General features: G+C 68.6%; 110 protein-coding genes, 1 tRNA gene and 2 pseudogenes (1 of these 113 only partly in view). 49 read left to right on the top strand and 64 right to left on the bottom strand.

The window, feature by feature from the left end:
* Positions 1–75: the 3' end of a trehalose-phosphatase gene (gene otsB / locus ACFOSH_RS14930; RefSeq protein ID WP_378239461.1), read on the top strand. Its footprint begins 2,454 nt before the window's first position; 75 of the gene's 2,529 nt are visible here — the last part of the coding sequence; its start codon lies beyond the left edge, outside the window; its stop codon occupies positions 73–75.
* 419 nt (positions 76–494) lie between these two features.
* Here the strand turns inward: otsB and ACFOSH_RS14925 are convergent, their stop codons facing one another.
* Together ACFOSH_RS14925 and ACFOSH_RS14920 are read right to left on the bottom strand one after the other, a co-directional pair.
* The gene (locus ACFOSH_RS14925; protein ID WP_378239460.1) at positions 495–1,451 is read right to left on the bottom strand and encodes a glycoside hydrolase family 6 protein; all 957 of its coding nucleotides are present in this window, start codon (positions 1,449–1,451) and stop codon (positions 495–497) included.
* A 114-nt stretch (positions 1,452–1,565) separates the two neighbouring features.
* Entirely contained in the window at positions 1,566–2,231 is a 666-nt protein-coding gene (locus ACFOSH_RS14920) for a C39 family peptidase (RefSeq protein ID WP_378239459.1), read from the bottom strand.
* A 158-nt stretch (positions 2,232–2,389) separates the two neighbouring features.
* Between ACFOSH_RS14920 and ACFOSH_RS14915 the strand changes: the two genes are divergently transcribed.
* Both ACFOSH_RS14915 and ACFOSH_RS14910 read left to right on the top strand, forming a co-directional pair.
* Positions 2,390–3,031: an RNA polymerase sigma factor gene (locus tag ACFOSH_RS14915; protein ID WP_378239458.1), complete on the top strand. Its 642-nt coding sequence runs from the start codon at positions 2,390–2,392 to the stop codon at positions 3,029–3,031.
* Positions 3,018–4,181 (top strand): CU044_5270 family protein, encoded by a 1,164-nt coding sequence (locus tag ACFOSH_RS14910; protein WP_378239457.1) that lies wholly within the window; start codon positions 3,018–3,020, stop codon positions 4,179–4,181. The genes ACFOSH_RS14915 and ACFOSH_RS14910 overlap by 14 nt, the downstream gene beginning before the upstream one ends.
* Here the strand turns inward: ACFOSH_RS14910 and radA are convergent.
* Together radA and ACFOSH_RS14900 are read right to left on the bottom strand one after the other, a co-directional pair.
* Entirely contained in the window at positions 4,178–5,536 is a 1,359-nt protein-coding gene (radA, locus tag ACFOSH_RS14905) for a DNA repair protein RadA (RefSeq protein ID WP_378239455.1), read from the bottom strand. The two genes, ACFOSH_RS14910 and radA, sit on opposite strands and share 4 nt — an antisense overlap.
* A 56-nt stretch (positions 5,537–5,592) precedes the next feature.
* Complete coding sequence (locus ACFOSH_RS14900; RefSeq protein WP_378239454.1) at positions 5,593–6,318, bottom strand: hypothetical protein; 726 nt, start codon at positions 6,316–6,318, stop codon at positions 5,593–5,595.
* Between the two features lie 297 nt (positions 6,319–6,615).
* On the opposite strand from ACFOSH_RS14900, the gene ACFOSH_RS14895 reads away from it, so the two are divergent.
* From ACFOSH_RS14895 to ACFOSH_RS14850, 10 genes are all read left to right on the top strand, one after another.
* Positions 6,616–7,107, top strand: a complete 492-nt coding sequence (locus ACFOSH_RS14895) for a CarD family transcriptional regulator (protein WP_005165253.1) — start codon at positions 6,616–6,618, stop codon at positions 7,105–7,107.
* Positions 7,108–7,166: 59 nt separating this feature from the next.
* Positions 7,167–7,850 (top strand): IspD/TarI family cytidylyltransferase, encoded by a 684-nt coding sequence (locus ACFOSH_RS14890; protein WP_378239453.1) that lies wholly within the window; start codon positions 7,167–7,169, stop codon positions 7,848–7,850.
* Positions 7,847–8,317, top strand: coding sequence for a 2-C-methyl-D-erythritol 2,4-cyclodiphosphate synthase (gene ispF / locus ACFOSH_RS14885; RefSeq protein WP_005165257.1), 471 nt, complete (start codon positions 7,847–7,849; stop codon positions 8,315–8,317). Before ACFOSH_RS14890 ends, ispF begins: the two co-directional genes overlap by 4 nt.
* Before the next feature lie 28 nt (positions 8,318–8,345).
* Entirely contained in the window at positions 8,346–8,741 is a 396-nt protein-coding gene (locus ACFOSH_RS14880) for a PPOX class F420-dependent oxidoreductase (RefSeq protein ID WP_378239452.1), read from the top strand.
* Positions 8,742–8,754: 13 nt separating this feature from the next.
* Positions 8,755–9,150: a PPOX class F420-dependent oxidoreductase gene (locus ACFOSH_RS14875; protein ID WP_378239451.1), complete on the top strand. Its 396-nt coding sequence runs from the start codon at positions 8,755–8,757 to the stop codon at positions 9,148–9,150.
* A gap of 107 nt (positions 9,151–9,257) precedes the next feature.
* The gene (locus tag ACFOSH_RS14870) at positions 9,258–9,944 is read left to right on the top strand and encodes an HAD family hydrolase (RefSeq protein ID WP_378239450.1); all 687 of its coding nucleotides are present in this window, start codon (positions 9,258–9,260) and stop codon (positions 9,942–9,944) included.
* A 46-nt stretch (positions 9,945–9,990) separates the two neighbouring features.
* Complete coding sequence (gene cysS / locus ACFOSH_RS14865; protein ID WP_378239449.1) at positions 9,991–11,382, top strand: cysteine--tRNA ligase; 1,392 nt, start codon at positions 9,991–9,993, stop codon at positions 11,380–11,382.
* Between the two features lie 37 nt (positions 11,383–11,419).
* Positions 11,420–12,376, top strand: a complete 957-nt coding sequence (rlmB, locus tag ACFOSH_RS14860) for a 23S rRNA (guanosine(2251)-2'-O)-methyltransferase RlmB (protein WP_378239448.1) — start codon at positions 11,420–11,422, stop codon at positions 12,374–12,376.
* A gap of 100 nt (positions 12,377–12,476) precedes the next feature.
* The gene (locus ACFOSH_RS14855; RefSeq protein ID WP_378239447.1) at positions 12,477–13,910 is read left to right on the top strand and encodes an MBOAT family O-acyltransferase; all 1,434 of its coding nucleotides are present in this window, start codon (positions 12,477–12,479) and stop codon (positions 13,908–13,910) included.
* 10 nt (positions 13,911–13,920) lie between these two features.
* Positions 13,921–14,271, top strand: coding sequence for a hypothetical protein (locus tag ACFOSH_RS14850; protein ID WP_378239446.1), 351 nt, complete (start codon positions 13,921–13,923; stop codon positions 14,269–14,271).
* A 206-nt stretch (positions 14,272–14,477) separates the two neighbouring features.
* Here ACFOSH_RS14850 and ACFOSH_RS14845 read toward each other — a convergent pair whose 3' ends face one another.
* Positions 14,478–15,197, bottom strand: coding sequence for an alpha/beta fold hydrolase (locus tag ACFOSH_RS14845; RefSeq protein WP_378239445.1), 720 nt, complete (start codon positions 15,195–15,197; stop codon positions 14,478–14,480).
* Between the two features lie 86 nt (positions 15,198–15,283).
* Between ACFOSH_RS14845 and ACFOSH_RS14840 the strand changes: the two genes are divergently transcribed.
* From ACFOSH_RS14840 to ACFOSH_RS14820, 5 genes are all read left to right on the top strand, one after another.
* Positions 15,284–15,844 (top strand): TetR/AcrR family transcriptional regulator, encoded by a 561-nt coding sequence (locus ACFOSH_RS14840; protein ID WP_378239444.1) that lies wholly within the window; start codon positions 15,284–15,286, stop codon positions 15,842–15,844.
* A complete protein-coding gene (locus tag ACFOSH_RS14835; protein ID WP_378239442.1) occupies positions 15,841–16,446 on the top strand; it encodes a transglutaminase-like domain-containing protein in 606 nt (201 codons plus the stop codon). Before ACFOSH_RS14840 ends, ACFOSH_RS14835 begins: the two co-directional genes overlap by 4 nt.
* Positions 16,447–16,595: 149 nt before the next feature.
* The gene (locus ACFOSH_RS14830) at positions 16,596–17,642 is read left to right on the top strand and encodes a hypothetical protein (protein WP_378239441.1); all 1,047 of its coding nucleotides are present in this window, start codon (positions 16,596–16,598) and stop codon (positions 17,640–17,642) included.
* A gap of 40 nt (positions 17,643–17,682) precedes the next feature.
* The gene (locus tag ACFOSH_RS14825) at positions 17,683–18,321 is read left to right on the top strand and encodes a hypothetical protein (protein WP_378239440.1); all 639 of its coding nucleotides are present in this window, start codon (positions 17,683–17,685) and stop codon (positions 18,319–18,321) included.
* Between the two features lie 66 nt (positions 18,322–18,387).
* Entirely contained in the window at positions 18,388–19,080 is a 693-nt protein-coding gene (locus ACFOSH_RS14820; protein ID WP_378239439.1) for an HD domain-containing protein, read from the top strand.
* On the opposite strand, the gene ACFOSH_RS14815 is transcribed toward ACFOSH_RS14820, so the two are convergent.
* From ACFOSH_RS14815 to ACFOSH_RS14790, 6 genes are all read right to left on the bottom strand, one after another.
* Positions 19,077–19,739, bottom strand: coding sequence for a class II aldolase/adducin family protein (locus ACFOSH_RS14815; protein ID WP_378239542.1), 663 nt, complete (start codon positions 19,737–19,739; stop codon positions 19,077–19,079). The two genes, ACFOSH_RS14820 and ACFOSH_RS14815, sit on opposite strands and share 4 nt — an antisense overlap.
* A 2-nt stretch (positions 19,740–19,741) precedes the next feature.
* Complete coding sequence (locus ACFOSH_RS14810) at positions 19,742–21,190, bottom strand: FGGY family carbohydrate kinase (protein ID WP_378239438.1); 1,449 nt, start codon at positions 21,188–21,190, stop codon at positions 19,742–19,744.
* The gene (locus ACFOSH_RS14805) at positions 21,187–22,221 is read right to left on the bottom strand and encodes a 2-hydroxyacid dehydrogenase (protein WP_378239437.1); all 1,035 of its coding nucleotides are present in this window, start codon (positions 22,219–22,221) and stop codon (positions 21,187–21,189) included. Before ACFOSH_RS14805 ends, ACFOSH_RS14810 begins: the two co-directional genes overlap by 4 nt.
* Before the next feature lie 202 nt (positions 22,222–22,423).
* Positions 22,424–22,888: a ribose-5-phosphate isomerase gene (locus ACFOSH_RS14800; RefSeq protein WP_378239435.1), complete on the bottom strand. Its 465-nt coding sequence runs from the start codon at positions 22,886–22,888 to the stop codon at positions 22,424–22,426.
* On the bottom strand, positions 22,889–24,574 hold the full coding sequence (locus ACFOSH_RS14795; RefSeq protein WP_378239434.1) for a dihydroxyacetone kinase family protein: 1,686 nt from the start codon (positions 24,572–24,574) through the stop codon (positions 22,889–22,891). It abuts the gene before it with no gap.
* Complete coding sequence (locus tag ACFOSH_RS14790) at positions 24,571–25,257, bottom strand: HAD family hydrolase (RefSeq protein WP_378239433.1); 687 nt, start codon at positions 25,255–25,257, stop codon at positions 24,571–24,573. Before ACFOSH_RS14790 ends, ACFOSH_RS14795 begins: the two co-directional genes overlap by 4 nt.
* A 77-nt stretch (positions 25,258–25,334) precedes the next feature.
* Between ACFOSH_RS14790 and ACFOSH_RS14785 the strand changes: the two genes are divergently transcribed.
* The 4 genes from ACFOSH_RS14785 to ACFOSH_RS14770 all read left to right on the top strand — a co-directional run bounded on the left by ACFOSH_RS14785 (position 25,335) and on the right by ACFOSH_RS14770 (position 29,934).
* A complete protein-coding gene (locus ACFOSH_RS14785) occupies positions 25,335–25,952 on the top strand; it encodes a histidine phosphatase family protein (protein ID WP_378239431.1) in 618 nt (205 codons plus the stop codon).
* A gap of 4 nt (positions 25,953–25,956) precedes the next feature.
* Positions 25,957–26,751, top strand: coding sequence for a DeoR/GlpR family DNA-binding transcription regulator (locus ACFOSH_RS14780; RefSeq protein WP_378239429.1), 795 nt, complete (start codon positions 25,957–25,959; stop codon positions 26,749–26,751).
* Positions 26,752–27,163: 412 nt separating this feature from the next.
* Positions 27,164–28,498 (top strand): MFS transporter, encoded by a 1,335-nt coding sequence (locus ACFOSH_RS14775; RefSeq protein WP_378239428.1) that lies wholly within the window; start codon positions 27,164–27,166, stop codon positions 28,496–28,498.
* Positions 28,495–29,934: an FGGY-family carbohydrate kinase gene (locus ACFOSH_RS14770; protein WP_378239427.1), complete on the top strand. Its 1,440-nt coding sequence runs from the start codon at positions 28,495–28,497 to the stop codon at positions 29,932–29,934. Before ACFOSH_RS14775 ends, ACFOSH_RS14770 begins: the two co-directional genes overlap by 4 nt.
* Before the next feature lie 18 nt (positions 29,935–29,952).
* Here the strand turns inward: ACFOSH_RS14770 and ACFOSH_RS14765 are convergent, their stop codons facing one another.
* Complete coding sequence (locus ACFOSH_RS14765; protein ID WP_378239426.1) at positions 29,953–30,966, bottom strand: hypothetical protein; 1,014 nt, start codon at positions 30,964–30,966, stop codon at positions 29,953–29,955.
* Between the two features lie 123 nt (positions 30,967–31,089).
* On the opposite strand from ACFOSH_RS14765, the gene ACFOSH_RS14760 reads away from it, so the two are divergent.
* From ACFOSH_RS14760 to ACFOSH_RS14745, 4 genes are all read left to right on the top strand, one after another.
* A complete protein-coding gene (locus tag ACFOSH_RS14760) occupies positions 31,090–32,319 on the top strand; it encodes a DUF445 family protein (RefSeq protein ID WP_378239425.1) in 1,230 nt (409 codons plus the stop codon).
* Between the two features lie 49 nt (positions 32,320–32,368).
* Positions 32,369–33,595: a DUF445 domain-containing protein gene (locus ACFOSH_RS14755; protein WP_378239423.1), complete on the top strand. Its 1,227-nt coding sequence runs from the start codon at positions 32,369–32,371 to the stop codon at positions 33,593–33,595.
* A 51-nt stretch (positions 33,596–33,646) separates the two neighbouring features.
* Positions 33,647–34,870, top strand: a complete 1,224-nt coding sequence (locus ACFOSH_RS14750; RefSeq protein WP_378239422.1) for a DUF445 domain-containing protein — start codon at positions 33,647–33,649, stop codon at positions 34,868–34,870.
* Positions 34,871–35,251: 381 nt separating this feature from the next.
* Complete coding sequence (locus ACFOSH_RS14745) at positions 35,252–36,565, top strand: alginate O-acetyltransferase AlgX-related protein (protein WP_378239421.1); 1,314 nt, start codon at positions 35,252–35,254, stop codon at positions 36,563–36,565.
* Here the strand turns inward: ACFOSH_RS14745 and ACFOSH_RS14740 are convergent.
* From ACFOSH_RS14740 to ACFOSH_RS14730, 3 genes are all read right to left on the bottom strand, one after another.
* Positions 36,562–37,443, bottom strand: a complete 882-nt coding sequence (locus ACFOSH_RS14740) for a metal ABC transporter permease (protein ID WP_378239420.1) — start codon at positions 37,441–37,443, stop codon at positions 36,562–36,564. The genes ACFOSH_RS14745 and ACFOSH_RS14740 overlap by 4 nt on opposite strands.
* 175 nt (positions 37,444–37,618) lie before the next feature.
* The gene (locus tag ACFOSH_RS14735) at positions 37,619–38,452 is read right to left on the bottom strand and encodes a metal ABC transporter ATP-binding protein (protein WP_378239419.1); all 834 of its coding nucleotides are present in this window, start codon (positions 38,450–38,452) and stop codon (positions 37,619–37,621) included.
* On the bottom strand, positions 38,452–39,378 hold the full coding sequence (locus tag ACFOSH_RS14730; RefSeq protein WP_378239418.1) for a metal ABC transporter solute-binding protein, Zn/Mn family: 927 nt from the start codon (positions 39,376–39,378) through the stop codon (positions 38,452–38,454). Before ACFOSH_RS14730 ends, ACFOSH_RS14735 begins: the two co-directional genes overlap by 1 nt.
* 200 nt (positions 39,379–39,578) lie before the next feature.
* Between ACFOSH_RS14730 and ACFOSH_RS14725 the strand changes: the two genes are divergently transcribed.
* From ACFOSH_RS14725 to ACFOSH_RS14710, 4 genes are all read left to right on the top strand, one after another.
* Positions 39,579–40,679, top strand: a complete 1,101-nt coding sequence (locus ACFOSH_RS14725) for a LacI family DNA-binding transcriptional regulator (protein WP_378239417.1) — start codon at positions 39,579–39,581, stop codon at positions 40,677–40,679.
* Positions 40,680–40,730: 51 nt separating this feature from the next.
* Positions 40,731–41,222: a beta-class carbonic anhydrase gene (locus ACFOSH_RS14720; RefSeq protein ID WP_378239416.1), complete on the top strand. Its 492-nt coding sequence runs from the start codon at positions 40,731–40,733 to the stop codon at positions 41,220–41,222.
* Between the two features lie 22 nt (positions 41,223–41,244).
* On the top strand, positions 41,245–42,120 hold the full coding sequence (locus tag ACFOSH_RS14715; RefSeq protein ID WP_378239415.1) for an A/G-specific adenine glycosylase: 876 nt from the start codon (positions 41,245–41,247) through the stop codon (positions 42,118–42,120).
* An 88-nt stretch (positions 42,121–42,208) separates the two neighbouring features.
* Entirely contained in the window at positions 42,209–43,174 is a 966-nt protein-coding gene (locus ACFOSH_RS14710) for a peptidoglycan recognition protein family protein (protein ID WP_378239414.1), read from the top strand.
* On the opposite strand, the gene ACFOSH_RS14705 is transcribed toward ACFOSH_RS14710, so the two are convergent.
* Positions 43,119–44,273, bottom strand: a complete 1,155-nt coding sequence (locus tag ACFOSH_RS14705; RefSeq protein ID WP_378239413.1) for an MFS transporter — start codon at positions 44,271–44,273, stop codon at positions 43,119–43,121. The genes ACFOSH_RS14710 and ACFOSH_RS14705 overlap by 56 nt on opposite strands.
* Before the next feature lie 166 nt (positions 44,274–44,439).
* Here ACFOSH_RS14705 and ACFOSH_RS14700 point away from each other — a divergent pair, with 166 nt between their 5' ends.
* A complete protein-coding gene (locus ACFOSH_RS14700) occupies positions 44,440–45,882 on the top strand; it encodes a M1 family metallopeptidase (protein WP_378239412.1) in 1,443 nt (480 codons plus the stop codon).
* A 109-nt stretch (positions 45,883–45,991) separates the two neighbouring features.
* Here ACFOSH_RS14700 and ACFOSH_RS14695 read toward each other — a convergent pair whose 3' ends face one another.
* From ACFOSH_RS14695 to ACFOSH_RS14685, 3 genes are read right to left on the bottom strand one after another with little or no spacing between them, the layout of a single operon-like run.
* A complete protein-coding gene (locus tag ACFOSH_RS14695; protein ID WP_378239410.1) occupies positions 45,992–46,972 on the bottom strand; it encodes a LysR family transcriptional regulator in 981 nt (326 codons plus the stop codon).
* A complete protein-coding gene (locus ACFOSH_RS14690) occupies positions 46,969–48,282 on the bottom strand; it encodes a purine-cytosine permease family protein (protein WP_378239409.1) in 1,314 nt (437 codons plus the stop codon). Before ACFOSH_RS14690 ends, ACFOSH_RS14695 begins: the two co-directional genes overlap by 4 nt.
* Before the next feature lie 2 nt (positions 48,283–48,284).
* Positions 48,285–49,082: a tRNA-dependent cyclodipeptide synthase gene (locus ACFOSH_RS14685; protein WP_378239407.1), complete on the bottom strand. Its 798-nt coding sequence runs from the start codon at positions 49,080–49,082 to the stop codon at positions 48,285–48,287.
* Positions 49,083–49,214: 132 nt separating this feature from the next.
* Here ACFOSH_RS14685 and ACFOSH_RS14680 point away from each other — a divergent pair, with 132 nt between their 5' ends.
* The 3 genes from ACFOSH_RS14680 to ACFOSH_RS14670 all read left to right on the top strand — a co-directional run bounded on the left by ACFOSH_RS14680 (position 49,215) and on the right by ACFOSH_RS14670 (position 51,292).
* Entirely contained in the window at positions 49,215–50,141 is a 927-nt protein-coding gene (locus ACFOSH_RS14680; protein WP_378239405.1) for a LysR family transcriptional regulator, read from the top strand.
* Between the two features lie 334 nt (positions 50,142–50,475).
* Positions 50,476–50,826: a rhodanese-like domain-containing protein gene (locus ACFOSH_RS14675; RefSeq protein ID WP_378239404.1), complete on the top strand. Its 351-nt coding sequence runs from the start codon at positions 50,476–50,478 to the stop codon at positions 50,824–50,826.
* A gap of 31 nt (positions 50,827–50,857) precedes the next feature.
* The gene (locus tag ACFOSH_RS14670) at positions 50,858–51,292 is read left to right on the top strand and encodes a thioredoxin family protein (protein WP_378239403.1); all 435 of its coding nucleotides are present in this window, start codon (positions 50,858–50,860) and stop codon (positions 51,290–51,292) included.
* On the opposite strand, the gene ACFOSH_RS14665 is transcribed toward ACFOSH_RS14670, so the two are convergent.
* On the bottom strand, positions 51,274–52,071 hold the full coding sequence (locus ACFOSH_RS14665) for an alpha/beta fold hydrolase (protein ID WP_378239401.1): 798 nt from the start codon (positions 52,069–52,071) through the stop codon (positions 51,274–51,276). The two genes, ACFOSH_RS14670 and ACFOSH_RS14665, sit on opposite strands and share 19 nt — an antisense overlap.
* On the opposite strand from ACFOSH_RS14665, the gene ACFOSH_RS14660 reads away from it, so the two are divergent.
* The gene (locus tag ACFOSH_RS14660) at positions 52,070–53,512 is read left to right on the top strand and encodes a M1 family metallopeptidase (RefSeq protein ID WP_378239400.1); all 1,443 of its coding nucleotides are present in this window, start codon (positions 52,070–52,072) and stop codon (positions 53,510–53,512) included. The two genes, ACFOSH_RS14665 and ACFOSH_RS14660, sit on opposite strands and share 2 nt — an antisense overlap.
* Positions 53,513–53,558: 46 nt before the next feature.
* Here ACFOSH_RS14660 and ACFOSH_RS14655 read toward each other — a convergent pair whose 3' ends face one another.
* Entirely contained in the window at positions 53,559–54,761 is a 1,203-nt protein-coding gene (locus ACFOSH_RS14655; RefSeq protein WP_378239398.1) for an FAD-dependent monooxygenase, read from the bottom strand.
* Between the two features lie 62 nt (positions 54,762–54,823).
* On the opposite strand from ACFOSH_RS14655, the gene ACFOSH_RS14650 reads away from it, so the two are divergent.
* On the top strand, positions 54,824–55,132 hold the full coding sequence (locus tag ACFOSH_RS14650; protein ID WP_378239397.1) for an antibiotic biosynthesis monooxygenase family protein: 309 nt from the start codon (positions 54,824–54,826) through the stop codon (positions 55,130–55,132).
* Positions 55,125–56,006 (top strand): annotated as a pseudogene (locus tag ACFOSH_RS14645) (SIR2 family NAD-dependent protein deacylase). Before ACFOSH_RS14650 ends, ACFOSH_RS14645 begins: the two are co-directional and overlap by 8 nt.
* On the opposite strand, the gene ACFOSH_RS14640 reads toward ACFOSH_RS14645, so the two are convergent.
* Complete coding sequence (locus ACFOSH_RS14640) at positions 55,930–56,754, bottom strand: hypothetical protein (protein ID WP_378239396.1); 825 nt, start codon at positions 56,752–56,754, stop codon at positions 55,930–55,932. The pseudogene ACFOSH_RS14645 and the gene ACFOSH_RS14640 sit on opposite strands and share 77 nt — an antisense overlap.
* Before the next feature lie 31 nt (positions 56,755–56,785).
* Positions 56,786–57,805 (bottom strand): endonuclease/exonuclease/phosphatase family protein, encoded by a 1,020-nt coding sequence (locus ACFOSH_RS14635; RefSeq protein ID WP_378239395.1) that lies wholly within the window; start codon positions 57,803–57,805, stop codon positions 56,786–56,788.
* Positions 57,806–57,940: 135 nt separating this feature from the next.
* On the opposite strand from ACFOSH_RS14635, the gene ACFOSH_RS14630 reads away from it, so the two are divergent.
* Positions 57,941–58,915, top strand: coding sequence for an ATP-binding cassette domain-containing protein (locus ACFOSH_RS14630; RefSeq protein WP_378239394.1), 975 nt, complete (start codon positions 57,941–57,943; stop codon positions 58,913–58,915).
* The gene (locus tag ACFOSH_RS14625; RefSeq protein WP_378239393.1) at positions 58,912–59,712 is read left to right on the top strand and encodes an ABC transporter permease; all 801 of its coding nucleotides are present in this window, start codon (positions 58,912–58,914) and stop codon (positions 59,710–59,712) included. Before ACFOSH_RS14630 ends, ACFOSH_RS14625 begins: the two co-directional genes overlap by 4 nt.
* Positions 59,713–59,774: 62 nt before the next feature.
* Here ACFOSH_RS14625 and ACFOSH_RS14620 read toward each other — a convergent pair whose 3' ends face one another.
* Entirely contained in the window at positions 59,775–62,960 is a 3,186-nt protein-coding gene (locus ACFOSH_RS14620) for a BTAD domain-containing putative transcriptional regulator (RefSeq protein ID WP_378239392.1), read from the bottom strand.
* 195 nt (positions 62,961–63,155) lie between these two features.
* Between ACFOSH_RS14620 and ACFOSH_RS14615 the strand changes: the two genes are divergently transcribed.
* Together ACFOSH_RS14615 and pcp are read left to right on the top strand one after the other, a co-directional pair.
* Entirely contained in the window at positions 63,156–64,571 is a 1,416-nt protein-coding gene (locus ACFOSH_RS14615) for a M1 family metallopeptidase (RefSeq protein ID WP_378239391.1), read from the top strand.
* Positions 64,572–64,598: 27 nt separating this feature from the next.
* Complete coding sequence (gene pcp / locus ACFOSH_RS14610; RefSeq protein WP_378239390.1) at positions 64,599–65,234, top strand: pyroglutamyl-peptidase I; 636 nt, start codon at positions 64,599–64,601, stop codon at positions 65,232–65,234.
* A gap of 82 nt (positions 65,235–65,316) precedes the next feature.
* On the opposite strand, the gene ACFOSH_RS14605 is transcribed toward pcp, so the two are convergent.
* The 4 genes from ACFOSH_RS14605 to ACFOSH_RS14590 form a co-directional block, all read right to left on the bottom strand.
* Entirely contained in the window at positions 65,317–67,095 is a 1,779-nt protein-coding gene (locus tag ACFOSH_RS14605; protein ID WP_378239389.1) for an Hsp70 family protein, read from the bottom strand.
* 60 nt (positions 67,096–67,155) lie between these two features.
* A complete protein-coding gene (locus ACFOSH_RS14600) occupies positions 67,156–67,494 on the bottom strand; it encodes a helix-turn-helix domain-containing protein (protein ID WP_378239388.1) in 339 nt (112 codons plus the stop codon).
* On the bottom strand, positions 67,491–67,859 hold the full coding sequence (locus tag ACFOSH_RS14595; protein WP_378239386.1) for a type II toxin-antitoxin system RelE/ParE family toxin: 369 nt from the start codon (positions 67,857–67,859) through the stop codon (positions 67,491–67,493). The genes ACFOSH_RS14600 and ACFOSH_RS14595 overlap by 4 nt, the downstream gene beginning before the upstream one ends.
* Before the next feature lie 312 nt (positions 67,860–68,171).
* Positions 68,172–70,730 (bottom strand): ATP-dependent Clp protease ATP-binding subunit, encoded by a 2,559-nt coding sequence (locus tag ACFOSH_RS14590; RefSeq protein ID WP_378239385.1) that lies wholly within the window; start codon positions 70,728–70,730, stop codon positions 68,172–68,174.
* Positions 70,731–71,088: 358 nt separating this feature from the next.
* Between ACFOSH_RS14590 and ACFOSH_RS14585 the strand changes: the two genes are divergently transcribed.
* A complete protein-coding gene (locus ACFOSH_RS14585; protein WP_378239384.1) occupies positions 71,089–71,907 on the top strand; it encodes a (2Fe-2S)-binding protein in 819 nt (272 codons plus the stop codon).
* Here ACFOSH_RS14585 and ACFOSH_RS14580 read toward each other — a convergent pair.
* Positions 71,904–72,485: a TIGR03086 family metal-binding protein gene (locus ACFOSH_RS14580; protein WP_378239383.1), complete on the bottom strand. Its 582-nt coding sequence runs from the start codon at positions 72,483–72,485 to the stop codon at positions 71,904–71,906. The genes ACFOSH_RS14585 and ACFOSH_RS14580 overlap by 4 nt on opposite strands.
* Positions 72,486–72,557: 72 nt before the next feature.
* Between ACFOSH_RS14580 and ACFOSH_RS14575 the strand changes: the two genes are divergently transcribed.
* Positions 72,558–73,403, top strand: a complete 846-nt coding sequence (locus ACFOSH_RS14575) for a helix-turn-helix domain-containing protein (protein WP_378239382.1) — start codon at positions 72,558–72,560, stop codon at positions 73,401–73,403.
* A gap of 6 nt (positions 73,404–73,409) precedes the next feature.
* Here the strand turns inward: ACFOSH_RS14575 and ACFOSH_RS14570 are convergent, their stop codons facing one another.
* Complete coding sequence (locus tag ACFOSH_RS14570; protein WP_005165380.1) at positions 73,410–73,763, bottom strand: histone-like nucleoid-structuring protein Lsr2; 354 nt, start codon at positions 73,761–73,763, stop codon at positions 73,410–73,412.
* 151 nt (positions 73,764–73,914) lie between these two features.
* Complete coding sequence (gene lysS, locus ACFOSH_RS14565) at positions 73,915–75,426, bottom strand: lysine--tRNA ligase (RefSeq protein WP_378239381.1); 1,512 nt, start codon at positions 75,424–75,426, stop codon at positions 73,915–73,917.
* Between the two features lie 94 nt (positions 75,427–75,520).
* Between lysS and ACFOSH_RS14560 the strand changes: the two genes are divergently transcribed.
* The gene (locus ACFOSH_RS14560) at positions 75,521–76,294 is read left to right on the top strand and encodes a class I SAM-dependent methyltransferase (protein WP_378239379.1); all 774 of its coding nucleotides are present in this window, start codon (positions 75,521–75,523) and stop codon (positions 76,292–76,294) included.
* Between the two features lie 54 nt (positions 76,295–76,348).
* Here ACFOSH_RS14560 and ACFOSH_RS14555 read toward each other — a convergent pair whose 3' ends face one another.
* The 7 genes from ACFOSH_RS14555 to ACFOSH_RS14525 form a co-directional block, all read right to left on the bottom strand.
* Positions 76,349–77,137, bottom strand: a complete 789-nt coding sequence (locus ACFOSH_RS14555) for a type III pantothenate kinase (protein ID WP_378239378.1) — start codon at positions 77,135–77,137, stop codon at positions 76,349–76,351.
* 4 nt (positions 77,138–77,141) lie between these two features.
* Positions 77,142–77,636, bottom strand: coding sequence for an aspartate 1-decarboxylase (panD, locus tag ACFOSH_RS14550; RefSeq protein WP_378239376.1), 495 nt, complete (start codon positions 77,634–77,636; stop codon positions 77,142–77,144).
* 12 nt (positions 77,637–77,648) lie between these two features.
* A complete protein-coding gene (panC, locus tag ACFOSH_RS14545; RefSeq protein WP_378239374.1) occupies positions 77,649–78,557 on the bottom strand; it encodes a pantoate--beta-alanine ligase in 909 nt (302 codons plus the stop codon).
* The gene (locus ACFOSH_RS14540; protein WP_378239541.1) at positions 78,554–79,489 is read right to left on the bottom strand and encodes a Rossmann-like and DUF2520 domain-containing protein; all 936 of its coding nucleotides are present in this window, start codon (positions 79,487–79,489) and stop codon (positions 78,554–78,556) included. The genes panC and ACFOSH_RS14540 overlap by 4 nt, the downstream gene beginning before the upstream one ends.
* Before the next feature lie 135 nt (positions 79,490–79,624).
* A complete protein-coding gene (locus tag ACFOSH_RS14535) occupies positions 79,625–80,794 on the bottom strand; it encodes a PrsW family intramembrane metalloprotease (RefSeq protein ID WP_378239373.1) in 1,170 nt (389 codons plus the stop codon).
* 28 nt (positions 80,795–80,822) lie between these two features.
* A complete protein-coding gene (locus ACFOSH_RS14530) occupies positions 80,823–82,871 on the bottom strand; it encodes a DUF6779 domain-containing protein (RefSeq protein WP_378239372.1) in 2,049 nt (682 codons plus the stop codon).
* Positions 82,872–82,940: 69 nt separating this feature from the next.
* Positions 82,941–83,402, bottom strand: coding sequence for a DUF3180 domain-containing protein (locus ACFOSH_RS14525; protein WP_378239371.1), 462 nt, complete (start codon positions 83,400–83,402; stop codon positions 82,941–82,943).
* Positions 83,403–83,462: 60 nt separating this feature from the next.
* On the opposite strand from ACFOSH_RS14525, the gene ACFOSH_RS14520 reads away from it, so the two are divergent.
* Complete coding sequence (locus ACFOSH_RS14520) at positions 83,463–84,404, top strand: MerR family transcriptional regulator (RefSeq protein ID WP_378239370.1); 942 nt, start codon at positions 83,463–83,465, stop codon at positions 84,402–84,404.
* A gap of 322 nt (positions 84,405–84,726) precedes the next feature.
* Here the strand turns inward: ACFOSH_RS14520 and folK are convergent, their stop codons facing one another.
* From folK to dacB, 13 genes are all read right to left on the bottom strand, one after another.
* Positions 84,727–85,218, bottom strand: coding sequence for a 2-amino-4-hydroxy-6-hydroxymethyldihydropteridine diphosphokinase (gene folK / locus ACFOSH_RS14515; RefSeq protein ID WP_378239369.1), 492 nt, complete (start codon positions 85,216–85,218; stop codon positions 84,727–84,729).
* Entirely contained in the window at positions 85,215–85,574 is a 360-nt protein-coding gene (gene folB, locus ACFOSH_RS14510) for a dihydroneopterin aldolase (protein ID WP_020632060.1), read from the bottom strand. Before folB ends, folK begins: the two co-directional genes overlap by 4 nt.
* The gene (gene folP / locus ACFOSH_RS14505) at positions 85,567–86,409 is read right to left on the bottom strand and encodes a dihydropteroate synthase (protein WP_378239368.1); all 843 of its coding nucleotides are present in this window, start codon (positions 86,407–86,409) and stop codon (positions 85,567–85,569) included. Before folP ends, folB begins: the two co-directional genes overlap by 8 nt.
* Positions 86,406–87,020, bottom strand: coding sequence for a GTP cyclohydrolase I FolE (folE, locus tag ACFOSH_RS14500; protein ID WP_378239367.1), 615 nt, complete (start codon positions 87,018–87,020; stop codon positions 86,406–86,408). The genes folP and folE overlap by 4 nt, the downstream gene beginning before the upstream one ends.
* Complete coding sequence (ftsH, locus tag ACFOSH_RS14495; RefSeq protein WP_378239366.1) at positions 86,989–89,415, bottom strand: ATP-dependent zinc metalloprotease FtsH; 2,427 nt, start codon at positions 89,413–89,415, stop codon at positions 86,989–86,991. Before ftsH ends, folE begins: the two co-directional genes overlap by 32 nt.
* Positions 89,416–89,617: 202 nt before the next feature.
* Positions 89,618–90,451 carry an ESX secretion-associated protein EspG gene (locus ACFOSH_RS14490; RefSeq protein WP_378239365.1) on the bottom strand — a complete coding sequence of 278 codons (834 nt, stop codon included), beginning with the start codon at positions 90,449–90,451 and terminating at the stop codon, positions 89,618–89,620.
* A gap of 132 nt (positions 90,452–90,583) precedes the next feature.
* The gene (locus tag ACFOSH_RS14485; protein ID WP_378239364.1) at positions 90,584–91,378 is read right to left on the bottom strand and encodes an ESX secretion-associated protein EspG; all 795 of its coding nucleotides are present in this window, start codon (positions 91,376–91,378) and stop codon (positions 90,584–90,586) included.
* Positions 91,379–91,443: 65 nt separating this feature from the next.
* On the bottom strand, positions 91,444–92,826 hold the full coding sequence (locus ACFOSH_RS14480; protein ID WP_378239363.1) for a WXG100 family type VII secretion target: 1,383 nt from the start codon (positions 92,824–92,826) through the stop codon (positions 91,444–91,446).
* A 17-nt stretch (positions 92,827–92,843) separates the two neighbouring features.
* On the bottom strand, positions 92,844–93,209 hold the full coding sequence (locus ACFOSH_RS14475) for a hypothetical protein (protein WP_378239362.1): 366 nt from the start codon (positions 93,207–93,209) through the stop codon (positions 92,844–92,846).
* A gap of 144 nt (positions 93,210–93,353) precedes the next feature.
* Positions 93,354–93,917, bottom strand: coding sequence for a hypoxanthine phosphoribosyltransferase (hpt, locus tag ACFOSH_RS14470; protein ID WP_378239361.1), 564 nt, complete (start codon positions 93,915–93,917; stop codon positions 93,354–93,356).
* 13 nt (positions 93,918–93,930) lie between these two features.
* Positions 93,931–94,905, bottom strand: a complete 975-nt coding sequence (tilS, locus tag ACFOSH_RS14465; RefSeq protein ID WP_378239360.1) for a tRNA lysidine(34) synthetase TilS — start codon at positions 94,903–94,905, stop codon at positions 93,931–93,933.
* A complete protein-coding gene (locus tag ACFOSH_RS14460; protein WP_378239540.1) occupies positions 94,902–95,930 on the bottom strand; it encodes a zinc-dependent metalloprotease in 1,029 nt (342 codons plus the stop codon). The genes tilS and ACFOSH_RS14460 overlap by 4 nt, the downstream gene beginning before the upstream one ends.
* Before the next feature lie 109 nt (positions 95,931–96,039).
* Positions 96,040–98,112 carry a D-alanyl-D-alanine carboxypeptidase/D-alanyl-D-alanine endopeptidase gene (gene dacB, locus ACFOSH_RS14455; protein ID WP_449224183.1) on the bottom strand — a complete coding sequence of 691 codons (2,073 nt, stop codon included), beginning with the start codon at positions 98,110–98,112 and terminating at the stop codon, positions 96,040–96,042.
* Positions 98,113–98,264: 152 nt separating this feature from the next.
* Here dacB and ACFOSH_RS14450 point away from each other — a divergent pair, with 152 nt between their 5' ends.
* Positions 98,265–98,780 carry an inorganic diphosphatase gene (locus tag ACFOSH_RS14450; protein WP_378239358.1) on the top strand — a complete coding sequence of 172 codons (516 nt, stop codon included), beginning with the start codon at positions 98,265–98,267 and terminating at the stop codon, positions 98,778–98,780.
* A gap of 217 nt (positions 98,781–98,997) precedes the next feature.
* On the opposite strand, the gene ACFOSH_RS14445 is transcribed toward ACFOSH_RS14450, so the two are convergent.
* The 6 genes and pseudogenes from ACFOSH_RS14445 to ACFOSH_RS14420 all read right to left on the bottom strand — a co-directional run bounded on the left by ACFOSH_RS14445 (position 98,998) and on the right by ACFOSH_RS14420 (position 103,799).
* Positions 98,998–100,266 carry a serine hydroxymethyltransferase gene (locus ACFOSH_RS14445; protein ID WP_378239357.1) on the bottom strand — a complete coding sequence of 423 codons (1,269 nt, stop codon included), beginning with the start codon at positions 100,264–100,266 and terminating at the stop codon, positions 98,998–99,000.
* A gap of 111 nt (positions 100,267–100,377) precedes the next feature.
* A complete protein-coding gene (locus ACFOSH_RS14440) occupies positions 100,378–100,797 on the bottom strand; it encodes a hypothetical protein (protein WP_378239356.1) in 420 nt (139 codons plus the stop codon).
* Positions 100,794–101,226, bottom strand: a pseudogene (locus ACFOSH_RS14435) (uL11 family ribosomal protein). The gene ACFOSH_RS14440 and the pseudogene ACFOSH_RS14435 overlap by 4 nt, the downstream one beginning before the upstream one ends.
* A gap of 34 nt (positions 101,227–101,260) precedes the next feature.
* Positions 101,261–101,782: a gamma carbonic anhydrase family protein gene (locus ACFOSH_RS14430; protein ID WP_378239355.1), complete on the bottom strand. Its 522-nt coding sequence runs from the start codon at positions 101,780–101,782 to the stop codon at positions 101,261–101,263.
* An 87-nt stretch (positions 101,783–101,869) separates the two neighbouring features.
* The gene (locus ACFOSH_RS14425; protein WP_378239538.1) at positions 101,870–103,096 is read right to left on the bottom strand and encodes a M14 family metallopeptidase; all 1,227 of its coding nucleotides are present in this window, start codon (positions 103,094–103,096) and stop codon (positions 101,870–101,872) included.
* Positions 103,097–103,211: 115 nt separating this feature from the next.
* Positions 103,212–103,799 (bottom strand): TetR/AcrR family transcriptional regulator, encoded by a 588-nt coding sequence (locus ACFOSH_RS14420; RefSeq protein WP_005160156.1) that lies wholly within the window; start codon positions 103,797–103,799, stop codon positions 103,212–103,214.
* A 122-nt stretch (positions 103,800–103,921) separates the two neighbouring features.
* Here ACFOSH_RS14420 and ACFOSH_RS14415 point away from each other — a divergent pair, with 122 nt between their 5' ends.
* On the top strand, positions 103,922–104,386 hold the full coding sequence (locus ACFOSH_RS14415) for a GreA/GreB family elongation factor (RefSeq protein ID WP_378239354.1): 465 nt from the start codon (positions 103,922–103,924) through the stop codon (positions 104,384–104,386).
* 99 nt (positions 104,387–104,485) lie between these two features.
* Here ACFOSH_RS14415 and ACFOSH_RS14410 read toward each other — a convergent pair whose 3' ends face one another.
* The 6 genes from ACFOSH_RS14410 to ACFOSH_RS14385 form a co-directional block, all read right to left on the bottom strand.
* Complete coding sequence (locus ACFOSH_RS14410; RefSeq protein WP_378239353.1) at positions 104,486–106,018, bottom strand: PstS family phosphate ABC transporter substrate-binding protein; 1,533 nt, start codon at positions 106,016–106,018, stop codon at positions 104,486–104,488.
* Positions 106,019–106,090: 72 nt separating this feature from the next.
* Positions 106,091–107,578 carry a flavin-containing monooxygenase gene (locus tag ACFOSH_RS14405; protein ID WP_378239352.1) on the bottom strand — a complete coding sequence of 496 codons (1,488 nt, stop codon included), beginning with the start codon at positions 107,576–107,578 and terminating at the stop codon, positions 106,091–106,093.
* The gene (locus tag ACFOSH_RS14400) at positions 107,575–108,060 is read right to left on the bottom strand and encodes an FAD-dependent oxidoreductase (protein WP_378239350.1); all 486 of its coding nucleotides are present in this window, start codon (positions 108,058–108,060) and stop codon (positions 107,575–107,577) included. The genes ACFOSH_RS14405 and ACFOSH_RS14400 overlap by 4 nt, the downstream gene beginning before the upstream one ends.
* Positions 108,057–108,986 (bottom strand): ferritin-like domain-containing protein, encoded by a 930-nt coding sequence (locus ACFOSH_RS14395; protein ID WP_378239349.1) that lies wholly within the window; start codon positions 108,984–108,986, stop codon positions 108,057–108,059. The genes ACFOSH_RS14400 and ACFOSH_RS14395 overlap by 4 nt, the downstream gene beginning before the upstream one ends.
* Positions 108,986–109,801, bottom strand: coding sequence for an SDR family NAD(P)-dependent oxidoreductase (locus ACFOSH_RS14390; protein ID WP_378239348.1), 816 nt, complete (start codon positions 109,799–109,801; stop codon positions 108,986–108,988). Before ACFOSH_RS14390 ends, ACFOSH_RS14395 begins: the two co-directional genes overlap by 1 nt.
* Positions 109,798–110,724, bottom strand: a complete 927-nt coding sequence (locus ACFOSH_RS14385) for an alpha/beta hydrolase (protein WP_378239347.1) — start codon at positions 110,722–110,724, stop codon at positions 109,798–109,800. The genes ACFOSH_RS14390 and ACFOSH_RS14385 overlap by 4 nt, the downstream gene beginning before the upstream one ends.
* Before the next feature lie 44 nt (positions 110,725–110,768).
* Here ACFOSH_RS14385 and ACFOSH_RS14380 point away from each other — a divergent pair, with 44 nt between their 5' ends.
* Positions 110,769–111,407 carry a TetR/AcrR family transcriptional regulator gene (locus ACFOSH_RS14380; RefSeq protein WP_378239346.1) on the top strand — a complete coding sequence of 213 codons (639 nt, stop codon included), beginning with the start codon at positions 110,769–110,771 and terminating at the stop codon, positions 111,405–111,407.
* A gap of 81 nt (positions 111,408–111,488) precedes the next feature.
* Here the strand turns inward: ACFOSH_RS14380 and ACFOSH_RS14375 are convergent.
* Positions 111,489–111,562: transfer RNA gene (locus ACFOSH_RS14375), tRNA-Thr, on the bottom strand.
* A gap of 141 nt (positions 111,563–111,703) precedes the next feature.
* On the opposite strand from ACFOSH_RS14375, the gene ACFOSH_RS14370 reads away from it, so the two are divergent.
* Positions 111,704–113,343, top strand: a 1,640-nt coding sequence (locus ACFOSH_RS14370; RefSeq protein ID WP_378239345.1) for a hypothetical protein, incomplete at its 3' end; no start/stop codon positions are given.

Raw genomic sequence — 113,343 nt, 5'->3', positions numbered from 1 at the left:
CGTTCGCTGGGCAACCACCCGCAGGCGTACTCGCACATCGGGCTGATCCGCTGCGCGAACCTGCTCTCCCAGTAGAGAGCTGAAGGGGACTTTCCCCGCATCAGACGCCACGAAGGGGCCGAAGTGGGCGGGGTGGGGCGGGGCGGGCAGGCAGGGGCGGGCAGGCAGGGGCGGGTGGCGGCAGGCGTCGGTACAGGTGGTCGTGAGTGGCAAGTGTCGTTAGAACGGCACTTGCCACTCACGACCACCCCGACCCACACGACACCTCCGCCTTGACACTCAAGGGGCCCTTCACCGCAGGTCATGCGGTGAAGGGCCCCTTCGCAACGCGTTCCGGAGGCGCGAGATGGTCGTGTGGGCGGCCACCGTGGTCCGACCCCCTTCGGCGGTAGTGGAGTCGTCGCGCCGGCTGCTGTCCAAGGGGTCGTGGCCTTCGCCTTCTCGGGAGAACGAAAGTCACAGACGAACAGCCGGCGCGACGGGCTTGAGGAAGGTCAGGTCCCGCTGATCAGGCGCAGGGCCAGGTCGGAGCTGAACTGACCGGCTTCGACGTTCGGCGCGATCCCGCACTTGCCGTCGGAGTCACCGGGCACCTTGACCCAGAGCAGCATCTCGGCGCCGCCACCGGTCTGCGAAGGCGTCCCGAGCTTGCGACCGGCCGGGTTGCACCACTCGGTGCCCTTGGGGCCGTTGCCGTTGCGGCTCGTGTCGATGACGAACGGCTTGGTGTAGCCGTACCTGCTCGACAGCGCGGCGCTGACGGCCTTGCCGTAGTTCGCCGAGTCGGTGGTGGTCTTGTAGTTCGACACGTTGATCGCGAGACCGCGGATCGACTTCACCCCGACGGCGTCGAGCCGGTCGGCCATGGTCGCGGCGGGGATCCAGGTCGAGTTGCCGCCGTCCATGTAGGCCCAGGTGTTCGGGGCCTTCGCGGCGAACTGCTCCGCGGCGTACTTGAGCAGGTCGAGGCGGGTCTGGCGCTCACCGGCGGGCAGGCAGTCGACCTGCGCGAGCGCGTCCGGCTCGATGATGACGACCGCGGGCTTGCCGCCGATGCCGTCGGCGAAGTTCGAGATCCAGGTCCGGTAGGCCTCGGGGCTGCCCGCGCCACCGCCGGAGTGGCCGCCGCAGTCACGGCCGGGGACGTTGTAGGCGACCAGGATCGGCAGCTTGTCCGCCACATCGGCGGCGTAGGTGTAGCCGTCGACGGCCTTCTTGACGTCGCCGCTCCAGTTGCCGAACCAGCGCGCGCCCGCCTTGGTGGAGATGGCGGCCTTGATCTTGTCGGCGGTGCTGCCCGGGTGATCCTTCACCCAGACAGCGGGGTTGGAGCTCGGGTCGACGTAGAAGCCGTTGGTCTTCTCAAGGGGGTTGCCGTCGGCGGCCTGAGCCGGCGAGGCGATGAGGGCCAGCAACGAGGCGGCCAGCAGACCGAGCGTCTTGATGCGCATGATCTCGATCTTCGGGCACGCGCGTACAAGATTCGTACAACCCGACATTTCGTCCTCTGCCGGCGATCGTTGCGCGTGCAAGTACCGCGAGCAGAGGACGAAACGCGAAAGGGATCAGGCCGAGTAGCCCTTCGGCGGGATCAGGGTGGCGAGCTGGTTGAAGGTGAGCCAGTAGATCTGGTTCCCGCCGAAGTTGGCCGGGTCGGCGATCTTCACCGTCATGTTGTCGCTGTTGTAGCCGATGATCGTGAAGTAGTGGTAGATGGTGTAGTTCGGGTAGCCGGGCGGGTGGTTGTTCGCCGGGGCGACGATGTTCGCGACGATCGCGTAGCCCTTGTCGACGTCCAGCACGATGTCGCGCCACAGGAGGTCGCGCTGCGCCTGGCTCGGCGGGTCGTTCGGCATCTCCTTGGTCTCATACCAGCCGCCGCCGACGTGGGCGTTGAGGACGCGGGTGACCTGGCCGATCCAGTCGGTGCCGTTGGTGCTGGTCGGGAGCTCGTTCGCGAGCTGCTGCTGGCTCGGCGGGTTCCCGTTCTTGGCCGAGATGGCGATCCGGGTGGCGGCCGGGCCGCACCAGTACCCGGTCTCCTGGATCTGGTACTGGATGTTGAGTTCGGCGGCCGCCCTGACCCCTTCGACCTTGGCGGGCGGCGCCATCGACTTCACGAAGTCGGGTGCGGGTACGACATTCCCTGCTTGAGCGACAGCCACCGCCGGGGCGGTGATCAGTGCGGACACCGCGAGCGCGGCGACGACCGCGGTCCTGAGTCGACGCATGGTAATCCTTCCCCAGTTTCACTTTTCAATGGTGAATAGTGAACAGGATTGCCCTTCCCGAGGCTTTTGTCTTGATCTCGACCTGCGGTTTCCCCGATCGGCCCACGACGAAAGTAGGCTCGGATGAACGCTCTGGGGGCCTTCGGGCAATAGCGATCGTGCAGGTGATGAAAAAAGACCACGAGCAGTCCGGCTCGCGCGGGCCGGACAGGCCGGATCTCGGCGGTCCGGACCCCGCGCCCGTCTTCGGCATGCTCTTCGACGCCCACGCGGCTCCGCTGCAGCGCTACCTCGCGCGCCGCGTCGGCACCGAGACCGCGCACGACCTCGTCGCCGAGACCTTCCTCGTGGCACTCCGGCGGCGGGAGACGTACCGCCCGGAGGCCGGGACGGCGCGGGCGTGGCTCTACGGCATCGCGACGAACCTGCTCCGGCACCACGTCCGCACCGAGACCCGCGCGCTCAACGCGACGGCCCGGCTCGCGGCCGCCGACCAGGTGATCTCGGCCGGTCACGACGGCCGCGTCGCCGAGCGGGTCGACGCGCAGTTCCGCGCCGCCCAGCTGGCGGGCGCGCTGGCCGAACTGAGCGTCCCGGACCGCGACACCCTGCTGCTGGTCTCCTGGGCGGGCCTGGATCCCGGCGAAGTGGCCGAAGCACTCGGGATTCCCGCCGGAACCGTCAGATCACGGCTGCACCGGATCAGAAGATGGTTGCGCGCCAACGCACCGGAGACAACGAACGAGTCCACAAAGGACAATTTGAGGCAAGAGGAGGAGGGCGAAAGTGCACGGCGGTAACATCAGGAAGGTGTGGTCCGACGCCGAACTCGACGAGGCGCTGGCCGACCTCCATTCCGAACCGGACACTCGGCAGGACGAACTGTCCCGCGCCAGGGCCGCGCTCCTGCGCGCGGCGGGCGAGGCAGAGGTCGAGGACGAACTCCGTCCCCTGACAGCGCCCCCGGTAAGAAAACGTCCGGGCGCGTGGCGATGGATCGCGGCCGCGGCCGCCGCGGCGCTGGTGTCGGGCGGGGGAATCGTGGCGACGAACGCCTTCGTCGGCGACGACGCCCCGGCCCCGGCCGCCCCCGCGACTATCGCCCCGGGCGATGACGCGCTCAAGTACCTCCGCAGCACCGATCTCCCCCTGACCGACAAGCAGTACCGGCTGCTCACCGAGTCGGTCTGGACGACGCGGTTCGGCAAGAAGAGCGGACTGATCTACCAGACCCACGAGATCCTCGAACGGTGGATTCCCTCGCGGGGTGACCGGCCGGTCAAGACGCGCTACTCCCGGACCGGCGAGGTCCGCTGGATCAAGGGCGACTACGACTTGGCGAGGACACGCGGCGAACTGATCCCCGGTGCGACGGTCGAAACAGGCTGGGAAAGCTCCGGAGGGCCGCCCGGCCCGCACTCCACCTCGAGCCCGCAGGTCCCACCGGCCACGACCACCACGAACTCACCGCCGGAGGCGCCGGTCTCGACTCGATGGAAGCAGACGGGAAGCGGCTGGACGACCCCGACGAAGGAGTTCCTCGCCGATCTCCCCGCCGATCCGACGAAACTGCTCGACAGGCTCATGCACGACAACCGCTCCGGACAGCCCCTCGACAAAACGAACACGGCACCCGAGATGTTCGAGATGGTGTTCGGCGCCCTGCGGATGGGGCACGGTTTCGGCGACCTCCGGGTGGCCCTGTGCAAGGCGCTCGCGCGGGTTCCGGGTGTCGCGGTCGACACGAGCGTGAGCACACCCGACAACGGTCCTGGCGTTTCCTTCTCCGTCACGCTGCCCGACCGGATCAGGACGTTCATCGTGGACCTGAAGACGGCGGAGGTCGTGCGGAACCGCGCAGCCCCGAACCCGGCCGAGTCGGGCCCGGCCTTGTTCGACACGAAGATGTCGGTGGTGATCACCGACGACGACGGCCCCGAAGTGCCCTAGTGGGCGTGTTTGGCGGCGTTGAGCGCGCTTCCGACGTCGGCGACCTCCAGCACCCGGATCCCCGGCGGGATCTTGCCGGAGTCCGGCGGGACCAGCGCGTAGGTGTAGCCGAGCCGGGCGGCCTCCGCGAGCCGCCGCCCGACGCTCGGCACCCGCCGGACCTCACCCGATAGCCCGACCTCGCCCATCGCGACCAGCTTGGGCGAGAGCGGGGTGTCCCTCGCCGACGAGATCAGCGCCAGTACCACCGCGAGGTCGATGCCGGGCTCGGTGATCTTCATGCCGCCGACGGTCGCGACGTAGACGTCCTTGTCGCCGACCTTGATGTTCGCCCGCTTCTCGACCACGGCCAGCACCATCGCGACGCGCGCCGAATCGAGACCGCTCACCGCGCGCCGGGGCTGCGGCGACTGGGTCGCCGAAACGAGCGCCTGGACCTCGCCCAGCAGCGGCCGCTTGCCCTCCATGGTGACCGTGACAGCGGTGCCCGCGACCGGCTCGGAGGTGTGGCTCAGGAACAGTCCCGACGGGTCGGGCACGCCGACGATGCCCTCCTCGACCAGTTCGAAGCAGCCGATCTCGTCGGCGGCGCCGAAGCGGTTCTTGATCCCGCGCAGCATCCGCAGCGTCGAATGCTTGTCGCCCTCGAACTGCAGGACGACGTCGACCAGGTGCTCCAGCACCCGCGGCCCGGCGACCGAGCCGTCCTTCGTGACGTGGCCGACCAGCACGATCGGCAGTCCGCGTTCCTTGGCCAGCGCGACCAGCCCGGAGGTGACCGCGCGGACCTGGGTGACCCCGCCCGGCGCACCGTCCACCTGGGGCGAGGCCATGGTCTGGACCGAGTCGACGATCAGTACGCCCGGCTTGACCGCGTCGACGTGGCCGAGGATCGCGGAGAGGTCGCTCTCGGCCGCGAGGAACATCTCGTCGTGGACGTTGCCGGTGCGTTCGGCGCGCAGGCGCACCTGCCCCGCCGACTCCTCGCCGGTGACGTACAGCGCGCGGCCCGCGGTGGCCGCCCACTGATAGGCGACCTCCAGCAGGAGGGTTGATTTGCCGACCCCGGGCTCGCCGGCGAGCAGGATGACCGCGCCCGGCACGAAACCGCCGCCGAGGACCCTGTCGAGTTCGGAGACGCCGGTGGGCTTGGCCCGCGCCGTCTCGACGTCGACCTCGCCGATCGGGCGCGCGGGAGCGCTGGGGGCGCCGGCGGCGACCCTGGCTATCGCGGGGCGGGCGTCGCCGCGTTCTTCGAGTGTTCCCCACGCCTGACACTCGGGGCAGCGCCCGACCCACTTCGGCGCTTCGTACCCGCATTCACCGCAGCGGTAGATGCTGCCTTTCTTGACCACCCCGCGAGGCTAGCGGCCACCACCGACAATCCCCGGCAGCGACGGACCCGAGGAGCTTAGTGCCCGCCGCCCTTGGCTTCCTTCTTCGGCGCCGGTTCCCGGCTGCCCGGGTGCGACGGCGCCGAGACCGGCAGGTCCAGCGTGATCGAACCGGAGTTCTTGAAGACGAAGGTGACCTTGATCGTCTGGCCCGCCCACACCGGCTGCTTCAGACCCTGCAGCACGATCGTGGCCTTGCCCACCTCGCCCGGCGCGGCGGACGACTCGGGGCCCGCGGACGGCGTGACCGTCCCGGCGACGCTCGACGACGGGGCGCCGGACGCACTGCTCGACGGGGTGCCTGAGGAAGACGGGGCACCCGAAGACGCGGGAGCGGAGGAGGGGGCGCTCGTCGGAGCGACCTCCTTGGTCGACTCGACCGCGTCGGACGGCCCGATCACGAGCGCGTGGCCCGCGACGACGGCCTTGGCGCCGTCGATCTTGGCGTCACCGGTGGCGGCTTCGGAGGAGACCGAGACGAGCTCGTCGTCCTGCTTGCCCTGGTTCACGATGGTCAGCGTCAGCGGCACGGCGGCACCGGCCGGGTACGCCTGGCCCTCGGTGGGGAACTGGAGCGCGGCGTTCCGCAGCACCAGCTCCTTCGCCTGCGCGTACGTCCCGTTGACCGCGGGCTGCTGCGAGTCGGTCTGGGTGATCTGACCAGCACCGCAGCCGGCGAGCACGAGTGCGGCGCCGAGCGCCAGCACGCCTGCGCCGAACACGCGACGATTCTGCAGCCTCACGTCGGAGTCCTTCCATCTCACGGCCTCTTCACCGCGAAGACTAGCCGGGCGGCTTCGCGGGCGGAGAACCCGGTGCGTGTTGACACGCCACCAATGCGGTGACGTGCCCAAGATCAACCGTCCACAAAGGATTTGGAAATCGTTCGCTTCTCACCTGCATGAGCACGGGCGAATTGGGTTTGTCAACCCCCGGGCGGACCACCGTCAGGCCGCTGACCTGCGACGACGATCGCAGGCCGCTAGGTGGGCCTCGTCGGCACGTGCTAAGATGAATTCAGCGAAAGGGGCAGAGGACACATGGTTTTCAAGGTCGGAGAGACCGTCGTCTACCCGCACCACGGTGCCGCACTCATCGAAGCCATCGAGACCCGCGTGATCAAGGGCGAGGAGAAGAAGTACCTCGTCCTCAAAGTCGCGCAAGGGGATCTTACGGTTCGCGTGCCCGCTGACAACGCCGAGATCGTCGGTGTTCGTGATGTCGTCGGGCAAGAAGGACTGGACAAGGTTTTCGACGTTCTGCGTGCTCCGCACACCGAAGAGCCCACCAACTGGTCTCGTCGGTACAAGGCCAACCTCGAGAAGCTCGCCTCCGGCGATGTGAACAAGGTGGCCGAAGTGGTGCGCGACCTCTGGCGACGAGAGAAGGACCGCGGACTTTCAGCCGGCGAGAAACGCATGCTGGCGAAGGCGCGGCAAATTCTGGTCAGCGAGCTCGCGCTCGCGGAGGGCACCGACGAGGACAAGGCTGAAGTCCTCCTCGACGAAGTTCTGGAAACCGCGGCAGTCTGAACCGGCGGATGTCCCACGCCAGGTGAGGCTGCGCGGGATACCACTACGATCGCGCACATATGAGCACCGTCCATATGAGCACAGTCGTGTTCGTCACTGTCGTTCGACACCATGCCTCCGACGCGGAGCTCGCTCTCGCGCCGGTCAATGGTGAGGCTCTACTCACGCACACTGTGCGGGGGCTGCTCGCTCTGCCGGATCTCGATCTGGTGGTCGTGGCGGCCCCCGAGCGGTGTGCTCATTTGTTTTCAGCGGCCCTCAGTAGCATCGGCAAGCACAGCAGCCTCGATAGGCACAGTAGCTTCGATAAGCGTTGCCGGATAGTACCCGGGCCGTCGCTCAAGCACGCTTTCGACACCGTCGCAAAAGAAATCGCCGAGAATCCCGTCATTCTCGTGCACGACGCTTTGCGCGCTTTCACTCCCGCGGACACTGTCCGTGCCGTCGCGAACGCTGTCCGTGCGGGTTCTCCCTTCGTGGTTCCCGTACTTCCGATGGCAGACACCGTGAAGGTGACCAATGCGGCGAAGGTGATTACGGGTACCGAAGACCGCGCATACCTGCGTACGGCGCAAACCCCACTCGGCTTCACTCGTGAGACTTTTCTCTCGTATGCCGATAAGCCGTCTCTCGATGGCGCGCACACCATCGCCGGGCATCCCGATGCGATGCGCGTCACCACTTCGTTCGAACAGAAGCTCGCGGAAGCCATCGCGGTGGCAGGAAAAGAGGATGTGCTTTGAGGATCGGCAACGGTGTCGACGTCCATCCGATCGAGGCAGGCCGCGAATGCTGGATCGCCGGTCTCCTCTGGCCCGGTGTCGACGGCTGCGCGGGGCATTCCGACGGCGACGTCGCGGCGCACGCGTTGTGCGACGCGCTGCTGTCCGCGGCCGGGCTCGGTGATCTCGGCGCGGTGTTCGGCACCGGCGATCCGCGGTGGGCGGGCAAGCACGGCGTCGAGTTCCTCGCCGAGGCGCGGCGCCTGGTCGAGGCGGGCGGCTGGACCGTCGGGAACGCGACAGTCCAGATCGTGGGTAACGCGCCGCGCGTCGGGAAGCGCCGCGAAGAGGCTCAGAAGGTGCTGAGCGAGGCCGTCGGCGGGCCGGTGAGCGTCTCCGGGACGACGACCGACGGGCTCGGCCTGACCGGACGCGGCGAGGGCATCGCGGCGTTCGCGACGGCACTGCTGCTGCCTTCGCAGGAATAGCCCGCGCCGGGAGCCGGTTCGGGCTGTCATGGCAGTCACACTTCCCGAACCGGTTCGCGAACTGGTGGACGGCAAGAACTTCGCGACCGTGGCCACGCTGGACGCCGACGGCGGCCCGCAGACCTCGGTCATCTGGGTGGGCCTCGACGAAGGCGATCTGGTCTTCAGCGCCACCGAAGACAGGCTGAAGGTGCGAAACCTGCGTCGCGACCCTCGCGCGAGCGTGTCGATCACCGACGCGGAGAACCCGTACCGACACACGCAGCTGCGCGGGACGGTCACGATCACCCCGGATCCCGGGAAGACGTTGCCGAAGACGCTCAGCCACAAGTACCTCGGCCAGGACCCGCCGCCGGAGGGCCCGGAAGTCGAACGGGTGATCATCCGCCTGCGGGTCGAGCGGATCGCCGGGAACGTTCGTTGATTAGGCTTCCGTCATGGGTGTGACTTTCAACGACGCGACCAAGAAACTCCTCGACGGCAACAACTTCCCGGTCCTCGCGACCCTCAACGCCGACGGCTCCGCGCAGACGTCCGTGCTGTGGGCGAAGCGGGACGGTGACACGCTGATCTTCGCGACCGTCCGCGGCCGTCTCAAGGAGCGGAACATGGCCAGGGACCCGCGGGTGTCCGTCTCGGTCTTCGACCAGGCCAACCCGTACGACTACGTCGAGATCCGCGGGACCGTGGAGATGACCGACGAGGGCGGCCGCGAGCTGATCAACGAGCTCTCGCACAAGTACCTCGGCAAGGACTACCCGGACGAGCCGGCGGAGACCGTCCGCGTACTGGTCCGGGTCACGCCCACCAAGATCACCGGCAACGCGGCCTGACACGCGCCATGAAAGGTCCTTTCCTTGCGAATTTCGCAAGGAAAGGACCTTTCATCTCACACGCGAGGAGAGGCAAGGACCCCACGATCGTGGCTAATGTGGACCCCGTGACCTTTCGCGCTGTGTTGTTCGACTTCTCCGGCACGATCTTCCGGCTCGAGCAGGACGAGACCTGGCTCGCCGACCTCACCGACCACGAGGGCGAGAGCCTCGACGTCGAGGCCCAGACCGAGCTGATGCGCCGGATGACCGCGCCGGTCGGCCAGGTCGTCGATCTCGACGAGGAGCACCTGCACGCCTGGCACAACCGCGACCGCGACCCGGTGCTTCACCGCAAGGTCTACCTCGAGGTCCTCAAGCAGTCCGGGGTCCCGCACGCCGACCAGGCCGTCGCGCTCTACACCCGGCTGATCGATCCCACCCAATGGACGCCGTACCCGGATACCGAAGCCGTCCTCAAGGGCGTCGCCGGCAAAGGCGTGAAGCTCGGGGTGCTGAGCAACATCGCCTTCGACATCCGGCCCGCCTTCAGCCGCCGCGGCTGGGACGCCTTCGTCGACGAGTTCATCCTGTCCTTCGAGGTCGGAGCGGTGAAGCCGGAGCCGGAGATCTTCCGCACGGCGATCGAGCGGCTCGGCGTCGACCCGGCGGAGACGCTCATGGTCGGCGACAGCGAGGAGGCCGACGGCGCCGCACGCGCGGTCGGCTGCGCGTTCGCGCTGGTAGAGCCGTTGCCGACGACGGACCGTCCGGATGCCCTCCTCGGCGTCCTGCGCACCCATAACGTGCTGTAATACGGTCACTGCGACATCCCTCACGCCCACCCCGTACCCTTTCGGGGTGGCACTACACCTCTATGACACCGCGACCCGGGGCGTGCGGGAATTCCATCCCGCCCGTAGCGGAACGGCGTCCATGTACGTGTGTGGTGCCACCGTGCAGGGCATCCCGCATATCGGCCACGTCCGCGGCGCGCTGAACTACGACGTCCTGCGTCGCTGGCTCGTCCACAGTGGACTCGACGTGCTGATGGTCCGCAACGTCACCGACATCGACGACAAGATCCTCGCCAAGGCGGCCGCGGCCGATCGTCCCTGGTGGGAGTGGGCGGCCACGCACGAGCGCGCTTTCGAGACGGCGTACGAATCGCTGGGTTGCTTGCCGCCTTCGATCGCCCCTCGGGCGACAGGGCACGTGACGCAGATGGTCGAGCTGATGCAGCGGCTGATCGACGGCGGGCACGCCTACGCCTCGGGCGGCGACGTGTACTTCTCGGTCAAGGCGTTCGACGGCTACGGCGATCTCTCCGGGCAGAAGCTCGACGAGGTCCAGCAGGGCGAGAGCCTCGGCGAGGGGAAGCGCGACCCGCGCGACTTCACGCTGTGGAAGGCCGCGAAGCCGGGCGAGCCGTCATGGCCGACGCCGTGGGGCTCCGGTCGTCCCGGCTGGCACCTCGAATGCTCGGCGATGGCGACGGCGTACCTCGGCGCGGAGTTCGACATCCACGGCGGCGGCGTCGACCTGGTCTTCCCGCACCACGAGAACGAGCGCGCCCAGTCGAACGCCGCGGGCGACGGGTTCGCGCGGTTCTGGCTGCACAACGCGTGGGTGACCATGTCCGGCGAGAAGATGTCGAAGTCGCTGGGCAACACGGTCTCCATCCCGGAGATGATCAAGAACTACCGGGCGCCCGAACTGCGGTACTACCTGGTCCAGCCGCACTACCGGTCGACGATCGAGTACTCCGACGGAGCACTCGGTGAAGCCGCACAGGGCTACCGGAGGATCGAGCAGTTCCTTCGCCGCACCGCGGGCATCGTCGGCGTCGTCCACCTCGGCGAAGTCCCGAAGGAGTTCGCTGCCGCGCTCGACGACGACCTGGCCACTCCGCAGGCGTTCGCAGTGCTGCACAACACGGTCCGCGACGGTAACGCCGCCCTCGACGCGGCCGACAATTCCAAGGCACTCGAAATCGCCGCCTCCGTGCGCGCGATGACCGACGTGCTCGGCCTCGACCCGCTCTCCGCGCGCTGGTCCGAGGCGGGCGGCAACGAAACGCCCACCCGGCAGGCGCTGACCGACCTCGTGGAAGGGCTGCTCACCGAACGGCAGCAGGCCCGCGCCGAGAAGGACTTCGCCCGTGCGGACGCCGCGCGTGACCGCCTCCAGCAGGCGGGCATCGTGGTGGAAGACACTCCGAACGGTCCACAGTGGACCGTCAAGGACGTCTGACACTTACTCGCTTTTTCTAGCTCAAGGATTCTCACTCATGGCAGGCAACTCCCGGCGCCAGGGCGCTATTCGCAAGCCCGGCACGAAGAAGGGCCAGGTCGTCGGTTCCGGCGGCCAGCGCCGGAAGGGCCTCGAAGGCAAGGGCCCGACCCCCAAGGCCGAGGACCGGCCCGGGCACAAGGCGTACCGCATCTCGAACGCGCGTGACCGCAAGGAACAGGCCCGGCAGAAGAAGGCCGACAAGCCGGAGTTGATCGCCGGGCGCAACCCTGTGGTCGAGGCGCTGCGCGCCGACGTCCCGGCCACCGCGCTGTACGTCGCGATCAACATCGAGATCGACGACCGCGTCAACGAGGCCGTCCGGCTCGCGGGCGACAAGGGCATCTCGATCCTGGAGGTCCCGCGCGAAGAGCTCGACCGCAAGACCAACCGGGCCATGCACCAGGGCCTGGGCCTGCAGGTCCCGCCGTTCGTGTACGCCGACCCGCGCGATCTGATGGCGGTGGCGAAGGACTCGAGCCAGACCCCGCTGTTCGTCGCGCTCGACGGCGTCACCGACCCCCGCAACCTCGGCGCGGTGATCCGCTCGGCCGCCGCGTTCGGCGCGCAGGGTGTCCTCCTGCCGGAGCGGCGCAGCGCGGGCATGACCGCGGTCGCGTGGCGGACCTCCGCCGGCACCGCCGCCAAGCTGCCGATCGCCGTCGCGACCAACCTGACCCGTCAGCTGAAGGCGTGGAAGGACGACGGCCTGATGGTCGTCGGCCTCGACGCGGACGGCTCGGTCGACATCGACGAACTGGACCTCGCGGCGGATCCGCTGGTCATCGTGCTCGGCTCCGAGGGCCGCGGTCTCTCCCGCCTCGTGCGCGAGACCTGCGACGCGACCGTGTCGATCCCGATGTCCGCCGGTGTCGAGTCGCTCAACGCGTCGGTCGCGGCCGGGGTGCTGCTGGCCGAGGTGGCGCGCCGCCGCCGTATCGCGGGACGTGTCTGACCCCGCACTTCGTCACACGTAGTTCGTCGACACCGGGCGGGGCGCTCAGGCTAAGGTCACCAGCGGATAACGCGTAGCCGCTCTGGGGGACCCCGCACCGATGTCGTTCATTTCGCCACTGTTCCTGTGGTACTTCATGCCGGCGGTACTGCTCGCCGTGCTGCTGTGCCCGCGCAGCTGGCGCAACGGCATCGTCGCCGCGGGCAGCCTGATCTTCTACGCCACCGGTGCCGGCCCGTACACGCTGGTGCTCATCGGCTGCATGGTGGTCAACTTCCTGGCCGGGCCCGCGCTGGAGCCGAACGCGTGGGACCTGCAGAACAAGCGGCGCAAGCGGCTGCTGCTCGGGGTCATCGGCCTCAACGTCGGCATGCTGCTGATCTGGAAGTACGCGGGGTTCGCGACGCAGCAGATCGCGGCCGTGACGCACTGGTTCGGCGGCGGTTTCCCGGTGGCCGACCTGGTCATCCCGATCGGCATCTCGTTCTACACGTTCCACCACATCTCGTATGTGGTGGACATCTACCGCGGTGAACGCCGCGCGCTGCGCAACCCGGTGTCGTTCGCCGCGTACATCGCGATGTTCCCGCAGCTGGTGGCCGGGCCGATCGTGCGGTACCGCGAGATCGCCGACCAGCTGCCGCAGCAGCGGTCGCACCGCCTCGACGACATCGCCGCCGGTTTCCCGCGCTTCGCGCTCGGGCTGTGCAAGAAGACGATCATCGCGGACTCACTCAGCCCGATGGTGGACGCCTGCTTCAACACGCCACCGGACCAGATGACCTTCGCGATCGCCTGGCTCGGCGCGATCGGGTACACGCTCCAGCTGTTCTTCGACTTCTCCGGGTACTCCGACATGGCGATCGGCCTCGGCCGCATGCTCGGCTTCCGGCTCCCGGAGAACTTCGCGAGGCCGTACTCGTCGGTGACCATCACCGAGTTCTGGCGGCGCTGGCACATGTCGCTGTCGCGCTGGTTCCGCGACTACGTCTACATCCCGCTGGGCGGCAACCGCACCGGCGCCGGGCACACGTACCGGAACCTGTGCATCGTGTTCGTGCTGACCGGGTTCTGGCACGGCGCGCAGTGGACGTTCCTGATCTGGGGCATCTACCACGGCGCGCTGCTGATCGTGGAACGCGCTTTCGGCTACGACGTCACTCCGAAGACGCAGGCCGCCCGCATCGGCCGCCGCGCGCTGACGCTCGTGCTCGTGGTCTTCGGCTGGGTGTTCTTCCGGGCCAAGGACCTGCCGCACGCGCTCGGCATGATCGGGCACATGGTGCTGCCGGACTTCACCGGCCTCACCGACGTCGTCGAAAGCGCGGTGACCAACCAGCGGCTGATCATCCTGCTGTGCGCGCTGGCGATCATCTTCCTGCCCGCGCATCCGGTGACCGGGCCGCTGCTGGAGTCTTCGCGCAGCCGCCCGGCGACGGCGCTGCGGATCGGCGTGATGACCGTCGGGCTGGTGTACGCGGCCATCCTGATCGCGACCGGCACGTTCAGCCCGTTCCTCTACTACCAGTTCTGAGGGAGCCCGAATGACCGATCTGGCCAGCCGCCCCGGGGTGATCCCCTACGTCGACAACCACGACGGCCAGCGCCGGTTGCTCACCATCGACATCCCTCCCAGCAGCGGCAACGCGGTGCGTTTCTACGCGCCTTTCGCGAGCATCGACGGCAGGCAGTACGTGGTGTCCTGGGGCTCGGTCACGTTCGAGATCCCCGCCGATCGGAACGTGCATGTCAGCGTGCACCTGCTGACCAACTACGGCTCCGGGGTGACCTCGACCCCGTTCGCGTCGATCGTCCTGGCCCCGCATCCCGGGCCGGTCCGGCTGTTCGCCAACTTCAACAACAACGCCGAAGGCGCGCTCCTGCCGGTCGGCTAGCTTGGGCGATTCCCCCGCCGTCGGCAGGCTGACCGACCTGACGCGTCCGCGTCGGCTGAAGTTCTTGTCGGACCTGGATCTACTCGCGAAGCGGTCCCCTTTCTCCACGCGCACGTCTGGCCGCGCTACGACTGGGAACCGGCGGACGTCGTCGGGCGGCCGGTCTGGCTCTATCCGGTCGAAAACCGGACTGCCTCGCTGGGCCCTCAGCACGACCCGCTGCGTTCGGAACTGACGGCGGAGATCGACAGGCTGCGGGCCGCGTCGAGCACCAGCTGAGCGAATTCCTTCCCGCGCGCCATCGGCAGGTAGTGCCCGGCGTTCGGGACGTTGACCAGCCTGCCGTCGGCGCAGGCGTCGAGAAAGCGGCGTTCGTGGCGACGGAAGTGGTCGCGTGCGCCGTTGATCAGCCAGGTGGGGCCCGGATAGGTCGCGAGTTCCGCGAGCACGTCGAAGCGGGCGAAGGCCTCGGCGACGTCCGGGATCACCTCGGTCGCGATGCCGCCGCCGATCACGGCCTCGGCGAGCTTCGGCGGGAGGGCGCTCCGGAACTGCCGCCGGCTGGGCCCTTCTCCTCGGTCCGGGAGCCGCATGAGGAGGCGGTGCGCGAGACGGAACGGCGTCTCCAGCGTCTTGCCGGGCAGGTAGGTCGAGTCCGCGACGACCAGCCCGGCCACGCTTTCCGGATGCCGCGCGGCCGCGGCCATCGCGACGTACCCGCCGAGAGAGTGCCCGACGACCAGGGCGGGCTCGTCGAGAGCCCCGGCGACAGCGTCGACCGCGCCGTCCAGGGTGAACCGCTCGCCCCGGCGAGTGCCGTGGCCCGGAAGATCGACCGCTTTCGCGGGATGACCCAGCAGTTCGAGTTGCTCGGACCAGGCGGCACCGCTGAGCCGGATGCCGTGGACGAAGACGATGGGGACCATGGAAACCTCCTGAATGCAACGCACCGTTGCGTTGCAAAGTACCCGCGCTTTGGGCACAACGCAACGGTGCGTTGTATTCTCTGGTCGTGAGCACGCAGAACGGTCCGCGCAAGGCCGAGGCGATCTTCGCCGCCACCCTCGAACTGCTGGCCGAGAACGGCTACGACAAGCTCGCCATCGAGGCCGTCGCAGCCCGGTCCGGCGTCAACAAGACGACGCTGTACCGGTGGTGGCCGTCGAAGGACGCGCTCCTGGCGGCGACGCTGCGCGACTCGGGATTGTTCGCCCTCGACGTCCCGGACACCGGCAGCCTGCGCGGCGACCTTCTCGCCGTGGCGACACAGATCCTCCGGCTGCTGACCTCGGAGCACACCTCACCCGCCGTCGTCGCGACGCTCACCGCCGGTCCGCGACGTCCGGAGCTCGGCGAGGTCGCGCGGAGCTTCTTCGCGGACCGAATGACGCGCGAAGAGCCGATCTTCGAGCGCGCGACCGCGCGGGGCGAACTGCGCGCCGGCGTCGACCCGGTCCTGGTGATGGATCTGCTCGCGGGGGCGATCTGGTTCCGATTGTTGCTGCGGGGCGGCGAAGCCGGTCCGCAGTTCCTCGAAGAGGCCGTCGACACCGTGCTGGCCGGTGCCGCGTGAAGATCCCGCTGAAGATCGAATCCGACCGGCTCGAAGATTATCTCGTCGCCGACGCGGTCATCGATCACGATCACCCGCTGATCCGCGAAACGGCTGACAGACTGTCACCGACCGGCGGCACCGAAGTCGACGTGATTCGTTCGATGTTTCACTTCGTGCGCGACGAGATCGCCCATACGGTGGACGCCGCCGATTCCCGGGTCACCCTTATGGCCTCCGAGGTTCTGCGCGAGAAGGTCGGTCTTTGCTACGCGAAGGCCCATCTGCTGGCCGCATTGTTGCGCGGCCAAGGCATCCCCGCCGGGTTCTGCTATCAGCGGATCGGCGTTCTGCACGGGCTCAACGGCGTGTATGTCGCCGGTCTGGACCGGTGGATCCGGCTCGACCCGAGGGGCAACAAAAACGGCGCGGACGCCCACTTTCCTTTCTTACGACAGAGTTCGCCGGAAGACGAGCGCCTCGCCTGGACCTTGGACCCCGCCAAAGGGGAGATCGACTTTCCCACGGTGTACGCCACACCGTCTTCGGCCGTTGTCGAAACACTGTCGTCCGCGAAGCCCGGCCCCGCGTGGTACGAAGGAATCCTTCCACACGCTCCGTGAGTGGTTTTTCCGTGTTCCGGCGAAACCTCGGACGCGAAAGCGGTATCGCCTAGCGTCACACTCGCTGTTGGTACCTTTCCCCCGAATTTCTTATTTCGACATTGTCACGATGCGCGTAGAGTAACTCCCCGCACTCGAACAGATACGCAGTGCGTTCGTCCGTTCGAGTGCGGATCAAGGAGGTGACCCCCGTGCCTGCGGAAGCCGACCGGCTCCGCCGTACCCCACTGCAAGAGATCTTCTGGACCAGGACGAGCCTGCTGCTCACCGTACTGGTCGTCGTCGCGGGCCTCAGCCTGTGGATCTCCAGCAAGATGGATCCCGGCGCCGGTAAGACGCTGCTCACTTCACTGGGTACCGGCACCCTGATCTCCGCGGTGGTCGGCTTCGGCCAGACCCTGATCACAGCCACCGCGTCACAGCGCGCGATGGTGACCCCGGTGATCGAGGAAAGCCGCCGCGCGCTGGAAGCGCTCAGCGCCGAATACCGTTCGCTCAACAAGGAATTCTTCCCCACCCACGTCTTCGAGGCGACCACCGATCCGGATCCGTTGTTCAACCGGATCATGACCGAAGACCTCGACGTGACCCGGCACTACTTCTTCCGCGGGTTCTCCGCCAGGCACGCAGCGGCCCGATTGTTGTTGTCCCGCACCGAAAGGGAGCTTCGCGTGGTCATCGCCGACCCGCGTGACGAGGGCGCCATCAGCGGCAGGGCGCGCTATCTCCTTCGCAGCGAAGAAGCGGGAATGGACTACGAGACGATCCAGCGCCGACTCGACGATGAGATCAGCATCGGCCTGGTCGGGCTGTTCCTGGCGCGCGGCCGGTGCTCACTGGTGGACATCACCGTCGTCGCCGACCCGCCGCTGGACCGGCTCGAAGTGTTCGACGAGAGCGTTTGGGTGACCTTGTACAGCGATATCCGCGGCGCGACCACGCTGTATCCGCGAACTCTGCGGTTCAGTGAAGGTTCCTTTCTGTACAACAAGGAACGCTCCGAGTTCCTCCGCGTTTCCCAATCCCGCTCCGGACGGAACTTCCGTATCTCCACCACGACGACAAGGGCGGATTTCCTCGCCCTGTACGAAAAGATCACCGGCTCTCCCCTGTCCGAAAAGAACTTCCTCGAACTGGAAGGGAAATTCTACGCCTTCCGGAAGGAGTTCACCAAACTCGCCGAGTTGAACCCCTGACCTCTCGGCGTCGCAGAGCACTAGATTTGAGGAGCTGAAGTTGCTCACTCGCTTGTCCCCCCTCACCCGGCTCTCCGCGCTGCTCCGGACCACGGACCTGCCGCTGGCGCAGCACTGGCAGATCGTCGACGAGATCTTCCGCGACTGGACGTCAAGACCCGACCTGCGCGACGATCTCCGGCGGCATCTGGATTCCCTGAGCCCGGACGAGGCGAGCGCGGTACTCGAGCGATCCCGCGAGACCACCACCCATTTCGCCTGGTGCCTGCTCGATTCCCCGACGGACCCTTTTTCGGTCTGGTTGCACGAGTACAAGGCACCGAAGGACTGGCGTGAAGGCTACGCCGATTCCGTCCACAACCACAGATATCACTTCTGCACCACGCTCCTCCGTGGCAACTACGTCCACGAGCGGTATTCGACCCTGCGCGACCAGCTCTCCGGATTGATCACATCGGTTCGGTTACGACGTAGCACGCTGTGTCAGGCGGGCTCGGTAGGCGTCATGTACGCGGACGAGTTCCATCGGATTCCCGAAGCCACCGAAGGGACTATGACGTTTTTGGTGAAATCACGCCCAGTAAGCGAGTTCAGTCTTTCCTATGACCCGAAGACCGGAATAGGGCACCGTCACGTTCCGGTGGAGGTCCGATTGGGGGACCTCGCCGGGCGCATCTAACTACACACCGCCGTCGAAGACGCATACCATTACTCCACCCGTCTGTAAACGGGAACGGAGAGGTGTATGCGCGCGCGAAAGAGCACGATTCCTTCCCAGACCATCGACGCCGTCGAGCATCGCGTCCGGCAACTGTGCTGGCGTTATGCGGACAAACTGCAGTTCCACGGCTGGCATCACGTGAGTTTCGTCCGGGCCAAGGCCGCGGGGTTCGCCGACCACAACGGTGCGGATCGCACTGTCGTCGAGGTGGCGGCACTGGTGCACGACGTGAATTACATCGTGCTCCGGAACTCCCCCGCGGCTGCCGGGCGAGACCTCCGGATGGGCATCCTGCGGGAATGCGGTGTCGAGGACACCGTCGCCCGGTGGATCGACGAACTCATCGACGAGGCCGAAATGGCCACCAGAGGCCGGCACATCTCGCTCGAGGCCCAGGCGCTGAGCGACGCCGACACGCTGTTCAAGGCGCTGCCGGTGACGCCGGTCGTGCTCGCCCACCGCTACCTGCGGGAGAACGGGCTGAGCCTCCGCGAACTGGCGCACAAGATCGTCGGCGAGCAACGCGACGTCCACGACAGCGGCTACTACTTCTACAACCCCAAGGCCGCGGAGAACTACTCACGGTGGGCGTTGGCGAATCTTCAGTTGTGGCAGTGCATCAAGGAAGCCGTCGACGATCCGACGGTCGTCGAGCTTCTCGACGCCGTGCACGCCGTGGACGCAACGGACTTCGAGGCCGAACCCGCCGCCTCCTAGGCCGGGTTCTGGCGCTGACCGTAGCCGCGGAGTTTTTCCACGACGTGCTCGATCTCGGCAGGCGGGAGCAGGTTCGGTGTTCCCGCCGCCCGTGCCGTCAGCCAGACCTGGCAGACCCATTCGAGCTGCTGCGCCCGGCTGTACGCGGAGCCGAGGCTGTCGCCGAAGGTGGTGGTGCCGTGGTTGGCCAGCAGGCAGCCTCGGCGCCCTTCCAGGGCCTCCAGCATGGCTTTGGCGAGTTCCTCGGTGCCGTACGTCGCGTAGGGCGCGACGCGGGCTGTCGGGCCGATCGCGGCGAGCATGTAGTGGATCGAGGGCACCTCGGTGACGAGGGTGGAGACGGCCGTGGCGTGCACGGAATGCGTGTGCACCACGGCGGAGACCGCCTTGCCGTCCGGATCCGCCGCCTGCCGGTACACCGTGAGATGCATCGGGAGTTCGCTGGTGGGTTTGAGGGAGCCGTCGACGATCTCGCCGTCGAGGCCGACCACCGGCACGTCCTCCGGCCGCAGTCCGGCGTAGTCGACCCCCGTCGGAGTCACCGCGACCAGCTCGCCTTGCCTCGCGGAGACGTTGCCGGACGTGCCGACCACGAGTCCGTCGCTGGTCATCCGGCGGGCGTACTCGCAGACCGCCGCACGTTCTTCGGCCAGGATCACCGTCACAACCTCCACAGTCCGCGGGCTGCGGCCAGCGAGTCCTGGTAATCGGCGTAGCCCTGCTCGTAGAACCCTACGTTCTCGGGGCGGACCTCGACGACGCGTGCGCTTTCCGCCCAAAGTTCCCTGTCGACCGGCTCGCCGAGGGCGTCCGAGGCGACGATCACCGCGCCTCGCGCACCCACCCCGGGATCGCCGGGGATCACGATGGGCCGCCCGAGAACGTCGGCGAAGACGCGTGTCCACTCAAGTGAGCGGACCCCACCGCCGCAGGCGTACAACGTGCCTGTCAGCCCTGCCGCGTCGAAGCAGTGCTTTGCCGCGTATGCGATCGATTCACACAGCGCACGGACGATGTCACCGCGCTCGCTTTCCAGGCTCAGCCCGGAGAACTGCGCCCTCGCCGAAGCGTCGACGAACGGCGCTCGCTCACCGGACGCGGAGAGGAACGGCAGCGCGCGGACGCCACCCGCGCCGGGCCTGCTCGCGTCGAGCAGCGGGCCGATCTCCTCGACCGCGATTCCGAACAGGCGGCACACCCAGTCGATTCCCGCGGTGCCGACCATCGCCGGCATCGCCCGGAGGAACTCGCCTTCTTCCGGGGTGCAGAGGAACATCCCCGCGGGCTCGCCGTCCGGATCGAACAGCGCCGAGTCCGTCAGGACCTGGCAGGCGAGGGTGGTACCGGCGGTGAGGATGCCATCACCCGCCCGTCGCACTCCGGCGCCGATGGCACTCGCGGGCAGGTCGAACGGCCCCGCTGTGACCGGCAGCCCGACGGGAAGCCCGAGCAGCCCGGCGCCGCGCTCGTCCAAGCGGAACACCGTCTTCGGCGCCGCCGGCTCCACGAACAGGCTCCGGCGGTGGGAGAGGCCGACGGCCGCGATGGCGTCTTCGTCGTAATGCCGGGTGGCCGGGTTGAGGAAGGGCAGCGAGGCATCCGACGCATCGACGGTGATCTCACCGGTCAGCCGTTGGAGCACCGCGTCGACGCAGTAACCCGCCACCGCCGCCCTGTCGAGCGACCCCGGTTCATGAGTGTCCAAAAAGGACATGATCGCCGCGGCGCAGCCAGGGAACATTCCCGACGCGGTTCGGCGGAACACCTCCCTGGTCACTCCGGCGGACTGCCATTCGGCCAGCAACGAATTCGCCCGCCCGTCCAGCCAGGAGATCGCGGGCCGCACGGCTTCACCGGATTCGTCGCGCAGCCACAGTCCGTCGCCCTGACCGGTGAGCGCCAGCGCGGTGACCGGGCCGTCGAGTCCGGCGGCGACCTCGCGCACCACTGTCGCCACCGTGCCGAGCACTTGGTCGAGGTCTTGCTCGACCAGCCCGCCCGGCAGGTGGTGCACCTCGGACGTGGTGCACGCGCTCGCCACCGACATCCCGGCCTTGTCGAAGACGACCGCCTTGGTCAGTGACGTGCCGATGTCGACGCCGATGATCATGGCCGCAGAACCTCGGGATTCGCCAGGTTCGCGAGTGCTTCCCCGCGGGCGTACCGGCCGACTTCGGCGGCGACGATGCTCGCCGCCCGCTCGGCCGTCTGCCTGCTGGCACCGGCGAGGTGCGGAGTGGCGATCACGTTCGGCGCGCCCCGCAGTGCCCAGTCCGCGGGCGGTGGCTCGACGTCGTACACGTCGAGCGCGAGCGCGCCGAGCCGTCCCGAGCGCAGGGCTTCCGGGAGCGGCGAGTAGTCCAGGAGGCCACCGCGCGCGGTGTTGACCAGTACGGCGCCCGCCGGCAGCAGCGCGAGTTTGGTGGCGTCGATCAGATGGCGGGTCTCCTCGGTGAGCCGGGCGTGCAGGCTCACCACGAAACTGCGGCGCAGCAGATCGTCCAGCTCGACGAGCTCCGCGCCGTCGGCGCCGATCCGGGCCGGGTCGGCGAACGGGTCCGAGACCAGCACCTTCGCGCCGAAGGCGACGAGGACCTTGGCCACCCGCGCGCCGATCGCGCCGTATCCGACCAGGCCGACGGTGGTCCCGTCGAGTTCGAGACCTGTCTGGTCGTAGGCGTAGTAGTCGCCGCGCCAGGTCCCGCCCAGCAGTTCGGCCGACGACGTCGAGATCCGGCGCATCGCGGCCAGGATCATCCCGACCGCGAACTCGGCGGCGGCCCCGGCGTTGCGGCCGGGTGCATACGTCACCGCGACACCTGCCTCGGTGGCCGCGGCGAGGTCGACGTTGACCGGGCCTCCCCGGCACACCGACACGAGCTTGAGGCCCGGCGCGGCGGCGAACACCTGTTTGGTGAAAGGTGCCATCTGGGTCACCGCGACCTCGGCTCCCGCCAATGCCTCGATCACCTGTTCCTCGGTGCCACTGGCCTCGTGCACGTTCGCTACCGGGCCGAACGGTTCCACCGGCCACGGCAGGGTCAGTTCCGAGAACTCGTGCCCGGCGCCGATCTCGGTACGGACGGCCTCGGCCAGCAGGCCGGTGCCGACGAAATGGTCTCCCGCAGCGAGTATCCGCAACTCTGCGTCCTCTCTCCGTGCCCGCATCGGGCGGTTTCAATGTCTGTTGGCGGAGCTGAGATGTATCCGGAAAAATGACCGTACGTGTGAACCCGCCCCGGCCAAAGGCCCCGCTATCGCGGTGGCAGGGCGCCCTGTCCGCCGAACCTGACGTGCCCTGTCGGACAGCGCCCTGCCGACATCGATCGCGGTCGCGGATTCATCAAAAGGCACTCTGAGCTTGCTCGTATTCGGTGATGTGTGCGACCTTGCTCGCGCTGGCCGAGGCCGGGTCGAAGCGGTATCCGACCCATTCGCCGACGATCTTCTTCGCCAGTTCCGGGCCGATCGCCCGCGCGCCGAAGGTGATCACCTGGCAGTCGTTCGATTTCACCGAACGCTCGGCCGAGTACGAATCGTGCGCGACCGTGGCCCGGACACCGGGAACCTTGTTCGCCGAGATGGCCATGCCGATCCCGGTCCCGCAGACCAGTACGCCGCGATCCGCCTCGCCCCGCGCGATCGTCTCCGCCGCCGCGAGTCCGAGCAACGGGTACGCCTTGTCGTCCGAGCCGTCGGCCACGCCGAGGTCGGTGACCTCGTCCACCCTGTCGTCGGCGAGGAGCAGGTCACGCAGCTGGTCCTTGAGTGCCACCCCGGCGTTGTCCGCCGCCACCACGATCCGCATTCAGTCTTCCTTTCCCAGAACCTGGCCGACCGCGGTGACGAGCAGCGCGAACGAGGTGGCCCCGGGATCGGGGTGGCCCTTGCTCCGCTCCGCCAACCGCGCCGCCCGCCCCTTGGCGGGCAGCAGGTCCGCCGTGGCCTCGGCCGCGCTCACCGCGACCTGGGCCGCTTTCTGCCAGGCCTGCGGGACGTCGGCGCCCGCAGCGGCCTGTTCGCGCAACGCCAGCCGGAACGGCTCGATGGCGTCGAGCATGGTCTTCTCACCGGGTTCGGCCTTGCCCAGTTCGACGAAGGCCGTCACCGCACCGTCCACGGCGTCCGCGAGGACGTCCGTGCTGACCTCGTCTCCGGACCGGCCCTGCAGTCCGGCACCGGTTTCGGCCAGCAAGACCCCATACAGGGCTCCGGACGCTCCGCCCGCCGCATCGGCGAACGCCGTTCCCGCCGCCAGGAGCGCGCTGGACGGCGAAGCTTCGTCGCGCCTCGCGGCGGCCACCGCGGCCCGCATTCCCCTGGTCATGCCCAGCCCGTGGTCACCGTCGGCAGCGACCGCGTCCAGCCTGCCGAGCTCGGCTTCGTTGGCCTCGACGTCACGCAGGGCCGCCGTCAACGCGCGGTCCACGATGCCCTGCCCCTGCTCGCTCTCAGTCAGCAGTGAGTCCACTGTGGACTCCAACGGGACCTGCGCCAGCGCGGCACCGGTGCTCCGGTAGCCCGGGGTGTCACAGGGTGCCGCGTAGAGCTCGGCGAGTTCGTCGTCGAGTACCAGGATCGACAGCGAAACACCAGCCATGTCGAGAGACGTGACGAACTCGCCGACCTCGGTGTGCATCGGGCTGAGCCCCGCCGCGGCGAGCCGCTCGTGCACCCGGGTGTAGGTCGCGAACATCTCTTCGTATTTGGTGCGGCCCAATCCGTTCAGCAGGACCACCACGCGCCCGTCGCCGGCAGGCAGTTCCGGGAGGAGGCCGTCGACCAGTTCGTCGGCCAGTTCCCGGGCGCTCAGCCTGCCGACCGTGCGCACACCGGGCTCGCCGTGGATGCCGAGCCCCAGTTCCATCTCATTCTCGCCGACGGTGAACAGCGGTTCGGAGGCGCCGGGCAGCGTGCACCCGCCGAACGCCACCCCGAAGGTCCGGGTGTTCGCGTTCGCCTTCTCCGCCACGGCGTGCACGGCGGCGAGGTCTTCACCGCGTTCGGCGGCGGCGCCCGCGATCTTGAAGACCAGGAAGTCGCCCGCGACGCCGCGACGCCGTTCCGGCGCGTCGGCGGGACCGCTGGCGATGTCGTCGGTGACCAGGATCGTGCGGCTTTCGACGCCCTCGGCCGCCAGCCTGCGGGCGGCGAGCCCGAAGTGCAGCACATCGCCTTGGTAGTTGCCGTAGCCGAAGAGCACTCCGGCACCGCTCTCCGCGGCGCGCGCCGTGCGGTAGACCTGCTCGGCGCTCGGGCTGGTGAACACATCGCCCACCACCGCGCCGTCGGCGAGACCGGGACCGACCAGCCCGGCGAACGCGGGATAGTGCCCGCAGCCGCCGCCGATCACCACCGCGACCTTGCGCTCGGCTTCTTCCCGGCGCAGCACGCCATAGGCGCCCGGGACCTTGCGCACCGAACGCCCGTAGGCGGTGACGAACCCGTCCAGCCAGTCGCGTTTGAACGTCTCCGCGGCACCCAGGATTGTCATCGCCCGCTCGCCTCCGCGAATTCACCGGAGAGGTAGGCGAGCAGCTTGCGGCGCACGTCGTCGTTGTTCTCCGCGACCGCGGCGGCCAGGTCGAGCGCGTCCGGCTTCGGCGGGTACACCGGGTTCGGCAACGCGATCACGGTGAGCCCGGCCGCGGCGGCGGCACGGATACCGTTGCCGGAGTCTTCGACGCCCAGGCATTCTTCGCCGGAGCGGCCGAGTCTGGCGGCGGCTTCGAGGTAGACATCCGGGCTCGGCTTGCCCCTGGCGACCTCGGCACTGGAGACGGTCGCGGTGAACTCGCCGGTGAGCCCGTGTTTGTCGAGGACCGCGTCGATCACACGGCGGGCGGCCGACGACGCCAGCGCGACCGGCACCTTCGCGCTCACCTCGCGGACCATTTCGCCGGCGCCCGGCAGCAAGGGCGCCTCTCCCGCTTCGATCGCGGCGATCATGCCGTCCACCACGGCCCGCTCGACGTCGACCGCGCTTTCCGGCGTGCCGGACCGCTTCGCCAGGTAGCCGGCCCATTCGGGCGCGCTCATCCCCTGCACGGACGCGGTGTCCTCAGCGGTCCATTCGGTCCTGTGCCGGGCGGCGTACGCCACCCAATTCTCTTCCCAGAGGTGTTCACTGTCGACGAGGACACCGTCCAGGTCGAACACCACCGCGGCGAGTGCCATCCGGCGTCTCCTTTCACATCGATGCTGTTAAGTTAACATCGATGATGTGATCTGAGCAAGCTCGAAGGAGGGATATCGTGGTCGCACGGTTACTAGTGGCACGACACGGCCAGACCGAATGGCATGCCGAGAACAGGTACGCGGGCAGCAGCGAGGTCGCGCTGACCGACGAAGGACTCGAGCAGGCGGGCGAGCTCGCCGGGTTCGCCGCGGCGGCGGGCCCGACGGCCGTGTTCTGCTCTCCGCAGAGCCGCGCGCGCCGCACCGCGGAACCGTCGGCCGAGGCCCTGGGCCTGCCTTTACGAGTGGTCGACGAGCTGCGCGAAGTCCACTTCGGACGCATGGAAGGACGCACCAGGGACGAGCTGGCGGCGGCGGATCCCGACGCGGTCGCGAGGTTTCTCGCCAACCCCGTGACCGGCGCTTTCCCCGGCTCGGAGCCGCCACGGGACGCGGCCGCCCGCGGCGCGAGGGCACTGCGCGGGATCGCCGCCGAGGTGCCGGGCGAGACGGTGCTGGTCGTCGCGCACAACACCCTGATCAGGCTCACCTTGTGCGCACTGCTCGGCATCCCGCTCGAGACCTACCGCACGGTGTTCCCGCGGCTGGACAACGCGGCCGTCACCGAGATCGCGATCGACGGCGCACGCACCGGCCTGCTGCGTCTCAATCAGCCTGCCCGCGCGCGATACTGACACCATGAGTGATGAGAAGACGGCCGGCGCGAGCGCGCACTCTCGTAACACGCGCCAGCGGCAGATCACCGAACACGTCTTCAAGTCCGGCTCCGCCACCATCTCCGACCTGGTGGCACTCACCGGCGTCAGCACCATGACCGTGCACCGCGACGTCGACGAACTCGCCCGGCGCGGCCTGCTGCGGAAGTACCGGGGCGGCGTTTCGGCCATGCCTTCGACGGTCTTCGAAAGCAACGCCGACTACCGGATGAACGTGCATTCGGAGGAGAAGGAGGCGATCGCCGCGCACGCGCTCGCCCGCGTCGAGCCGGGGATGTCGATCCTGCTCGACGACTCCACGAGCGCGCTCGCGCTGGCGAAGATGCTGCACCGCGTCACGCCGCTGACCGTCGCGACGAACTACCTCGGTGCCATCGAACTACTCAAAGGCGTTCCCGACCTGCGGCTCATCTGCATCGGCGGGGACTACTCGGCGACCCACGACTCGTTCCTCGGCATGCAGAGCCTGGAGGCCATCGAGCGGATCAACGTCGACGCGACCTTCGTTTCGACCTCGGCGATGAACACGCGGATGACCTTCCACCAGGAGCCGGAGATCGTGATGCTCAAACGCGCGATGCTGGCCAGCGCGCGGACGAAGGTGCTGCTGATGGATCACAGCAAGACCGAACGCGCGGCGCTGCACCGGCTGGCGCCGCTGAGCGACTTCGACGTGCTGATCGTCGACGACGGGGTGGAAGACCATCTGGCAGAGGAGATGCGGAGCCAGGTGGAAGTGGACGTCGCGGAAGTTTGAGAGCGAGCCCCCTTTAGCTCCCCCTCGGGACGGCGACCTCTGCGCTTCGCCTGGCCATGGTTGATCGCCGATCCGGTCGCACGTTCGCCAGCAGTTACAGCGGCCACGTGTGAAGGCGGCCAGGGGCCGCGGCGGGTGGGGCGCGTTGGTCGTGAGTGGCGATTCGGGTCAGGGCGGGCCGGTATTTGCCTACCCGCATCGGACCTGCGCGAAGGTGACGTGTCAGGAGAGTGCTGGGTCGACGATGGAGGAATCGGGACGTTCAGTGTCCCGATTCCTCCATCGTCGCGAGGACACCCTGAGCAACCGGCCCGGGCGCGCGAGGCTAACACGAAAATCCACCGATGTAACATCTTGAAAGTTAAGTTAACACGATCCATGATACGCTGAACACGACGTCATGGAGGCGTGCATGAACCAGGTAACACCGCCGTTATCGCGATCCGGGAGCGGGTTCGCCCGCGTATTGAACCGCTGGGGCCTGCCCGCCCCGCTGTTCCTCGGCTACGCCGGGCTGCTGCTGTTCATGATCGGCGACGGGGTCGAGTCGGGCTTCATCGCGCCGTTCATGGCGGACAACGGCGCGGGCACCGAGATCAAGGCTTCGTACGTCATCACGGTGTACGGCGTCGCCGTGATGCTGGCGTCGTGGCTTTCGGGCGCGCTGTCGGATCTCTGGGGACCGCGCCGCGTGATGATGATCGGCCTGGCCATCTGGCTGGTGTTCGACGTGTTGTTCCTCGCGATCGCGGTATCCGGTGAGAACTACGCGCTGATGCTGGTGTTCTACGGCCTCCGGGGCTTCGGTTATCCGATGTTCGCGTTCGGTTTCCTGGTCTGGATCACCGCGGTGGCGCCGGTCGCCAGGCTCGGCGCGGCCGTGGGCTGGTTCTACTTCGCCTTCACCGGTGGGCTGCCGACACTGGGCGCGCTGGTCGCGAGCTTCACGAACCCGGTGCTGGGCCAGTACGGCACGCTCTGGGTGTCGGTGGCGCTGCTCGCGCTCGGCGGTTTGCTGGCGATCTTCGGCGTCCGGCAGCGGACGGGGTACACCCGGCTCGCGCCACCGGACGTGAAACCGGTGCAGAGCCTGGTCTCCAGCGTGTCGATCGCCTGGAAGAAGCCCCGCGTCGGCGTGGGGATGCTCGTCCGCGTCATCAACACCGCGCCGGAGTTCGGCATGCTGGTGTTCTTCCCGACGATCTTCATCGAGGGCATCGGGTTCGGGGAGAGCAAATGGCTGCTCCTGGTCTCGGTCATCTACGGCACGAACATCTTCTTCAACCTGATCTTCGGCGTGCTGAGCGACAGGATCGGCTGGCGCACCACGATCTTCTGGTTCGGCGCGATCGGCTGTGCGATCTCGATCCTGCTTCTCTACTTCGTCCCGATAGCGATGGGCGCCGAGTACTACTGGCTCGCGCTGCTCGTCGGCGCGCTGTACGGCGCCACGCTCGCCGGGTTCGTGCCGATCTCGGCGCTGCTCCCCTCCCTCGCCCCGGAGAACAAGGGCGGCGCGATGGCCCTGCTGAACCTGGGCGCGGGCGCGGCGGCGTTCGTCGGGCCGGCGATCGTCAGCGTGTTCCTCGGCCCGCTGGGCGCGGCCGGAGTGGTGATCGTCTTCGCCGCGCTGTACCTGGTCGCAGCGGTCTTGGTGCGCTACCTGAAGCTGCCCGAAGAGACGGCGAAGGCGATCGAAGAGGACAAGAGCCTGCAGCAAGTCGGAGAGAAGGTCGTCACGACGTGAACCACCCCGTCACGATCGGCATCGACGTCGCCACCGCGGGGGTCCGTGCCCTCGCGGTGTGCGACGGCACCGTCCTCGCTTCGGCCGCCGAGCCGCTGCCCGCGCCGGTCCGTGACGACCGCGGGCACAGCGAGCAGGACGCCCGGTCCTGGTGGCCCGCGGTGAAGACGGTGCTGGCGAAGGTCACCGGCGAGCTGCCGGGCAGGGGCGGCGAGGTCGCCGCGGTGGCCGTCGCCGCGACGTCGGGGACGATCGTCGCGGTCGACGCCTCGGGTGAGCCGGTCACGCCCGCGCTGATGTACGACGACAGGCGCGGCGCGGAGCTCAACCGCAAGGCCACCGAACTCGGCGCGGATCGCTGGCGGCGGCTCGGCTTCGGGGTGTCGGCCACGGCCGCGCTCGGCCGGATCGCCTGGCTGTCCGAGCACGTCCCCGGCGTCGCCGGGATCCGGCACACACCCGATCTGATCGCCGCGAAGCTCACCGGCGTGCCGGTGGCGAGCGACTGGTCTCATGCCTTGAAGAGCGGCTATGACCCGCTGGCCCTCGAATGGCCGACCGAGGTCTTCGCTGCCTTGGGGGTCCCGGAAGGCCTGCTCCCGCCGGTGGCCGCGCCGGCCACCGTGCTGGGCACGATGGCCCGTCCGATCGCGGGGCTCCCGGCGGGCTGTCTCGTCGTGGCCGGGATGACCGACGGCTGCGCGGGCCAGCTCGCGGCCGGGGCGGTCACCCCCGGGAGCTTCGTCGGGATCCTCGGCACGACGTACGTGCTCAAAGGGGTCACCGCAGAACTGGTGCCGGATCCGACAGGGGCGATGTACAGCCACCGCCATCCGGACGGCTGGTGGCTGCCCGGTGGCGCGTCGAACACCGGCGGCGAGGCCATCGCCGGGCAGGAACACCTTGCCGAGTTGGACGCGGCGGCGGCCGCGCTGGGCCCGGCGAAGGTGATCGCGTACCCGTTGCGGCGCAAGGGCGAACGCTTCCCGTTCGCCAGCGCGGATGCCGAGGGCTTCGTGTCCGGCGAGGCCGACGAGGTGGAGCTGCACCGCGCCAGACTGGAGGGCGTCGCGTTCCTCGAGCGGCTGGCGCTGGACCATCTGCGCCGCCTCGGCGTCACGATCACCGAACCGCTGCTGGCGGCGGGCGGCGGCAGCAAGAGTCCTTTGTGGACGCGGATCAGGGCGACCGTCACCGGTCTCGGTCTGCGGGTGTCGCCCCAGGCCGAAACGGGGTACGGCGCGGCGCTGCTGGCCGCGGCGGGAGTCCTGCCGGGTGGGCTCACCGAGGCATCCGAAGGGCTCGGCAAGGGAACGCTGGTCGAACCCGACGAGCGCGAAAGTGCCGCGCTCGCCGAGTCCTACCTGCGGTTCTGCACCGAACTGCACATCAGAGGCTGGATCGACGACGAGCTGTTCGCCGTCGTCCGGCGTTGAGAGAACAGGGCTGAGAGATCAGGAAGGGCGTGGGCCATTGGTCTTGATAGGAGCCTGCTTCGGCGCGGCCTCCGGCTTGGACGCTTCCGGCTTGACTGTCTCCGGTTTGGCTGCCCCGGCTGCGGCTGGAGCGGCGGGCGAGTCAGCGTCCGGGGCGGGAGCCAGCAGCCGGATGGCCTCCTGGACGGCGACGTCCGTGGCGGAAAGCCGATCGGCGACTTTCGACCGGAGGTCCAGCGCGAGCTTCCGTGCGTGCTGAGCCTCGGCCTGTTGGGTCTTCGCGTCGGTGAGAGCCTCCGCGACCTGCTCCTGCTTCGCGGCGATGTCCTCCGCCGAAGATTTCTCCGACTTGGCGACCTTCTCCGCCGAGATCCGCTCGGCTTCGGAGCGTTTACCCGCCGACACCCGGTCGGCTTCCGCGATCTTGTCCGCGGACGCCTTCTCCGCTTCCGCACGACGGGCGGCCGAAGCCTCCTCGGCCTTCTTGTCGGCGGCGGCGCGGGTCCGGACGCTCTCCAGGTCCAGCTCCTTGCGCTTCTGCGCCGCGTCGGAGTTCAGCCGCTCGATCTCGGCCTTGGCGTCCGCGAGCAGCTTCTCTCGCTCGGTCTGCGCGTCCTTGGCCGCCTGTTCGGTCGTACGCTGCGTCTCGTGGGCGTACTTGTCCGCTTCGGCCCGGGTCGACTTGGCGTCGGCTTCCGCGGCGGCCTTGAGGTCGGCGATCTCCTCCTCGGCGAGCTGCATCATCATCCGGACGCGTTCGGCCATCGCGCCGGCGCCGGACGGGCTCGAACTCATCCGTACGAGGGCGGCCTTGGTCTCGTCCAGTTCCTTCTGGGCGTGGCCGAGCGCCTTGGTGAGTTCACCGGCGGTCGCCACGGCCTCGTCGCGGTTGCGCGAGGTCTGCTTGAGTTCGGCCGACAGCTCGACGAGACGCTCGTCGACCTGACGCTTGTCATAACCGCGGACAGCGACCGCGAACTGGGACGATTTCGCTGAGGGCGCCTGAGGCGCCGTCTTCTCAGGAGCGACCATGGCGGACACCTTAATGAGCTTGGGCCCGTCAGGTAGTACCGCCAAACGGCTGCACTCGGCGTGCGGCCGGGCGATCCCATGGCATCCTGCATTGTTGACAGGTCGTAAGCGGGGGAGGCCCGGTTGGACATCTCGGCGATCCTCGAAGACATCCGCGAGCACTGGCACGTCTACGCCACGATGCCCTTCATCGCCGCGCTCATCGGCTACATCACGAAACGCGTCGCCATCGAGATGATGTTCCGGCCGCTGGAGTTCGTCGGGATCAAACCCCTGCTCGGCTGGCAGGGGGTCATCCCGGCCAACTCGCGCCGGATGGCGACCACCGCCGTCGACCTGCTGACCAAGAACCTCGTCGATCCGCAGGAGATCTTCTCCCGGCTCGATCCCGACGAGGTGGTCAAGGAACTGGAAGAGCCGCTCCTCAAGGCTGTCGAGGACGTCACCCGCGAGGTGATGGAGCAGTACCAGCCGCGACTGTGGGAACTGCTGCCGACGCGGGCGCAGCGAATGCTGGTCGACCAGGTCCGCGCGCAGGCGCCGAAGGTCGTCGCGCGGCTGATGCGCGAGGTGTCGACGAACATCGACGAGGTCCTCGACGTCAACGACATGCTGATCAACGCGATGGTCCGCGACAAATCGCTGACCTGCCGCCTGATCAAGGAGGTCGCGACCCCGGAACTCCGCTTCATCGCCCGGTCCGGCATCTACTTCGGCTTCGTCATCGGTCTCGTCCAGTTCGTCGCGTGGGCGCTGACGAAGCAGCCGCTGATCATGCCGATCTTCGGTTTCGTCACGGGGTTCGTCACGGACTGGCTGGCCCTGAAAATGATCTTCTACCCGCGTGAGCCGCGCCGGTTCCTGTTCTTCAGCTGGCAGGGCATGTTCCAGAAACGCCGTCAGGCCGTCGCGAAGGACTACGGCGCACTGATCGCGGACGAGGTCCTCACCGTGCGGAACGTGATGGAGGCCGTGCTCACCGGGCCGAAGTCGGACAAGCTGTTCGCGATGATCACCCGCGAGGTGCAGCGGACCATCGACGCGCAGGCGAGCATCGCGAAACCGCTGGTGGCGCTGACCGTCGGCGGCGTGCAGTACCAGGAGATGAAGAAGGCCGCGGCGGAGAAGGTGATCTCGTATCTCCCCGAAACGGTGAAACACGTGGAGAGCTACGCCACTGACGCGCTCGACGTCCGCAACACCATCGTCACGAAGATGCAGCAACTGACCCCGCTCGAGTTCGAGGGGATCCTGCGTCCCGCCTTCCAGCAGGACGAATGGAAGCTGATCGCGGTCGGCGCGGTGATCGGCGGGCTCGTGGGTGAACTTCAGGTCCTGTTACTCCTCCATTGAGGACAGGCGGCTAGGTTCCCCTCAAGCAGAACGCGGGAGGGGCTGGAAAGTGGACGCCGTCATCGCCGATCTCGGCGAGCACTGGCCGGTGTACGTCACCATGCCGTTCATCGCCGCGCTGATCGGCTACGTCACCAAACGCGTCGCCATCGAGATGATGTTCAAACCGGTGGAATTCGTCGGTGTCAAACCGTTCCTCGGCTGGCAGGGGGTGTTGCCTGCGAACGCCGAGCGGATGGCGGCCACCGCCACCGAGATGCTGACGAACAACCTCGTCGACCCGAAGGAGATCTTCGCCAGGCTCGACCCGGCGCAGGTCGCGAAGGAGATCGAGCAGCCGCTTCTGCGGATCGTCGAGGATGTCACCCGCGAGGTGATGGAGCAGTACCAGCCGCGACTGTGGGAAGTGCTGCCGAACACCGCCCAGCAACTGCTGCTCAAACGAATACAGGCCGAAGCGCCGCGCGCGATCACGAAGATCATGGGCGAGATCGCGGAGAACATCGAGGACGTCCTCGACCTCAAGCACATGGTCGTGACGAACCTCGTCCGCGACAAGGCCTTGCTGAACCGGCTGATCCGCGACATCTCGCGACCGGAGATGCGGTTCATCGCGCGGTCGGGGATCGTGTTCGGCTTCTCCCTCGGCTGCGTGCAGCTGCTCGTCTGGGCACTGACGAAGTCGCCGATCGTGCTGCCGCTGTTCGGCATCGGCATCGGCTGGTTCACCGACTGGATCGCCCTGAAGATGATCTTCCTGCCGCGTGAGCCGAAACGGTTCTTCGGCTTCTACACCTGGCAAGGCGTGTTCCAGAAACGCAAGGACCAGGTCGCCGCCGACTACGGCGACATGATCGCGCAGGAGATCATCACCATCCCGAACCTGCTCGAAGCCGTGCTGAGCGGACCGAAGTCGGACAAGCTGTTCACGATGATCACCCGCGAGGTGCAGCGGACCATCGACGCGCAGGCGAGCGTCGTGAAACCGTTCGTCGCGATGGCCGTCGGGAGCAGGAAGTTCCAGGAGATGAAACAGACCGCGGCGGCGAAGGCGGCGGCCCGGATCCCGGAGACGATCCGCCACGCCGAGGGGTACGCCGTCAACGCGCTCGACGTCCGGAACACCATTGTGGACAGAATGCGACAGCTGAACCCGCTCGAATTCGAGCAGTTGCTGCGTCCGGCGTTCCGGCAGGACGAGTGGAAACTGATCGCCGTCGGCGCGGTGATCGGCGGCCTTGTCGGTGAACTTCAGGTGCTTCTGCTGCTTCACTGACGGCCAACCGATACGGTTTCCCCTCCCCCGGTGTTCGAACGAGGAGGTCTTATGGACGCCGTCCTCGAAGACCTCGCGCGGCACTGGTGGCTGTACGCCGCGATCCCGTTCATCGCCGCGCTGATCGGCTACGTCACCAAACGCGTCGCCATCGAGATGATGTTCAAACCGCTGGAGTTCGCCGGGATCAAACCGTTCCTCGGCTGGCAGGGCGTGGTGCCCAAGCACGGCGGGCGGATGGCCGCGGTCGCGACCGAACTGCTGACTTCGAACCTGCTGGACGTCAAAGAGGTCTTCCGCCGGATCGACCCGGCGATCATCACGCGCGAGATCGAGCAGCCGCTGCTGAAGGCCGTGGACGAGGTCGCCCGCGAAGTGCTCGAGAAGCACCATCCCAGGCTCTGGGAAGTCATGCCGACGATGGCGCAGGAGCTGCTGATCAAGCAGGTCCAGTCTTCGACGCCGCGGCTGGTGCGCGAGTTCATGGAGGAGATGACCGAGAACCTCGACGAGGTGCTCGACTTCCAGCACATGACCGTGCAGCGGCTCACCAGGGACAAGAAGCTGCTCGTCCGGTTGATCCGTGAGACGTCGCGGCCGGAGATGGCGTTCATCGCGCGCACGGGGATCTACTTCGGCTTCGGGCTCGGCGTCGTGCAGGCGATCGTCTGGGCGGTGACGAAGGAACCGTGGGTGCTGCCGATCTTCGGCGGCTGCATCGGGCTGCTCACCGACTGGCTGGCGATCAAACTGATCTTCGTGCCGCGCGAGCCGGTGCGGGTCGGCCGGGTGATCCTGCAGGGCAAGTTCCAGCGGCGGCGGGCCGAGGTCGCGCATCAGTACGGCGAGATGATCGCGAACGAGATCCTCACCGTGCCGAACCTGCTCGACGCAGTCCTTCGCGGGCCACGCTCGGACCGGCTCTACGCGCTGGTCGAACGGCTCGTGGCGCAGGCCGTCGACGAGCAGGCTAGCGTCGCGAAACCGATGGTCGCGATGGCCGTCGGCGGGCAGCGGCTGCGCGAGATCAAACAGGCGGCCGCGCGGACGGCGCTGGAGCGGCTGCCGCCGACGATCCGCCACGCCGAGGGCTACCTGACCGAGGCGATGGACGTCGCGAAGATCGTCGAGCGGCGGATGCTCGGGCTGACGCCGCTGGAGTTCGAGGGGCTGCTGCGCCCGGCGTTCCGGCAGGACGAGTGGAAGCTCATCGCGGTCGGCGGACTCATCGGCTTTCTGGTCGGCGAGCTCCAGGTCCTCCTCATGCTCCACTGACGCCGGATCGCGTTTAGCCCGCTAAACGCAGGTGGGGGCCCGGGCGGCGGCACCGCTTGGTCCAGGTGGTCGCCCCCGGCCCGGATCGCGTTTAGCCCCCTAAACGCGATCCGGGTGGGTGGGCTCCAGGGCGACAGAGCGCGTTTAGCTCGCTAAACGCAGGTCGGGCCGGGTTGCAGCCGCATCCCGCGGGGTGCCATGCCCCCAATGCCACATTGGAGACGCTGAGTGTCTCCAATGTGGCATTGGGGGCATCGGTCCCGGAGGTCCGGAGGTCTCGGAGCGCCTACGGACCTGCGTTTAGCGGGCTAATCGCGATCTGTGGGGGCGGAAGTGAGGTGTTCTCACGTGCGGGAGACACGGGGTGATTACGGTGGAGGGGTGGCGTCCGAACCCCAGCAGCTGCCAGCCGTCCACGAGGCGTGGCTTCCGCGTGAGCACGCGTTGCACCGTCCCCGCCACGGCGGCAGGCAGCTGACCGCGCTGATCAGCGCGCTGCTGTTCTTCACCACCCCCGCGCTGCTGTGGGTGTTCGGCGTGCGGCCGGGCGAGATCGAGAACCACAAGCTCGCGAGCTTCCCCGGCCTGGACAAGGGCTGGGGCTTCTTCACCGACATGCCCGCCTGGGCCATCGACCAGCTGTCGTTCCGGCCGGGCGCGATCACCGCCGCGGACGCGATCAGCCGCGGCGTCTTCGGCGAAGGCGCCCCGCTCGACCAGCCGCCACCGCAGCAGCAGGCGGGCCCGATCCCCGCCCCGCCGGCCCCGACGCCGTCCAAGACCGCGCCCACCCAGGGCCCGACGCCGAACGCCGCGTCCGGCTACCGCCGGGTCGTCCAGGGTCGCGACGGCTGGCTGTACTACGGCTACGACGCCGACGCGAAATGCGATCCGTCCCGCCCGCTGCCCGAGACGATCGACAAGATCAACGAGCTGCGACGCGCGGTCGAGCAGTCCGGGAGGCGGTTCGAGCTGGTCGTCGCGCCGGACAAGTCGACGATGGTCCCGCAGTTCCTGCCCGACTCCTATCCCGGCCGGGACTGCTCGCGGTCGGCCGAGGCGACCACCTGGCACCGGATGCTCAAGGACGCCCGCGCGATCGACCTGCGGCCCGAACTGCGCGCGTCCGAGGGCCGGGTGCAGCGGCCGGTCTACCCGCCGAACGACACGCACTGGGCCGACGAGGGCGCGCTGGTGATGACGCGCGCGATCGCGAACGCGATCAAGCCGGGGGTCACGCAGACCTGGGTGAGCGTTCCCGTCGGGCAGTACGACGCCGTCGCGGACCTGCCGCCGCTGATCAGCAAGCAGGGCACGAAGACGAACACGCTGTACAGCCTCCGCCCGGACGGCCTGGTCGAGCGCGCGGGCGAGACCAACGGCGACATCGACCGTCCGGTGTACCGCACGGCGAGCCCGCTGATCGGGACCGTGGACGAGAAGGTCCTGATCTACGGCGACTCGTTCACGAAGGCGTCTTCGCGCTATCTCTCGGGCGCTTTCACGAACTTGACGATGCTGGCGCACTTCACCCAGAAGACGTCGCAGGCCGAGGCCGTCGACGCTTTCGTGAACGCGAACGTCGTGGTCCTCGAAGCCGTGGAGCGCAGTGTGGCCGGGGGGCAGCTCGCGTTCATCGACCCCGGTTTCCTCGAGGCGGTCAAGAAGGCGCTCGCCGAGCACCCGATCCGCTAGCGCAAGGCGGGCTGCGGCGTCGCCGTCGGCTCGACGCGGACCCGCGTGCTCCGGCCGCGCAGCCACGCGATGAGGCGGCAGACCAGGTAGATCACGAACGAGATCGTCGTGACGAACGCGCTCACCGGCTTCCCGGGCGCGAGCGACAGGATGATCCCGCCGAGTGCCGCGATCTCCGCGAACACGATCGACAGCACGGTCGCCTTCCACGGGCTCGCCGTGACCCGCGCGGCCGCCGCCGCCGGGGTCACCATCAGCGAGACCACCAGCAGCGCGCCGACGATCTGCACGCCGAGCGCGCTCGAAATGCCGACCAGCACCGCGAAGATCAAAGAAAGCAGCCGGACCGGGACACCGCGCGCCGTCGCGACAGCGGGGTCGACCGTGGCGAACAGCAGCGGCCGGTAGATCACCGCGAGCACCACCAGGACGACGACCGAGGCGCCGACGAGGAGGTTCAGGTTGGTCGAGTCGATGGTGATGATCTGCCCGACGAGGATGCCGAACTTGTTGGCGCTGCGGCCTTCGTAGAACGACAGCAGCAGGACACCCATGCCGAGCCCGAAGGCGAGGATCACGCCGATCACGGAGTCGCGTTCGGACTCGCGGCCGCCGAGGATCCCGATCAGCAGGGCGGCGATGACCGCGCCCGCGAGGCCGCCGAGTTCGACGCCGACACCGAGCAGCAGCGCGCCGGCCGCGCCGGTGAAGGCCAGTTCGGCGGTGCCGTGCACGGCGAACGACATCCGCCGCATGACCACCAGCGGGCCGAGGACGCCCGCGACCAGGCCGAGGACGGCGGCGGCGAGCAGCGCCGTCCGTACGAAGTCGAGGCCGAGGAGTTCGCCGGTCAGGGCGAAGTCGAACATCTTGTCCACGGCGTTTATCCGAAAACCCGCGACCACGATCGCGTCGCCAGGGCGCGATCTTGGGTCATCGAGCGCGTTGATTCACCAAGGCGCCCTGCCGCCCCGATCGCGGGGCCTCCGGCCGGGGCGGGTTCTGCATGTGGTCCAGGCCGCACGAATGACCTCACTTCGTCTACCACTTCCGCTAACTGGCCTGTTCGTCGATGTGGTGGGGTTCGTCCTCGCACAGCGCGCTCTGCGCCCCGGCGACGTGGATCTGCCCGCCGACCTTGAGCACCTCGATCCGCGTGCCGTACAACTCGGACAGCGTCTCCGAGTTCATCACCTCGTCCGGCTTGCCGACCCGGAACTGGCCGTTCACCAGATACAGCACCCTGTCCACATAGGACAGGATCGGGTTGATCTCGTGGGTGACGAACAGGACGGCGGTGTCCGCCGAACGGCGCCGCTCGTCGATCAGCTCGCTGACCGCGCGCTGGTGGGCGAGGTCGAGGGAGAGCAGCGGCTCGTCGCACAGCAGGACCGCGGGGTCGCCGACCAGCGACTGCGCGACGCGGAGCCGCTGCTGCTCGCCGCCGGAAAGCCGCCCCACCGGTTGTTTCGCGTACGCCTGGGCGCCGACGGCCTCGATGGCCCGCGCCACCAGCTGACGTCGCTTCGAAATCCCGAAGAGCCCCGTCCCCCACCGGTGCCCGTCCAGGCCGAGGCCGACCAGGTCCACCCCGCGCATCGTCAGGCCCTCGTCGAGGGCGCGCTGCTGCGGGATGTAGCCGATCCGCCGGTTCTGCCCGCCGGGGCGCCGCCCCGCGATCTCGACCGTGCCCTCGGGCAGTCCCTGCTGGCCGAGCAGCACCTTGAGCAGGCTGCTCTTCCCGGAGCCGTTCGGCCCGAGGATGGCGAGGAACTCCCCGGGCTCGACGTCGAGGTCGAGCCCGGACCAGAGGGTCCTGGTGCCGAACGCGAGGCTCGCCCCGCGGACACGGACCGCGGGACGCGCCTCGGCAGGTACGGAGCTCACTACTTCAGTGCTCCCGCCAGCGCGTCCACTGCCTTGGTCATCCATGCAATGTAGTCGGTCACACCCTGGGGAAGTGTTTCGGTGACGTCGACGACGGCGATCCCGGCGCTCTTGGCGTCGCCGACGATCTGCTGGGTGACCGGGGTGGTGGTCTGCGCGTTGTTGACCACGGCCTTGACCTGCTTGCCGGAGATCAGCTGCTTGACCTCGTTGAGCGCGGCGGCGGGCACGTCCTGCTCCGCTTCCACGGCCGCGGCGAAGGCGGGCGGAGTCGCGTCGGTGACCTTCGCGCTGTCGAGCAGGTAGTGCGCGACGGGCTCTGTCGCGACGACCTTGCCGGAGGTGCCCAGCCCGGTGACCTTCTTCAGCAGCTCCTGGGTCTTGCCCTTGAACGCGGTCGCGTTGGCGGTGAAGGCGTCCTTCGACGCGGGCTGGATCTCGCCGAGCTTCGCGGCGACCTGGTCGGCGATCTTCTCGACGCCGGGCAGGCTGTACCAGACGTGCTCGTTCTCGTTGCCGGTCGCGGCGATGTCGACGGCGACCAGTTTCTGCGCGCCGGTGGCCTGGTCGGCGAGCTTGGAGAAGAACTCGTCGTAGCCGCCGCCGTTGGACAGCGTCAGCTTCGCGTTCTTCGCGGCGATGGCGTCGCTCGCGGTGGTCTCGTAGGAGTGCGGGTCGGCCGAGGGGTCGTGGATGATCGAGGTGACCTCGACCTTGTCGCCGCCGACGGCGGTCACGACGCTGCCCCAGACGTCGGTCGAGGCGACGACCTTGATCTTCTCGCCGCCGGGGTTCGCGGCGGACGCGTTCTGCGAACCGGAGCCCGTGGACGCCTTGTCACTCGACGCGCAAGCCGTCGCGCCGAGCGCGAGGACGGCCAGGGCCGACACGGCCGCGAAAACACTCTTAGTACGGCGGGAATTCATTTACTGCACTCCTGCGGATGCCCAGGCCAGGTGTCCCAGATGCCGGGTAATGGAAACCGTTGTCAGATTCAACTGTACCCCATCCGGCTGACGGAACCCGCTGTCCAGGTGCGAGCTGTACCCAGGGTCACTCTGAATCGAGACCTGCCACACGTCGGGTGATGCTTCTGCAAAACGTTCTGAACCGTTACGGTTTGCGGATGGGCCGTCCTATTCGCACCAGGAGGCAGGCGACACTGGCGTCGTTGGCCGCGGAGCTCGGTGTGTCGAGGACCACCGTCTCCAACGCCTACAACCGACCCGACCAGCTGTCCCCTGAGTTGCGCCGCCGTGTTCTCGAGACCGCACGGCGCCTCGGCTACCCGGGCCCGGACCCGGTGGCCCGTTCACTGCGGACGCGCAAGGCCGGCGCTGTCGGTCTTTTGCTCACAGAGAACCTCTCCTACGCCTTCCGCGATCCGGCCGCCGTCGGCGTGCTCGAAGGACTGGCGCTGGCGTGTGAAGACGCGGGCGTCGGCCTGCACCTGGTCCCGGCGAGCCCCGGCAACGAGGACGTCGCGGCCGTGCACCGCGCGGGTGTCGACGGTTTCGTCGTCTATTCGGTGCCCGACGACGACCCGCATCTGGGCGCCGTACTGGAACGCCCGGTGCCGACGGTGATCGTCGACCAGCCGCGCGTGGACGGTGTCGACAGGGTCGGCCCGGACGACGCGGCCGCCGTCACCGCCATGGCCGAACACCTCATCTCGCTGGGTCACCGGCAGATAGGCGTGCTGTGCATGCGGCTGGCCCGCGAGCGCAACGACGACTTCGTCTCCATCCAGCGGCAGAGCGCCGCGCACTTCCACGTCCAGCGGATCCGGCTGGAGGCGCTGGCCGCCGCGTTCTCGGCGGCCGGGGTCGACTGGGCGACGGTGCCGGTGGTCGAACGCTTCGACCACACCGTGGACGACGGCGCGTCGGCCGCACGCCAGCTGCTCGACGCGTATCCGCAGGTCACCGCCGTGATCTGCACTTCGGACATCCTCGCGCTCGGCGCGCTGGCCGAGGCGGAACGCCGCGGGCTGCGCGTGCCGCAGGATCTGACGGTCACCGGATTCGACGGCATCACCGAGGCCGAACGCTCCGGGCTCACCACGGTCCACCAGCCGGTGCTCGAGAAGGGCAAGGCGGCCGGAAAACTGCTGCTCAGCTCGGCCGACCGGGTCGGCCCGAAGGTGATCACCCTGCAGACGGAACTGCGGGTCGGCCGCACGTCGGCACCGCCACGAACGGCCGAGGAACGCTGGTTCGGGCCGTGATGTAGCCCGTAAAACGTTGCTCTCACCGAGCGTGTCGGTTCAAATAGTCAGGTGACCTCAATCGACGTACTTCTCAAGCGAAACCAGGAGCTGGGCGACGTCACTCCTGGTGACCGCTCGTCCCCGAGGCCATCACTCCAGGTGGCGGTTCTGACCTGCATGGACGCCCGTATCCGGGTGTTCGAGATCTTCGGCCTGCTGCAGGGCGAGTCTCACGTCCTGCGCAACGCCGGCGGTGTCGTCACTGACGACATGATCCGCTCGCTCGCGCTGAGCCAGCGAAAACTGGGCACTCGTGAGGTGCTGATCGTCCAGCACACCGAATGCGGCCTCTCGATGGTGACCGAGGACAACTTCAAGGACGAACTCGAAGAGGCCTCCGGACTGCGTCCGACCTGGGCCGTCGAGGCGTTCCGCGAGGTCGAGGACAGCGTGCGCCGGTCGGTGCAGCGGGTCCGGCGCAGCGACTTCCTGCCGCACACCGACAACGTGCGCGGCTTCGTCTACGACGTGAAGACGGGACACCTCACGGAGATCGCGTAGCGCGCTTCCCTAAGCTGGCCGGGTGGGCGTCGACGCGGATGTGCTGACCGGATGGTTCGACGAAGTGGGGCGCGACCTGCCCTGGCGTGAGCCGGAGTGCACCGCCTGGGGCGTGCTGGTCAGCGAGATCATGTTGCAGCAGACGCCGGTCGCGCGCGTCCAGCCGATCTGGCTCGAATGGATGGCGCGCTGGCCGGTTCCGTCGGCGCTGGCGGCGTCTTCGCAGGGCGAGGTCGTGCGCGCCTGGGGCAAGCTCGGCTACCCGCGGCGCGCGTTGCGGCTGCACGCCGCGGCGGCCGTCATCGCCGCCGAACACGGCGACGTCGTCCCGTCCGATGTGGACACTCTTCTCGCCTTGCCGGGCATCGGCGCGTACACCGCACGCGCTGTCGCGGCCTTCGCCTACGGCAAGCGGGCGCCGGTGGTGGACACGAACGTCCGGCGCGTGGTGGCCAGGGCCGTGCACGGCGCCGGTGACGCCGGACCGCCGTCGAACACCCGCGACATGGCCGACGTCGAGGCGCTGCTGCCGCCGGAGGACGCGCCCGCCGCGAAACTCTCGGCGGCGCTGATGGAACTCGGCGCACTCGTCTGCACCGCGCGGTCGCCGCAGTGCGCGGACTGCCCGATCTACGACGACTGCGCCTGGCAGCACGCGGGCAAACCCGCCTACGCCGGTCCCGCGAAGCAGGTCCAGAAATTCGCCGGGACCGATCGCCAGGTGCGCGGGCTGCTGCTCGACGTCCTGCGCGGCACCGAAGGCCCGGTCGAGAAGGCACGGCTCGATCTCGTCTGGCACGAATCCGGGCAGCGCGACCGCTGCCTCGACTCTTTGCTGGTCGACGGCCTGCTCGAACAGACCGGGGACGGCCTGTTCGCGCTCCCCGGCGAACACTAACGCATTACGACAAAAGTTGGTCAATGGTTGTCATCGGCGCGATGGCGGGTTAGTTTTCCGGCCAACGCGCATGATGGGAGTTACGCCCGTGGCCGACTTCGACCGACGTACCGCGCTCAAGGGCGGCCTGACGGTAAGCGCCGTCGGGCTACTGGGGACGACAACGATTTCCGCCGCAGCCGCGGCGCCCGGTGCAGCACAAGAACCCACGATCCACGACACGGCGGCCTGGGGTGCCCGGCCGCCGAACGGGGCGATCGAGGTGCAGAACCACAAACCGACGTACATCGTCGTGCACCACACGGTCGATCCCGGCAACGTCACCGACTACACGCTCGAACACGCCTACTGGGCGTCGCGTTCGATCCAGAATTTCCACATGGACACCCGTGGCTGGGTCGACAGCGGCCAGCAGTTCACGAACAGCCGCGGCGGGCACATCACCGAAGGTCGGCACCGCAGCCTGGAGATCCTGCGTGGCGGCAAGCAGCACGTGCTGGGCGCGAACGTGGGCAACAACAACAGCACCTGCATCGGGATCGAGAACGAGGGCCTCTACAGCAAGGAAGACGTCACGCCCGCGCTCTGGGACTCGCTGGTGAAGATGGTCGCGTACATCGCTTCGCAGTACGGGATCTCGCCGGAGTTCATCAAGGGGCACCGGGACTTCAACTCGACCGAATGCCCGGGGACCGTGCTGTACGACCGGCTTCCGGAACTGCGCACCGCGGTCGGGAAGCTGCTGGGCTCCGCGTCGCCGAAGGCCGACCTGCCGGAGTGGCCGCTGCTCAAACCCGGCGACTCCGGACCGCGAGTGCGGGTGGCGCAGGAACTCCTGCGGGAACGCGGTTTCACCCTCCCCGTCGATGGCCTTTTCGGACAATCCACAAAGGACGCTGTCGCCGCGCTGGCGGCCCGCAACGGGCTGGAACGCGACGCCTGCGGCGCGACCGCGGCGACCGACGAGACCGGGTTCCTCGGCTCCGACGTCTGGCCGCTCATCGTCCGGTCGGGCACTGATACGAGGGCGCTGAAAGCACGACTCGCCGGCTGAACAGCAGCGGCAAGAGGACCACGAAGGCGGCGCACCAAGGGAGCAGGAACGTTCCCAGCGGCAGCAGCAAGCCGCCGATGAGGGCTCCCCCGGCGACGGCGCCGTTCCAGGCCGCGATCGTGAGCGACTGGGCGGCGTCGGCGGTGGGGCCCGCGATCAGCGCGGTGACGGCCTGGAACGCGGTGGGCGCGCCGCCGAACGCCAGACCCCACAGGCAGGCAGCGGCCAGCACCACGCCGTGGACGCCGCCGCTGAGTCCGATGAGGACGATGGCGGCGGCCGTCAAGGCGGTGCAGGACACCAGGACCGCGCGGGGGTGACGGTCGAGCGCGGAGCCGACCGCCACCAGCCCGCCGACCGTGGCACAGCCGAACACCAGCAGCGCCGCGCCCAGCATCGTCGCCGCGTCGAGGCCCACGAGCACCGGGCCGATGTAGGTGTAGGCCACGTTGTGCCCCAACGAGAACAACGCCACCGTCGCCAGCACGGGGCGCATCCCCGGCAGCCGGGACGCGGCCAGCGGCCGGGTGGGCCCCGCCGGATCCGCGGGTACGGCGGGCACCGCGACGAGTACCCACGCCAGCAGCGGCACGGTGATCAGCGCCATCGCGGCGAACGCCCAGCGCCAGTCGGCCAGTTCGCCGAGCGCGGTCCCGGCCGGGACGCCGAGCGCGAAGCCGATCGGGGTGCCGGACATGGCCACGGCCAGCGCACGCCCGGTGAGTCCCGGTGGGGCGAGGCGCATCGCGTAGCCGGCGACGAGTGACCACATCACCCCGGTCAGCGCGCCGGAAGCGACCCGCGTCGCGAGGATCAGCGGGTACGACGAGGACACCGCGATCACCAGGTTGGTGACCAGGAAACCGGCGATCAGCGCCAGGAGCAAACGTTTGCGCGGCACCCGCAGCGTCGCGCCGGTGAGCGGGATGGCGGTGAGCGCGGTGGTGATCGCGTAGACCGTCACCAGCTGCCCGGCGGCCGACGGGGAAACACCCAGCTCCGCGGACATGCCCAGCAGCAGCCCGGCGGGCAGCACTTCGGTGAGGCAGCCGAGGAAGACCGTCGTCGTCAGCGCGAGCAGCGCCGGGAAGGGCAGCATGCCTCGACGATCTCTTCCCCCGCGCGGCGCGGGTAGTCCCCGACGGTCATGCCGCGGCGTTATCGGCCGGGATAACCCCGCGGCATGACCGGCTGGCAGTGCCGCGCGCGACGCGGACGTACGCACGATGACCGGGCATCCTCCCCGGCAGAGAGAAGGCCCGTTCATGACCGTGCGGATTCGGTGGCAGGAGCCACTGTGCACCGCGTTGCTCGCCACCACGATGATCGGCGCCTGCCCGGCTTCGGCGGTGGCTCAGCCGGCACCCGGCAGCGACGGGTACGTGCACGTCTCGCCCGACGGCACCGTCCTCGGCCCCGATCCTTACTACCCGAAGGACGGCAACGGCGGCTACGACGTCGACAAGTACTCGCTCGCGCTGGACTACGCGCCGTACTCGATGCTGCTGAGCGGCAAGGCGACGATCACCGCGACCGCCACCCAGGACCTGAGCCGGTTCGACCTCGACCTGCGCGGCCTCACCGTGCGCTCGGTCAGCGTCGACGGGGTGGCCGCGACGTTCCGCCGGGCAGGCGAACACGAGCTGGTGATCACCCCGAAGACCCCGCTGGCCGCGGGCAAGCGGTTCACCGTGGTGGTCGGTTACGACGGGCGGCCGGAGCCGCTCACCACGGCGCGCGGCCGGGTCGGCTGGCTGGCCGCCTCCGGCGATTCCGCCGTGGCCACCGGCCAGCCCCGGTCGGCGATGACCTGGTTCCCGGTCAACGGCACCGAAGTCGACAAGGCGACCCTGCGCGTCTCCATCACCGTCCTGGACGAATTCTCCGCGATGGGCAACGGTTTCCAGGTCTCCGACGTGCCCGCGGGCTTCGGACGGCACACCGTCACCTGGTCGGAGGACACCGCCCTCGCGCCGAGCACGGCGATGCTCGGCATCGGGCGCTGGGAGGTCGAGAAGATCGCGCTTCCCGGCGGCCGGACGGCGATCAACGCGTACCACCCGTGCGCCGTCGACAAGCGGGCGATCGGCGGGCGGCTGCCCGAAGTGCTGGAATTCCTCACCGGGAAGTTCGGCGACTACCCGCAATCGGCGGCGGGCGGGCTGTTCCTCGACCGCTCCCTCGGCTACACGCACGGCGCCCAGACCCGGCCGGTGTTCGGCCGCACGGCCACCGTCGCCGATCTGGTGTACGCCACCGCGTACCAATGGTGGGGCGCCGGGGTGACCGGCAAGATGTGGCGCGACACGCTGATGCCCGAGTCCGTCGCGCAGTACGCGGTTTGGCTGTGGGACGAGGCCAAGAACGGCGCCGACCTGGATCGGCGCTACCGCGAAACGGTGGCCAAGGTGAGCGGGGACCCGGCTTTCTGGGCGCCCAAACTCACCGATCCGGGCAAGGGGACCGAATTCGCGCCCACCCCCAAGGCGGTGCTGATGATGCACGCGCTACGGCGGCTGATCGGCGAGGACGCGTTCTTCCAGATCATGGCGGGCTTCCCGATGATCAACCCGCAGGGGAACCAGAACTGGCACGACTTCGAGCTCTACGTCTCCGCGATGACGCAACGCGACCTCGGCGAGTTCACGCACGCGTGGCTGGACGGCACGGTGCGGCCGCCGGACGCGCTCCTCTACCCCAAGCAGTAGACCGCGCTTGTCCCGGATCTCGCGTGATTGGAGAGGTCACTCGCGTGATTGGAGGCGGATCTCGCGTGTTTAAACGCGAGATCCGGGTCTGATCACGCGAGTCACGTCCTTACCGCTCACGAGTCCTGTCCAGGTAGGCGGCGTAGACCGGCGCCGTCCTCGCCTCGGCCCAGTACGTTTCGACCACGGCGGAGATCAGCTCCTCCTGCCGACCCGCCACGAAGGTCTCCCGGTTCCAGGCGAGGACATGTCTGCGCGGCAACACATCCCCGCGCAGCGGCCGGGTCACGATGCCGTTGTCGCACGGATCGCAGATCGGCTGCGACAGGCCGATCGCGCCGGCCTTGACCACCAGTAGCGCCACCTGCTGCGAAGTCACCTGATGGGCGACAGCCGGGCTGAAGCCGAACCGCGCGCAGGTGTCGGCGAAGTACTTCGTGAACGTGGCGGCCGAGGAATCGGACACCATCACCCACGATTCGTCCTTCAGTTCACGCAGGTCGATGCTTTCCCGGCTCGCCAGCGGATGACCTTTCGGCAGCAGGACGAAAGTCGGCTCGGTCACCACCACCGCGGTGTCCACGTTCGCGGGGATTTCGAGCTCGTGGCCCGGATAGTCCTTGACCAGCGCCAATTCCGCGCGTCGCTGGGCCAGCAGCGGCAGCAGCCGCTCGGGATGGTCGTCGTGCACGAGCTGCACTTCGGAGACCTCCGGCCACAGCCTGGTCACCAGTGACGGCAGATGCGAGACCAGCGCGCTGGCCACCGACGCCACGCGGACGACGTCGGGCGGGCCGCTGGGACAGACGCGTTGCTCGATGTCTTCGAGCAGTTTGTCCAGCTGTGGCAGCAAAGCGGCTGTCCGGCGCAACAAGAGCTCGCCCATCGGTGTCGGCTTCACGCTGCCCTCGCGCCGATCGAACAACTGGTAGCCCAGCATGTTCTCCAGCCGTTTGAGTTGCGCGGAAACCGCGGGCTGGGTGACACCGAGAGCGATCGCGGCACGGGAAAGGCTGCCCGTGTCCGCGATCGCCCTGATCACCCGCAGGTGGTGGACATCCAGTTGTACGACGTCGAACTCCTTTGTCACGAACGGGTTTGCGACCCGCCGGAAGAAGTCATCACCGCGGGAACCGCCGCGGCCGTGGTCCGTCTGCCGAGAAGAACATACAGGAGAAAAGCACCGAGAACGGAGTTCACCGTGGGGATTCCCCACGGCAGCCAAATGCCCACCGCGGCCCCGGCCACCCAGCAGATCAGCGCGCTGGGAACCCAGGACGGGCAATTCCGCGGCAGCTCCCCGGACGCGCGGGTGGCCTCCAGGTCCGGTTTCCAGCGCCGCACCACGTAGTACTCGGCGATCACCACTCCCGCCACCGGCGGGGTGAGGACGCCGACCCAGGTCAGGAAGGTGGTGAAGTGGTCGAGGATGCCGATCGCGGAGAGCACCGTGCCGAGACCGCCGAGCAGCAGGGTCGCGGTGGTGCGGTCCAGGCGCCGGGACAGCAGCACCTGCACGGTGTTCACCAGCCCGAGCGAGGACGAGTAGAGGTTCCAGTCGTTGATCTTCAGGATCGCCGTGACCAGGATCAGCGTGCCGAGCACCCCGGACGACGACGTGATGATCCCGACCACGTCGGCGCTTTTCGCCGCGTGCGCGAGCAGGACCCCGATCAGGCCGATCAGGTACTGGCCGAGGGTGACGCTGACCAGGGTCTGCTTCACCACGTCGGACGCGGTCCGGTTGAACCGGGTCATGTCCGGGGTCATGATCGCGCCCATGATGAACGCGCCCGCCACCAGCGTGGTGCCCTGCGCCAGCGACATCGCCGGCCCCGGCGGCGGCTCGGCCACCAGCGTGGACAGCGCGTGACCGTCGAGCGCGGAGATGATCGAATACCCGGCCAGCGCGAGGAAAGCGGGCACCGTGAGGTATGCCGTCCAAGCCATCGCGTGGAAGCCGAACACCACGATCGCGGTGACCAGCGCGCCGCCCGTGAGCGCCCACACCCACACCGGCGGACCGCCCATCAGGGAGTGGAGGCCGTGGGCGAACACGTCGTTCTGCACCCCGAACCAGCCCGCCAGGCTCAGCGTCATCAGGAGCCCGACCAGCGAGGACCCGCCGGTGCCGAAGCCGGTCCAGCGCGCGAGCACCGACGTCGACAGCCCCTCCCGGGTGCCGGCGACGCCCATCAGGATGGTGATGATCTCCAGCAGTACCGAACCGATCGTGATGGCCAGTACCGCGTCCCAGAAGGTCATCCCGAACCCGAGTACCGCGCCGAGCAGGAACTGGTGGAACGAGGACACCTGCCCGAACCGTTGCAGCGCGACGGAAACCCAGGAGTAGCGGCGTTCGGCGGGTACCCGGCGCAGGGAGAAGTCGTCGTGTTCCACGGTCACTCCACCCGTTCCGCGACAGCCTGTTCCGGGATGGCCTGGTCGAGGACGACGAAACCCTGTCCGGGCAACGGCCGCCAGGAGAGTTCGCCGCGGTAGAGCCGTTCGAGGAACTCGACCCGCTGGTGGTAGGCGAACACGGAGCTGCCGACACCGGCCACGGCGACGGTGCCGACGAACATCGGCAACTCGGCCAGGAAGTACCGGACGGCGCTGCGCAGCTGGTCACGGGTGGGGTGTTCGCCTTCGGGCAGCCGCCGGTCGAGCACCCAGCCTGTGGCGCCGAGACAGTGTTCGGCGAACTCCGGGTCCAGGGCGAAGCGTTGGTGCGCCTCGGAAAGCAGGCCGAGATACGCGGGATCGGCTTCGAGCGACGCGGCGTCCAGGATCAGCGTCTGCGGATCCGAAGGGCAGACCTGCAGCAGCGCCCGGACGATCTTGTTGCGCGTGTAGTTGCCCTGTCGCTGCGCCTTCTGCGCGGCGCGAATCGGGTCGTAACCGAGCGCTTCGAGGGTGAACGCGGACGGCCCGTCCGGGACGAAGAAATGGAAACCGGTGAAAGCCGACATGGCCCAGCGGGCGAGATCGGCGATCCGTTCCACCGTGAAATAGCTGTTGAACGGGCTGATGCCGATGCAGACGTGCTCGGCTCGCGCCAAAGGATCAGCGCAATGCTCCGTGAGCGGCAGTGGTCGCAGCAAGACGGCTCCTGATTCGCGGATATGCGGGGAGAACGAGGCGTCGACCGACGCTAGCCACGGCGAGTGACCCCCGATATTGCCGACAGTGGTTGTCATCGCGTTATAGGAATTCGCAGGATCTTTCGCAAGTTCACGACAACGGTGAATGGGGTGCGACCTTCGGAGGTGCCGGACACGGGCGGGAGCGCGGTATACGAAGTCATGGAGATTCAGGTTCGGCATCTTCGAGTGATCTGTGAGATCGCTGCCTCCGGCAGCCTCAACCGTGCCGCCGCCGGACTCGGGCTCGGGCAACCCGCGCTCAGCCACCAGTTGCGCCGGATCGAGCGGATGGTCGGCGGTTCCCTGTTCACCCGCGACCAGCACGGGGTACGGCCCACCGAACTCGGCGCCCTGATCCTGCGGCGGGCCAAGGCGATCGTGCTCACCTTCGACGAACTGGAGCACGACTTCCACCGTCAGGAACCCGAGGTCGGCGAATCGATCAGGATCGGCTGGAACGACAGTGCCATCACGGGTTCGCTGCTCGCCGGGCTGCGGGACCTGAGACCCGGCGAGCCGTTCCGCACGCGCGCCGACACCTCGCGCACGCGGCTGCTCGCCCAGGTCGCGAACCGGGGCATCGACCTCGCGCTGATCATGATCTGCGGCAGGCGCGGCCTCCCGGTGCCGCCGGAGGTGCGGACCATGACCCTGGTCGAGGAGCCGTCGTTCGTCGCGGTGCCCGCGGGACACCCGCTCGCCGGCGAAGAGGAAATCGACCTCACCGAACTGGCCGGGGAGGACTGGATCGTGTCGAGCGGCGGCGACGGCTGCCGCGTGGTGTTCCGCGAAATGTGTCTCGCGCACGGGTTCGATCCCCGGATCACCCACGACGTCGACATCGACACCGCGCGGGAAGACCTGGTCAGCGGCGGGCACGGCGTCGGGCTCGTCCAGCCGACCCGGCCGCCGTCGGACGGACTGGCCATCCGGCCGCTGGCGGGCGCGCCGATGTGCGTGCGGCACGTGCTCGCCTGGCGGGAGGACGGCCCGTGCGCGCCCGGCGTCCCGGAACTCGCCGGCGAGGCGACGGCGGGATACTGGCGGCTCGCCGAGCGGACGGGGCCGTACCGCGGCTGGCTGCACCGACACGGGCGGCTGGCGGCCGGATAGGCCGTCCAGAGAGCCGGTACCGGCTCGTGAGTGGCAAGAACGGTTCACTTGAGAAGAAGGCCAAAGGTGTCGTGTTCGGACTGGATGGGCGATCATTCGTGATCAGGCGGCGATCACGCGTGATCAGAGACGGATCTCGCGAGACCCGTTCCTGATCACCGCGGGTTCGGACACGACGCCACCTTTGCCTTACCCCTCAAATAACCTTCCTTGCCACTCACGAGGCCCGTGAGGCCTCGATAACGCCTCGGCATGCGGAGGCGGCACTAGAGCGGGCCCCGGAAGACGGCCGACGATGGGAAGCGTCAATCAAGGTCGTCTGAGAAGGGGCACCATGCTGCCGTTGATCACTCGTACGGAACTGCTCTCCCGAATGGAGGCCGGCACGGTGGTCGTGGTCGACACGATGCCGGTCGCCTATTTCGAAAAGGAACATCTGCCGGAATCGCACAACATTCCGGGTTTCCCCTACGAACAGGCCGCCGAATTCACCGACCAGCTGGCACCGGCGGTGCTACCGGACAAGGCCGCCGCGATCGTCGTCTACTGCGCGAACACGCCGTGCCGCAACAGTGAATTCGTCGGGCGGCGTCTGCTGGAGCTCGGCTACACGAACGTCCGCAAGTACCGCGAAGGCATCGAAGACTGGGTCGCCAACGGATTGCCGACCGGATCTTCGTCCTGAGCGGATTCCCCTCACAGCCAAGGAGATCCTCTTGTCCAAGACCAAAAGGTTCGTCTGCGTGCTGGCCGGTGTGCTGGCGCTCATCACCGGCTTCGGCTCAGGCGCGGCCTCCGCCGCACCGAAAGCCGAGAACGTGATGACAGTGACTTCGGGCAACTACACCGAAGTCATGGACATCTCGAAACAGAAGCTGGTCATCATGGACTTCGGCGCGACCTGGTGCCCGCCGTGCCGCCAGATGAAGCCCGTGATCGAGCGGCTCGCCGGTGAGTACGGCGGCAAGTTCCTGCTCGGCGAGGTCGACGTCGACCAGAGCCGCGACCTGTCCGGCAAGTACAACATCCGCTACCTCCCGACGCTGGTCGGTGTCCGCAACGCCGCTGAACTGCCGTCCGCGCGGAACATCGGCTACCCGGGCGAAACGAAGTTGCGCGCCTGGATCGACGCTCAGCTCGCCAAGCGCTGACCGATGACGTCGGAGAGAAACGCTTCGACGGCACCGAGGTAGGTCTCCGGCGCTTCGTCGTGCACCACGTGCCCGGCGCCTTGGACGACGATATGCCGTCCGAGGCCGCCGGGTACGCGCGCGGCCAGCTCGGCCTGCTGTCCCAGCGGCATCGCCGTCCGCTCGCCCTCGATGGCGAGCAGCGGGCATTCGACCCGCTCGACGAACTCCCAGAAGTCCCGCCGCCCCCATTCCGCCGCGATCTCGTACAGATCCGGCAGCGACGCGATCAGGTGATAGCCGTCTTCGCGTTCCTCGACGCATTCGACGAAGTAGTCGCCGGTGTCACCGAAGAATTCGCGCACATGCGCCAAGGACCGGAACGGGACCGGCCAGGATTCGAAATAGCCGCGCCAGGTGTCCACGGTCCGGCCGCGCTGATCCGGCGCGAAGTCCTCGCAGACCACGGCGCGGACGAGCCCGGGATGCGTGGCCGCGGTGACCCACGCGTGCAGGCCGCCCATCGAATGTCCGATCAGGATCGCGGGTTCGTCGAAGGTCCGCAGCACCGCGGCGACGTCATCGGCGAACCGCTCGGTGCGCCAGGGCCCGCCGCGTGGACCACGGCCGTGCCCGCGCGCGTCGAGACCGTGGACACGCCCGTACGGTTCGAGCCTTCGCGCGACCCGCCACCACGTCGTCGCCCTGCCCATCAACCCGTGCAGGAGGACGATCGGCGGTCCATCACCGCCGAAAGTGATCAACCCGTCGCGCTGAATCACCACTAAGCTCCCCTCCATGCGCAGCCGTGTCCCCGCCGCCGGCCTGATCCTGGGGGTCGTCTGCGCCCTGATTATCGGCTGCAGTGCCGATCCTCCCCCGGCCGCGTCCCCTCCGCCGCCGCCGATGAACCCGGCGCCGGGTGCTTCGGGCGCGGGCGACCCGTATTACCCGATGGACGGAAACGGCGGTTACGACGCCGTCGAATACCAGGTCGGGATCACTTACGAGCCCGCGAAAGGGCGCCTCGACGGCGACACCACGGTGATCGCGAAAGCGACCCAAGACCTCAATCGGTACAACTTGGACTTACGCGGCTTGACGGTCCAATCCGTTGAAGTGGAGGGGAAACCGGCGAAGTTCGCCCGCGAAGGCGAATTCGAGCTGGTGGTGACGCCCGCCGAACCGATCCGGAACGGAAGCACTTTTCGCACGAAGGTCGTCTACGGCGGCGACCCGTCGGCGACCCCGAAGGCGGGCGGCAGCGAGAACGGCTGGCAGAAGTCGAAGAGCGGCGGCGCGTTCATCGTCGGCGAGCCGCATTCGGCGTCGTTCTGGTACCCCGTCAACGAAACCCCGCGCGACAAGGCGATGTTCAACCTCACCGCCCGCGTGCCGGACGGCTGGACCGTCGTCTCGAACGGACGCGAGATCCAGAAGACCGCGGCGAACGGCTGGACCACGACGTCCTGGCAGGAGCGCACCCCCGTGGCGGCGTACCTGACCACGGTCGCGATCGACAAGTTCACCGTCGACCGGATGGCGCTCCCGGACGGGACGCCGCTGGTCAACGCGTACGCGCCGAGCGCGGAGGACAGGCGGGACACCGGCAGGCGGTTGCCGGAGATCATCGGCTTCCTGACCTCGAAGTTCGGACCGTACCCGGTGGACGCGGCGGGCGGGATCTATCTCGACGAGGACATCCACTTCTCGCTGGAGACCCAGACCAGGCCGACCTACGCGAAATGGGCCGACCTGATCACCGTGGTGCACGAAACCGCACACCAGTGGTTCGGCGACTCGGTGACCCTGAATTCGTGGTCCGACATCTGCCTCAACGAATGTCTCGCGTCGTACGCGCAATGGCTGTGGCAGGAATCGCGGGACAACGAGAACCTCGACGACCGCTACCGCGCCGCGCTCGAGATCATGCGGGGCAGCCCGGATTTCTGGACGTCGAAACTGGTCGGCATGGGCGCCGGGCAGGAATTCCACGGCGTCTACGACAAGGGGATCCTGGCCATGCACGCACTGCGGCGGAAGATCGGCGAAGGCGCTTTCGGGCGGCTGATGAAGGAGTGGCCGGCGGCTTATCGGAACGCCAACGCGTCCTGGGCGGATTTCGAGGCGTTCACGATCAAGCTTTCGGAGCAGGACCTGCGGCCGTTCTTCGACGCCTGGTTCCACGGCACGGCGATCCCTCCGGACGCCGAATTGCTCCCGGGCACCCTCCGAGGCTGACCCCCGGCCGCATCCAGAGGACTAAATGCGGCGGGTGGCGTGTCGGTCAAGGGGTCTTGGGGCGGTCAGGGTAGTCCGGCAGGTCGATCCCGCTCACCACGGCCCGCATCTTCCGCGAAGCCAGCGCGGCGACCGGTTTGAGACGCATCAGCCGCATCATCAGATACCGCGTCCGCAAAGCCGTCCGAGACTTCGCGAAGATCGACTCCGCGTTGTCCCGCCCCATCTCCTGCGTCTTCTCGACGAACTCGCGCATGACCGCTTCGTAGCGTTTGAGCCCGCCGTCGAAGTCGGCCGCGAGCTCCCCGGCCAGGACGTACGCGCCGACGAACGCCAGGCTCGTGCCCTGTCCCGAGAGCGGCGAGGGGCAGAACGCGGCGTCGCCCAGCAGCCCGATCCGGCCGCGCGACCAGGATTCCATGATCACCTGGGCGCACGAGTCGAAGTAGAAGTCGGGGGCGTCGTCCAGCTGTTCCAGCAGCCAGGGCGCCTCCCACTCCATCCCGGAGGCGAAGCGGCGGACCAGCTCCTTCTGCGCTTCGACGTCGCGATAGTCGTAGTCGATCTTCTGCGACGCGAACCCGAAGTAGCCCATCGCCTCGTCGCCGTCGCGGATGCCGCGGATCCCGGCGGACCGGCCGACGTCGTCGAAGCCGATCGCCCAGTTCCGCAGGCCGAGCCGGTTCGGCACGGTGAAGAACGCCAGGTACGAGCCCAGATGCCGGACGTAGCGGGACTCCTCGCCGAAGACCAGCGCCCGCACTCCCGAATGCAGCCCGTCCGCGCCGATGACCGCGTCGAACGTCCTCCGCGAACCACTCGCGAAGGTGACATCCACGCCGTCGGCCCGCTCGTCCAGCGCGGTGATCCGGTCGCCGAAGACGTACTCCGTCTTCTCCCTGGTCGCCTCGTACAGCACTTCGGTCAGGTCGCCGCGCAGGATCTCGATCTCGGCGATGAGGCCGTCGCCGCCGAAGTCGTCGCTGCGCAAGGTGGCCTTCGTACGGTTCTTCCGGTCGACGAGCGTCTCGCCCTTGGTGTCCGTGCACGCCTCGCGGATGCGTTCGTCCAAGCCCATGCGGACGGCGACCTCCCTGGCCGTTCCGCGCAGGTCGACGGCCTGACCGCCGGGACGCAGCGAAGGCGCGCGCTCCACGACGGTCACTTCGAAGCCGTAGCGGGTGAGCCAGAAGGCCAAGGCCGGTCCGGCGACGCTCGCTCCGGAGATGAGGATCTTCGTGTCAGCCATCCCTGGGAAGGTCCCACGCATCACATCGCGGCGCAAAAGATTTTCACCGTAGGGTGGACGGCATGGCTGTCGTGAAGATCAACGCGATCGAGGTTCCCGAAGGCTCAGGCCCCGAGCTGGAGAAGCGGTTCGCCGCGCGGCTGCACGCCGTCGACAATCAGCCCGGCTTCCTCGGCTTCGAACTGCTCCGCCCGGTCTCCGGCGAAAGCCGCTACTTCGTCTACACGAAGTGGGAGTCCGAAGAGGCCTATCAGGCGTGGGCGTCCGGCCCGGCGCGCGAGGCGCACGCGGGCGAGCGCGCGAAGCCGGTCTCCAGCGGCGCGAACCTGCTGGAATTCGAGGTCGTCCAGGCTTCGAAGCCGGGTGAGTGAGCTCGAACGAGCCGCGGAACTGATCGACGGCGCCGGCGCGCTGCTCGTCTGCGCCGGCGCCGGGATGGGCGTCGACTCCGGCCTGCCCGATTTCCGGGGTGACGAGGGTTTCTGGAAGGCGTATCCGCCGTACGAGCGGCTCGGCATCAGCTTCGTCGAGCTCGCCGATCCGCGCCATTTCGCCGAAGATCCCCAGCTGGCCTGGGGTTTCTACGGGCACCGGCTGGCGCTTTACCGCGCCACCGTCCCGCACGAAGGGTTCGGGCTCCTGCTGTCCTGGGGAGCGCGCAAACCCGGCGGCACCCGCGCCTTCACGTCCAATGTGGACGGACAGTTCCAGAAGGCGGGCTACCCGCACACCGCCGAAGCGCACGGGTCCATCCATCATCTCTAGTGCCTCGACCGGTGCACCGGCGAGATCTGGTCCGCGGACGGCATCGAGGTCCCGATCGACGAGGACACGATGCGCGCGCTGGAACCGCTGCCGTCGTGCCCGCGCTGCGGCGGCCTCGCCCGGCCCAACATCCTGATGTTCGGCGACTACGACTGGCTCGGGCGGCGTGGCCAGGCGCAGCTCGACGAGCTGACCACGTGGCGCCGGAAGCATCGCGACCTCGTGGTGGTCGAACTCGGCGCCGGGCAGGCCGTGCCGACGGTGCGGCGCTACTCGGAGCTGGCCAGCGCCGCGACCGGCGCACTGGTCCGGATCAACCCGCGCGAGCCGCAGGTCCGGCACGGCCGCGGCGTCTCGCTCGCGACCAACGGCCTCGAAACCCTCAAGGCGCTGGACTCCCTGCTCAGCTGGGCCGGACCCAGAGATCGCGGCTGCTCGCCAGAACCACCCGTCCGTCCTCCTGGGTCTCGGCGGTCTTGATCTGCTCCACCGGGCAGCCCAGCTCACCCCGCTGCCAGCCACCGCCGCCGGGAACCCAGACCAGCGAACACGACCGGTTCGACGTCTTGCCCTGATTCCACTCGACACGGTCGCCGAACAGCACCGCCTTGCCCGCCTTGTCGGTGGCCCCGCCGAGGATCCGGCCGTCCCCGATGGACGAGGTCTCCCAAGCCCCGGGCGCGCCGGTCACGACCAGCGCTCCGGCCGCGGAAGCCCCGGCCAGCAGCCATTTCCCTTCCGCCCGGAGCACGGTGGAAAACCACATGTCGCTCGCCCGCACCTCAACCTGCGACACCATCCAGGTCGCGCCCGCGTCACCGGAGGCCCACACCCGCACGCCCCCGCCGAGGGCACCGACCACGAGGACCTGATCGCCGTCGGCCGCGATCGCGATCGGCGACCAGTAGCCGGGCCTGTCCTGCGGCAACACGATCTCACCGCCCCCGGACACCCACGCGATCGGTTCCGACCGGCTTTCACCAGGGAACTCACGGACGCCGACGCCGATCAGGGTCCGGCCCGTGTCGACCAGCGCCACCCCTTTGCGGTCGGGCCCCGGCTGGAACAGCCGCTCGATCTCGCCGACCGGATCCCGCTGGATGAAGGTGCGCCCGGCGCCCGGCTGTGCGGCGAACCCGAGCGCGCTCTCCGGAGGGCCCGGCGACGACTGACCCGGAACGCAGCCCGCGAGCAGCGAAAGCGCGAGAACTCCCCAGAGTTTCCTCATGCGCGGGAAGCTTGCCAGCGCGAGGTCACTTTCAGGGCAGGACGATTTCCGCGTAGACGGCGTCGTGATCGCTGCCGGGCGTCTCCAGCACCTTGAAGTCCGCGATGGCCGTCCGTTTGTCCGCCAGCACGTGGTCGATCGGCACCGGCGGCACCATCCCGTTCGTCCAGGTGCCCTGCAGCGCCTTCCCCAGCTGATCGGCCGCGTCCACGTAGCCCCTGGTCAGCAGCTCACGGAAGAGCGAATGGTCGAGACTGGCGTTGAAGTCGCCCGCCAGGATCCGGATGTCGTGCTCGGCGTCGGCGTAGGGCAGGTCCTTGGCCTCGTCGACCCACGCGTGCCTGTCCCACATCGGCGCCGCCGGATGGACCGCGACGACCTCGATCCGGACGCCGCCGAGATCCAGACTCGCGCTCGGCTGCTTGTAGTCCGAATCGCCGCTCAACTCCAGCGGCGCGAGCGGGTACTTCGACACCAGCCCGGAGCCCGACGCCCACTCCGCCGGGTGCAGCACGTGGTACGGCAGGAGCTGGAACAACCCGGCCCGGTCGAGCCCGGTGATCGCCTCGGGCGTCATCTCGGTCAGGCTCAGGACGTCGACCTGGTGGTCCTTGACGTAGCCGACGATCCGGTCCGGATCCGCCTGCCCGCCGAGCATGTTCGACGCCAGCACGCGGACGTGCTTGCCGCCGAGCGCTTTCTGCTCGTTCGCGAACCCCCTTGGCAGCACCAGCGCGGCGATCGTGCAGGTCAGCACGATCGCGACGACCGCGGTCCACCAGCGGCGGAGCCCCAGCGCGAGGACGCCGAGCACCAGTGTCGCGATCCCGGCGTACGGCGTCAGCGCGAGCGCGGCGATCGTGTACGTGTTGCCGTCGTAGCCCACCAGCCGCATCGCCGTGAGCACCGCGAACGGCACGACCGCCGCGATGAGCAGCCCGCTGACCAGCTTCCGCCCGGCACCCCGAGGCGCCACCGGACGGACCGGCCGTTCTTCGATCACCATGACGTCGAGTATGCCGATCAAGGCCGCTGTGGCGGCGGTCTCCACAAGACCTTCACAACCTCCTCACACTGCGCCTACCAGCGCTTATCAGTTCCTGTCAGGTCCTGCCAGCGCGCTGTGCGCGGTCTGCCAGGCAGACGGTGCACCTTTGTCCGCGGGGCGAGATGCACAGGAGGAAACATGACTCACGCGATCAGGGCCGAGGGCCTGGTCAAACACTATGGGGAGACGAAGGCGCTCGACGGGGTCGATCTGGAGGTCCCGGCGGGCAAGGTGGTCGGGGTGCTGGGGCCGAACGGCGCGGGAAAGACGACCGCCGTCCGGATCCTGGCCACCTTGATCCGGCCGGACCGCGGCCACGCGAGCGTCTTCGGGTACGACGTCGTCAAGAACCCGATGGCGGTCCGCAGCATGATCGGGCTGACCGGGCAGTACGCGTCGGTCGACGAGGACCTCTCCGGCACGGAGAACCTGGTCCTGATCGGCAGGCTGCTGGAGTTCTCGAGGGCGGACGCGAAGAAGCGCGCGGCCGACCTGCTGGAGCGGTTCGAACTGACCGACGCCGCCGGACGCGCGATCAAGACCTACTCGGGCGGGATGCGGCGGCGGCTCGACCTCGCCGCGAGCCTGGTCGGCCGTCCGAAGGTGCTCTACCTGGACGAGCCGACCACCGGGCTGGACCCGCACGCCCGCAACGAGGTCTGGGCCGTGGTCCGGACGCTCGTCGCGGACGGGACGACGGTGCTGCTCACCACGCAGTACCTGGAGGAGGCCGACCAGCTGGCCGACACGATCACCGTGTTCGACCACGGACTGGTCGTGGCGAACGGCCGGGCCGACGAGCTCAAGCGGCGGACCGGCGGCCAGACGCTGCAGGTGCGGCCGACAGCGCTCGCCGATCTCGACGCCGTCGAGCGCATCCTCACCGGGCTCACCGGGGCCCGGCCGAACCGGGACAACGACACCGGGCTGCTGACGGCGCCCGTCGCCGACCCGGTCCTGCTGTCCACTTTGGTCCGCAAGCTGGACGAAGCCGGGATCACCGCGGACGAGCTGGCGCTGCGGCTGCCCAGCCTCGACGAGGTGTTCCTCGCACTGACCGGCAGGAATACCGATTCCACAAAGGACACGACTCCGGAAGGGAGCCTGGTATGACGACCCTCGCCGCGCCCGCACCACCACGGCGCGTATCACTGTCCAGCAGCGGCCGGCACGGGCTTTCCCTTGCCTGGCGCGGCATCCTGAAGATCCGCAAGAACCCGGAGCAGCTGGCCGACGTCACGCTCGCGCCGATCATCTTCCTGGTCATGTTCGTCTACCTGTTCGGTGGCGCGATCATGGGCGACACCGGAAGCTATCTGCAGATGATCGTGCCCGGCATCATGGTGTTCAACATCCTGCAGGCCAGCATGACCGTCGGCGTCCAGCTCAACACCGACGTCACCAAGGGCGTGTTCGACCGGTTCCGCGCGATGCCGATCGCGCGGTCCGCACCGCTGATCGGCGCCGTGCTGGCCGACATCGTCCGGTACCTGGTGTGCCTCGTCGTGCTGATGGTCGTCGCGACGATCATGGGCTACCGGATCCAGACCGGGCCTGCGGAGTTCGCGCTGGCGATCGTGCTGGTCATCGCGTTCGCGTTGTCGTTCTGCTGGGCGTCGGTGTTCGTCGGGATGCTGGTGAAGAGCCCCGGCGCGGTGCAGGGCCTGATGTTCGTGGTGCTGATGCCGCTGACCTTCGGCAGCAACGTGTTCGTGGGGACGTCCACCATGCCCGGCTGGCTGAAGGCGTGGGCCGACATCAGCCCGGTGACACAGATGTCCGACGTCCTGCGCGGGCTGATGAACGGCGGTCCGATCGCCGGCCCGCTGACCGGTGCGCTGATCTGGATGGCGGCCGCGGTCGCGGTCTTCTTCCCGCTCGCCACGTGGGCTTACCGGAAGCGCGTCTGACGGGGGTCAGGGGGAACGCGCGTGAAGGGCTCCTTGCCTCTGTCGAGGCGAGGAGCTCTTCTTCACGTCGTCACTTCCTGGCAGATCAAGGACACCAGGTCAGCGCGGGAAAGCGCGGCGTCCTGGACGAGTATCGCTTCGTAGCGCTCCTCGCCGAAGTGCTCGCGGAGGTCGTCGATCAGCTGCCGGATGCCGGGTTCGCCGAGGTCCAGCCTGCCTCGGAGGGACCTCGCCGCGCCGAGCATCCGGACGGCGTCCTCGTGCCTCCCCTGGCGGAACCGGATCAGGCCGAGGGCCTCGACGACCCGCCCGAGATCGGGCATGTCGCCGCGCTCCGCGGTGGACCTGACGACGACCGCGGCGCCACGTTCGGCCTCGGCCAGATCCCCGGCCGCCAGCGCCACTTCCATTTCGATGAGCCCGCCGAACTCTTCGCCGAACATGCCCGGCATCGGCGCGTCGGCCATCAGCTCGCGGAACCGGGCGGCGACCTCGCGCGCCTCCTCGATCCGGCCGGCGCGGCTGAGCAGATCGGCCTTGCCCACCAGCACCATCACCGCGAGCTGACCGTTGCCCGTGTCGGCCGCGTAGCGCTCCGCGTCGCGCATCTCGCGCATGCCCGTTTCGAGGTCGCCTGCCCGCGCGTACTCCGTCGCGAGCCGCCAGCGCTGCTGGATCACGTCGTCCTGCGACCCCAGTTCGAGGGCGAGGACGAGGCCCCGCCGGTACAGCGCGAGCGCGGTCTCGTGGTCGCCCGACATCGAGATGTCGCTCGCCTTCATGCCGATCGCCATCGCGGTCCCCCAGCGGTCGCCCACGGCCAGGAATCCTTCGTAGGCCCTGTCCCTGGCCCGTTCGGCGCCTTCGGTGTCACCATCGTCGGTGAGGATGAAGCTCTGCGCCCACGACCCCGCCGACCGGGCCCACGGATCCGGGTTGGCCAGCGCCCTGTCCACCTCGCGGTGCGCGAGTTCCTTGTCCTGGGAGAAGAACGCCAGCATGGGCAGGCCGATGGCCAGACCGGCGAACCGGGTGTGCGCGTTCGTCCGCACGCATTCGTCGATGAGCGCCCGCACTGCTTCCGGATCGCCGACCCCGGGGATCATCGCGGTGATCTCGCGCATCGCCCGGAACGCGGCCGCGAAATCCTCCTCCAGGCGATCACCGAAAGTGAGTACCTCGGCGACGAAGGACTCGACCCGGTTGCTGTCGCCCTTGATCAGCCAGTACCAGAAGGTGTTGCCGAAAAGTCGCGTCGCCATGTCGACGTCGTCGGCGTCGATGGCCTGGCGGAGCGCCGTCACGATATTGCCGTGTTCGGCGTCGTACCGTGAAATGGCGACGAGCTGGTCCCTGGTCCGCAGCAACGGCTCCAGCCGGTCCGCGAGTTCGGCGTAGTAGCGGTGATACGCCTTCGTCAGCTGTTGTCGCTCTCCGGCCTCGTCGAGACGTTCCGCCGCGTACGCCCGGATGGTCTCCAGCATGCGGTAACGGGGTTCGCCCTGGTCACCGGCCGTCGCGTCCACAATGGACTTCTCGACGAGCGAGCCGAGCACGTACATGGCGTCTTCGGCGGGCAGGCCGTCCCCGGCGCAGACGCTTTCGACCGCTTCGACCTCGGCACCGGCCCCGAAGACCGAAAGCCGCCTCGCGAGGACGCGTTCGGCGTCGTCGAGCAGGTCCCAGCTCCACTCGACGACGGCGCGCAGCGTGCGCTGCCTCGGCAGGGCCGTCCGGCTGCCCGAGGTCAGCAGGCGGAACCTGTCGTCGAGGCGCCGTGAGATCTGCGCGACGGTCATCGACCGCAGCCGCGCGGCGGCCAGTTCCAGTGCCAGCGGCATCCCGTCCAGCCGTCGGCAGATCTGCGCGACTTCGTCCACAGTGGACTCGTCGAGGACGAAATCCGGGCGCACGGCCACCGCCCTGTCGACGAACAGCCGGATCGCGCCCGCCTCGGCGGCCTGCGGCACGGTCAGCGTCCCTTCCGGCACGGACAACGGGCCGAGCGGGCACAGCGTCTCGCCGTCGATGGCCAGCGCCTCGCGGCTCGTCGCGAGGATCCGCAGGGTCGGCACGCGGCGCAGCAGGGTGTTCGCCAGTTCCGCGGCCGCGTCGACCAGATGCTCGCAGTTGTCCAGCACCAGCACCGACTCGCCGGCGCCGAGCGTCTCCGCCACCCGGCCCATCGCGTCCACCGGCCGCCGCAGCGGGTCGCCGCTGTGCGCGAGGCCGAGGTCCCACAGCTCCAGCGCGGCGAAGACAGCGCCGGGCAGGTCGCCAGGATCGCGGACACCGGCGAGCGGCACGAACCAGACGCGACCGCGCGTGTGCGCGGGATGCCGCGTCGCGACCTCGGTGGCCAGCCGCGTCTTCCCGGCGCCGCCGGGTCCGACGAGCGTCACCAGCCGCGCGCCGGCGAGGAGTTCGGCGACCAGCTTCAGCTCGTCGTCACGGCCGACGAAGCTGGTCAGCCGGACCGGGAGATGGTCGGCGGCCGCGGGAGGCGGGCCGAGTTCACCGCGCAGCGCGGCGACGTGGATCTCCTGGAGCTCGGCCGAGGGGTCGACGCCCAGCTGATCGGCCAGCGCCGCCCGGACCTCCTCGTAGACGGCAAGGGCGTCGGACTGCCTGTCCGCCGCGCACAGCGCCCGGATCCACAGCCCGGCGAGCCGTTCGCGCAGCGGATGCCGCGCGGCCGCCTCCTTGAGATCGGCCAGGACCCGGTCTTGCCCGCCGAGCCGGATCTCCGCCTCGAAGCGGTCTTCGGCGGCTTCGAGACGCAGATCCTCCAGCCGGGTCGCCGGTGCCTGCGCGAACGGGGCTTCGAGGACGTCGGACAGCGCTTGACCACGCCAGAGGTCGAGCGCCTCGGCGAGGATCGTGGCCGCACCGGCGTCCCTGCCCGCCGCCAGCGCCGCGCGGCCCTCCGCGGCCAGGCGCTCGAAGCGGCACACGTCGACGTCTTCGCGGGCGATGTCCAGCCGGTAGCCGCCCGGACCCGAGCCGAGGGCGACGTCGCCGGTCCGCAGGACCTTGCGCAGCCGCGAGACCAGGGACTGCAGCGCGTTCGCCGCGTCGGCGGGCGGCTCCGCGCCCCAAAGACCGTCGATGAGGGCCGTCGCCGGGACCGCCCGACCGGGCTCCAGCGCGAGCCTGGCCAAGAGCATGCGGAGGCGGGCACCGCCGATGTCGACCGGGGCACCGTCACCGGCCTCCGCTCCGACCGGGCCCAGCAGCGTCACACGCACGACCCCAGCTTTCCAGAACACGCCACCCGATACCCCGTCCAGGCTGTATCTCCCGAAGCTCGCTGTCGGGTTCGGTACCTCGTCCAGGCGACGGAAGTGGGGATTATCCGGGCACGAAGGAGCTTTCCGGGCGCTCGACCGAGGTCACGGCGTTACGTTCGGGGCCTTACGACAGCCGATCGACTGGGAGCGTGAATGAGGTACCGGAGTGCGGCAGTCATCGCCGCCGTTCTGGCCGCGAGTGTCCTCGGTGGCGGGACCGCCCTCGCCGACACCGGCAAACCCGGCGCCGACGGCGCGGGCGACAGCTACTACCCGCAGGACGGCAACGGCGGCTACGACGTCGCCGACTACAACCTGAAAGTCGGCTACGAGCCCGCCACCAAGCAGCTCACCGGCCTGCAGACGATCACCGGCCGGACGACGCAGTCGCTGAGCTCGTTCAACCTCGACCTGCACGGACTCACCGTCGACTCGATCAAGGTCAACGGTCGGAAAGCGACCTTCACCCGGTCCGGTGACCACGAACTGGTCGTCACCCCGGCCCGTTCGCTGCGGAACCACGAGCGGTTCACCGCCGAGGTCGCCTACCACGGTGTCCCGCAGCCGATCGAAGATCCGCTGCTGGGCGAGAACGGCTGGCAGTTCGCGAAATCCGGCGGTGCTTTCGTCGCGGGCGAGCCGAAGTCCGCGACGACCTGGTACCCGGTCAACGACACCCCGCGCGACAAGGCGACCTTCCACCTCGCGATCACCGTTCCCTCGGAATGGAGCGTGATCTCGAACGGCGTCGAGCGCGGGCAGGTCAAGGACGGCAAGAACACCACGTACTCCTGGGCCGAAGAGACCCCCGCCGTGCCGTACATGACCACGGTCGCGATCGACAAGTGGGAGTTCGAGCGGACGAAGTTGTCCGACGGCACCCCGGTCGTCAACGCCTACGCCCCCGGCACCCCCGCGGCGACCAAGCAGGCCGAGGCGCGGCTGCCGGAGATCATCGACTTCCTGGCGTCGAAGTTCGGGCGGTACCCGGTGGACGCGGCGGGCGGCATCTTCCTCGCCGAGCCGATCGGGTTCTCGCTGGAGACGCTGAGCAGGCCGATCTACTCGGGCGCGGCGGGCAACGTCCCGACGATCGTGCACGAGAACGCCCACCAGTGGTGGGGTGACTCGGTCGCCGTCGACAAGTGGAAGGACGTCTGCCTCAACGAATGCTTCGCCTCGTACGCGGAGTGGATGTGGTCCGAGGCGAAGTCGGGCCAGGACCTGAAGGCGCGCTACCTGACCGCCGTGCAGAAGGCGACGGACCGGTTCTGGGCCGGGAAGCTGTACGACATGGGCCCCGGCAACGAGTTCACCTACGTGTACTCGAAGGGCCCGGTGGCGCTGCACGCGCTGAAGAACTACATCGGCGCGGCGCCGTTCGACCGCATCCTGAAGATGTGGCCCGCTCTGCACCGCGACGGCAACGCGAGCCTGCCGGAGTTCCAGCGGTTCGCCGAGCGCATCGCGCACAAGAGCCTGCAGGGCTTCTTCGACGCGTGGTTCTACGGCAACACGAAACCGGTACCCGAGTTCCTCTACCCGGGGGACCTCAAGCCGGCCGCCTGACGTCTGTCACACGTTAGGGTGAGAGGCATGACGTCTGTGCTCCTCACCGGTTTCGAACCGTTCGGCGGTGAGCGGGTGAACCCGTCGTGGCAGGCGGTTTCCCTGCTCACCGGCCGGCGGCGCGACGCCGTGGCCGTCGAACTGCCGTGCGTGTTCTCGCGTTCGCTGGTCGCCCTGCGCGACGCGATCGACGAGTACCGGCCGGAACTGGTGATCTGCGTCGGGCAGGCGGGCGGCCGCCCCGACGTCACCCCGGAGCGGGTCGCGATCAACCTGATCGACGCGCGCATCCCGGACAACGCGGGTTCGCAGCCCGTCGACGTCCCGGTGATCCCCGGCGGGCCCAACGCCTACTTCACGACCCTGCCGGTGAAGGCTTGTGTCGCGGGGATCAAGGGTGCGGGACTTCCGGCGTCGGTCTCGCACACCGCCGGAACGTACGTGTGCAACCAGGTCTTCTACGGGCTGATGCACTTGCTGGACAACGACTTTCCCGGCGTGCGCGGCGGTTTCGTGCACGTTCCTTACACGCCGGAGCAGGCCGCGAGGACGACGTCGCCGAGCCTGGCCGTGCACCGCGCGGCGGAGGCGCTGGGGATCATCGTGGACACCGCGCTCTCGGTCACCGAGGACCTCTCGACGCCGGCGGGCACGCTGCACTGACCGCGGTTCGGCCTCCGGGAAGTGTCATGAAAGGGTCGTTCAAGACATCTTTCTTCTTGAACGACCCTTTCATGACATCCGGTCAGGGCTTGAGCTGCGCGGTGAAGAACTCGACCATCTCCGCGGTCGTCCTCGCGGTGCCGTCGTTGCGGGTCGAGACGAGCATCGCGGTCAAAGGCGCGTCTTCGGTCCCGAAGAGCACGATGCCGCTTCGTTTGCCTACGCCCGCCAAGTAGCGCCCTCGCAGCCCGTCGGCCGCCCAGGTGCCCTCCACGGGCCCGCCCTTGGTCATCTGCTGCCGGACGCCGTCCTCCAGGCCGGGCATCGCGACACCTTGGTAGTAGTTGATCGCGTTCGACGCCTTGTCGCCGGTGAACACACAGGTGACCGCGGACGCCGCGCCCACCGTGGCGGCCGCGTCCGGCGCGTCCCGGCAGTCGTCCCGCTGCGGGATGACGGCGGCGATCCGGCGGAGGCAGTCCGTGAACCCCTGCGCGTCCTTCTGACCGGGCTGATCGCAGCTCACCTGCTTCGCCGGGGCCTGCCCGGCGACAGGCTCCTTCTCGCCGCCGTTGAGCAGGACGATCGTCGTCACGACCGCCGCGAGCGCGAGCACGATGACGCCGTACGTCGTGGGCCTCTGCCAGTTCCGGCCCGGTGGTGGCGGAGGCGGCGTCCAGCGCGGTGGTTGCGGTCGCCGGGGCGGCTGCTGCGGCGGTGGAGGCTGCTGTTGAACGGGCCGCTGGCGCACCGGCGGCGCCACAGGAGCGAAGGCGGGCACGGTCAGCTGCGAGTCCTCGCCGCCCGCGGGCACGTGGTGCAGCCCGAACGCGACCGCCGTCTCCGGCTGGTCCTGCGTCGTCGGCGCGACCCTGAGCTGGTTCGCCAGCAGGCTCGCCAGCAACGGCATCCGGCTCGGCCCGCCGACGAGGTAGACGCCGCCGAGCCTGTCCGGGGACAGCCCGGCGCGGTGGATCGTGGCGGCCAGAAGTTCGGCGCTGCGCAGGAAACTCGGCCGGACGAGCGCCTCGAGTTCCATCCGCGTCACCCGCACGTCGCCGAACGGCTCCGGCATCGGGATCTCGGTCTGCTGGTGCCGCGACAGGCTTTCCTTGGCGTCACGGACATCCTGGAGCAACGACCGGCGCGTCCGGCGGTCGCTGACCGACTGCGGGCGCAGGATCCGTTGCCACCGCGCCGGTTCGGAATGCGACACCTCGCGGCCGATGTGCACCAGCATCGCCTGGTCGATGTCGAGACTGCCGAGATCGGGCAGCCCGTCCTCGGCGAGCACGGCGAACCCGTGGGCACTGACACCGACGACAGCGCAGTCGAAGGTGCCCGCCCCGAGGTCGTACACCGCGATCGGGCCGGGCGGCCGCTGGCCGTGGTTCAGGGCGGCGTAGTGCGCGGCGGCGGCGACAGGCTCGGGAATCAGCACTGTCGTGCCGAAACCGGCCTTGAGCGCGGCGTCGTGGACGATCTGTTTGCGATCCGGGCCCCAGCCCGCGGGATGGGAAATGCGCACCTGGGCGGGCGGCCGCTGGAGGAGCAGCTCGGCCTCCTCGCCGACCCGGCGCAGGACCGCGGCGAAGGCGTCGGCGATGGGGAGCGTGACGTCACCGAGCTGGAGAGCGCCCTCGTCGATGCGCCGCTTCGGATTCGCCTCGAACCGGCTCGGATCCAGCCGGGCCCGGCGTTCGGCGTCGCGGCCGACGAAGACGGTGCCGTCCTTGTCGACGTAGATCGCGGACGACATCGTCACCGATCCGTCGATCTCGACGACCTGCGTCCCTCTTCCGTGGATCGAGAGCACCCCCACCGTGCTGGAGGTACCGAAATCGATCGCCAGAACGTCCACCTGTCCCCCTCCCGGACCCGATGGCATCGTCTCACGCGATCATCAGGCGACCGGGGGCGGTCAGACGGCGGTGGAAATGGTCACGTCGTGATCGTCGAAATCGGCGACCACTCGCATCCGGCCGCCCAAGGCGACGATGTACCTGCGAAGGGTGTCCAATTCCATCTGGCTCGGATCGCCCTGCTCGAGCTGGCTGATTCGCGGCTGGCTCACTCCCATCCGCTTGGCGACCTCGGTCTGGCTCAGCCCGACGTCCTCGCGAAGTTTCGCCAGCCGAAAGCCGAGAATGTAGGCCTGCGTGGCTTCCCGTGCCTCGGCACGCGCGGCTTCGACGTCGCGGCCCGCCTCGCGATCCACTGCGAGCTTTTCGGCCTTGACCTCTTTCCATGACCGGCTCAATTCAGCTCCTCCAACGCGTCCAGATGCCGCCGATATCGCTCCTCGGCGATCGGGATGTTGATGTCGTACCACCGTTTCCAGTTTCCGGCCTTGTCACCGGCCACGAGCAACACGGCCTTCCGGACCGGATCGAAGACGAACAAGATCCTGATCTCTGAGCGCCCCGCCGACGCCGGGCGCAACTCTTTCAAGTTGTGCCTGCGCGAGCCACTGATCCGATCGACCAGTGGCCGCCCGAGCTGCGGTCCTTCACGAGCGAGCATGTCGATCGCCTCCTCGACCCGGTCCGCCGTCTCCGGATCTTCCCGGCACAGCGACCCGAACCAGCGATCCACTTCATCGTGAAGCTCGATCTCCCAAGTCATCAGCCGACCATAATGTAGACCTTATATCGATCTGGGCTCGAAGGCCAGGGTTCCCACGAAGGTGCGCTTCCGCCTTGGGACTTCAGTGAGTGTTCCGCCTCCAATCACGCGTGTCCCGCGCCCGATCACGCGTGTCGCCCATTCACGCACGCCTGGCTTCTGTGCGGAGAAAGCGAACTCGCGTGACCAGAGGCGCGACTCGCGTGATTGAAGGCGGAACACGCGTGATCAGACGGAGGACACGGCCCTGGAACGCGAAAGTGCCCGCCGCGGCAAAACCGCGACGGGCACTTCCGGACTACTTACCGAGGCTTACTCCGCCTCGGCTTCACCGCTCTCTTCGCTGGTGCCGGCACCGATGCTGACCGGCGGGGCGTCCGGGACCGACGAGGGTCGCGTTTCGCCGCGGAAGACGAAGTGCGCCTTGTCGTCCTTCTCGCCCTCTTCGTCGTTCCAGCCTTCGACGTCGACCAGGATGATCTGCCCGGCCTGGACCTCGCCGAACAGGATCTTCTCCGACAGCTGGTCCTCGATCTCGCGCTGGATCGTGCGACGCAGCGGCCGCGCGCCCAGCACCGGGTCGAAGCCGCGCTTGGCGAGCAGCGCCTTGGCCTTCGGTGTGAGCTCGAGGTCCATGTCCTTGGCCTTGAGCTGCTTCTCGACCCGGGCGATCATCAGATCGACCATCTGGATGATCTGATCCTTGGTCAGCTGGTGGAAGACGATGATGTCGTCGATCCGGTTCAGGAATTCGGGCCGGAAATGCTTCTTCATTTCCTCGTTGACCTTTTGCTTCATCTTCTCGTACCGGTTGGCGGTGTCGCCCCCGGACGAGAACCCGAGCGAGACGGACTTGGAGATGTCCGAGGTACCCAGGTTCGAGGTGAAGATGAGCACGGTGTTCTTGAAGTCGACCGTACGACCCTGGCCGTCGGTGAGACGGCCGTCTTCGAGGACCTGCAGGAGCGTGTTGTAGATCTCCTGGTGGGCCTTCTCGATCTCGTCGAACAGCACCACCGAGAACGGCTTGCGCCGCACCTTCTCGGTCAGCTGGCCGCCCTCTTCGTAGCCGACGTAGCCCGGAGGGGCACCGAAGAGCCGCGAAGCGGTGTAGCGGTCGTGGAACTCGCCCATGTCGATCTGGATGAGCGCGTCGTCCTCGCCGAACAGGAACGCCGCCAGCGCCTTGGACAGCTCGGTCTTACCGACACCGGACGGACCGGCGAAGATGAACGAACCGGAGGGGCGCTTCGGGTCCTTCAGGCCGGCGCGGGTACGGCGGATCGCCTGGGAGACGGCCTTGACCGCGTCCTCCTGGCCGATGATCCGCTTGTGCAGCTCGTCCTCCATACGGAGCAGACGCGTGGTCTCCTCCTCGGTGAGCTTGAACACCGGGATGCCGGTCCAGTTGGCGAGGACCTCGGCGATCTGCTCCTCGTCGACCTCGGCGACGACGTCGAGGTCGCCGTCCTTCCACTGCTTCTCCCGCTCGCCCTTCTGACCGAGGAGGGTCTTCTCCTCGTCGCGGAGGCGGGCGGCGCGCTCGAAGTCCTGCGCGTCTATCGCGGACTCCTTGTCCCTGCGCACGTCGGCGATCTTCTCGTCGAACTCGCGCAGGTCCGGCGGCGCGGTCATGCGGCGGATGCGCATCCGGGCGCCGGCCTCGTCGATCAGGTCGATCGCCTTGTCCGGGAGGAACCGGTCGTTGATGTAGCGGTCCGCCAGGGTGGCCGCCTGCACCAGCGCGCCGTCGGTGATCGAGACGCGGTGGTGCGCCTCGTACCGGTCGCGAAGGCCCTTGAGGATCTCGATCGTGTGCTCGAGCGACGGCTCGCCGACCTGGATCGGCTGGAAGCGGCGCTCCAGCGCGGCGTCCTTCTCGATGTACTTGCGGTACTCCTCGAGGGTGGTCGCACCGATCGTCTGCAGCTCACCGCGGGCCAGCATCGGCTTCAGGATCGACGCGGCGTCGATCGCGCCCTCGGCGGCACCCGCGCCGACGAGCGTGTGCAGCTCGTCGATGAACAGGATGATGTCGCCGCGGGTCTTGATCTCCTTGAGCACCTTCTTGAGGCGCTCTTCGAAGTCACCGCGGTACCGGGAACCGGCGACCAGGGAGCCGAGGTCGAGGGTGTAGAGCTGCTTGTCCTTCAGCGTCTCGGGCACCTCGCCCTTGACGATGTTCTGCGCGAGCCCTTCGACGACGGCGGTCTTGCCGACGCCGGGCTCACCGATCAGGACCGGGTTGTTCTTGGTGCGCCGCGACAGCACCTGCATGACCCGCTCGATCTCTTTGCCACGGCCGATGACCGGGTCGAGCTTGCCTTCGCGGGCCTGGACGGTCAGGTTGCGGCCGAACTGGTCGAGCACCAGCGACGACGACGGGGTGCCTTCACCGCGTCCGGAGCCGGTCTCGGTCGACTCCTTGCCACCCTGGTAGCCCGACAGCAGCTGCAGAACCTGCTGACGCACCCGGTTGAGGTCCGCGCCGAGCTTGACGAGCACCTGCGCGGCGACGCCTTCTCCTTCGCGGATCAGCCCGAGCAGGATGTGCTCGGTGCCGATGTAGTTGTGGCCGAGCTGCAGCGCTTCGCGCAGCGACAGCTCAAGCACCTTCTTGGCCCGCGGGGTGAAGGGGATGTGCCCGCTCGGGGCCTGCTGCCCCTGGCCGATGATCTCCTCGACCTGCTGGCGGACGCCCTCCAACGCGATGCCCAGCGATTCCAGCGCCTTGGCGGCGACACCTTCACCCTCGTGGATCAGACCCAGGAGGATGTGCTCGGTGCCGATGTAGTTGTGGTTGAGCATCCGGGCCTCTTCTTGGGCCAGGACGACCACCCGCCTCGCGCGGTCGGTGAACCTCTCAAACATGTGCACTCCCTCGACTGCTGCGACGGCGGCCCGTTTCCATCGTGCTTTCACCGCGATGGATTCAGCACCGTGAGACCACTCTAGTAGCCACGCGGTCGCGCTGGCGTACCACTACGGCTGATTGCGGCCCGTTCGCGCCCGTGCCGTTCTCCGGCCGTGCGCTGTTTCATCTTCCGGTTGCCCTGCACCTTTACGTCAAGCCCAACGTGCGAACACGCGCCCGGATTCCGCCGGATGCGCGTTGTCCGCTGAGCGCGAACACGCTCGGCGAACGGAGTCCGCCCAGTGGATGGACACCCGTCCGGAGTAGTCACGGACCGTATGTAAGGTTAGGCGTACCTAATGACGGGAGGCCGGTGTGTCGCATCCCCGTGTGCTCACGTCGTCCGAAGGCGGGCTCCGGGCCTCCTTCACGAGGCTGCCCGGGGACACCCGGATCCGCGGAGACGTGCCGTCGGACGAGCCGGGCTGGGTCCGCTGCGACGAACTGCTGGACGAACCGGCCCGTCTCGCGCGCTGGAGGGACCGGCTCGGCGGCTGGCTGGCCGAGGAGTACCCGGAAGCGTCCGAGATCCCCGAGCGGATCCCGGCGAGCTGGATCCTGTCCTGGTACCTGCACGTCCCGGCGTTCGCCGGCGCGATGCTGCTGCACCACGAACGCCGGGTCCCGGCGCTGGCCCCGTCCGCGCTGGCGTTCCGGATCGGCGGCGGCAGGCCGCACCCCGACTCGATCGCCGTCCTCGGCGGCGGGTTCCACTGCCTGCCGACCGATCCTGGCTCGGCGCGGCCGGGGGCCGTCGTCGTCCCGGACGAGCGAGCGCTGGCGACCGTGCTGCGCGGCAGGTTCGTCGCGCACGCGAGCCGGTTCATCGACGTCTACGGGCCGATGACGAGGCTCGGGCGGCGGCAACTGTGGGCGGCGGCCACGGACGCGCTCGACAACGCGCTGTGGTCGGCGGGACGGCTGGGCGGCTCCCCGGAGGCCGAGGGAGCCGGGGTCGCGGACGCCGCGCTGGTCCTCGAATCGCGGTTCCCGCCGCTGACGTCGGCGTCGAAGCTGACGCTGGCCCCGGGGGCCGAAGGCCGCCGGGAGTGGACGCGAAACCGCGAAAGCTGTTGTTACTCCTATCTACTGCCCGCGGAATCGGAATGCGGCGGCTGTCCGCGCATTCGTTAAGACATCCAGGCAGGATTCCGCCCGGAAGCGCCCAAAGCGCGTTCGAACGCCGTTGCGCCTTCCGCAACCGTCACTTCTTCGCCGTATACCTTCATGGAACGTGCCTGCTCGCCCATCGCGGCAGCGGAGGCGTAAACGGCTTCGGCCGCTTCGGGCGCGACGTCGACAGTGCGGCCTGTCGCGCGGGCGAGATCCCAGCCGTGGAAGACGAACTCGCCGAGCACCATGTCACCGACGATCGAGGCCGGCATCTCCGCCGTGCCGAGCGCCGTCATCCCCTGCCACGCCTCGGGCACCCCGAAGACCTCCACGAGCCGCGCGGTCTGCTTCCCGGCGGCGTCGAGCCAATCAGCGCCGACGAGGCCCGCCTCCGCCTCACCCGTGGCCACCTCGGGCGGCGGAACCTTGCGTCCGGCGGCTTCGAGCCAGGGCCCCCAGTAGAGAAGGTGGTTCAGCAGCGCGCGGACGTCGTACTCGGCGCACGGCGTGCGGGCGGCCAGTTCGGTCTCGCCGATCCCGCGCAGGATTCCGGCGAATTCCGCGGCGGCGGGGGCGATCAGGGCAGCGTGTTCGGGCATAGGGGCATGAGTTCACGGAAACGGCCGCGCTGTCTTGAAAAAACGCGACAGGTTCCGAGCTAGATTGAGCGGGTGAGCGGGCATCGGATCCCGGCGGGGATCGTCAACGCGCGGGAGGCGAGCGCGCGGTTCAGCCTCGTCCGCCATCCGCCCGGACCCGGACTGCGACCGTTCGTCGACCACCACTGGGTGCTGCGCTGGGACCTGGGCGGCCGTCCGCCCCACGACCAGGTGGTCCTGCCCAATCTCGCGGTCAACGTGACGTTCTTCCGCGACGCGGCGGGCGCGTTCGGACCGGGGAAACGACCTTTTCACTACGTAGTCGAGGGCACGGACCACGGTATCGGCGTGCGATTCCGGCCCGGGGCTTTCCGGACATTCCTCACCGGTCCGGTCTCGATGATCTCCGGCGGTTCTGTTCCGCTCACCGATCTCTTCCCCGGCGCCGGACCGGTGACGGAATCGGTACGGAATGCGACGGACGACTTCGAAATGATCCGCCGGTGCGAGGAACTGCTCCTCGGGAAACACCCCGTGCTCACCGCCGCGGCCCGGACGGCCATCGGAGCGGTGGAAACAATCGCGGCCGAACCGGCCATAACCAGGGTCGGCGAGCTGTCAAGCCGAACGGGTCTGTCTCGGCGAAGCCTGCAACGCCTGTTCACCGAACACGTCGGCACCGCCCCCAAATGGGCGATTCAGGTATACCGATTGAACGAAGCGGCGGCACGGATCGCTGCCGCGGAACAGCCCGACTACGCGGAACTGGCGTTCACGCTGGGCTATAGCGACCAAGCGCACTTCATCCGGGATTTCCGCTCCGTGACCGGATGGGCGCCCACGGAGTACGCCCGCTTGAACCGTGTACAAGAACAAGAAAGCCGCCGGGAACAGTTTCCCGGCGGCCGTCAGGTCTGAAAGACCTCAGTTCTTCTTGTGGTAGGCCTCCACGACCTCGGACGGGATACGTCCACGGTCGGAAACCTGGAAGCCGTTCTTGCGGGCCCAGGCGCGAATGGCCTGGTTCTGCTCGCGGTCCACGGTCGCGGGGCGGGCGGCGGCCTTCACGCCGGCGACCGGACGAATGGCGGTGCGCTTACGGCCACCCGCGCGACGGGCGTGCTCCACATACTGGGCCAGGGCGTCGCGAAGCTCTTCCGCGTTTTCCGCGGAAAGGTCGATCTGGTAGCTCACACCGTCCAAACCGAACTCGACGGTCTCTTCCGCCTCTGTGCCATCGAGGTCATCGACGAGCGAGACGAGCACCTTCTGTGCCATCTGTTTCCTCCTGCTGGGGGCTTACACGAATGATCTGGTACGGGGCATGCCCCGGACAGAAGACTTTGTCTAGCGACATTAATACCCGCTACCGAGACATAACGCAAATCTTGTTTACGAGAACGATCGAGGTATCTGTCACGCGGACGGGTTATTCCGGTCGGACGAGCGGGAACAGGATGGTCTCCCGGATACCAAGGCCGGTCAGCGCCATCAGCAACCTGTCGATCCCCATTCCGACACCACCGCTCGGCGGCATTCCGTACTCCAGCGCACGGAGGAAATCCTCATCCAGGTTCATGGCCTCACTATCACCCTGCGCACCCAGCCGAGCCTGTTCCACCAGACGCTGACGCTCTACCACGGGATCGACCAGCTCGGAGTATCCCGTGGCGAGTTCGAATCCGCGCACGTACAGATCCCACTTCTCGGCAACCCCGGCCTTGCTGCGATGTTGCCTGGTCAGCGGGGATGTCTCGACCGGAAAATCACGGACAAAAGTAGGTTCGTGGAGATGATCGCCGACGAGATGTTCCCAAAGTTCTTCGATGAGTTTGCCGTGGCCTAACTTTGGGTCGAGCTCCAGGCCTCGCGCTTCGGCATAGGAACGCAGCTTGTCCGCCGATGTCTCGGGAGTGACCTCTTCCGACAACGCCTCGGACAACGACTCGTACATTCCGAGTGTGGTCCACTCGCCGGACAGGTCGTACTCCGAACCGTCGGCGAGAGTGGCCACCTGGGTACCGAGAACGTTCTGCGCCGCCTCCTGGATGAGCTGACGCGTCATCACCGCGTTGGAGTCATAGGTCGCATACGCTTCGTAGTACTCCAGCATGGCGAACTCGGGCGAGTGGGACGAGTCGCTGCCCTCGTTCCGGAAGTTCCGGTTGATCTCGAAGACCTTCTCGATACCGCCTACCACGCAACGCTTGAGGTAGAGCTCGGGAGCGATCCTCAGGTACAGATCGAGGTCGAAGGCATTCGAATGCGTGACGAATGGCCGCGCCGCCGCACCGCCGTGCAGCGTTTGCAGCATCGGGGTCTCGACCTCGAGGAATCCTCGACCGTGAAACGAGTCACGCAGGGAACGCAGCACACCGGCGCGGGTACGGACCACGTCCCGGGCCTTGGGACGCACGATCAGATCGACATAACGCTGCCGGATCCGCGTTTCCTCGGCCAGCTCTTTGTACATCACCGGCAACGGACGCAATGCTTTCGACGTGATCCGCCAGGAGTCGGCCATCACGGAAAGCTCACCGCGCTTGGACGTGATGACCTCGCCTTCGACGAATACGTGATCACCGAGATCGACATCGGACTTCCACGCCGCGAGTGCCTCCGCGCCCACCTTCGCGAGGCTGATCATCGCCTGCAACTCGGTGCCGTCGCCTTCACGAAGACTCGCGAAACACAGTTTGCCGGTATTGCGCATGAACATGACCCGGCCGGTGACGCCCACGATCTCGCCGGTGGCCGTGTCGACAGGAAGGTCGGAATGCTTCGCCCGCACTTCGGCCAGCGAGTGCGTCCGGGGCACCTCGACCGGATACGGATCGATACCCTCCGCGATTATCCGGTCGCGCTTGTCCCGGCGCACCCGCATCTGTTCCGGCAGGTCTTCGTCGGGGCTCACGCCCTCGGATGCGGGGATTTCAGTCATGCGCACAGCGTACGAACCCGCCCCTTCCCTACGCCAACCGGATTACCTTTCCGCATCCGGGCCGTCGGGTTTTCTCTCCATTAACCTGGATCGTGTGAACTCATCCACTCCCGGCATCGAACCCGAACTGCACGCACGCCGCGCCGCCTCGTTCGGCGCGGAGGCCGCCGCCTATGGCGCGCACCGGCCCGACTATCCGGAAAAGGCACTGGCCTGGGCGCTGGCAGGCGCGAAGGGAACACCGGAACGAGTCCTCGACCTCGCGGCGGGAACCGGCAAGGTCAGCGAGGGCCTGCTCGCGCTGGGCGTCACGGTCACCGCGGTCGAACCGGACGCCAAAATGCTCGAAGAACTCACCAAGACACTCCCCGCCGTCGCCCCGCTCATCGGGACGGCCGAGCGGATCCCGCTGCCGGACGACTCCGTGGACGCCGTGGTCGCGGGCCAGGCCTTCCACTGGTTCGATCTCGACCGGGCCTACCCGGAGATCGCCAGGGTGCTGAAACCAGGCGGAGTCGTCGCCGCCCTGTGGAACCACGACGACGAATCGGCGGGCTGGCTGGTGGAGCTGAACACGCTGATCAAGACCTCGGTGAGCAGGCGCTGGCTGAACGACTACCGGTCGCTGCTCGAACACGAGGCCTTCGAGCCGTTCGAGAAGAAGACTTTCGGTCACAAACAACCCAGGACGGCGGAATCGCTGGTGGCGACTTTCGCCACCCATTCGCACATGCTGGTGGCCACGCCGGAAGAACGTGAAGCCAAACTTCGCACGGCGCGGGAATTCCTCGACCGGAACCCGGAAACCGCCTCGGGGGAATTCGACCTGCCGATCACCACCACGGTCTTCCGGGCCCGCAAGCGGTGACCGACTGGGGTCTGCCCGGGGCAGGATGCCGTGACTCGCGTGATCGGTGTTCGATCACGGACGTGACGTGGCGTGGTTGCGTTCGTAGACCAGCCGCAGGCCCAGCAGCGTCAGATCCGGCACGTGCTCGGTGATCGTCTCCGACTCCTCCAGCACGAGCGGCGCCAGGCCGCCGGTCGCGATCACCGCGACCGGGTCCACCCCGCCCGGTGACAGCTCGCGTTTGATCCGTTTCACCAGGCCGTCGACCTGGCCGGCGAACCCGTAGAGGATGCCGGACTGCAGGCATTCCACGGTGTTCTTCCCGATCACCGACCGGGGCGGCACCAGCTCCACCTTGCGCAGCGCCGCGGCCCGTGCGGCCAGGGCGTCGACCGAGATCTCGATGCCGGGCGCGAACGCGCCGCCGAGGAACTCGCCCTTGGCGGAGATGGCGTCCACATTGGTCGAAGTGCCGAAATCCACCACCACGCAGGCGGTGGTGGGGTGCAGATGGTGCGCGGCCAGGGTGTTCACCAGCCTGTCCGCGCCCACCTCCTTGGGGTTGTCGACCAGGAGCGGCACACCGGTGCGCACCCCCGGCTCGATGACGATCTTCGGCAGCCTGCCGTAGTACCGCGAAAGCATGACGCGCAGTTCCCGCAGTACGGCGGGAACCGTCGACAGCGCGCTGATCCCGGTGACCGCGTCGGCGTGCGGGCCGAGGAGCCCGCGCATGGTGAGCGCGAGCTCGTCGGCGGTGATCCGCGCGTCGGTGCGCATGCGCCAGTCTCCGGCCAGCTCATGGCCGGAGTAGAGGCCCAGCACGATATTGGTGTTGCCGACGTCGACCGTGAGCAGCAAGGACTCAGCTTTCGGCGTGCAGCAGCGCGTCGAGACGGCGGGCGTCGGCGGTTTCGGCGACCGGGAAGGTCATCGTGTCGTCGTCGGCCAGCGTCACGGTGCCGCTCAACAGTCCGGACCCCTCGGGCGCGTGCCCGGGGTTGCCGCCCTTCTCGACGATCCGGTTGTCCGCGTCGACGAAGACGACCCGCGGCCGGAACGCGGCCGCCTCGGCGTTCTCCATCTGCGCGTACGAAATCAGGATCACCAGGTCACCGGGGTGCACCAGATGCGCCGCGGCGCCGTTGATGCCGAGCACCCCGCTGCCGCGTTCGCCGGCGATCACGTAGGTCTCGAGCCGCGCGCCGTTGGTGACGTCCACAATGGACACCTGTTCGCCCGGCAGCAGATCCGCCGCGTCCATCAGGTCCTCGTCGACGGTCACCGAGCCGACGTAGTGCAGATCCGCCTGGGTCACGGTCGCCCGGTGGATCTTCGATTTCAGCATGGTGCGGTACATCGTGGACTCTCCCTATTCCCCTGCGTCCAGCGCGTGTTCCGGATGGTCCGCGGCAGCACCGAGCACCACACCGACGTTGTCGATCAGCCGGGTACTCCCCACCCGGGCCGCGATCAGCAACCGCGCTTCACCGTCGACGGGCGCGGGCCCGAGGTCGGTTCCCCTCAATTCCAGATAGTCGATCTCGACCGCGGGACGCGCGGCGAGGGTCTGCCTGGCGGTCGCCAGCACGGCTTCCGCGCCGTCGCGTCCGACGAAGGCACCCGCGGTGAGTGCCGCCGACAACACGATCGCGTCCTCGCGCTGTTCAGGGGTCAGGTAGACGTTGCGCGAGGACAACGCCAGCCCGTCGCGTTCCCTGACCGTCGGCACCCCGATGACCCGGGTTTCGAAGTTCAGGTCACGCACCATCTTCTTGATCAGCACCAGCTGCTGGTAGTCCTTCTCCCCGAAGAAGGCGTAGTCCGGCCGCACGATGTTGAACAGTTTCGCCACCACGGTCAGCACGCCGGCGAAATGCCCCGGCCGGACCGCCCCTTCCAGCTCGTCGCCGAGCTCGCCGGGGTGCACCGTGACGGTGGCACCGTCGGGATACAGATCCGACGCCTTGGGCAGGAAGCCCAGCTCGACGCCGTCCTCCTTCAGCACCTCGAGGTCCTTGTCCAGCGGACGCGGGTACGCCTCGAAGTCCTCGCCCTCCCCGAACTGCAGGGGGTTCACGAAGATCGACGTCGCGACGACGGTGTTCGGCAGGCGCTTCGCCCGGCGGATCAGCTCGCGGTGCCCCGCGTGCAGGGCGCCCATCGTGGGTACCAGCGCGACCTTGCGACCGACCCCGTGCAGGGCCCGCGTCACCTGGCTGACCTGCTCCGGCGGCTGGAAGGTGTGCAGCGTGCCTCGGGCGAATTTCGGTGTGCTCACTGGTTTTGCTGCCCTTCGGCGGGATCTGCGGGGTCTGCGGGATCACTGAGGAGTTCGGTGAGTTCGGCGGCGGCCGAGGCGTCCAGGAGCCCGGCGGCGTCGCCGCGCGCCAGCGTGCGCTTGGCCAGCGCTCGATAGCTCGGGGCGATGTCGGGGCCACGTTCCGCCAGCACCGCGAGGTGCTTACGCACGGTGCCGAGATCACCACGGGCCACCGGCCCGGTCAGCGCCCGGTCCCCGTGCCGCAGAACATTATCCAACGCCGCCGACAACAACGGAGCCACCAGGCGTTCGGGCTGGGCGATTCCCGCCTCCCGCAACAGTTCCGCGCAGTCGGCGACCAGTGTCATCAGGTGGTTCGCGCCATGCGCCAACGCCGCGTGATAGAGCGCTCGCGCTTCGTCAGGGACCCGGACGGGCTCCGCGCCCATCTCCACGGTCAGCGCTTCGCCGACGTTCCACGCCGCTTCGTCACCCTCTGTGGCTGTGACGCCGACGCTGCACGCGGCCAGTCTGTCGAGGTCTTCGGAGCGGCCGGTGAAGGTCATCACGGGGTGCAGGGCCAGCGGCAGCGCCCCGGCCTCGGCGGCGGGCGCGAGGACGTCGATGCCGTGTGCCCCGGAGGTGTGCACGACGATCTGACCCGGGCGCAGCGAGCCGGTGGCGACGAAACCGCGCACCATCCCGGCGAGCGCGTCGTCGGGCAGGGCCAGCAGGACCAGGTCGGCGCGGCGGGCGACCTCGTCGGGCGGCAGGAGGGGCACGTCGGGGAGCAGTTGCTCCGCCCGGCGCACCGAAGCGTGGGAAAGACCCGACGCGGCGACGACGGTGTGCCCGGCCCTGGTGAGGGCGGCGCCGACGACGCTGCCGACCCGGCCGGCGGACACGACGCCCACGGCCAGGCGAGCGGGCCTCATCATGGCGTGCGCCAGTGGACGCTCATGGTCGAAAACTCCTCAACTCGTTCCAGTCCCGCTCGGCGGTCGCGGGTACCGGACGACGGCGCGAGGGTAACCCTCAGGCACGCGTCTGAAACGGCCCCCGTGACCAGCTTCACCTGTTCGAAGTCACCCTCGCGGGGCACCGTCGGCCAGCCTCACGGCCTCGGCACGCGAGGTCTTGAGCACCTGCAGTAGTTCACGCTGCCGCTGTTTCGCCTCGTCGGTGAGCTTCCGGCCGCGTCTCAGGAAGGCGAGCTCGGTCACGCTGGCCTGGTAGCGGCCGACGGCCTTCGCCGCGTCCCGGCCCGACTGCTTCCGCGCCTGTTTCCGCCACGACCGCCGTCCGGACAGGCTGGCCAGCAGCGGCACCTCCGACGGCGCGATCCAGCGCGCGTCGACCATCATCGGCAACGCGGCCGCGACGATCCGCTGCTCGCGGCGGCGCTGCATGAGCACCACCGAGAAGACCCCGATGAACAGCGGCACCATGATCAGGAAGTAGACGTTCAGGAAGGTCTTCGCACCACCGAGCAGCGCGGCGCCGTTCCACAGCGCGTGCAGCAGCACGGCGACGATGTAGCCGCCGATCGGCGCCAGGATCCGCAGCGAGCGGACCTTGGTGCTCGCGGCGACACCCAGCCCGATCCCGGTCATCACGGCGAACAGCGGATGCGTGAACGGCGAAAGCACGCCGCGCAGGAAGAACGCCGCGAGCACACCGGCGCTCGTGCCGTCCCCGAAGCCGTGCTCGGCGAAGGCGCGGCCGAAGTAGTAGATGTTCTCGGTGAAGGCGAACCCCGCCGCGGTGAACCCGGCGTAGACGATCCCGTCGACGACGCCGTCGAACTCGCTCGGGCGGCGCCACCACAGCAACAGGATGAAGGCGGCCTTCGCGGCCTCTTCGACCAGCGGCGCCGAGATCAGGCCGCTGATCTTGCCGCCTCCGCCGCTGCCGAGCAGCAGGTCACCGACGGCCTCGGCACCGCTGTTGAGCAGCAGGGCGATGATCGTCGCGACGCACGCGCCCCAGACGAAGGACAGCAGCAGGAGGTTCGGCGGTTCCGGTTCCCAGCGGTCGACCCACAGGAACGCGGTGACCACCACGGCGACCGGGACGAGCGCCGCGAGCACACCGATCGTCACCGCGGGCAGGCCGACCTTCTCGGTCACCGTGCCGAAGACGAACAGCCCGCACAGCGCGACGGCGATCAGCCCGAGCACCGGCAGCAGCACGGTGATCGACCGAGACCGGCGGGCCCGGTCGGGACCGGGCGCCGGGGAGGAAGGCTCGCTCACAGCGGGTCACCCTACCGTCGGTACGGGGTCAGTCTTCGGCACGCCGCCTGCGCCGCGGAGTGGACTCGTTCGCGCCGTTGGCGGCGAGCAGGTCCATCACCGACCGGCCGGAAGCGTGGGAGCCGGCGGCGGGAGTCTCCGGACGGCTGTGCGAAGACCCGTTACGGGACGGCGCTTCGTCCTCCGGCTTCGCCCGCCTGCCGCCGTGACGGCCGCCCGCGGATTCGGTGCTCTGCCAGGCCGGGGGATCCCCGTCCGGACGGCGGCGACGGCCACCTCCGGTGGGCTCCGGGACGTTCGGGGCCGGGGTGATCGAGACCGAGGAGTCCTCCGCGGCCCGGCGACGGCGTCCGCCGCTCCCGTTCTGCGTCAAGCGGACCTCTTCGGGCAGCGTCGGGTTGACCGCGGACGGCTCCTCGACGGGCGGACTGTGCCGCGACGGCGCCTCGGCGGCCGGACGGCGCACCGGTTCGGGCTCCGGCGGCCGCACGGGCTCGGCACGGCGAGGCGGCTCGGACACGATCGGGATCGACAGCGGGGTCGGGGGCTCCGGGTCTCGACGCGGCTCGGGGCGCGGCAACGACGCAGACTGCTGGGGCTGAGGCTTGGGCTGGGGCGGCGGTGTGGGGCGCAGCCGGTCCTGGAAGTCGTCCTTCCTGGGGAACGCGGCGCTCAGGTCGGAGACCGGGCGTTCCTGCGTCCAGGACGGCTTCCACTCGCCGGTGGCCTCCATCGGCTCCGCCGGAGCGGCGGGCTTGTTCGTGGGCGGCGGCGTGCCACCGGCCGGGCGGGACCGTTCGACCGGCTTCATCCCGGGCCTGGTCATGCCGAGCTCGCGATTCGGCCGGGGACGGTCCGGCTCGACCTTCTTGACCGGCTTCGCCTGCGCGGCGGGCTTCACCGGCGGCGTCTGCGTCCGGGTCGGCTCCTCCGGGCGCGTGGCGGGAGGACGTTGCACGGTGCCCGCGTCGAGGCGCTGCTGCAGCGAGGGCTGCTGCTGCTGTTGCTGCGGACGGCGCTGCGGTTCGGGGCGCTGGGGTTCCGGACGCTGCGGTTCGGGGCGCTGCGGTTCAGGGCGCTGGGGCTGCCGGGCGATGGTGGGCATCGACGGCTGCGAGACCTCGGCGCGCGAGACGCCCGGCATCGACGGGCGGGACACCTCGGCCGGGGTCACCGGCGGCGGGGTCTTGCGTTTGGCGTCGACCCTCGGCATCGGCCGGGAGATCTCGGCGGGCGACATGCCGGGGTTGGACATCTCGAGCCGCTCGCGACGGGCGGCCTCGGCGGCGAGCGCCTCCGCCGCCTTCGAGGCGCGGGCGTCCGCCTTGCGCATGCTGCGGCGGGTCGATTCGTCGGCGGGCTTCGGCCGGGGGACCTGATTGTTCTGGCCGTATCCGTTGGCGCCGTTGGCCTGGCCGTTCGCCGGCTTGCGGCGGGCGGCGGGCGGGGTTCCGGCCCGCGCGGCGGCGGGTTCGAGGACTCGGTCGATCATCTCGGTCGGGCGCTCGCGCTCGCGTTCGCGCTCGTCGACGTCGATCGTGGTGCTCTTGGCCGCCATCAGCTGGGGTTTGCCGTTGCCGTTCTCGGACCCCGCGCTCATCAGCTGTTTGTTGTCGAGGGACCGCATCCGGGTGGCCTGCGCGGTGAGCGCGACGCGTTCGAGGAGGACCTCACCACCGCCGAAGAGCGACTGGAGGCTCTCGCGCAGAGCGCTCACCTCGGCTCTGAGCGCTTCGAGCTCATCCTGGGAGCGGCTGTCGGCGGCCTGCCTGTTCTCCGCTTCCATCTCCAGCTCGAACTCGCGGCGGGCGGAGATCTCGCGTTCCAGTTCCAGCTCGTAGACGGCTTGCGCCTCGGCGACGGCGTCCTCGCTGTGGGAAACGTGCTTTCGATAGCGGACCGCCAGGAACGCGCCGATCAAGGCGGCCCACAGCGCCGCGACGATGCCCAGCCGCAAGAAGCGGAGGTCGTCGGAAAGCACCAATGCGAGAGTCGCGCCGACGGCGAGAACCAAGCCGACGACAAGCCACGGCCTACCCGCAAGGCGGCCGCGCGAGTCGTCACCCACCCCGGTCATGCCCAACACCGTACCTTCTAGTAATCCGAACGAGACCTAGTCGGTACTTCGAGCGGTGCCTCTCGAGCGTTAACCGGTCGGCTTCCGATCGCGGTCCCGATCGCTGCCCTCGGGGGTCCGGCAGCAGTGTTCGAGCCACAAAGCCGCAGCTACCAGCGCCACCGAGCTGACGATCCCGACCGTCGCCGACCGGAGATCACCGGTCGCCGCGAGGAGTTCGTCACGTCGCGGAAAAAGATACGCGAAAGCCGCCAGCCAGACACCCGTCATGACGGATCCGGCGAGCGAAGAGGCCTTGGCGAGGGCCACCGATCGGGCGACTGAGATCGCGGACAGCACCCGGCCCTCCTTGATCCGCGAACGGACGATGAAGGCGAGCACGACCTCGCAGAGCGCGAGGACGAGCAGCGTGATTCCGGCGAACAGCGGAAGCGCGGGAATGGATCCGTAGGCGACCTGGAAGAGCAGATAGGCCAGGACCAAACCCAGGAGGCCGGCCACCGCCAGCTCGCGTGGCCGGGTGAAGTGCATGGTCCAACGCTACCTGGCAGGCTTGACTCTCCACCAACTGGAGAGTCGACGATGAAGCATATGGGCACCGCAGCGGTTTTCACCATCGGGGAGCTGGCCAAACGGACCGGCCTGCCGGTGAAGACCATCCGCTTCTACTCCGACGAAGGGCTCCTCCCGCCGACCGACCGCACCGATTCCGGCTACCGCCTCTACGACGCCACCGCGATGGCGCGCCTGGAGCTGGTCCGGACGCTGCGGGAGCTCGGGCTGGGGCTCGCGGACGTGGAGCGGGCGCTGACCAGGGAAGCGACCATCGGGGACCTCGCGGTCCAGCACGTCGCCGCCCTGGACGAGCAGATCCGGCGGCTGGAGCTGCGCCGAGCGGTCCTGCGAGCGGTGGCCAAACGGGACTCACCACTGGAGGAGGTCGAACTGATGAACAAACTCGCGTCGATGTCGGACGAAGACCGCAAACGCTTGCTCGACGAGTTCTGGGCGGACATGGTCGAAGGGCTCGAACTGGATCCGGAGTTCTACGAGCGGATGCGCTCGGCGAAACCGGAACTGCCCGACGACCCGACGCCCGAGCAGCTGGAGGCGTGGATCGAGTTCGCCGAGCTCGTGCAGGACGAGGAGTTCCGCGCGTCGATCCGCCGGATGAGCGAGTGGCACTCGCAGCTGAGGAAGCAGGACGGGGCGGACTTCGGCGAGAAGCAGCAGGAGCTGTGGATGGCGTGGAGCGCGAAGGCGTCCGAAGCGCTCGAAGCCGGCCTCGCGCCGGACTCGCCCGAAGGCCGGGAACTGGCGGAGACGATCTTCGCGCAGTCTTCGCGGAACGGGCGGGACCCGGCCGATCCGGCCTGGCGGAAGCGGCTGGCCGACGGGATGGCGATCAGCTACGACCCGCGCGCCGAGCGGTACTGGTTCCTGCTGGGGAAGATGAACGGCTGGCCGTCGTTCCCCTCGCAGATGCCGCAGGCCGAGTGGGTCGTCGCCGCCCTGCGCTCCGCGCTGGGGTAGCGAGGGACCTTTGCTATCGCCCCGCACCTCCCGCGCGTTTCGCCCTCCGGATGCGGTGGTTCTTGGCGCGAACTACCGCGTGAGGACTAACGCGGGCGACCGGGTTGGGGAGGGCGTCGGTCGAGTGGGTCGTGAGTGGCAAGTGTCGTTCTAACCCCACTTGCCACTCACGACCACCTGTACCGACACGTCACCTGCCCCTTTCGCGACATTCCACCCGGCTCGCGGGACACGACCCTGGGTCCTGCAGGACTCGTTTAGTCCTCTGGATGCGGTAGTTCGCGCCACGAACCACCGCATCCAGAGGACTAAACGCGGAAGGTCAGGCGAGGACGAAGGAAGTCAAGCGGACGGAGTCGCGGTCCGAAGCGGGGCGGGCGGCGAGAAGGTCGGCGACGGGACCGTGGCCGGGGAGCACCGCGGCGGGCTCGATCTCCAGCCAGGGGATCAGCACGCTCGCGCGCTCCGGCGTGCCGGGATGAGGAAGCAGCAACTGGGGGTCGTCGGAGCGCACCCCGTCCACGGTCACTATGTCGACATCCAGCGTGCGCGGCCCCCACCGGACCTCGCGCACGCGTTCGGCGGCCTGCTCGGCCGCCTGCCCGGTGCGCAGCCAGTCCCAGTGATCACGCGCCGGGTCGTCCACCAGGACGACGGCGTTGAGGAAATCCGGCTGGTCCTCGACACCCCACGCCTTCGTCTCGTAGACGGACGACACCGCGACGACCGCGGGCCGCACGGCGTCGACGGCGGACTGGAGGAAGGCGAGCCGGTCCCCCAGGTTCGAACCGAGCGAAAGCAGCGCGCGGCTCATCGCTCCCGCCGCACCGTGACCGCGACGTCGTCGAAATTCAGCGGGATCGGCGCGGACGGCTTGTGCACCGTCACCTCGACGGCGGTCAGCCGCTCGTCGCGCAGCACCTCGTCGGCGATCTTCCCGGCGACGCTCTCGATGAGGTCGTACGGCTCGCCCGCCACGATCCCGGCGGCGAGCTCGGCGAGTTCGCCGTAGTGCAGCGTCTTGGTCAGGTCGTCGGACGCGGCGGCCGGGCCGAGGTCCAGCCACACCACGATGTCGACGACGAACTCCTGCCCGTCGCGCTTCTCGTGGTCGAAGACCCCGTGCCTGCCGAAGACCCTCAACCCGGTCAACGTGATCCGGTCAGACAACAGGACTCCCCTTCCGCCAAGCCGCCGCGACGGTCACGGCGTCGATACTCGCGCCGACCTCGTGCACCCGCACTCCCCACGCGCCCGCCGTGGCGGCGAGCGCGGACACGGCCGCGGTCGCGTTCTCACGGCCGTCCGGCGGGGCGGGTTTTCCGTCCTTTCCGGACAGGAGGCGGCCGAGGAACCGTTTGCGCGAGGCGCCGACGAGAACCGGGAACCCCAGTGACAGAAAGGAATCGAGGCCGTTCAACAGCGCCCAGTCGTGCTCGGCGTCCTTCGCGAAACCGAGCCCGGGGTCGAGCACGATCGCGCGGGCGTCGACACCGGCGGCGACGGCTTCGTCCACTCGGGACAGCAGTTCGGCACGCACCTCCGCGACGACGTCCTCATAGGACGCCAGCGCGTTCATGTCCTTGCTGTGCCCGCGCCAGTGCATCAGCACATACGGGACACCGGTCTCGGCGGCGACCTTCGCCATGTTCGGGTCGGCCAGCCCGCCGGAGACGTCGTTGATGACGGACGCGCCCGCCTCGACGGCGGCGAGAGCGACCTCGGCGCGAGTGGTGTCCACCGACATCGCGACACCGTCGGCGGCGAGTGAGCGGATCACTGGCATGACCCGGGAAATCTCGGTTTCGGCGTCCACTCGGGACGCTCCGGGACGGGTCGACTCCCCGCCGACGTCGATCAGGTCCGCGCCGCGCGCCCACATCTCGTGCGCGTGCTCCAGCGCCTGCTCGACGCCGAGGTAGCGGCCACCGTCCGAGAAGGAATCGGGCGTGACGTTGAGGATGCCCATCACCGCGCAGCGGCCGGGCCGGGGCAGGGCGGTCATCGACGGCCCTTGATCAGGTCCAGCGCCTCCGCCCGCGAGGACGCCGAAGACTGCAGCAGACCGCGCACGGCCGACGTCGTCGTCCGGGCGCCGGGCTTGCGGATGCCGCGCATGGCCATGCAGAGATGCTCGGCCTCGACCACGACGATCACGCCGCGGGGCTTGAGCTTGCGTACGAGTGCGTCGGCGACCTGGGACGTGATGCGCTCCTGGACCTGCGGGCGCTTGGCGTAGAGGTCGACGAGGCGGGCCAGTTTGGAGAGGCCGGTGACCTTGCCGTGGCTGTTCGGGATGTAGCCGACGTGGGCGACACCGTGGAAGGACAGCAGATGGTGTTCACAGGTGCTGAACATCGGGATGTCCGTCACGAGGACGAGTTCTTCGTGCGCCTCGTCGAACGTGCGGTCCAGGACGTGGTCCGGCTCGGTGTAGAGCCCGGCGAACATTTCCCGGTAAGCGCGAGCGACCCGGGCCGGGGTCTCCAAGAGACCGTCCCGGTCCGGGTCCTCACCACAGGCGAGCAGGAGTTCGCGTACGGCTTTCTCGGCCCGGTCTTGGTCGAAGACCGGGCTTTCGCCGTTAACGCTTGGTGTCGTCCTGTCCGTCGTCACGCCGTTGCTGTCCTTCGTCCTGCTGACCGCCAGGCTGGCCCGGCTCGCCGCCGAACCAGGTGTCACGCGGGCGATCTTCGGCGGGACGCCAGGGCTGGTTCGGCTGTCCGCCCGGCTGGGTCGCCGGGGTCCATCCGGGAGGAGCCCCGTAGTTCGGCGGGCCGCCAACGGGCCCACCCTGGTAACCGCCTGCCGGACCGCCCGGCTGCTGCCCACCATATGCCTGGGGCCAGTGGCCGGTGCCGTTCGGCCCACCGTTCGGGCGGCCGCCGTTGGGGTAGGCGCCCGGCTGCGGCGGAGCGTAGGGGTTGGCGTTCGGGTCCGGCGGCGGGACCGGGGCCGCGTACGGCGGGCCACCGGGAAGGTCGCCGCCACCCTGCGCGGTACCGACCGGGGTCGGCGCCGGCTGCAGGACCGGCTGCTCCTTCTTCTCCTCCGGCGGGGGCCAGGGCTCGCCGCGCTCCATCGCCAGCTCGCCGGGGGTCTTGATCGGCGGCTTGTCGGACGGCTTCCGGTCACCGAACTCGTTGAAGATGGTGATGTGCGGGCGCTTCTCGACGGTCGCGAAGATCCGCTCGAGGTCCTTGCGGGTCAGCGTCTCCTTCTCGAGGAGCTCGATGACCAGCTCGTCCAGCACGTCACGGTAGGTGCTCAGCACGTGCCACGCCTCGGTGTGCGCGGTCTCGATGAGCTTGCGCACCTCCTCGTCGATCTCGTGCGCGACCTCCAGCGAGTAGTCCGCCTGGCGGCCCGCCGAGCGGCCGAGGAACGGGTCGCCCTGCTCCTGGCCGTACTTGACGGCGCCGAGCCGGGCGCTCATGCCGTATTCGGTGACCATCGCGCGGGCGATCTTGGTCGCCTGCTCGATGTCGGAAGAAGCACCGGTGGTGGGCTCGTGGAAGACGAGCTCCTCCGCCGTCCGGCCGCCCATCGCGAAGACCAGGCGCCCGATCATCTCCGAGCGGGTCATCAACTCCTTGTCGTCCTCCGGGACGAGCAGGGCGTGACCGCCGGTGCGCCCGCGCGGCAGGATCGTCAGCTTGTAGACCGGCTCGATGTCCGGCATCGCCCACGCGGCGAGCGCGTGCCCGCCCTCGTGGTAGGCCGTGATCTTCTTCTCCTTCTCGGAGATGATCCGGCTCTTGCGGGCGGGGCCGCCGACGACGCGGTCGACCGACTCCTCCAGCGCGGCGTCGTTGATCACGTGCCCGTTCTGGCGGGCGGTGAGCAGCGCGGCCTCGTTGAGCACGTTCGCCAGGTCGGCGCCGGACATGCCGACGGTCCGCTTGGCGAGGCTGCTCAGGTCGGTGCCCTGCGCGATGGGCTTGCCCTTGGCGTGCACCTCGAGGATCGCCTTGCGGCCGCGCATGTCCGGTGCGGACACCGGGATCTGGCGGTCGAACCGGCCGGGACGCAGCAGCGCCGGGTCGAGGATGTCGGGACGGTTGGTCGCGGCGATCAGGATGATGCCGCCGCGCGCGTCGAAGCCGTCCATCTCGACGAGGAGCTGGTTCAGCGTCTGCTCACGTTCGTCGTGGCCGCCGCCGAGGCCGGCGCCGCGCTGGCGGCCGACCGCGTCGATCTCGTCGACGAAGATGATGCAGGGCGCGTTCTGCTTGGCCTGCTCGAACAGGTCGCGGACCCGCGAGGCGCCGACACCGACGAACATCTCGACGAAGTCCGAACCGGAGATCGTGTAGAACGGCACGCCCGCCTCGCCGGCGACGGCTCGCGCGAGCAGCGTCTTACCGGTACCGGGCGGCCCGTAGAGCAGTACGCCCTTGGGGATCTTCGCGCCGAGAGCCTGATATCGCGCCGGGTTCTGCAGGAAGTCCTTGATCTCGTACAGCTCTTCGACGGCCTCGTCGGCGCCCGCGACGTCCCCGAAGGTCGTCTTGGGCATGTCCTTGTTGAGCTGTTTGGCCTTCGACTTGCCGAAGTTGAGGACGCGGTTCCCGCCGCCCTGCGCGTTGTTCATCATCCACATCAGCAGGCCCAGCACCAGCGCCAGCGGAATGGCGAAGATCAGGATCTGGGTGAGGACGTTCTGCTGGGTGACCTTGGTGGTGAACTTGACCGGGTTGTCACCGCTCTTGAGGCCGATGAGCTGCCCGTAGATGGTGCCCGCGACGTTCGCCGGATACTGCGCGATGATCTGGTCGACCTGCTGGCCTTCGACCTCGATCTTCTTGTTCAGCAGCAGCTTGACCTGCTGCTCCTTGTCCTCTTGCGAGGCTTCCTTGATGTTGTTCGCGGTGATCTGCTGATTCGCGATCGAGATCGGCACCTGGGTATAGCCACGATCACTGTCGAAGATCGTGTTGTAGGCGAGAAACGCCAGTACCGCCGCGAGAATCCAGAGCACTGGGTTCTTGAGCACGCTCTTCCGGTTCATACGACTCGGCCCTGGTGGCCTCGACCCTTCCTGGTTGGGCGGCTCCTGCTGTTACCCGCCATCACGATCTTGACGACCCATGGTGCTCCGACACCCGCCCCTCAGGATACCGCCCGCCTGGACGGACGAGGGTGGTGAGCCTCTCGGACGTCAACGGCGGACGCCTCGCGAGGGTTCCCGGAGCGTGAGCGCGTGGGCCACCCTAACGTGTGTCGACCGCCACACCGGCGGCCATTTCGCCCAGTCGCATGCGCAGTGTCTTGACGTCGGCGGGTGAGACGGTGACCCACTCGCGTCCGTCCGGACCGGCCTGTGACGTGCTGAGGTAGCGCCCGCTGGCGGTGTCGAACCAGCCGAGGACGCGGGACCGCTGCTTGGCGCCGACGTGGGACCGGCTGTTCGCGGCGAGCTGACCGCCGCGCAGCCGCGGCTGGCCGGTGAGCTTGCCGAACGCCTCGCGCGGATCCGCCGTGACGCGTTCACTGAGTGAGACTCGGGACTTCTCCTTGCGACGGACCTTCGCCGCTTCGGGCTCCTCGGCCTGCTTCGTCGGGTTGACGGCGCCCCGGATCGGCTCGGTGCGGCGGGCGTCGTCGATCGGCAGCGTGATGGACGCTTCCGAGCCGCGGTGCCCCGGGGGCAGCAGGTCGACGACCGCTGTCGGGAGCCCGTCGGCGGGCGCCTCGCGCAGCCAGAACCCGAACTGGTCCTGGATGGCGATCACCCCGTCACGGCCGTCGGTGGCGCCGAGCAGGGCGATCGTCGGGACCTGGAAATCGGGGATGTGCAGCGCGTCGATGGTCAGCGAGCCGCGGGCGAGGAGATACAGCCAGTCCTCGATCCTCCGCTCGAGCCTTCCCCTGTCGTCGCGGATGCCGCGGGCCTGGAGTTCGGCGTCGACGCGGTTGCGCAGCGCGCGGCGCTCGCCCTCGGTCGCGCCGTGCGAACGCAGGCGCAGCGGATAAGGCAGGTCGCCGAGCTCGGCGGACTCCCAGAGGAAGTCGAACGCCATCGGCGTGAAGTGTTCCTGATGCATCGCTCCGTGCCCTCCCGGCACCTTGACTTCTGGGCCTCGGGACACCCAGAGGGTTCACGATAGCGAAGGGGTACGACAGTCATCGGCTGGATGCGGAAAGTGTCAGTTTCAGCCCTCACGCGCGGTAGCCGATCAGCGCGCGGGAGAAGCCTCGGAAGCGATCTTCCCCAGCAGTTCCGTGAGCCGCTGTCGCAGCGTCGCCGGATCCGCGGGCGCGATGGTGATCCAGTCCCGGCCGTCGGAACCGCGGGTGGCCTGCGTGAAGTACCGGCCGGACTGCGTGTCGAACCAGCTCAGCACCGAAGACCGGCTCCGCGTGCCGTGTTTGCTGCGCGCGTTGGCGCCGAACTGGCCACCGCGAAGCCGCGGCTGCGCCTGGAGCCGCGAAAGCGCCTTGCGGTCCTCGTCGGACGTCGCCGAACCGTCCACCTGCGGCTGACGACGCTGGAGGAAGTCCGCCCCCGAAGCGCCGACGAGGCCGTCCAGCGGGAGGGTGATCGACTTCTCCGTGCCGCGCGAACCCGGCGGCAGGAGGGAGACGATCGCGCTCGCGAGGCCGTCCTGTGCGATGGGGTGGAAGTGGAAACCGCGCTGGTCCTGCACCGTCAGGAGGCCTTGGCCGCCGAGCAGTGACGCGACCGCGAGCAGCGGTTCGGTGTTCGGGTTGTTGAGCTGGACGCAGTCCAGACTCAGATCCGGCCTCGCGAGGACGCCGAAATAGTCTTCGATGTGGGGTTCGGGACGCCCGCGCTCGTCGGCCAGACGACGCTGGTTCAGCGACTGGAGCGTCTGCGTCCGCAGCGCGCCGCGTTCGTCGACGGTCGCCCCGTGCGAGCGGAGCCGCAGCGGATACGGCAGCTCTCCGGCGTTCGCGCTCTCCCACAGGAAGTCCAGGTCGACCGCGGTGAGCAGTTCACCGTTCGCCATACAAGCCCCCCAAACAAGTCAGCGGGCGCGCGGCCGAATCGGCCGCGCGCCCGGTGAAAACCGCTCTAGCGATCGTCGTCTTCGGTCCAGGCACCGATGACCGGCGGCGGGGTCGCTTCGTTGGCGCCGAAGGCGTCGTCCGGGTCCGGCTCGATGAGGAACGACGCGTGCGTGTGCTCCTCTTCCTGCTCGGCCTGCGCGCCGTGGGCACCCATGCCCATGCCGCCGCCCATGCCCTGCATCGGCGGGGTCGGGCCGCCGCCGATGGTGCCGCTGGAGGACACGATGCCCTGCTGCGGCACGGCCTGGGACGCGGCGCTCTGCGCGGGGGCCTTGTTGTCGGTCGCCGCGGCGTCGGTGCTGTCGGAGTCCTTGGCGCCGGACTTGTTGCCCTGTCCGAGCGCCTTGGCACCGGCGTAGCCGAGGCCGCCGCCGAGACCGGCCGCGGTGAGCGCCTGGCCGAGCCCGCCGCCGCCGCTCGCCGCCGGGGCGTGCGGAGCCATCGGGGCACCGGCACCGGACGCGACACCGGCACCCGGCGCGACACCCGAAGCCGGGAGGTTCCCGGTGGCGGGGTTGTAGCCGGCCTGCGAGAACACGCCCGAGTCCGGACCGGCGTGGACGACCGGCGCCGTGCCACCCGGCTGCGCGCCGCCGTAGCCGTGCGTGCCGGCGAAGACCGGGGTGCCGGAGACAGCGCCCGAGTTGAGGCCTCCGCCACCGACGTTGCCGACACCGCTGAACCCGACGCTGTTGTGCGTGGCCGTCGGCTTCATGCCGAGGGATTCGGGGCCGAAGCTCGGAGTCGAGCCGTCGACCTCGCTCATCTCCTTGGTGTAGGCCTCGAGGAACCTGGCCTGCTCCGCCCGCACTTCCTTGTCCTGGTCGGCGAGGGGCTTCTGGTCGGTGATCATGCCGACCGGGCCCGCCGCGAGGGCCTGGCCCAGTGCGCCTTCAGGGGTGTAGTTGGTCGGCTTCGGCATCAGCTTGACCTTGGTGGCCGCGTCGGCCTGCTTCTGCAGCCTGTCCGCCATCGTGTTCGCGGCCTCGGAGGCCTGCGAACCCGAGTTCGCGATGGCCACCAGCGAACCCTGGGCGCTCGCCGCGCCCTGGCCGATCCAGGCGGCGCCCAGTTCGGAGATCGCGTTGTAGAGGTCGTTCGACGCCTGGCTCAGCTTGCTGCCGTGCGAGGTCCACGACTGGCCGATCGACGTCGCGGTGCTGGGATCGTTGCCGATGTTGGCCTGGTTCCACAGGTCCTGGCTGCTCGGGGCACTCTCCCAGTTCGGCGGGTTCGTGATGGCGCGGTCGGCGCCGATCTCGAATCCGTCCGAACGACCGCGGGCGGACGAGACGATGCCCGCGGCCTGCGAGTTGTCGCCGAGCTGGACCGGGGTGCTGCTGCTGTTGCTCTCGCCGTAAGAGTCGGCGCTGTGCTTCGGTGGCATGGCTTTCTGACTCCCCCTCAGACGTTCCGGAACGGCTCGGCCGCGGCCTGGTCGATCTCGTGGTAACGGGCCATCGCGGTGACGATGCCGGACTCGGCCGCCTCGTACTGCTGGTAAAGGTTCTGGAGGGCGGCGGTGTACGAGTCGCCGCCACCGTCGGCCCGGTTCGCGACCTTCGCGGCGATGGCGTTGCCGACCGGGTTGTTGCCCAGCTTCGGCGCCTGCCCGAGGTCACCGGCACGGTGGAGCAGCGCCTCGACGGCGTCCTTGCCGGTGCGGATCTTGTTCAGTGCGGTCTGGGCCGCGTCCGGGTCGATCCCGACCTGGCCCTGGGCCGCGGCGTTCTTGAACGCGTTCGCGTCCGCCAAGCTGCTGTTCCCCATCTGAGCTCTCTCCGTTTCCCCCGGGCCAGGCCACGACGGATTCGTGGCAAAGGTCTTCGCATAGGTTAACGCACTTGATCGCAGCCTATGACGCGTTCGGCGCGCTCAGGGTTCCGTATTTCCGCCTGAGCGGGCAAGCGGTTCTCAGGACGTGTAAACGTGCGGATCCAGGGTGCCGATGTAGGGCAGGTCCCGGTAACGCTCCGCGTAGTCCAGGCCGTATCCGACTACGAATTCGTTGGGAATGTCGAACCCGATGTACTTGACCGGTACATCGACCTTGACCGCCTCCGGCTTGCGCAGGAGCGAAACGACCTCGAGCGAGGCCGGGTTCCGGCTCGCGAGGTTCTTCAGCAGCCAGGACAGCGTGAGCCCGGAGTCGACGATGTCCTCGACGATGAGCACGTCGCGGCCGGCGATGTCGCGGTCGAGGTCCTTGAGGATCCGCACCACGCCGGACGACGAGGTCGCCGAGCCGTAGGACGAGACCGCCATGAACTCGAGCTGCGAGGGGAGAGGGAGTGCCCTGGCGAAGTCGGTCATGAACATCACCGCGCCCTTGAGCACGCCGACGAGCAGGAGGTCACCCTGTCCCGCGCCGGGGCCGTCGGCCGGATAGTCCGCGGCGACCTGCGCGGCCAGCTCGCCGATCTTTTCGTTGATCTGCTGCTCGGTTACGAGCACGGAGGCGATCTCGCCTTCGTACACAGGACGATCCCCTCTAGGTGGTGGACTGGGGTGTTTCGAGGGAGAGCCTGCCATGTGCCCGCGCGGCCACCAAGTCGCCGGGTAGCCAGACCCCGCCCTGCCCCCGCCAGTTCCCCACCAGCGCGTCGACCGAACGCAGGTGGGCGTCGGTGAGTTCGCGGACCCCGGAGTCCAGCAGCCACCTGCGGAGGACGCGTCGCCGGAGCGCGGGCGGCTCGGTGGCGAGCACCGCGACGTCGAGCCCTTCCCCGGTGAAGGCGCGCAGGTGGACCTCACCCGCGAGTGTGTCCAACGCCTCGGTGTCCTCGCGCAGTTGCGCCGCCGTGCGGGCGAGCGAGGCCGCGACACCGCCGGACAGCACCTCCTCCAGAAGGGGCAGTACTTCCGTCCGTAACCGGACACGCGTGAACCGCGGGTCCTCGTTGTGCGGGTCCTGCCACGGGTCGACGCCGAGCGCCCGGCAGGCCTGCCGGGTGGTGGCTCGGGTGACGCCGAGCAGCGGCCGTCCCCACGGCGGATCGTGCGGCCGCATCCCGGCCAGCGACCGCGGCCCGGAACCCCGGCCGAGGCCGAGCAGGACGGTTTCGGCCTGGTCGTCGAGGGTGTGGCCGAGGAGGACGAGACCGTGCCCGTCCTTCAGTGCCGAGCGCAGGGCGCCGTAGCGGGCCCGGCGGGCCGCGGCTTCCGGTCCGCCCGCGCCCTCGACCCGCACTTTCAGGACTTCGGCGGTTTCGGCGCCCAGTTCCCGTGCCGTGCTCGCGGCCCGGGCGGCGGTTTCGGCGGAACCGTCCTGGAGACCGTGATCGACGACGAGTGCCCGTACCTTCAGCCCCGCCCGGGCGCCGGTGAACGCGGCCGCTTCGGTCAGCGCGAGGGAATCCGCGCCGCCTGAAACGGCGACGCACAACTCGTCGGGTTTCCCCGAGACGGCCAGGAAGTCCCGCACGGCCGTCCGCACGGCCGCGATCGCCGGATCCGGTCCGCTCACCCGTGCAGGCGCCGCACCCAGGCCGCCGGATCGGTGATCTCGGCCCTGGTCGGCAGCGTGTTCGGCGACGTCCACACGGCGTTGAAGCCGTCCATGCCGACGGCGTCGACGACGTGCTTCGTGAACTTCGCGCCCTGTTCGTACTGGCGCATCTTCGCGTCCACTCCGAGCAGGCTGCGCAGCACGCGGTCGATCAGCCCGCCGCCCTTGCGCCGCGCGGTGAACCGTGACCGGATCAGCTCGACACTCGGCACCACCCGCGGCCCGACGGCGTCCATCACGAAGTCTGCGTGCCCCTCCAGCAAGGTGGAGAGGGCGAGGAGCCTGTCGAACACCGCGCGTTCGCTCGGTGACTGCAGGAGTTCGGCGAGACCGGCGCCGCCCGCCTTGCCCTTGCCGATCTGCTTGATGGTGTCGGGCAGGCGGCCGACCAGATCACTCAGGCCGTCCGCGTCCCGGCCGGCGAGCCCGCCGATCAGGCGCTCGACCTCGTCGGCGAAGTAGTCCCGCAGCCAGGTGACCGCGGTGAACTGCAGCCGGTGGGTGCATTCGTGCAGGCAGACCCACAGCCGGAAGTCGTGCCCCGGCACGTCCATCGCCCGCTGGGCGGCGACCACGTTCGGCGCGACGAGCACGAGCTGTCCCTGGCGTTCCGGCCCGCCGAACGGGTCGTACTGGCCGAGCACGCGGGAGGCCAGGAACGCGAGCACCAGACCGGTCTGGACGCCGGCGCCACCGGCCAGCACGGGCCCCAGCGGGCCGCCTTGGGCCTCCGGCAGCGCGCGGCCGGTGAGCGCGTCGAGCCCCGCGGCGGCCGAACGGACCCAGCCGGGCCTGTCGACGACTTCGGCGGGCAGCAGCGGCAGGTCGAGCCCGAGCCCGGTCAGCTCGCGGACGTGCCCCTCCGCCTCGCTGGTCAGTTCGCGTAGCTCGGCGACGGCTTCATCGGCCACTTCGCGGTCGACCACCGGACCGCCGCGCACCAGGAGCGCGCCCGTCGAGGCGGCCAGGGACCAGTCGACCATCGAACGCGTCTTGGTCGGCGTTTCCTCAGTCACTCTCATGACGCTACCCGCTGGAAGACCGAATTCCGCCTCGACTTCCTCACGCTCCGATTCCGGTCGCTCACCGGAATCATCTGCAGCCGCACTTGTGCAGGGTCGCCGCGACGACGTCGAGCGCGGCCCTGCCCTTGTTCTGGTCCGAACCGGACGACATCAGCGCGAACACCAGCATCCGGCCGTCGGTGTCCAGCACCACGCCCGCCAGGGTGTTCACCCCGGACAGCGTGCCGGTCTTGCCGCGCACCCAGCCGCGGCCCGCCGCGGAGGCCGGGTCGCCGTAGCGCTTCTCCAGCGTCCCGCTGCCGCCCGCGACGGGGAGACCCGCCAGCAACGGCCGCAGTTTGGCCGTCCTCGGGTCCTTGCCGTCCGGCGCGGCCGCGACCGCGAGGATCTCGCTGAGAACCTTGGCCGAAATCTTGTTCTGGTCGGAAAGCCCGCTGCCGTCGTTGATCTGGACGCCGGTCAGATCGAATCCGGCCTGCTTGAGCACGTCCATCGTCGCGGCCGCGCCGCCGACGAACGACGCTTCGCCGCCCTTGGCGAGCGCGATCTGCCGGGCGAGGACGTCGGCCATCAGGTTGTCCGAAAGCTGGAGCAGCGAGTTGGCGAACTCCGCGAGCGGCTGCGACTTGACCTCGCCGAGCACCTTCGCGTCCTTCGGCGCCGTCGTCGTCCCGCCTGCCTGCGCTTCGAGCTTCCCCGCGATCTTCTGGGTCAGCGCGGCGGCCGGGTTCGCGATCCTGGGCGCGTGGTCGCTCTTCGGGTCGTTGCGGCCGCCGTCGGCCATCACGGGCAGGACCGGCGCCATGTAGGTGTTCCCGGCGGCGGTGTCCTCCGGATCCCAGCCCTTCGCGGACGTCGGGCCCTTGAACAGGCTGATGTCCAGCTGGACCTTGGTGATCTTGCCGCCACTCGCCTTCTTCACCTGGGCGACGAGGTCGTCGACGTGGGCGGCGCCCGGGTACAGCGGCGAGTCGGTGCCCAGCGGCAGCGAGGTCAGCGAGGGGTCACCACCCGCGACGAGGATGGCCGTGCCCGGATCGGCGCCCTGGACGACCTTCGTCGAGATCTGCGTCCCGTGGTCCATCGACAGCAGCGCGGCCGCCACGACGAGGATCTTCGTGGTCGACGCCGGGGTCAGCGGGGTGCCGGAGTTCTTGTCCCAGAGGACGTCGCCGGTCGACGCGTCGACGACGGTGCCGGTGAGCGTGCCGAGGTCCGCGGAACCGGTGGGGCCCGCCAGTGCGGCCGCGAGCCCTGACTTCGACGGCGCGACGCCGTTGATGTCCGGCCCGTGCAAGACCCGGGTGACACCGGCGGGCTTGGGGATGTCGCCCTTCGGCGCGTTCGGCGCCCAGGGCAGGCCGAGCCTGTTCGACACCTTCGGCATCGCGGCGGCGCCGCCCATCCCGGCGAGCAGCAGGACGACGACCAGGCTCGTGATCAGCAGGACGTTGCGCTTGCGCTTCGGTTTCGGCGCGGGCGCGGCGGCGGCCTCGGCGGCCGGGGGCTCCTCGGACGGCGGCTCGGGCCGCTGGATTCCGACGGTGGCTTCGGAGTCGAAGCGCTCTTCGGTCGGCTCGATGCGGACCGGACGCGCGTGCATGGTCGCGGACGGGACCGGCGCGGGACGCGGCGGCTCGACCCGGTTCTGCTCGGGACGGCGGGGCAGGTTCTGGGGCTGATTCTGGGGCGGTTCCTGGAGCGGGGGTTCCGGCCGCGGCTCGGGTCTCGCCATCTCGTGCTCACGCGCGGGCGTGGCGGCACCCCGGTCGAACTGGTCCCAGTCCGGCTTGTCCGTTTGCCGCGGCTGGACGGGCTGCACGAAGACCGTCTTCGGCGCCTCGGGCTCCTCCGGCTCGACCGGCGTCACCGGCGCGAACGCGGACCACTGCGGGGTGGGCGTTTCCGGCACGTCCGGTTCGTCCTCGACCTCGACGACCGGTGAGAACCACGAGCCACTTTCGGGTGTGACCTTCGGCACTGCGAGCTCTTCGGTCTTGCCGTTCGCCAGCCCCGACATGGGCAGCCAGACGGTCGCCTCGGCGCCCCCCTTGGTGCCCTTGGGCTCGGCGGATGAGGTGTCCTTGTCGTCCGACGGCCAGCTCGGGACATCGTTTTCCGGCACGTAACGCTCCTTCATCCACCGTCCGGGGAAGGGGCCAAGCTCACATACGACCACATCGATGCGACCGCCCGAGCCCCCGTGGTCCACACTAGTGAAGACAAGAAGATGATTTCGGTGAGCCGTCCGCGACGGCGGGGCGTACCAAAGACGAGAGCAGCGAGGCCGGCGTGGAATTCGACGTCACTATCGAAATCCCCAAGGGGGAGCGCAACAAGTACGAGGTGGACCACAAGACCGGTCGGATCAAACTCGACCGGACCCTGTTCACGGCCACCCAGTACCCCGCCGACTACGGGTTCATCGACGACACCCTCGGCCAGGACGGCGACCCGCTCGACGTGCTGGTGCTCGTCCAGGAGCCGACCTTCCCGGGCTGCCTGATCCGCTGCCGCGCGATCGGCATGTTCCGGATGACCGACGAGAAGGGCCCGGACGACAAGGTCCTCGCGGTCCCGACGAACGACCCGCGCCTCGAGCACCTGCGCGACATCCACCACCTGAACGAGTTCCACAAGCTCGAGATCCAGCACTTCTTCGAGGTGTACAAGGATCTGGAGCCGGGCAAGAGCGTCGAGGGTTCGTCCTGGGTCGGGCGCACCGAGGCCGAGGCCGAGATCAAGCGTTCGTACGAGCGTGAGACCGACCGGCTGGCCAAGGAAGCCGTCGACGGTCCGTCGCACTAGTTCGCGCTGGTTCGTAGAACAGAGCTGAAGGGGCCTTTCAGCTTCAGTGAGGCGCCGGTCGGGGTGGTCGTGAGTGGTAAGTGCCGTTAGAACGTCACTTACCACTCACGAGACCCGACCAACGCGCTGACCTGACTGCCTCTTCGGTACCGGGGGTATCGGCGCCCCTACGGAGTCCGTACTGGATGCCGATGTGGTCGCTCGGCTGTCCGCTGGACTAAGCCGAGTAGCCCGGGATCGGGAACGGCGCCAGGAACTCGCGGATCTCGGCGGCGATGGCGTCCAAGGCAGGCTCCTCCTCGGCCGCCGCCGCGGTGATCGTGCGGTCGATCCACTCCGCCACCTTGACCTGGTGCTCCGGCTTGAGCCCGCGGGTGGTGATCGCGGAGGTGCCGAGCCGGATGCCGGACGGGTCGAACGGCTTGCGCGGGTCGAACGGAACGGTGTTGTAGTTCAGTTCGATGCCCGCCCGGTCCAGTGCCTGCGCGGCGGGTTTGCCCGGCACGTTCTTGTTCGTCAGGTCGATCAGCAGCAAGTGGTTGTCCGTGCCGCCGGACACGAGGTCGTAGCCGCGCTCGGCCAGCGCCTCCGCCAGGGCACGGGCGTTGGCGACGATGGCGTGCGCGTAGTCGCGGAACTCCGGCTTCTGAGCCTCGCCCAGCGCGACGGCGATCGCGGCGGTCGTGTGGTTGTGCGGCCCGCCCTGCAGGCCGGGGAACACCGCCTTGTCGACGGCCTTCGCGTGGTCTGCGTCGGACAGGATCATCGCGCCGCGCGGGCCGCGCAGCGTCTTGTGGGTGGTCGTGGTGATGACCTGGGCGTGCCCGACCGGCGACGGATGCGCGCCACCGGCGACCAGCCCGGCGATGTGCGCGATGTCGGCGACCAGGACGGCGTCGACCTCGCGGGCGATCTCCGCGAACGCCGGGAAGTCGATGGTGCGCGGGATGGCGGTGCCGCCCGCGAAGATCAGCTTCGGCCGGTGCTTCAGCGCGAGTTCCCGGACCTGGTCGAGGTCGACGCGGCCGGTCTCCTTGCGGACGCCGTAGCGCACCGGGGTGAACCACTTGCCTGTCGCGGACACGCTCCAGCCGTGCGTGAGGTGGCCGCCGTCCGGCAGCGCCATGCCGAGGACGGTGTCGCCCGGCTGCGCGAAAGCCAGGTACACCGCCAGGTTCGCCGGGGAGCCGGAGTACGGCTGGACGTTGGCGTGATCCGCGCCGAAGACGGCTTTCGCGCGCTCGATGGCGAGGCTCTCGACCTGGTCGACGAGCTGCTGGCCTTCGTAGTACCGCTTGCCGGCGTAGCCCTCGGAGTACTTGTTGGTGAGGACAGTGCCTGTCGCCTCCAGCACGGCCTGGGAGACGTAGTTCTCGGAGGCGATCAAGCGGATCTTGTCGTGCTGGCGCTTCGCCTCGTCCTCGACGAGCCCCGCGATCCGCGGATCGGCGGCGGCGAGCGCGGAAAGTTCGGGCTGGTGTGTCATGGCGTACTCCGGTTCAGGAGTGGCCTTCACCCAGGCGCGCGGTGCCGGCCTGACTTCGCTTCCCGGTGGTGCTCCACCTTCAACTGCGCCAGTCGCTGGTGCTCCCAGAGCCTAGTGCACTCCGCTCGAGCGGAATTCGGCATGCGGACGATGTCCGGCACACCAACGGCGGCTGCAGCCCGCCGTCCGATCGCAGAACGCCTCCGCGCAGACGGCGCAGCGTTTGATCCGCCGCCGGCCGCCGAAAGCGACCAGTTCCGCCAGCCCGGAGGCGCCCGCGACCAGGTCCCCGCATCCCGGCCACGACGTCACCAGCACCACGCGCCATCCGTTCCCGGCCTCGGTCAAGCGCGGCGCGGCGCCGGTCCCGGCGAGGATCCGGTTGAGCCGGTCGGCGGCGGCGCGCTCGTCGGGCAGCGCCGATGCGACCCCGGCGAGCCAAGGATTCCCTTGGGCCAGCAGCCTTTCCGCGACCTCCAGTGCTGGGTCGAGGTCGCGGAAAGGCGGAACGATCACGTGCTTGCGTGTCACGGTTCTTCGATCGCGACGCCCATCGAGCGGGCCGTGCCCGCGACCGTGCGCATGGCCGCGCCGAGGTCGCCGGTGTTGAGATCCGGCAGTTTCCGCTCCGCGATGTCACGCAGCTGTTCCTGCGTCAGCTTCCCGGCCACCTCATGCCCAGGACGGCCGGATCCCTTGCCGCCCAACGCCTTCTTGATGAGGAAGGAGGTCGGCGGGGTCTTCAGCCGGAGTTCGAAAGTGCGGTCTTCGAACACCGACACGACCACCGGGATGATCTCGCCGCGGTGCGCCGCGGTCGCCGTGTCGTAGGCCTTCTTGACCTCGACGAGGTTCACGCCGGTCTGCCCGAGCGTCTTCCCGAGGTCGACCACCGGGGCGTTGCCCCGCGGTCAGCTCGAGCGTCGCCTGGTGCGTCTTCTTCTTCGACTTCGGTGCCATACGCCCGAAGTTAGGGTCTCCAGTTACTGGAGAGTCAATCGATCTGCTTGACGCTTTCCGCGTGCCGTCGCGCCAGCTCCTGGTAGATCACCGCGTTGTGCTCGACCCAGCCGCGGGCGGTGCCGTCGAGCGGGACGTGCTTCTTCGCCGGGCTGCCCATGGCGACGGTCTCCGGCGGGATGATCATTCCGGGCGTCACCGTGGCACCGGCCGCGACCAGGGCCTTCGCGCCGATCTGCGCCTTGTCGAGCACGGTCGAGCCGTTCCCGATCAGCGCCTGCTCGCCGATCGTGCAGTCGTGCACGAGGCACTGGTGCCCGACGGTGACGTTCTTGCCGACCTCGGTCACGCCGCCGTTGACGTGGATGACCGAGTTGTCCTGGATGTTGGCGCCCTCGCGGATGAGGATCTTCCCGAAGTCGGCGCGCAACACGGCGCCGTACCAGACGGAAGCGCCCTTTTCGACGACGACGTCGCCGATCAGGGTGGCGGTGGGGGCGATCCACGCTTCGGGATCCACCTGGGGGCGGTGCCCCTCGAATTCGAACATCGGCATGCCCCGCACCCTATGCGCGAAAGTCCGTGAAGGCCTCCTTCCCTACCTTGAGAGTAGGGAAGGAGGCCTTCACGGAACGCTGAAGCGTCAGCCGATGGCGGTGTTCAGCAGGAGGTCCACGGCCTTGTCGTTACGCGTGGTCTCCCGGACGATCACCTCGTCGGGCGGGTAGAAACCGGGGTTCGAACCCCGCGGGTACATCTCGAAGGTGAAGCTCAGGATCTTGTGGGTGCCCCACATCCAGTCGTCGATCGTCCCGTCCGTGATGTACAGGTCGCTCGACTGCTGCGGCGTGTAGCCGTTGGTCGCCGCCAGCTGCCTGCCCAGCGTCTGGAAACGCTGTGCTTCGGCCGCCGTCATACCCGGGGCGGTGTCGTTGTACGTGAAGCCGAACGGCCACAGCACGAGCTCCGAATAGGTGTGGAAGTCGATGCTCGCCTTGATCTGCTGGACGCCGCCGATCTTGCGCGAGTTCACGAAGTTGGACACGGCCTTGGTCTCCGGGGCGGAGAACGCCGAGGGGCCGCGGTAGGTCTCGCTGCCCGTCGAACCCGAGGAACCGCCGCAGCAGCCCCAGTTGTAGCCCCAGTTCCGGTTGGTGTCGGTGCCGTTGCCCTGGCGGTTCTTGCGCCAGTACTTGTAGCTGCCGCCGGAGATGTCGTACTCCGAGCCGTCCGGGTTGATGTTCGGGATCACGTAGATCTCGGTGCTGTCGACGAACCGCTTGATCGCCGGGTCGGAGGCGTAGCCCTGGGTGAACCGGTTCACGATCCGCAGGCACATCTCGGTGGTGAGGTGCTCGCGCGCGTGCTGGTTGCAGGTGAAGAGGACTTCGGGCTCGTTCTCGTCGGTGCCGACGTTGTCGCTGATCTTGAGCATGTTGAGCGCGCGGCCCTGGTAGGAGTTGCCGACGCTGCTCAGCTTCGCGATCGACCCGTAGTTCGCCTGCGCGTTGCGCAGCTCCGTCGTGACTTCGGCGTAGTTGTGGAAGCCGGAGTCCGCGGGCGGGAAGTCGTTGATCGCGTTCGTGCCGACCTTTTCCGACCTGTCGACGACGCCGCGCTGCTCGACGCGGAAGCCGAGCGAGCGGACCTTCGCCGCGTCGCGCGCCTCGCCGATGAACATGGTCGTACCGCCGGCGGAGCCGAGGACGTCGACGCCCAGCCGGGAGATCTGGGTGCGCTGCTGCGACGTGCCGGTGCCGAAGGCCTCGTAGATCTGGACCTGCGCGTCTTCGGCCTGCTGGTCGGCGGTCGCCGGACTCGCGGCGACCGGGATGGTGAACGCCGCGACGGCCGCGATCGCCACGGCCATGCACCGTCTTATGCGCATCGTCGTCTCCTAGCTCTGAGGCAAGGGAAGGGAACCTCACCATGGCCGGAGCCGGAAGACCGAACAATCCGTAACGGTACGGATCTAATGCGTATTTCTAACCGTAGTTCGCGAAGCAGAGCGCTTCGATGTCGCCGCGCAGTGCGGCGAACGGCCGCCGACGGACACGCTGCTGGACGATCGCGCCGAGCAGATAGGACAGGAGGGCTCGCGCCCGCGCCCGAGGGTCTTCCACATCGAGCGGCGCGAGCAGTTCCGCGAGCAGTTCGGTGATCGACGTCAGCATGACGTCGATGGCCTGCGGATGCTGCGCGCGGCCCGCGGCGATCCAGTACTCGAACCAGAGGAAGGCCGCGTTCGGACGGCCGGAGAACTCGGCGAGGAAGGCCTCCAGCGCGGCGAAGAGCCGCTCGTCCGGGTGATCGTGTTTCTCCGAAATTTTGCGCAAATCGGCCGTGAACGTTGTGATGTGCGCCGCCATCGCGCGGTCGATCAGGACGTCGATGTCCGCGAAGTAGTAATGAATCGCACTCTTCGTGAGCGGCCCGGCGTCCGCGATCGCGCGCACGGTGCAGCCCGCGAGCCCGTCCCTGGCGAGCACGACACGCGCCGCTTCGACGATCTGCTCCTGTTTCTGCAGCTGATTGGGGGAGAGCCGCGCGCTGCGGCCGGGAACGGCGGTCACGGAATTCCTTACACCAAGTAGTCAGGACGGAGCCCTGAAGCTTAGGGCAACCGTCCTGGCCGATCACAGCGGGTGAAAAATCTAGGTGGCTAGCGATCGATCCGTAGCGGACAATGCCCGGCATGGTGACCTCAGGGGACAACGGGTTCAGCCCGGCCGCACGGCGGCAGCTGGAGAAGGAACTCGCCGATCTGCGTGCGCAGCGCGACGCGATGGCGCCGCTCGTCGGCGAACAGGAACGAACCGGCGACGCGGCCGACCAGGCGGAGGTGCTGGACCGCGCGGAGGCCGCGGCCTACCTCGAACGACGCATCTCCGACGTCGCGGCGAAGCTCGAGCACGGCGGCCGCAACAGCAAGGGCCTGCTCCCCGACGGCACCACCGTCACCATCAGGTACGCGGACGGCGACGAAGAGGAACTCCACATCGTCACCATCCCGAGCGAGGACTCCGACGCCTTCACGGTCACCTCGGACAGCCCGCTCGGCCTCGCGCTCGTGGGCGCCAAGGAGGGCGACGAGATCAAGTACCGGACGCCCCGCGGCGAGACCAGCGCCACCGTCGTCACCCTGAAGCCGCCTGCCTGACCTGTTTCGCGCCTGACATCCCCCGCCGGAATGTCATGAAAGGGTCGTTCAGGACACTTTCGTCCTGAACGACCCTTTCATGACACCTGGCGGGGGATGTCACGCGCCCGGACGGCAGAGGACCGGATTCACCAGCTCCGCGCACGGCCGGTGCCCGTGGGACCGGACGACGTCCTTGCCGACCTGGTTGGTCAGATACCGCAGGAAGCTCGCGACGAGCGAATCGGCCTTCGGCTCACCGAACGTGTACGCGTACTCGGTCTCCCAGAACGGGTACGCCGCGTGGATCGCGCCCTCCAGGGTCGCCTGGTGGCCATCGATCCGGACCGGCAGCACGTCCTCGCGTTTGGTGGCCGCGCCCAGTTCGCTGTACCCCAGGGCGCCCGGCACTCGGGCGACGGCGTCGAGGACGTCGTTCGTGGACGGCCGCGCACAGCGCACCACCCCCGGCGGGGCACCCGGCGCCTGTTTGAGGCAATCGTCGGAGTTGTCGCCGGGTTCCCGCTTGCCCGCCAGGATCTGCCCCTCGAACGTCCGCCGCGTACCCGAGTCGGAATGCCGGTCGACGAGCCGGACCGGCAGGTCCTTGCCGCCGATCTCGCGCCAGTTCGCGATCTTGCCGTCATAGACGGCGCGGATCTGCGCGAGCGAGAGGTCCTGGACGCCCGCTTCCTTGTTGACCACGAGCGTGAACAACGAGAACGCGACCGGACGAGGCAGCAGTTGTGGGAACCCCTCACCCTTGGCGCCGTCGGAGAACGCCAGCACGCTGTCGTTCCCTGCCTGGTTGAGGCTGCCGAGCCCCTCCGCGCTCCCCCGGCTGTCGAAGGTGAACGAGGCGCCGGGACACGTCTTCGCGTACGAAGCTGTCGCTTCCTTCAGCACCGGCGCGAAAGCGGTCGATCCGGTGATCGTCAGCTTCCCTGCCGCGCAGTCCAGCGGCGGCGGTTTGTCGTCGAAGACCAGCGAGCGGGTCAGCTGGAAGATGCTGACCACCACGAGGAAGCTGATGAGCGCGAGCACCGAGGTCGTCGGCCCGGTGCGGCTCTTGGTCTCGCGGAGGGTGCCGCCCTTGATCTCACCGATGACCTGGGGGTCGTCGAAATCTTCCGGCGAACCGTTGGGGATCCGGTCGAGTACGGCGAGGATCTTGTAGTGCGCGCCGCGATTGAGCGGCACCCGCGGCAGGTCGATCACGCCGGCAGGCCGCTCGGGATTCTCGTCCCGCGCGCCGAAACCGGAGTCGTCGCCGAAACATTCGTGCAGATGCGGCGAGCTGAGTTCGGTCACCACCATCCCGGCCACGGTGCGGCCGGGGAACTTCACGCGGACGCCGACGCGGTCGTTCTCGTTGACCGCGTAGTCGTCGGTGTCGATGTCGGTGGTGCCGCTGTTCTCGATGCGCAGCAGCACGAACGACGGGTCGACGAGCCGCTCCCCGTTCTCGTGCTGCAACTGCGCGAGTGCGTCGGCCGACGGCGCGAACCCGCGCCCGGACGCCGTCGGGGTGTCCATCTGCACGCGGTAGCCGAGCCGTTTCCGGCCGACGAGCACGAACTCCCACAGGAACGCGATGGCCGGAACGCCGATTCCGACCACCGCGAGCAGGACGTCCCAGGGAAAGCCTTCCAAGACCAGCCTCCAGGTTCGGGGAATCGAACCTAAGGCTCATCCCGGCCCGGGACGGCGGACTTCAGCCAGTGTTCACCGGCCGTCCGCGAAGGCGTAGTCGTCGAGGTCGAAGAACCGGCTCGTCACCATGGTTTCCAGCGTGGGCGACGCCCGGAACGGCACGTCCCCGTTCACGTCGAAGTAGTAGCTGTTGGCCAGTGCGCAGCTGTCCTGGAAGAACACCTGGTGCTTGCGCCGGTCCAGCATGCTCCGGAAGTACCGGTCGTTGGCCTCGTTCGTGACCTCCACGCGGGTCGCGCCGGTCTTGCGCGCGTTGCGCAGGCAGCGGACGATGTGCGCGGTCTGCGTCTCGATCAGGTTGAAGTACGAAGAACCGTTGTAGCCGTAGGGCCCGAGAATGGTGAACAGGTTCGGGAAGCCGGGCACGCTCACGCCCTGATAGGCCTGGAACCGGTTCTCCTCCCAGAACTTCTCCAGATCGGCGCCGCCCGCTCCACGCACGGTGAACGCGGGCATGTTGCCCTTCTCGAACACCTTGAACCCGGTCGCGAGCACCAGGACGTCGACGGGATGCTCGGTGCCGTCCGCGGTGCGCACGCCGTGCTCGGTGATCGTGTCGATGCCCGTGGTCTCCAGCGTGACGTTGTCGCGGTTGAACGTCCGCAGGTACTCGTTGGAGAAGCTCGGCCGCTTGCAGCCCAGCGCGTAACGCGGGGTGAGCTTTTCGCGCGTCTCGGGATCCTTGACGGCGCGGCGCAGATGCGCGAGCCCGATCCGCTCGCCCGCGCCCGCCGTGGGCAGGAGGTTGTGGAAGTGCGCGGCCAGCGGGAAGGTCAGCTCGACGAGTGCCTGACTGGCCAGCCGCGACAGCCTTTTGGCGCCGGGCAGCCGTCGCAGCGCCAGCCGCACCGGATCCGGCAGGGCGATGTCGGGTTTGGGCAGGCACCAGATCGGCGTGCGCTGGAACACCGTCAGCCGGTCGGCCTCCGGCGCGATGGACGGAATCACCTGCACGGCCGAGGCGCCGGTCCCGACGACGGCGACGCGTTTGCCCCGCAGGTCGACACCGTGGTCCCAGCGCGCGGTGTGCATGACCGTGCCGCGAAACCCGGCGAGCCCGTCGATGTCCGGCGGCTTCGGCTGGGTGAGCACGCCGGTGGCGCCGACGACGAACCGCGCCGTCGTCGACCAGCCGTCGGCGGTTTCGAGGCGCCACAAGTGCGTCTCGTCGTCGAAGGTCGCGGAGACGACCTTGCTGCCGAGCCGGGTGCGGCGGCGGATGTCGTACTTGTCGACGCAGTAGTCGGCGTAGGCCTTCAGCTCGCGGCCCGGCGCGTAGACCCGCGACCAGCCGGAGATCTGCTCGAACGAGAACTGGTAGCTGAACGATGGGATGTCGACGGCGACGCCGGGATAGGTGTTCCAATGCCAGGCGCCGCCGACGCCGTCCCCCTCCTCCAGCATGAGGAAGTCGCCGAAACCGGCTTTTCGCAGCAGGATCGCGGCGCCGATGCCGGAGAAGCCCCCGCCGATGATCGCGATCTCATGGTCCGGCGTCATGCGGGAAGTCCTTCCGTGGCGAAAAGCGAACTGGCGCCGAGCACGACGACGTCGGCCTGGTGCTCGATCCCCTCGGCGGTACGGATTCCGTGGGGCGCGAAGGCGTAGACCGGCCAGGTGATGAGCTTGCAGCCGGGCCGTCGCAGGGCGCCGTAGTAGCCGAGCCCGGACGCGGTCTTCCGCGAGCCGAACCGGCGATCCGGCGTCAGCAGCCTGCGGATCCAGGGGTCTTTCACTTGCCAGCGCAGGAAAACGCGGGCGACGGCGATGCCGAGGACGTTCGGCCCCGGTACCGGTATCGGCACCACCCAGTCCGGTTCCTCCTGGAACACCTTCACCGACCGCGCGGTGGCCGCCACCTCGGGCACGATCTGCGCCGCCTCACGGCCGGGCGCGACGACCGCGACGCGCTGCCCGGCGAAGTCGTGTCCGAACCATTCGGTGCCGCGCAGCACCTCCCCTCGGAAGTCTCCGAGTTTCACGACGCGACCGGTTCGTGGGTGATCTCCTCGGTCCACGACTGCGGCTTTCCCAGCAGCCGTGAAGGGATCAGGCGGGTCACCTTCACCATCGGGTCGGCGAGCAGCCGGTGGTAGAGGTGCGAACGGTCGACGATCATCGCCGCCTGCGCCTTGAGCACGTGGTACGCGGGGATGCGCTGGGTGAACTCGCCGCGGCCGCCGATGGTGGAGAACCGTTTCACCGCGTTGTACAGCTTCTTCTCCGGCAGGCCCATCGCGACGATGTTGTCCCGCATCTTGTTGATCAGCGGCACGAACACCACGATCAGGCCGAGGACGATCTGGGGTTTGAGCGAGCCGAGGGATTCGGTGATCAGCTTGGTCGTGGAGCCGGCGCCGATCAGTTCCAGCACCTCGAAATCGGCCGTGATGTGCCGGGCCTCGTCGGAGTTGATATGCCGGAACACCTGGTGGCACACCGGATCGGAGACTTCGTCGAGCAGGAACTTCACCAGTGCGCCGTCGAGCGCGCATTCCAGCAGCGGGATGAGCGTGGCCAGCGCCGTCAGCGGCAGCGTGTCGCCGTAGTCGTCGAGGACCTTGATGGCGAGCTTGACGTTGATGTTCGGCTCGGGCATCGAACCGTGCTCGTCGAGCATGCCCCAGCGCTTCATCAGCGCCAGTTCCGCGTTGGCGTGCTTCTGTTCCTCGGCGTGGAAGTACCGGTAGATCTCCTGGATCACCGGCGTCGGCGCCTTCTTGGCCAGTGAGGCGAACCCGCGGGCGCCGACGTGTTCGATCCACACGAGATCGGCCATGAACGGCCGCATCTTGGCGCGCAGTTCGTCGGTCATCGTCTCGGCGCCGGGCGCGTCCCAGTCGATGTCGGCCAGCGACCACTGCTTGTCCTTGATGGTCCGGAGCATCGCGGCGAAGTCGTAGGCCATCACTTCTCCTTTTCGGCGGGCAGGAACCGGCCGAGCAGACCGGCGATCCGCGTGTACGGGACGGGCACGAACCGTTTGGCGTGCCACAGAAGCTGGGCGTCGGGTTGCGGCACCACGTACAGGCGGCCGCGATCGTGCGCGTCCAGGGTCGTCTTCGCTACTTTTTCGGCGGAGAACCCGACGAGATCGGAGACCCGCTGCGCGAGGCCGCGTGCCTCGTCATCGATCAGTTCGCCGCCGAAGATGTTGGTGCGGACGAAGGTCGGGCACAGCACGGTGACCGCGACGCCGGTGCCGGACAGCTCGGCGGCCAGTGTCTCGGAGAGGCTGACGACCCCTGCCTTGCTCACGTTGTAGGCGGCCATTCGCGGCGCGGCGGTGAAACCGGCGGCCGAAGCGACGTTGATGATGCCGCCCGCCTTCGCCGCCCTCATGGCGGGCACGAAGGTGTGGCAGCCGTGGATCACGCCCCAGAGGTTCACGCCGAGGGTGCGCTGCCAATCGGACAGCGGGCTCTCCCCGACGGGTTTGCCGCCGGCGCCGATCCCGGCGTTGTTGACGACGAGGTCCGGATCGCGGCCGAGCCAGGACCGCGCCTGGTTCGCGAGATCGGCGACCTCGTCCACAGTGGACACGTCGCAGGCGATGGCGACCGCGTTGTCGAGCGACTTCGCGGTTTCCTCGGCGGCTTCGAGGTCGATGTCGGCGCAGACGACCCGGCTGCCGCGCCGGTCGAGTTCGGCCGCGATCGCCCTCCCGATCCCGCTGCCCGCCCCGGTGACGACGGCGTGCGCTCCTTGGGTCCGCTTCGTCATGCTGCCCTCACGATCGCCGGGAGATTCCCGGTGAGGAAGCGGCAAGCCCGCTCCATCGCCGGTCCCGCTTCGGGGATGAAGCGGGTCAGTGCCTGGAAGACGTGCATCTGGCCGGGGACCACGTCCAGTTCGCAGTCCGCCCCCGTGCGGCGCAGGGCCCTGGCCAGTTCGATGGCGTCCGCGGCGAGCATTTCGAGGCCGCCCGCCTGGATGATCGTCGACGGGAAGCCCTTGACGTCGTCGAAGGCGAACCGCAGCCGCGCCGACGCGACATCGGCGTCCACTGTGTACAGACCGACCAGCCGCGCGGCCGCGGCGGCGGAGATCATCGGGTCGGGGCTCATGCGTTCTCTTTGGGCGGCCAACGAAAACGTCACGTCGAACAGCGGCGAGAAGAGCGCGAGCGCGGCAGGCGGTTCGCGGTGCTCCCGGATCAGTTGCGCGGCGAGGTCGACCGCGAGATGCCCGCCCGCGGAGTCGCCCGCGACGAGGATCCGCCGATATCCCTGGTCGAGGAGCCTGTCGTAAGCCGCACGGACGTCGTCGGCGGCGTTCGGGAAGCGATGCCGGGGCGCGAGCCGGTACTCGCAGGCGAAGACCGGGAGCCCGGTGCCGCCGGAGACCCGCGTGGTCAGGCCGCGATGCGTGCGCGCCGAGCAGAGCGCGTAACCGCTGCCATGGATGTAGAGGACCACGGCGTTGCCTTCGGTCACTTCGGGCCCGCGGACCCACTCGCCGCGGACGCCGGGCTCGATGCGGCTTCCCTTCAACGGCGGCGAAGCCAGCCACAGACTGCTCGCGATGAAGGCACGGGAAAACGCGATTCCGGCCCGGTTCGCCGGGATCGCGTTGGCGATCGGCCGCACGAAAGCGGACGTCAGCGCGGCGGCCAAACCGGGTCGCAGGCCATTCTGCGGTCGCATGCCCTCAGAATGAGTCCGAGGGCATCTACTGTCAAGATGGAGGAGTGACCGCGTCCCGCCGCTACAGCGGCAAGACCGCCGACGAGCGCCGAGCCGAACGACGGCTCGCCCTGCTCGGCGCCGCACTGGACATCTGGCAGGAACAGGGCTGGGCGGCGGTCACCATGCGGGGCGTCTGCGCACGGGCGAACCTGACCGACAGGTACTTCTACGAGAACTTCGCCAACCGCGACGCGCTGCTCGCCATCGCTTGGGAACAGGTCCGCGACGAGACCTTGCGGATGGTCCTCGACGCCGTCGCTTCCCGGATCGAGCAACCGGCTCTGGACCAGCTCCGCGCCGCTGTCGACGTCGTCGTGCACCACGTGCAGGAAGAGCCGGCGCGGGCGCAGATCCTGTTCGGCGACCACGCGGGAAGCGCGGTGCTGGAGCAACTGCGGCGGCAGACCGTCCAGGAGACCACCGGCCTGCTGATCGAACTCGCGCGGCCGCATCTGAAGCCCGATGTGGACGGACTGGAGTTCCGGGTCAACGTCCTGCTCGGGATCGGCGGCTTCGTGGAGATCATGCTCGCGTGGCGCTCCGGGCTGCTCGACGCGGACGCGGACACCCTCGTCGATCACCTCACGGGAGTGGGCACTTCGCTGTCGCGGATGTTCCTCAAGGGTGACACCAACGGGTGAACTTTCGCGGCGCACCGATCGCCGGCCGGAAATGCGTCAGGGCCTCATCCGGAGTGTTCCGAATGAGGCCCTGACCTGCGGAGCCGCCTAGGGGAATCGAACCCCTGACCTATTCATTACGAGTGAATCGCTCTGGCCGACTGAGCTAAGGCGGCAGACATCGGGCTCGCACCCGATGACGAATCCCAGTGTAGCGGAGGGGTTGAACGTCACCTTCTCCGGCCACCGTCGTTAGGGTCCTATGACGCCGGTCTCAGTCCCCCAAGATCGGCCCATCCCCACTGGAGGACCTGTTCATGCGGCAACGACTGCCCCGTGTGCTGGCGCTTCCGGCCGCCGCGGCCCTGCTCCTGCTGACCGCGGCTCCGGCGCTCGCCCAGGACATCCCGACCACGCCGATCCCCGATCCGGCCAATCCGGGACAGCCGCCGATGTCGGCGCCGATCGGCCCGCAGCCGCTGGGCAAGGCGGTCGGTGACGCGGGGGCGGCGCTGGGCGTCCTGCGCCTGCTGCCCAACGCGGTGCCGACGAGCGCGATCCTGCCCGGGGCGGACAAGCTGCTGCCGAAGCAGTCCGCGCTCGAAGCCGGGATGGGGCTTTCCAGCGCACAGGCCAACTCCGAGGCCTACCTGAGCTACGAGAAGTCGATCGCGCAGTCTTCGCCGTTCGGCCTGTCCGCCGCGGGCAACGCGCCGCAGACGCCGGGCAGCCTCGTGCAGACGGCGCTGCCGGACAACCCGAAGCCGATCAGCGGCGGCCTCAACGCGCCGAAGAACCCGCTGTTCAACCTCGGCCTGCTGAACGGCGAGGCGCACGCGCGCTGGAGCCCGACGCTCGGGCCGTGTGTCGGCACGATCGCCGACTCGAGTACGTCGATCGCGAACCTCGCGCTGCTGCCGACCATCCCGAACATCCCGGGCGCCGACCAGTTGACCGAGGCTTCGGGTCAGCTCAAGGCCGGGCTCGCCGGGCTTCCGGGCCCGCTGGCGAGCCTGGGCGGGCTGCTTTCGGGCACCAGCACCAGTGCCGACGGCAAGGGCGCGGTGCTGAGCCTGCCGAACACGCTGTCGTCGCGTTCGATCGTGCGGCTGGTCGACATCCCCGGGTCCAAGAACAAGGCCGTCGAATCGACGTCGACCCTGCAGGCGGCCAGCATCGAACTGCTGAAGGGCACGCCGCTCGGCCTGACGATCAAGGTCGCCAGCCAGCCGACGCTGCGGGTCACCTCGACCGGTGACAAGAAGACGTCGAAGGTCGAGTACACCGCGCCGGTGCTGCAGATCGTCCGCGGCGACAAGGTTCTGTTCACCCTCGACGCGAACAACCCGGCCAAGGACATCCCGATCGGCATCCCGCTGCCGTCGCTCAAGCAGGTCCCTGGCTTCGAGCAGCTGAAGAACGTGCCGGTCATCGGCGGGCTCGCCGAGATGCTGGACGGTGCCACCAAGCAGCTTCCGGGCGGTGAGGCAGGGAACGGGCTCACCCTCGACCTCGGGGTGCTGAAGCTGTCGATCGCCGGGCTGAACCAGAAGTCGAGCGACACGACCTCGCCGTTCAAGGGTTTCCAGCTCGGCGCTTCGGCGCGGCTGCTGGACCTGCAGATCCTGCCGACCGCCGCCCTGCAGAAGGCGCTGCCGCCGGACGTCGCGAAGAAGCTGCCGTCGTCGCTGGCGCAGATCTCGCTCGGCGAGCAGATCGCCCGGGCGCATGCGCCGACCGGTGGTGTCGAGTGCGGCACGGCGACCCCGCCGCCCGCGGGCAACAACGGTGGCGCGGCGCCGAAGGGGCCGGTCAAGAACCTGGCCTACACCAACGCCGCCTACGACACGGTGCCGATGTTCTGGTCGGGTACCGCGATGCTGCTGATCGGCGTGGTCCTCGTGGCCGCCATGCCGGGTAGGCGCCGGCTCTCGGTGGTCGCCATTCCGCTTGAGAA

Source organism: Amycolatopsis speibonae (assembly GCF_042647925.1).
Classification (GTDB): domain Bacteria; phylum Actinomycetota; class Actinomycetes; order Mycobacteriales; family Pseudonocardiaceae; genus Amycolatopsis; species Amycolatopsis speibonae.
Note: the sequence above shows the minus strand (reverse complement) of the source record. Positions and strands in the feature narration are given on the sequence as shown.

What these genes read in the sequence shown, in the direction of transcription:
- ACFOSH_RS14475 (WP_378239362.1), bottom strand. Translation starts at nt 93,209, where the DNA reads ATGGGGAACAGCAGCTTGGCGGACGCGAACGCGTTCAAGAACGCCGCG.
- ACFOSH_RS14925 (WP_378239460.1), bottom strand. Translation starts at nt 1,451, where the DNA reads ATGCGCATCAAGACGCTCGGTCTGCTGGCCGCCTCGTTGCTGGCCCTC.
- ACFOSH_RS14485 (WP_378239364.1), bottom strand. Translation starts at nt 91,378, where the DNA reads ATGGCGAACGGTGAACTGCTCACCGCGGTCGACCTGGACTTCCTGTGG.
- ACFOSH_RS14425 (WP_378239538.1), bottom strand. Translation starts at nt 103,096, where the DNA reads ATGGCCGTGGCGATCGCGGCCGTCGCGGCGTTCACCATCCCGGTCGCC.
- ACFOSH_RS14730 (WP_378239418.1), bottom strand. Translation starts at nt 39,378, where the DNA reads ATGAATTCCCGCCGTACTAAGAGTGTTTTCGCGGCCGTGTCGGCCCTG.
- ACFOSH_RS14520 (WP_378239370.1), top strand. Translation starts at nt 83,463, where the DNA reads ATGGGCACCGCAGCGGTTTTCACCATCGGGGAGCTGGCCAAACGGACC.
- ACFOSH_RS14665 (WP_378239401.1), bottom strand. Translation starts at nt 52,071, where the DNA reads ATGGAGGGGAGCTTAGTGGTGATTCAGCGCGACGGGTTGATCACTTTC.
- ACFOSH_RS14655 (WP_378239398.1), bottom strand. Translation starts at nt 54,761, where the DNA reads ATGGCTGACACGAAGATCCTCATCTCCGGAGCGAGCGTCGCCGGACCG.
- ACFOSH_RS14705 (WP_378239413.1), bottom strand. Translation starts at nt 44,273, where the DNA reads ATGCTGCCCTTCCCGGCGCTGCTCGCGCTGACGACGACGGTCTTCCTC.
- ACFOSH_RS14725 (WP_378239417.1), top strand. Translation starts at nt 39,579, where the DNA reads ATGGGCCGTCCTATTCGCACCAGGAGGCAGGCGACACTGGCGTCGTTG.
- ACFOSH_RS14875 (WP_378239451.1), top strand. Translation starts at nt 8,755, where the DNA reads ATGGGTGTGACTTTCAACGACGCGACCAAGAAACTCCTCGACGGCAAC.
- ACFOSH_RS14390 (WP_378239348.1), bottom strand. Translation starts at nt 109,801, where the DNA reads ATGACGAAGCGGACCCAAGGAGCGCACGCCGTCGTCACCGGGGCGGGC.
- ACFOSH_RS14775 (WP_378239428.1), top strand. Translation starts at nt 27,164, where the DNA reads ATGAACCAGGTAACACCGCCGTTATCGCGATCCGGGAGCGGGTTCGCC.
- ACFOSH_RS14460 (WP_378239540.1), bottom strand. Translation starts at nt 95,930, where the DNA reads ATGGTCGACTGGTCCCTGGCCGCCTCGACGGGCGCGCTCCTGGTGCGC.
- ACFOSH_RS14595 (WP_378239386.1), bottom strand. Translation starts at nt 67,859, where the DNA reads ATGACTTGGGAGATCGAGCTTCACGATGAAGTGGATCGCTGGTTCGGG.
- ACFOSH_RS14615 (WP_378239391.1), top strand. Translation starts at nt 63,156, where the DNA reads ATGAGGTACCGGAGTGCGGCAGTCATCGCCGCCGTTCTGGCCGCGAGT.
- ACFOSH_RS14890 (WP_378239453.1), top strand. Translation starts at nt 7,167, where the DNA reads ATGAGCACCGTCCATATGAGCACAGTCGTGTTCGTCACTGTCGTTCGA.
- ACFOSH_RS14765 (WP_378239426.1), bottom strand. Translation starts at nt 30,966, where the DNA reads ATGGTCGCTCCTGAGAAGACGGCGCCTCAGGCGCCCTCAGCGAAATCG.
- ACFOSH_RS14795 (WP_378239434.1), bottom strand. Translation starts at nt 24,574, where the DNA reads ATGACAATCCTGGGTGCCGCGGAGACGTTCAAACGCGACTGGCTGGAC.
- ACFOSH_RS14685 (WP_378239407.1), bottom strand. Translation starts at nt 49,082, where the DNA reads ATGACAACCACTGTCGGCAATATCGGGGGTCACTCGCCGTGGCTAGCG.
- panD (WP_378239376.1), bottom strand. Translation starts at nt 77,636, where the DNA reads ATGTACCGCACCATGCTGAAATCGAAGATCCACCGGGCGACCGTGACC.
- ACFOSH_RS14625 (WP_378239393.1), top strand. Translation starts at nt 58,912, where the DNA reads ATGACGACCCTCGCCGCGCCCGCACCACCACGGCGCGTATCACTGTCC.
- ACFOSH_RS14675 (WP_378239404.1), top strand. Translation starts at nt 50,476, where the DNA reads ATGCTGCCGTTGATCACTCGTACGGAACTGCTCTCCCGAATGGAGGCC.
- ACFOSH_RS14385 (WP_378239347.1), bottom strand. Translation starts at nt 110,724, where the DNA reads ATGCGACCGCAGAATGGCCTGCGACCCGGTTTGGCCGCCGCGCTGACG.
- ACFOSH_RS14700 (WP_378239412.1), top strand. Translation starts at nt 44,440, where the DNA reads ATGACCGTGCGGATTCGGTGGCAGGAGCCACTGTGCACCGCGTTGCTC.
- folP (WP_378239368.1), bottom strand. Translation starts at nt 86,409, where the DNA reads ATGACCGCCCTGCCCCGGCCCGGCCGCTGCGCGGTGATGGGCATCCTC.
- ACFOSH_RS14525 (WP_378239371.1), bottom strand. Translation starts at nt 83,402, where the DNA reads ATGCACTTCACCCGGCCACGCGAGCTGGCGGTGGCCGGCCTCCTGGGT.
- lysS (WP_378239381.1), bottom strand. Translation starts at nt 75,426, where the DNA reads ATGACTGAAATCCCCGCATCCGAGGGCGTGAGCCCCGACGAAGACCTG.
- ACFOSH_RS14570 (WP_005165380.1), bottom strand. Translation starts at nt 73,763, where the DNA reads ATGGCACAGAAGGTGCTCGTCTCGCTCGTCGATGACCTCGATGGCACA.
- ACFOSH_RS14445 (WP_378239357.1), bottom strand. Translation starts at nt 100,266, where the DNA reads ATGACACACCAGCCCGAACTTTCCGCGCTCGCCGCCGCCGATCCGCGG.
- rlmB (WP_378239448.1), top strand. Translation starts at nt 11,420, where the DNA reads ATGGCAGGCAACTCCCGGCGCCAGGGCGCTATTCGCAAGCCCGGCACG.
- ACFOSH_RS14530 (WP_378239372.1), bottom strand. Translation starts at nt 82,871, where the DNA reads ATGACCGGGGTGGGTGACGACTCGCGCGGCCGCCTTGCGGGTAGGCCG.
- ACFOSH_RS14820 (WP_378239439.1), top strand. Translation starts at nt 18,388, where the DNA reads ATGCGCGCGCGAAAGAGCACGATTCCTTCCCAGACCATCGACGCCGTC.
- ACFOSH_RS14405 (WP_378239352.1), bottom strand. Translation starts at nt 107,578, where the DNA reads ATGACGCCGGACCATGAGATCGCGATCATCGGCGGGGGCTTCTCCGGC.
- ACFOSH_RS14750 (WP_378239422.1), top strand. Translation starts at nt 33,647, where the DNA reads ATGGACGCCGTCCTCGAAGACCTCGCGCGGCACTGGTGGCTGTACGCC.
- ACFOSH_RS14660 (WP_378239400.1), top strand. Translation starts at nt 52,070, where the DNA reads ATGCGCAGCCGTGTCCCCGCCGCCGGCCTGATCCTGGGGGTCGTCTGC.
- pcp (WP_378239390.1), top strand. Translation starts at nt 64,599, where the DNA reads ATGACGTCTGTGCTCCTCACCGGTTTCGAACCGTTCGGCGGTGAGCGG.
- ACFOSH_RS14800 (WP_378239435.1), bottom strand. Translation starts at nt 22,888, where the DNA reads ATGCGGATCGTGGTGGCGGCGGACAACGCCGGGGTGGCACTCAAGGAC.
- dacB (WP_449224183.1), bottom strand. Translation starts at nt 98,112, where the DNA reads ATGAAGGAGCGTTACGTGCCGGAAAACGATGTCCCGAGCTGGCCGTCG.
- ACFOSH_RS14580 (WP_378239383.1), bottom strand. Translation starts at nt 72,485, where the DNA reads ATGCCCGAACACGCTGCCCTGATCGCCCCCGCCGCCGCGGAATTCGCC.
- ACFOSH_RS14790 (WP_378239433.1), bottom strand. Translation starts at nt 25,257, where the DNA reads ATGGCACTCGCCGCGGTGGTGTTCGACCTGGACGGTGTCCTCGTCGAC.
- folK (WP_378239369.1), bottom strand. Translation starts at nt 85,218, where the DNA reads ATGAGCCGCGCGCTGCTTTCGCTCGGTTCGAACCTGGGGGACCGGCTC.
- ACFOSH_RS14590 (WP_378239385.1), bottom strand. Translation starts at nt 70,730, where the DNA reads ATGTTTGAGAGGTTCACCGACCGCGCGAGGCGGGTGGTCGTCCTGGCC.
- ACFOSH_RS14415 (WP_378239354.1), top strand. Translation starts at nt 103,922, where the DNA reads ATGGTGACCTCAGGGGACAACGGGTTCAGCCCGGCCGCACGGCGGCAG.
- ACFOSH_RS14845 (WP_378239445.1), bottom strand. Translation starts at nt 15,197, where the DNA reads ATGGTCCCCATCGTCTTCGTCCACGGCATCCGGCTCAGCGGTGCCGCC.
- ACFOSH_RS14430 (WP_378239355.1), bottom strand. Translation starts at nt 101,782, where the DNA reads ATGCCGATGTTCGAATTCGAGGGGCACCGCCCCCAGGTGGATCCCGAA.
- ACFOSH_RS14630 (WP_378239394.1), top strand. Translation starts at nt 57,941, where the DNA reads ATGACTCACGCGATCAGGGCCGAGGGCCTGGTCAAACACTATGGGGAG.
- ACFOSH_RS14395 (WP_378239349.1), bottom strand. Translation starts at nt 108,986, where the DNA reads ATGGCCTACGACTTCGCCGCGATGCTCCGGACCATCAAGGACAAGCAG.
- ACFOSH_RS14640 (WP_378239396.1), bottom strand. Translation starts at nt 56,754, where the DNA reads ATGAGGAAACTCTGGGGAGTTCTCGCGCTTTCGCTGCTCGCGGGCTGC.
- ACFOSH_RS14855 (WP_378239447.1), top strand. Translation starts at nt 12,477, where the DNA reads ATGTCGTTCATTTCGCCACTGTTCCTGTGGTACTTCATGCCGGCGGTA.
- ACFOSH_RS14920 (WP_378239459.1), bottom strand. Translation starts at nt 2,231, where the DNA reads ATGCGTCGACTCAGGACCGCGGTCGTCGCCGCGCTCGCGGTGTCCGCA.
- ACFOSH_RS14480 (WP_378239363.1), bottom strand. Translation starts at nt 92,826, where the DNA reads ATGCCACCGAAGCACAGCGCCGACTCTTACGGCGAGAGCAACAGCAGC.
- ACFOSH_RS14895 (WP_005165253.1), top strand. Translation starts at nt 6,616, where the DNA reads ATGGTTTTCAAGGTCGGAGAGACCGTCGTCTACCCGCACCACGGTGCC.
- ACFOSH_RS14490 (WP_378239365.1), bottom strand. Translation starts at nt 90,451, where the DNA reads ATGCATCAGGAACACTTCACGCCGATGGCGTTCGACTTCCTCTGGGAG.
- ACFOSH_RS14850 (WP_378239446.1), top strand. Translation starts at nt 13,921, where the DNA reads ATGACCGATCTGGCCAGCCGCCCCGGGGTGATCCCCTACGTCGACAAC.
- ftsH (WP_378239366.1), bottom strand. Translation starts at nt 89,415, where the DNA reads ATGAACCGGAAGAGCGTGCTCAAGAACCCAGTGCTCTGGATTCTCGCG.
- ACFOSH_RS14880 (WP_378239452.1), top strand. Translation starts at nt 8,346, where the DNA reads ATGGCAGTCACACTTCCCGAACCGGTTCGCGAACTGGTGGACGGCAAG.
- ACFOSH_RS14650 (WP_378239397.1), top strand. Translation starts at nt 54,824, where the DNA reads ATGGCTGTCGTGAAGATCAACGCGATCGAGGTTCCCGAAGGCTCAGGC.
- ACFOSH_RS14780 (WP_378239429.1), top strand. Translation starts at nt 25,957, where the DNA reads ATGAGTGATGAGAAGACGGCCGGCGCGAGCGCGCACTCTCGTAACACG.
- ACFOSH_RS14810 (WP_378239438.1), bottom strand. Translation starts at nt 21,190, where the DNA reads ATGATCATCGGCGTCGACATCGGCACGTCACTGACCAAGGCGGTCGTC.